Origin of the sequence: Tractidigestivibacter sp. (assembly GCF_050946515.1) — a bacterium.
In the GTDB taxonomy this organism is placed as follows: Bacteria; Actinomycetota; Coriobacteriia; order Coriobacteriales; family Atopobiaceae; genus Tractidigestivibacter.
Map to the genome: position 1 here is coordinate 1 of NZ_JBMNUX010000008.1, position 107,135 is coordinate 107,135.

The 107,135-nt window shown below is 61.7% G+C and carries 108 protein-coding genes, 5 tRNA genes, 1 pseudogene and 1 riboswitch; of the genes and pseudogenes, 38 read left to right on the forward strand and 76 right to left on the reverse strand.

Annotated features, from left to right (window positions below; all coding sequences use genetic code 11):
- Positions 1 to 553: 553 nt before the first annotated feature.
- The 47 genes from rplX to tatA all read right to left on the reverse strand — a co-directional run bounded on the left by rplX (position 554) and on the right by tatA (position 43,255).
- Positions 554 to 868, reverse strand: a complete 315-nt coding sequence (rplX, locus tag ACOYJL_RS06090) for a 50S ribosomal protein L24 (RefSeq protein WP_433569334.1) — start codon at positions 866 to 868, stop codon at positions 554 to 556.
- 15 nt (positions 869 to 883) lie between these two features.
- Positions 884 to 1,252, reverse strand: a complete 369-nt coding sequence (gene rplN, locus ACOYJL_RS06095) for a 50S ribosomal protein L14 (RefSeq protein ID WP_433569335.1) — start codon at positions 1,250 to 1,252, stop codon at positions 884 to 886.
- A gap of 75 nt (positions 1,253 to 1,327) precedes the next feature.
- Positions 1,328 to 1,594 carry a 30S ribosomal protein S17 gene (gene rpsQ / locus ACOYJL_RS06100; RefSeq protein WP_433569336.1) on the reverse strand — a complete coding sequence of 89 codons (267 nt, stop codon included), beginning with the start codon at positions 1,592 to 1,594 and terminating at the stop codon, positions 1,328 to 1,330.
- Positions 1,595 to 1,611: 17 nt separating this feature from the next.
- A complete protein-coding gene (rpmC, locus tag ACOYJL_RS06105; RefSeq protein WP_433569337.1) occupies positions 1,612 to 1,827 on the reverse strand; it encodes a 50S ribosomal protein L29 in 216 nt (71 codons plus the stop codon).
- Positions 1,828 to 1,829: 2 nt separating this feature from the next.
- Positions 1,830 to 2,258 (reverse strand): 50S ribosomal protein L16, encoded by a 429-nt coding sequence (gene rplP / locus ACOYJL_RS06110; protein WP_433569338.1) that lies wholly within the window; start codon positions 2,256 to 2,258, stop codon positions 1,830 to 1,832.
- Complete coding sequence (gene rpsC / locus ACOYJL_RS06115; RefSeq protein WP_433569339.1) at positions 2,258 to 2,968, reverse strand: 30S ribosomal protein S3; 711 nt, start codon at positions 2,966 to 2,968, stop codon at positions 2,258 to 2,260. Before rpsC ends, rplP begins: the two co-directional genes overlap by 1 nt.
- 7 nt (positions 2,969 to 2,975) lie before the next feature.
- The gene (gene rplV, locus ACOYJL_RS06120; RefSeq protein ID WP_433569340.1) at positions 2,976 to 3,341 is read right to left on the reverse strand and encodes a 50S ribosomal protein L22; all 366 of its coding nucleotides are present in this window, start codon (positions 3,339 to 3,341) and stop codon (positions 2,976 to 2,978) included.
- Between the two features lie 14 nt (positions 3,342 to 3,355).
- A complete protein-coding gene (gene rpsS, locus ACOYJL_RS06125; protein ID WP_433569341.1) occupies positions 3,356 to 3,616 on the reverse strand; it encodes a 30S ribosomal protein S19 in 261 nt (86 codons plus the stop codon).
- Between the two features lie 30 nt (positions 3,617 to 3,646).
- On the reverse strand, positions 3,647 to 4,483 hold the full coding sequence (rplB, locus tag ACOYJL_RS06130) for a 50S ribosomal protein L2 (protein ID WP_433569342.1): 837 nt from the start codon (positions 4,481 to 4,483) through the stop codon (positions 3,647 to 3,649).
- Between the two features lie 124 nt (positions 4,484 to 4,607).
- Positions 4,608 to 4,916, reverse strand: a complete 309-nt coding sequence (rplW, locus tag ACOYJL_RS06135) for a 50S ribosomal protein L23 (protein WP_433569343.1) — start codon at positions 4,914 to 4,916, stop codon at positions 4,608 to 4,610.
- A complete protein-coding gene (gene rplD, locus ACOYJL_RS06140) occupies positions 4,916 to 5,542 on the reverse strand; it encodes a 50S ribosomal protein L4 (protein ID WP_433569344.1) in 627 nt (208 codons plus the stop codon). Before rplD ends, rplW begins: the two co-directional genes overlap by 1 nt.
- A 43-nt stretch (positions 5,543 to 5,585) precedes the next feature.
- The gene (gene rplC / locus ACOYJL_RS06145) at positions 5,586 to 6,206 is read right to left on the reverse strand and encodes a 50S ribosomal protein L3 (RefSeq protein ID WP_433569345.1); all 621 of its coding nucleotides are present in this window, start codon (positions 6,204 to 6,206) and stop codon (positions 5,586 to 5,588) included.
- Between the two features lie 233 nt (positions 6,207 to 6,439).
- Complete coding sequence (locus ACOYJL_RS06150) at positions 6,440 to 7,174, reverse strand: zinc ribbon domain-containing protein (RefSeq protein ID WP_433569346.1); 735 nt, start codon at positions 7,172 to 7,174, stop codon at positions 6,440 to 6,442.
- A 255-nt stretch (positions 7,175 to 7,429) separates the two neighbouring features.
- Positions 7,430 to 7,738 (reverse strand): 30S ribosomal protein S10, encoded by a 309-nt coding sequence (gene rpsJ, locus ACOYJL_RS06155; RefSeq protein ID WP_326832150.1) that lies wholly within the window; start codon positions 7,736 to 7,738, stop codon positions 7,430 to 7,432.
- Between the two features lie 40 nt (positions 7,739 to 7,778).
- Positions 7,779 to 9,875, reverse strand: coding sequence for an elongation factor G (fusA, locus tag ACOYJL_RS06160; RefSeq protein WP_433569347.1), 2,097 nt, complete (start codon positions 9,873 to 9,875; stop codon positions 7,779 to 7,781).
- An 18-nt stretch (positions 9,876 to 9,893) separates the two neighbouring features.
- Positions 9,894 to 10,364, reverse strand: a complete 471-nt coding sequence (gene rpsG / locus ACOYJL_RS06165; RefSeq protein WP_433569348.1) for a 30S ribosomal protein S7 — start codon at positions 10,362 to 10,364, stop codon at positions 9,894 to 9,896.
- A gap of 42 nt (positions 10,365 to 10,406) precedes the next feature.
- A complete protein-coding gene (gene rpsL / locus ACOYJL_RS06170) occupies positions 10,407 to 10,778 on the reverse strand; it encodes a 30S ribosomal protein S12 (protein ID WP_433569349.1) in 372 nt (123 codons plus the stop codon).
- Positions 10,779 to 11,943: 1,165 nt separating this feature from the next.
- A complete protein-coding gene (locus tag ACOYJL_RS06175) occupies positions 11,944 to 12,294 on the reverse strand; it encodes an ArsR/SmtB family transcription factor (RefSeq protein WP_433569350.1) in 351 nt (116 codons plus the stop codon).
- A gap of 160 nt (positions 12,295 to 12,454) precedes the next feature.
- Positions 12,455 to 16,906 carry a DNA-directed RNA polymerase subunit beta' gene (locus ACOYJL_RS06180; protein ID WP_433569351.1) on the reverse strand — a complete coding sequence of 1,484 codons (4,452 nt, stop codon included), beginning with the start codon at positions 16,904 to 16,906 and terminating at the stop codon, positions 12,455 to 12,457.
- 5 nt (positions 16,907 to 16,911) lie between these two features.
- Entirely contained in the window at positions 16,912 to 20,448 is a 3,537-nt protein-coding gene (locus tag ACOYJL_RS06185; protein WP_433569352.1) for a DNA-directed RNA polymerase subunit beta, read from the reverse strand.
- 325 nt (positions 20,449 to 20,773) lie between these two features.
- The gene (locus tag ACOYJL_RS06190) at positions 20,774 to 21,601 is read right to left on the reverse strand and encodes an alpha/beta hydrolase (protein WP_433569353.1); all 828 of its coding nucleotides are present in this window, start codon (positions 21,599 to 21,601) and stop codon (positions 20,774 to 20,776) included.
- Between the two features lie 237 nt (positions 21,602 to 21,838).
- Positions 21,839 to 22,219 (reverse strand): 50S ribosomal protein L7/L12, encoded by a 381-nt coding sequence (rplL, locus tag ACOYJL_RS06195; RefSeq protein ID WP_433569354.1) that lies wholly within the window; start codon positions 22,217 to 22,219, stop codon positions 21,839 to 21,841.
- Positions 22,220 to 22,292: 73 nt separating this feature from the next.
- Positions 22,293 to 22,814, reverse strand: coding sequence for a 50S ribosomal protein L10 (gene rplJ / locus ACOYJL_RS06200; protein WP_433569355.1), 522 nt, complete (start codon positions 22,812 to 22,814; stop codon positions 22,293 to 22,295).
- Between the two features lie 360 nt (positions 22,815 to 23,174).
- On the reverse strand, positions 23,175 to 23,879 hold the full coding sequence (rplA, locus tag ACOYJL_RS06205) for a 50S ribosomal protein L1 (protein WP_433569356.1): 705 nt from the start codon (positions 23,877 to 23,879) through the stop codon (positions 23,175 to 23,177).
- 120 nt (positions 23,880 to 23,999) lie between these two features.
- Complete coding sequence (gene rplK, locus ACOYJL_RS06210; RefSeq protein ID WP_433569357.1) at positions 24,000 to 24,434, reverse strand: 50S ribosomal protein L11; 435 nt, start codon at positions 24,432 to 24,434, stop codon at positions 24,000 to 24,002.
- A 93-nt stretch (positions 24,435 to 24,527) separates the two neighbouring features.
- A complete protein-coding gene (nusG, locus tag ACOYJL_RS06215; protein ID WP_433569358.1) occupies positions 24,528 to 25,076 on the reverse strand; it encodes a transcription termination/antitermination protein NusG in 549 nt (182 codons plus the stop codon).
- Positions 25,077 to 25,078: 2 nt separating this feature from the next.
- Positions 25,079 to 25,480, reverse strand: coding sequence for a preprotein translocase subunit SecE (gene secE, locus ACOYJL_RS06220; RefSeq protein ID WP_433569359.1), 402 nt, complete (start codon positions 25,478 to 25,480; stop codon positions 25,079 to 25,081).
- Positions 25,481 to 25,549: 69 nt separating this feature from the next.
- Positions 25,550 to 25,625, reverse strand: a tRNA-Trp gene (locus tag ACOYJL_RS06225).
- Between the two features lie 17 nt (positions 25,626 to 25,642).
- Positions 25,643 to 25,957, reverse strand: coding sequence for a 50S ribosomal protein L33 (gene rpmG, locus ACOYJL_RS06230; RefSeq protein WP_433569360.1), 315 nt, complete (start codon positions 25,955 to 25,957; stop codon positions 25,643 to 25,645).
- Positions 25,958 to 26,013: 56 nt separating this feature from the next.
- The gene (tuf, locus tag ACOYJL_RS06235) at positions 26,014 to 27,219 is read right to left on the reverse strand and encodes an elongation factor Tu (protein ID WP_433569361.1); all 1,206 of its coding nucleotides are present in this window, start codon (positions 27,217 to 27,219) and stop codon (positions 26,014 to 26,016) included.
- A 100-nt stretch (positions 27,220 to 27,319) separates the two neighbouring features.
- Positions 27,320 to 27,396: transfer RNA gene (locus ACOYJL_RS06240), tRNA-Met, on the reverse strand.
- 20 nt (positions 27,397 to 27,416) lie between these two features.
- Positions 27,417 to 27,492 (reverse strand) — tRNA-Thr (locus ACOYJL_RS06245).
- 1 nt (position 27,493) lies between these two features.
- Positions 27,494 to 27,577 (reverse strand) — tRNA-Tyr (locus ACOYJL_RS06250).
- Positions 27,578 to 27,875: 298 nt separating this feature from the next.
- Complete coding sequence (locus ACOYJL_RS06255; protein ID WP_433569362.1) at positions 27,876 to 29,270, reverse strand: aminopeptidase; 1,395 nt, start codon at positions 29,268 to 29,270, stop codon at positions 27,876 to 27,878.
- Positions 29,271 to 29,436: 166 nt separating this feature from the next.
- A tRNA-Thr gene (locus ACOYJL_RS06260) sits at positions 29,437 to 29,511 on the reverse strand.
- A gap of 90 nt (positions 29,512 to 29,601) precedes the next feature.
- Complete coding sequence (locus ACOYJL_RS06265; protein ID WP_433569363.1) at positions 29,602 to 29,919, reverse strand: DMT family transporter; 318 nt, start codon at positions 29,917 to 29,919, stop codon at positions 29,602 to 29,604.
- 29 nt (positions 29,920 to 29,948) lie between these two features.
- Positions 29,949 to 30,013, reverse strand: a riboswitch (guanidine-III (ykkC-III) riboswitch).
- Between the two features lie 80 nt (positions 30,014 to 30,093).
- Positions 30,094 to 30,687, reverse strand: coding sequence for an NYN domain-containing protein (locus ACOYJL_RS06270; protein ID WP_433569364.1), 594 nt, complete (start codon positions 30,685 to 30,687; stop codon positions 30,094 to 30,096).
- Positions 30,680 to 31,651 (reverse strand): 23S rRNA (guanosine(2251)-2'-O)-methyltransferase RlmB, encoded by a 972-nt coding sequence (gene rlmB, locus ACOYJL_RS06275; protein ID WP_433569366.1) that lies wholly within the window; start codon positions 31,649 to 31,651, stop codon positions 30,680 to 30,682. Before rlmB ends, ACOYJL_RS06270 begins: the two co-directional genes overlap by 8 nt.
- Before the next feature lie 8 nt (positions 31,652 to 31,659).
- Positions 31,660 to 33,126: a cysteine--tRNA ligase gene (gene cysS / locus ACOYJL_RS06280; RefSeq protein ID WP_433569368.1), complete on the reverse strand. Its 1,467-nt coding sequence runs from the start codon at positions 33,124 to 33,126 to the stop codon at positions 31,660 to 31,662.
- A 175-nt stretch (positions 33,127 to 33,301) separates the two neighbouring features.
- Positions 33,302 to 34,279, reverse strand: a complete 978-nt coding sequence (locus ACOYJL_RS06285; RefSeq protein ID WP_433569369.1) for a hypothetical protein — start codon at positions 34,277 to 34,279, stop codon at positions 33,302 to 33,304.
- A 445-nt stretch (positions 34,280 to 34,724) separates the two neighbouring features.
- Positions 34,725 to 35,213: a 2-C-methyl-D-erythritol 2,4-cyclodiphosphate synthase gene (ispF, locus tag ACOYJL_RS06290; protein WP_433569370.1), complete on the reverse strand. Its 489-nt coding sequence runs from the start codon at positions 35,211 to 35,213 to the stop codon at positions 34,725 to 34,727.
- A 1-nt stretch (position 35,214) separates the two neighbouring features.
- The gene (gene ispD, locus ACOYJL_RS06295; RefSeq protein ID WP_433569371.1) at positions 35,215 to 36,039 is read right to left on the reverse strand and encodes a 2-C-methyl-D-erythritol 4-phosphate cytidylyltransferase; all 825 of its coding nucleotides are present in this window, start codon (positions 36,037 to 36,039) and stop codon (positions 35,215 to 35,217) included.
- Entirely contained in the window at positions 36,036 to 37,112 is a 1,077-nt protein-coding gene (gene disA / locus ACOYJL_RS06300) for a DNA integrity scanning diadenylate cyclase DisA (RefSeq protein WP_433569372.1), read from the reverse strand. Before disA ends, ispD begins: the two co-directional genes overlap by 4 nt.
- 88 nt (positions 37,113 to 37,200) lie before the next feature.
- Complete coding sequence (locus tag ACOYJL_RS06305; protein WP_433569373.1) at positions 37,201 to 39,816, reverse strand: ATP-dependent Clp protease ATP-binding subunit; 2,616 nt, start codon at positions 39,814 to 39,816, stop codon at positions 37,201 to 37,203.
- A gap of 224 nt (positions 39,817 to 40,040) precedes the next feature.
- A complete protein-coding gene (gene lysS, locus ACOYJL_RS06310; RefSeq protein ID WP_433569374.1) occupies positions 40,041 to 42,257 on the reverse strand; it encodes a lysine--tRNA ligase in 2,217 nt (738 codons plus the stop codon).
- A gap of 122 nt (positions 42,258 to 42,379) precedes the next feature.
- Complete coding sequence (gene greA / locus ACOYJL_RS06315) at positions 42,380 to 42,865, reverse strand: transcription elongation factor GreA (RefSeq protein WP_433569375.1); 486 nt, start codon at positions 42,863 to 42,865, stop codon at positions 42,380 to 42,382.
- Positions 42,866 to 42,910: 45 nt separating this feature from the next.
- On the reverse strand, positions 42,911 to 43,255 hold the full coding sequence (tatA, locus tag ACOYJL_RS06320; protein WP_433569376.1) for a twin-arginine translocase TatA/TatE family subunit: 345 nt from the start codon (positions 43,253 to 43,255) through the stop codon (positions 42,911 to 42,913).
- 155 nt (positions 43,256 to 43,410) lie between these two features.
- Here tatA and ACOYJL_RS06325 point away from each other — a divergent pair, with 155 nt between their 5' ends.
- From ACOYJL_RS06325 to ACOYJL_RS06340, 4 genes are all read left to right on the forward strand, one after another.
- Positions 43,411 to 44,226, forward strand: coding sequence for a spermidine synthase (locus ACOYJL_RS06325; RefSeq protein WP_433569377.1), 816 nt, complete (start codon positions 43,411 to 43,413; stop codon positions 44,224 to 44,226).
- A gap of 965 nt (positions 44,227 to 45,191) precedes the next feature.
- Positions 45,192 to 45,812 (forward strand): NUDIX domain-containing protein, encoded by a 621-nt coding sequence (locus ACOYJL_RS06330; protein ID WP_433569378.1) that lies wholly within the window; start codon positions 45,192 to 45,194, stop codon positions 45,810 to 45,812.
- Positions 45,813 to 45,821: 9 nt separating this feature from the next.
- A complete protein-coding gene (locus ACOYJL_RS06335; protein ID WP_433569379.1) occupies positions 45,822 to 46,370 on the forward strand; it encodes a hypothetical protein in 549 nt (182 codons plus the stop codon).
- Between the two features lie 106 nt (positions 46,371 to 46,476).
- Positions 46,477 to 47,883 carry an MATE family efflux transporter gene (locus ACOYJL_RS06340; RefSeq protein WP_433569380.1) on the forward strand — a complete coding sequence of 469 codons (1,407 nt, stop codon included), beginning with the start codon at positions 46,477 to 46,479 and terminating at the stop codon, positions 47,881 to 47,883.
- 15 nt (positions 47,884 to 47,898) lie between these two features.
- Here the strand turns inward: ACOYJL_RS06340 and ACOYJL_RS06345 are convergent, their stop codons facing one another.
- On the reverse strand, positions 47,899 to 48,483 hold the full coding sequence (locus ACOYJL_RS06345) for a TetR/AcrR family transcriptional regulator (RefSeq protein WP_433569381.1): 585 nt from the start codon (positions 48,481 to 48,483) through the stop codon (positions 47,899 to 47,901).
- A gap of 169 nt (positions 48,484 to 48,652) precedes the next feature.
- On the opposite strand from ACOYJL_RS06345, the gene ACOYJL_RS06350 reads away from it, so the two are divergent.
- From ACOYJL_RS06350 to ACOYJL_RS06365, 4 genes are all read left to right on the forward strand, one after another.
- On the forward strand, positions 48,653 to 50,119 hold the full coding sequence (locus ACOYJL_RS06350) for a radical SAM protein (RefSeq protein WP_433569382.1): 1,467 nt from the start codon (positions 48,653 to 48,655) through the stop codon (positions 50,117 to 50,119).
- 259 nt (positions 50,120 to 50,378) lie between these two features.
- On the forward strand, positions 50,379 to 51,680 hold the full coding sequence (locus tag ACOYJL_RS06355; protein WP_433569383.1) for a DNA repair protein: 1,302 nt from the start codon (positions 50,379 to 50,381) through the stop codon (positions 51,678 to 51,680).
- Positions 51,673 to 52,047 carry a hypothetical protein gene (locus ACOYJL_RS06360; protein ID WP_433569384.1) on the forward strand — a complete coding sequence of 125 codons (375 nt, stop codon included), beginning with the start codon at positions 51,673 to 51,675 and terminating at the stop codon, positions 52,045 to 52,047. Before ACOYJL_RS06355 ends, ACOYJL_RS06360 begins: the two co-directional genes overlap by 8 nt.
- A 30-nt stretch (positions 52,048 to 52,077) precedes the next feature.
- Positions 52,078 to 52,389 (forward strand): hypothetical protein, encoded by a 312-nt coding sequence (locus ACOYJL_RS06365; RefSeq protein WP_433569385.1) that lies wholly within the window; start codon positions 52,078 to 52,080, stop codon positions 52,387 to 52,389.
- 30 nt (positions 52,390 to 52,419) lie between these two features.
- On the opposite strand, the gene ACOYJL_RS06370 is transcribed toward ACOYJL_RS06365, so the two are convergent.
- Complete coding sequence (locus ACOYJL_RS06370; protein ID WP_433569386.1) at positions 52,420 to 53,988, reverse strand: PucR family transcriptional regulator; 1,569 nt, start codon at positions 53,986 to 53,988, stop codon at positions 52,420 to 52,422.
- Positions 53,989 to 54,303: 315 nt separating this feature from the next.
- On the opposite strand from ACOYJL_RS06370, the gene ACOYJL_RS06375 reads away from it, so the two are divergent.
- The 7 genes from ACOYJL_RS06375 to buk (ACOYJL_RS06405) all read left to right on the forward strand — a co-directional run bounded on the left by ACOYJL_RS06375 (position 54,304) and on the right by buk (ACOYJL_RS06405) (position 62,611).
- The gene (locus ACOYJL_RS06375; RefSeq protein WP_433569387.1) at positions 54,304 to 55,704 is read left to right on the forward strand and encodes an MFS transporter; all 1,401 of its coding nucleotides are present in this window, start codon (positions 54,304 to 54,306) and stop codon (positions 55,702 to 55,704) included.
- A 52-nt stretch (positions 55,705 to 55,756) separates the two neighbouring features.
- Positions 55,757 to 55,999, forward strand: a complete 243-nt coding sequence (locus tag ACOYJL_RS06380; protein WP_433569388.1) for an acyl carrier protein — start codon at positions 55,757 to 55,759, stop codon at positions 55,997 to 55,999.
- 51 nt (positions 56,000 to 56,050) lie between these two features.
- The gene (locus tag ACOYJL_RS06385) at positions 56,051 to 57,844 is read left to right on the forward strand and encodes a CocE/NonD family hydrolase (protein WP_433569389.1); all 1,794 of its coding nucleotides are present in this window, start codon (positions 56,051 to 56,053) and stop codon (positions 57,842 to 57,844) included.
- 104 nt (positions 57,845 to 57,948) lie between these two features.
- Complete coding sequence (buk, locus tag ACOYJL_RS06390) at positions 57,949 to 59,085, forward strand: butyrate kinase (RefSeq protein ID WP_433569390.1); 1,137 nt, start codon at positions 57,949 to 57,951, stop codon at positions 59,083 to 59,085.
- A gap of 5 nt (positions 59,086 to 59,090) precedes the next feature.
- Positions 59,091 to 60,404: an MFS transporter gene (locus tag ACOYJL_RS06395; RefSeq protein ID WP_433569391.1), complete on the forward strand. Its 1,314-nt coding sequence runs from the start codon at positions 59,091 to 59,093 to the stop codon at positions 60,402 to 60,404.
- A 22-nt stretch (positions 60,405 to 60,426) separates the two neighbouring features.
- Positions 60,427 to 61,434, forward strand: coding sequence for a phosphate acyltransferase (locus ACOYJL_RS06400; protein ID WP_433569392.1), 1,008 nt, complete (start codon positions 60,427 to 60,429; stop codon positions 61,432 to 61,434).
- Position 61,435: 1 nt separating this feature from the next.
- On the forward strand, positions 61,436 to 62,611 hold the full coding sequence (gene buk / locus ACOYJL_RS06405) for a butyrate kinase (RefSeq protein ID WP_433569393.1): 1,176 nt from the start codon (positions 61,436 to 61,438) through the stop codon (positions 62,609 to 62,611).
- 114 nt (positions 62,612 to 62,725) lie between these two features.
- Here the strand turns inward: buk (ACOYJL_RS06405) and ACOYJL_RS06410 are convergent, their stop codons facing one another.
- From ACOYJL_RS06410 to ACOYJL_RS06420, 3 genes and pseudogenes are all read right to left on the reverse strand, one after another.
- Positions 62,726 to 64,156 carry a Wadjet anti-phage system protein JetD domain-containing protein gene (locus tag ACOYJL_RS06410; protein WP_433569394.1) on the reverse strand — a complete coding sequence of 477 codons (1,431 nt, stop codon included), beginning with the start codon at positions 64,154 to 64,156 and terminating at the stop codon, positions 62,726 to 62,728.
- Positions 64,157 to 64,459: 303 nt separating this feature from the next.
- Entirely contained in the window at positions 64,460 to 64,603 is a 144-nt protein-coding gene (locus ACOYJL_RS06415) for a hypothetical protein (protein ID WP_433569442.1), read from the reverse strand.
- A 37-nt stretch (positions 64,604 to 64,640) separates the two neighbouring features.
- Positions 64,641 to 64,799 (reverse strand): annotated as a pseudogene (locus tag ACOYJL_RS06420) (mannose-6-phosphate isomerase); the annotation flags it as partial.
- Between the two features lie 416 nt (positions 64,800 to 65,215).
- Here ACOYJL_RS06420 and ACOYJL_RS06425 point away from each other — a divergent pair.
- Positions 65,216 to 66,565: an MATE family efflux transporter gene (locus ACOYJL_RS06425; RefSeq protein WP_433569395.1), complete on the forward strand. Its 1,350-nt coding sequence runs from the start codon at positions 65,216 to 65,218 to the stop codon at positions 66,563 to 66,565.
- 179 nt (positions 66,566 to 66,744) lie between these two features.
- Here the strand turns inward: ACOYJL_RS06425 and ACOYJL_RS06430 are convergent, their stop codons facing one another.
- Positions 66,745 to 67,728 carry a type I phosphomannose isomerase catalytic subunit gene (locus tag ACOYJL_RS06430; RefSeq protein WP_433569396.1) on the reverse strand — a complete coding sequence of 328 codons (984 nt, stop codon included), beginning with the start codon at positions 67,726 to 67,728 and terminating at the stop codon, positions 66,745 to 66,747.
- A 182-nt stretch (positions 67,729 to 67,910) separates the two neighbouring features.
- Between ACOYJL_RS06430 and ACOYJL_RS06435 the strand changes: the two genes are divergently transcribed.
- On the forward strand, positions 67,911 to 68,483 hold the full coding sequence (locus ACOYJL_RS06435) for a flavin reductase family protein (protein WP_433569397.1): 573 nt from the start codon (positions 67,911 to 67,913) through the stop codon (positions 68,481 to 68,483).
- Between the two features lie 359 nt (positions 68,484 to 68,842).
- On the opposite strand, the gene ACOYJL_RS06440 is transcribed toward ACOYJL_RS06435, so the two are convergent.
- Positions 68,843 to 69,217, reverse strand: a complete 375-nt coding sequence (locus tag ACOYJL_RS06440; protein ID WP_433569398.1) for a winged helix-turn-helix transcriptional regulator — start codon at positions 69,215 to 69,217, stop codon at positions 68,843 to 68,845.
- A gap of 134 nt (positions 69,218 to 69,351) precedes the next feature.
- Between ACOYJL_RS06440 and ACOYJL_RS06445 the strand changes: the two genes are divergently transcribed.
- Genes ACOYJL_RS06445 through ACOYJL_RS06455 form a run of 3 tightly spaced genes read left to right on the forward strand, consistent with a single transcriptional unit; the run spans position 69,352 to position 71,680 of the window.
- Positions 69,352 to 69,987 (forward strand): NAD(P)-dependent oxidoreductase, encoded by a 636-nt coding sequence (locus ACOYJL_RS06445; RefSeq protein WP_433569399.1) that lies wholly within the window; start codon positions 69,352 to 69,354, stop codon positions 69,985 to 69,987.
- Positions 69,988 to 70,026: 39 nt separating this feature from the next.
- Entirely contained in the window at positions 70,027 to 70,809 is a 783-nt protein-coding gene (locus ACOYJL_RS06450; protein ID WP_433569400.1) for a protein-ADP-ribose hydrolase, read from the forward strand.
- Positions 70,760 to 71,680 (forward strand): SIR2 family NAD-dependent protein deacylase, encoded by a 921-nt coding sequence (locus ACOYJL_RS06455; RefSeq protein ID WP_433569401.1) that lies wholly within the window; start codon positions 70,760 to 70,762, stop codon positions 71,678 to 71,680. The genes ACOYJL_RS06450 and ACOYJL_RS06455 overlap by 50 nt, the downstream gene beginning before the upstream one ends.
- Before the next feature lie 7 nt (positions 71,681 to 71,687).
- On the opposite strand, the gene ACOYJL_RS06460 is transcribed toward ACOYJL_RS06455, so the two are convergent.
- Positions 71,688 to 72,095, reverse strand: a complete 408-nt coding sequence (locus tag ACOYJL_RS06460) for a winged helix-turn-helix transcriptional regulator (RefSeq protein ID WP_433569402.1) — start codon at positions 72,093 to 72,095, stop codon at positions 71,688 to 71,690.
- Positions 72,096 to 72,243: 148 nt separating this feature from the next.
- Between ACOYJL_RS06460 and ACOYJL_RS06465 the strand changes: the two genes are divergently transcribed.
- The 3 genes from ACOYJL_RS06465 (at position 72,244) to ACOYJL_RS06475 (ending at position 73,694) form a co-directional block, all read left to right on the forward strand.
- Positions 72,244 to 72,534, forward strand: a complete 291-nt coding sequence (locus ACOYJL_RS06465) for an antibiotic biosynthesis monooxygenase family protein (protein WP_433569403.1) — start codon at positions 72,244 to 72,246, stop codon at positions 72,532 to 72,534.
- 222 nt (positions 72,535 to 72,756) lie between these two features.
- Positions 72,757 to 72,936 carry a hypothetical protein gene (locus ACOYJL_RS06470; RefSeq protein WP_433569404.1) on the forward strand — a complete coding sequence of 60 codons (180 nt, stop codon included), beginning with the start codon at positions 72,757 to 72,759 and terminating at the stop codon, positions 72,934 to 72,936.
- A gap of 107 nt (positions 72,937 to 73,043) precedes the next feature.
- The gene (locus tag ACOYJL_RS06475; protein ID WP_433569405.1) at positions 73,044 to 73,694 is read left to right on the forward strand and encodes a vWA domain-containing protein; all 651 of its coding nucleotides are present in this window, start codon (positions 73,044 to 73,046) and stop codon (positions 73,692 to 73,694) included.
- A 91-nt stretch (positions 73,695 to 73,785) separates the two neighbouring features.
- Here the strand turns inward: ACOYJL_RS06475 and ACOYJL_RS06480 are convergent, their stop codons facing one another.
- From ACOYJL_RS06480 to ACOYJL_RS06500, 5 genes are read right to left on the reverse strand one after another with little or no spacing between them, the layout of a single operon-like run.
- Positions 73,786 to 74,307: a flavodoxin family protein gene (locus ACOYJL_RS06480; RefSeq protein ID WP_433569406.1), complete on the reverse strand. Its 522-nt coding sequence runs from the start codon at positions 74,305 to 74,307 to the stop codon at positions 73,786 to 73,788.
- A gap of 2 nt (positions 74,308 to 74,309) precedes the next feature.
- On the reverse strand, positions 74,310 to 74,684 hold the full coding sequence (locus ACOYJL_RS06485) for a cyclophilin-like fold protein (protein WP_433569407.1): 375 nt from the start codon (positions 74,682 to 74,684) through the stop codon (positions 74,310 to 74,312).
- Positions 74,685 to 74,693: 9 nt separating this feature from the next.
- Positions 74,694 to 75,215, reverse strand: coding sequence for a cyclophilin-like fold protein (locus ACOYJL_RS06490; RefSeq protein WP_433569408.1), 522 nt, complete (start codon positions 75,213 to 75,215; stop codon positions 74,694 to 74,696).
- Positions 75,215 to 76,381, reverse strand: a complete 1,167-nt coding sequence (locus ACOYJL_RS06495; RefSeq protein ID WP_433569409.1) for an iron-containing alcohol dehydrogenase — start codon at positions 76,379 to 76,381, stop codon at positions 75,215 to 75,217. The genes ACOYJL_RS06490 and ACOYJL_RS06495 overlap by 1 nt, the downstream gene beginning before the upstream one ends.
- Positions 76,382 to 76,432: 51 nt before the next feature.
- A complete protein-coding gene (locus ACOYJL_RS06500; protein WP_433569410.1) occupies positions 76,433 to 77,407 on the reverse strand; it encodes an alpha/beta hydrolase in 975 nt (324 codons plus the stop codon).
- A gap of 151 nt (positions 77,408 to 77,558) precedes the next feature.
- Between ACOYJL_RS06500 and ACOYJL_RS06505 the strand changes: the two genes are divergently transcribed.
- The 3 genes from ACOYJL_RS06505 (at position 77,559) to ACOYJL_RS06515 (ending at position 80,443) form a co-directional block, all read left to right on the forward strand.
- Positions 77,559 to 78,446, forward strand: a complete 888-nt coding sequence (locus tag ACOYJL_RS06505; RefSeq protein WP_433569411.1) for a LysR family transcriptional regulator — start codon at positions 77,559 to 77,561, stop codon at positions 78,444 to 78,446.
- A 119-nt stretch (positions 78,447 to 78,565) separates the two neighbouring features.
- Positions 78,566 to 79,603: an ATP-binding protein gene (locus ACOYJL_RS06510; RefSeq protein WP_433569412.1), complete on the forward strand. Its 1,038-nt coding sequence runs from the start codon at positions 78,566 to 78,568 to the stop codon at positions 79,601 to 79,603.
- Between the two features lie 141 nt (positions 79,604 to 79,744).
- Positions 79,745 to 80,443, forward strand: a complete 699-nt coding sequence (locus tag ACOYJL_RS06515) for a hypothetical protein (RefSeq protein WP_433569413.1) — start codon at positions 79,745 to 79,747, stop codon at positions 80,441 to 80,443.
- 35 nt (positions 80,444 to 80,478) lie between these two features.
- Here the strand turns inward: ACOYJL_RS06515 and ACOYJL_RS06520 are convergent, their stop codons facing one another.
- Positions 80,479 to 81,039 (reverse strand): TetR/AcrR family transcriptional regulator, encoded by a 561-nt coding sequence (locus tag ACOYJL_RS06520; protein ID WP_433569414.1) that lies wholly within the window; start codon positions 81,037 to 81,039, stop codon positions 80,479 to 80,481.
- 156 nt (positions 81,040 to 81,195) lie between these two features.
- On the opposite strand from ACOYJL_RS06520, the gene ACOYJL_RS06525 reads away from it, so the two are divergent.
- Entirely contained in the window at positions 81,196 to 83,091 is a 1,896-nt protein-coding gene (locus ACOYJL_RS06525; protein WP_433569415.1) for a heavy metal translocating P-type ATPase, read from the forward strand.
- A gap of 142 nt (positions 83,092 to 83,233) precedes the next feature.
- Here the strand turns inward: ACOYJL_RS06525 and ACOYJL_RS06530 are convergent, their stop codons facing one another.
- Entirely contained in the window at positions 83,234 to 83,572 is a 339-nt protein-coding gene (locus tag ACOYJL_RS06530) for a hypothetical protein (RefSeq protein ID WP_433569416.1), read from the reverse strand.
- 128 nt (positions 83,573 to 83,700) lie between these two features.
- On the opposite strand from ACOYJL_RS06530, the gene ACOYJL_RS06535 reads away from it, so the two are divergent.
- Positions 83,701 to 83,919, forward strand: coding sequence for a DUF5714 domain-containing protein (locus ACOYJL_RS06535; protein WP_433569417.1), 219 nt, complete (start codon positions 83,701 to 83,703; stop codon positions 83,917 to 83,919).
- Between the two features lie 41 nt (positions 83,920 to 83,960).
- Here ACOYJL_RS06535 and ACOYJL_RS06540 read toward each other — a convergent pair whose 3' ends face one another.
- From ACOYJL_RS06540 to ACOYJL_RS06555, 4 genes are read right to left on the reverse strand one after another with little or no spacing between them, the layout of a single operon-like run.
- Complete coding sequence (locus ACOYJL_RS06540; RefSeq protein ID WP_433569418.1) at positions 83,961 to 84,695, reverse strand: RibD family protein; 735 nt, start codon at positions 84,693 to 84,695, stop codon at positions 83,961 to 83,963.
- 34 nt (positions 84,696 to 84,729) lie between these two features.
- Positions 84,730 to 85,617 carry an aldo/keto reductase gene (locus ACOYJL_RS06545; RefSeq protein WP_433569419.1) on the reverse strand — a complete coding sequence of 296 codons (888 nt, stop codon included), beginning with the start codon at positions 85,615 to 85,617 and terminating at the stop codon, positions 84,730 to 84,732.
- 43 nt (positions 85,618 to 85,660) lie between these two features.
- Positions 85,661 to 86,104 (reverse strand): nuclear transport factor 2 family protein, encoded by a 444-nt coding sequence (locus tag ACOYJL_RS06550; protein ID WP_433569420.1) that lies wholly within the window; start codon positions 86,102 to 86,104, stop codon positions 85,661 to 85,663.
- Positions 86,089 to 86,607 carry a flavodoxin gene (locus ACOYJL_RS06555; RefSeq protein ID WP_433569421.1) on the reverse strand — a complete coding sequence of 173 codons (519 nt, stop codon included), beginning with the start codon at positions 86,605 to 86,607 and terminating at the stop codon, positions 86,089 to 86,091. Before ACOYJL_RS06555 ends, ACOYJL_RS06550 begins: the two co-directional genes overlap by 16 nt.
- Positions 86,608 to 86,785: 178 nt before the next feature.
- Between ACOYJL_RS06555 and ACOYJL_RS06560 the strand changes: the two genes are divergently transcribed.
- Entirely contained in the window at positions 86,786 to 87,355 is a 570-nt protein-coding gene (locus ACOYJL_RS06560; protein ID WP_433569422.1) for a TetR/AcrR family transcriptional regulator, read from the forward strand.
- A gap of 36 nt (positions 87,356 to 87,391) precedes the next feature.
- On the opposite strand, the gene ACOYJL_RS06565 is transcribed toward ACOYJL_RS06560, so the two are convergent.
- The 3 genes from ACOYJL_RS06565 to ACOYJL_RS06575 all read right to left on the reverse strand — a co-directional run bounded on the left by ACOYJL_RS06565 (position 87,392) and on the right by ACOYJL_RS06575 (position 89,888).
- On the reverse strand, positions 87,392 to 88,360 hold the full coding sequence (locus ACOYJL_RS06565) for an SMP-30/gluconolactonase/LRE family protein (protein WP_433569423.1): 969 nt from the start codon (positions 88,358 to 88,360) through the stop codon (positions 87,392 to 87,394).
- A gap of 83 nt (positions 88,361 to 88,443) precedes the next feature.
- Entirely contained in the window at positions 88,444 to 89,301 is an 858-nt protein-coding gene (locus ACOYJL_RS06570) for an aldo/keto reductase (RefSeq protein WP_433569424.1), read from the reverse strand.
- Positions 89,302 to 89,345: 44 nt separating this feature from the next.
- Entirely contained in the window at positions 89,346 to 89,888 is a 543-nt protein-coding gene (locus ACOYJL_RS06575) for a DapH/DapD/GlmU-related protein (protein WP_433569425.1), read from the reverse strand.
- A gap of 681 nt (positions 89,889 to 90,569) precedes the next feature.
- Here ACOYJL_RS06575 and ACOYJL_RS06580 point away from each other — a divergent pair.
- The 3 genes from ACOYJL_RS06580 to ACOYJL_RS06590 all read left to right on the forward strand — a co-directional run bounded on the left by ACOYJL_RS06580 (position 90,570) and on the right by ACOYJL_RS06590 (position 93,427).
- Entirely contained in the window at positions 90,570 to 91,745 is a 1,176-nt protein-coding gene (locus ACOYJL_RS06580; protein ID WP_433569426.1) for an NADH-dependent flavin oxidoreductase, read from the forward strand.
- On the forward strand, positions 91,745 to 92,215 hold the full coding sequence (locus ACOYJL_RS06585) for a VOC family protein (RefSeq protein WP_433569427.1): 471 nt from the start codon (positions 91,745 to 91,747) through the stop codon (positions 92,213 to 92,215). The genes ACOYJL_RS06580 and ACOYJL_RS06585 overlap by 1 nt, the downstream gene beginning before the upstream one ends.
- Before the next feature lie 177 nt (positions 92,216 to 92,392).
- Positions 92,393 to 93,427, forward strand: coding sequence for a zinc-dependent alcohol dehydrogenase (locus ACOYJL_RS06590; RefSeq protein WP_433569428.1), 1,035 nt, complete (start codon positions 92,393 to 92,395; stop codon positions 93,425 to 93,427).
- 175 nt (positions 93,428 to 93,602) lie between these two features.
- On the opposite strand, the gene ACOYJL_RS06595 is transcribed toward ACOYJL_RS06590, so the two are convergent.
- Entirely contained in the window at positions 93,603 to 94,442 is an 840-nt protein-coding gene (locus tag ACOYJL_RS06595; RefSeq protein WP_433569429.1) for a helix-turn-helix domain-containing protein, read from the reverse strand.
- A 157-nt stretch (positions 94,443 to 94,599) separates the two neighbouring features.
- On the opposite strand from ACOYJL_RS06595, the gene ACOYJL_RS06600 reads away from it, so the two are divergent.
- The 3 genes from ACOYJL_RS06600 to ACOYJL_RS06610 all read left to right on the forward strand — a co-directional run bounded on the left by ACOYJL_RS06600 (position 94,600) and on the right by ACOYJL_RS06610 (position 98,628).
- A complete protein-coding gene (locus ACOYJL_RS06600; protein WP_433569430.1) occupies positions 94,600 to 96,534 on the forward strand; it encodes an FAD-dependent oxidoreductase in 1,935 nt (644 codons plus the stop codon).
- Complete coding sequence (locus tag ACOYJL_RS06605; protein WP_433569431.1) at positions 96,535 to 97,173, forward strand: flavodoxin family protein; 639 nt, start codon at positions 96,535 to 96,537, stop codon at positions 97,171 to 97,173.
- Positions 97,174 to 97,695: 522 nt separating this feature from the next.
- Positions 97,696 to 98,628, forward strand: coding sequence for a carbon-nitrogen hydrolase family protein (locus tag ACOYJL_RS06610; protein WP_433569432.1), 933 nt, complete (start codon positions 97,696 to 97,698; stop codon positions 98,626 to 98,628).
- Between the two features lie 211 nt (positions 98,629 to 98,839).
- Here ACOYJL_RS06610 and ACOYJL_RS06615 read toward each other — a convergent pair whose 3' ends face one another.
- Positions 98,840 to 99,394 carry a hypothetical protein gene (locus ACOYJL_RS06615; RefSeq protein WP_433569433.1) on the reverse strand — a complete coding sequence of 185 codons (555 nt, stop codon included), beginning with the start codon at positions 99,392 to 99,394 and terminating at the stop codon, positions 98,840 to 98,842.
- An 83-nt stretch (positions 99,395 to 99,477) separates the two neighbouring features.
- Positions 99,478 to 99,624, reverse strand: a complete 147-nt coding sequence (locus ACOYJL_RS06620) for a hypothetical protein (protein ID WP_433569434.1) — start codon at positions 99,622 to 99,624, stop codon at positions 99,478 to 99,480.
- 124 nt (positions 99,625 to 99,748) lie between these two features.
- On the opposite strand from ACOYJL_RS06620, the gene ACOYJL_RS06625 reads away from it, so the two are divergent.
- Positions 99,749 to 100,366 carry a TetR/AcrR family transcriptional regulator gene (locus ACOYJL_RS06625; RefSeq protein WP_433569435.1) on the forward strand — a complete coding sequence of 206 codons (618 nt, stop codon included), beginning with the start codon at positions 99,749 to 99,751 and terminating at the stop codon, positions 100,364 to 100,366.
- Here ACOYJL_RS06625 and ACOYJL_RS06630 read toward each other — a convergent pair.
- Positions 100,363 to 100,881, reverse strand: a complete 519-nt coding sequence (locus tag ACOYJL_RS06630; protein WP_433569436.1) for a TetR/AcrR family transcriptional regulator — start codon at positions 100,879 to 100,881, stop codon at positions 100,363 to 100,365. The two genes, ACOYJL_RS06625 and ACOYJL_RS06630, sit on opposite strands and share 4 nt — an antisense overlap.
- Positions 100,882 to 101,030: 149 nt before the next feature.
- Here ACOYJL_RS06630 and ACOYJL_RS06635 point away from each other — a divergent pair, with 149 nt between their 5' ends.
- Positions 101,031 to 102,038: an NAD-dependent epimerase/dehydratase family protein gene (locus ACOYJL_RS06635; protein WP_433569437.1), complete on the forward strand. Its 1,008-nt coding sequence runs from the start codon at positions 101,031 to 101,033 to the stop codon at positions 102,036 to 102,038.
- 196 nt (positions 102,039 to 102,234) lie between these two features.
- Here ACOYJL_RS06635 and ACOYJL_RS06640 read toward each other — a convergent pair whose 3' ends face one another.
- The gene (locus ACOYJL_RS06640) at positions 102,235 to 102,702 is read right to left on the reverse strand and encodes a nucleoside deaminase (protein ID WP_433569438.1); all 468 of its coding nucleotides are present in this window, start codon (positions 102,700 to 102,702) and stop codon (positions 102,235 to 102,237) included.
- A gap of 116 nt (positions 102,703 to 102,818) precedes the next feature.
- Positions 102,819 to 103,784: a 3-hydroxyacyl-CoA dehydrogenase gene (locus ACOYJL_RS06645; RefSeq protein WP_433569439.1), complete on the reverse strand. Its 966-nt coding sequence runs from the start codon at positions 103,782 to 103,784 to the stop codon at positions 102,819 to 102,821.
- A 206-nt stretch (positions 103,785 to 103,990) separates the two neighbouring features.
- Between ACOYJL_RS06645 and ACOYJL_RS06650 the strand changes: the two genes are divergently transcribed.
- Positions 103,991 to 105,202 carry an MFS transporter gene (locus tag ACOYJL_RS06650; protein ID WP_433569440.1) on the forward strand — a complete coding sequence of 404 codons (1,212 nt, stop codon included), beginning with the start codon at positions 103,991 to 103,993 and terminating at the stop codon, positions 105,200 to 105,202.
- Positions 105,203 to 105,287: 85 nt separating this feature from the next.
- Here the strand turns inward: ACOYJL_RS06650 and ACOYJL_RS06655 are convergent.
- Positions 105,288 to 107,135 (reverse strand): FAD-dependent oxidoreductase (locus ACOYJL_RS06655; RefSeq protein WP_433569441.1); only part of this gene is annotated, 1,848 nt, incomplete at its 5' end.

Sequence of the window (107,135 nt, forward strand, 5' to 3'; positions counted from 1 at the left end):
GTTACGCGAGTTCTGATGCCCGCACGACGTGCGCTGCCATGTTACGCGAGTTCTGATGCCCGACGCCGCCAAGTTCCGCGACTTCTGATGCCCGCACATTGGGGGGCTGCCAGGTTGCGCGACTTCTGATGCTGGGCCATGCCAGGTTTTGCGGCTTCTGATGCCCGTTTTGCCAGGTTATGCGACTTCTGATGACCGACATGCCAGGTTGCGCGACTTCTGATGCTGCAAAAGTCGCGCAACCTGGCAGCGCTCTGTTGTGTGGGACCGGAGCCTCGTTGTGTGGGACCGGAGTCTCGTTGTGTGGGACCGGAGCCTCGTTGTGTGGGACCGGAGCCTCGTTGTCTGGAGCTCCAGCCACGTTGTGTGGGGTCTCCCAGCCGTTGCGTGCAGAAGAGCCGTCATTCCGCTATTGCGTGGGGCTCCCGAGGACCGAGAAGAGCCTCCCGCGCGACCAAGCGTCATCCTTCGAAAAAAGCTCCCGATCCGCATGGGGCGAACCGGGAGCTTCAACTCGCTGCAAAAGGTCAAGCCTTTCCAACACGGGCAAAAATTAGAACTTGGCGCCGCACTTCTTGCAGACGCGGACCTTCTTGCCGCTGTCGTCAACGTCGTGACCAACGCGGGTGGGCTTGCCGCAGGACGGGCAAATCAGCATGACGTTGGAGACGTCAATGGGAGCCTCCTGGCTGATAATGCCTCCCTGCTGGTTATTGGCGTTGGGGCGAACGGCCTTCTTGACGATGTTGGCTCCCTCAACGACAACCTTGCCCTCGGACGGGATGGAGCGAAGGATCTCGCCCTCGACGCCCTTGCTCTTGCCGGAAATGACGACGACCTTGTCGCCCTTCTTTACGTTCATCTTCATAGTCGTACTCACTCCCTAGAGCGTCTCAGGCGCGAGCGAGACGATCTTCATGTACTTGCGGTCGCGAAGCTCACGAGCGACAGGCCCGAAGATACGGGTGCCCTTGGGCTCGCCATCCTTGTCGACCAAGACGCAAGCGTTCTGGTCAAACTTGATGTAGCTTCCGTCCTTGCGGCGCGTCTCCTTGACGGTGCGAACGACGACGCAGCGAACGATGTCGCCCTTCTTGACGGAGCCGCCCGGCGTGGCCTCCTGAACTGCGCAGATGATGACGTCACCGATGCCGGCGTACCTGCGCTTGGAGCCACCCAGGACCTTGATGCACTTCACGCGTCGAGCGCCGCTGTTGTCGGCGACGTTGAGCATGGTTTCCATCTGAATCATGGTGTTCCTCCGAGTTTGCCCTCCCAGAGGTGCGCCCTAGGTGCGACGCACATGGGTTGGGCTCGTCATTAATACTTACTTGGCACGCTCGACGATCTCCACGACGCGCCAACGCTTGGTCTTGGAGAGAGGACGAGTTTCCATAACGGTGACGCGGTCGCCAAGGCCACACTCGTTCTTCTCGTCGTGGCAGTGGAGCTTCTTGGAGACGGTCATCATCTTTCCGTACTTGGGGTGGTGCTTGCGGTAGTCAATCCTCACCGTGACGGTCTTGTCGCCGGAGATGGAGACGACAGTCCCGGTGCGGACCTTCCTCGCGTTCCTGCTTTCGGTCTCAGCCATTTCTTATCTCCTGCGATCTAGTTCTGCGCTGCGGACTTCTCCGCGGCGATCTGACGGGCACGAATCTCGGTCTGAACGCGAGCGATGTCGCGCTTCACGGCCTTGACGCGGGCGGTGTTGTCCAGCTGGCTCGTGGCCATCTGGAAACGGAGGTTGAAGAGCTCGGCGCGGCCGTCCTCAAGCTTCTTGGCCAGCTCCTCGTCGCTGAGCTCCTGAATGTCCTTGTACTTCATGGTTACTTGTCCTCCCCGTCCTGAGAAGCGCGGGAAACGATCTTGGTCTTGATGGGCAGCTTGTGCTGGGCAAGGCGCAGGGCCTCCTTGGCCGTGGCCTCGTCGATCTCGCCGACCTCGAACATGATGCGCCCGGGCTTGACGACGGCCACCCAGTCCTCGGGGTTGCCCTTGCCGGAGCCCATGCGGGTCTCAGCCGGCTTCTTGGTGATGGGCTTGTCCGGGAAGATGGTGATCCAGATCTTGCCGCCACGCTTCATCTCACGGGTGATGGCGACACGAGCAGCCTCAATCTGGCGGTTGGTGATCCAGTGAGCCTCCTCGGCCATGAGGCCCCAATCGCCAAAGTGCAGCTCGGTGTTGCCCTTTGCATGGCCCTTCATGGAGCCGCGCTGAACCTTGCGGTGCAGGACACGCTTAGGTGCGAGCATTAGCGAGCCCTCCTCTCGTTACGACCGCGGCGAGGACGAGAAGAGCCCTCGAGTGCGGGGGTCGGCGTGGGCTGACCAGGCAGCTTCTCGCCGTGATAGATCCAAACCTTGACTCCGCAAGCTCCCATGGTGGTGCGAGCGGTGGCCTCGCCGAAGTCGATGACGGCGCGAAGGGTGTGCAGAGGCACGCGACCCTCGCGGTACCACTCACGACGACCCATCTCGGCGCCATTCAGACGACCAGAGCACTGAATACGAATGCCCTTGGCGCCAGCCTTGCGAGCAGACTGGACGGCCTTGCGCATAGCGCGGCGGAAGGCGACGCGCTGCTCGAGCTGCTCGGCGATGGACTGAGCAACCAGGTTTGCATCGAGCTCGGGGCGCTTGACCTCGATGACGTCGACGTTGACCTGACCCTTGCCCACCTTAGCGACCTTCTCGAGGTCGGAGCGCAGGACGTCGATCTCGGCGCCCTTCTTGCCGATGACGATGCCCGGGCGAGCGGTGTAGATGGTGACCTTCACCTTGTCGCCAGCGCGCTCGATGTCGACACGAGAAACGGCTGCCTTCTCAAGGCGCTTGTTCAGGTACTTGCGGATCTCAAGATCGTTGCCGAGCTGCTCGGCATAGTTCTTATCGGCGTACCAACGGGAACGCCAGTCCTCGGTGATGCCGAGACGGAAGCCGGTAGGCTGTACCTTCTGACCCATGCTTTCCCTACGCCTCCTTTCGAGGAGCGACGACGACGGTGATGTGGCTGGTGCGCTTGTTGATGCGGGAAGCGGAGCCCTTGGCGCGAGGACGAATGCGCTTGAGCGTGGGACCCTCGTCGACATAGGCGAACTTCACCATGAGGTCGTCAGCGCGAAGATTGTTGTTGTTCTCGGCATTGGCGATGGCGGAGCGCAGAACCTTGGCGACATCGGTCGCAGCGGCGCGGTTGGTAAACTGAAGAATCTCGAGCGCCTGAGCAACGGACTTGTTGCGGATGAGGGCCACGACGGCGCGCGCCTTGCGCGGTGCGACGCGGACATAGCGGGCAGTAGCCCTGACCTCAGTCGCGTTGGCGTTGTTGTTTGCCATTGACTAACTACCCCCTAATCAACCCTGTGGCCACGGAACGTACGAGTGGGGGCGAACTCGCCCAGCTTGTGACCGACCATGGACTCGGTGATGTACACAGGAACATGCTTGCGGCCATCGTGGACGGCGATGGTGTGACCGACCATCTCCGGGTAGATGGTGGAAGAACGAGACCAAGTCTTGATAACGTCCTTCTTGCCAGACTCGTTCATAGCGGTGACACGCGCGAGGAGGCGAGTCTCCACGAACGGGCCCTTCTTGAGACTTCTGCTCATGCTTTCTATCTCCTACTACTCGTGTGCCGACTACTTGGAGCGGCGACGACGGATGATGAGACGGTTGGATGCCTTCTTGGGGTCACGCGTCTTGTAACCCTTGGTCGGCTTGCCCCACGGGGTGACGGACGGACGGCCGGAGGTGTGGTTCTTGCCCTCGCCGCCGCCGTGCGGGTGGTCGACAGGGTTCATGACGGTACCACGGACGGTCGGACGCACGCCAGCCCAGCGAGAACGGCCAGCCTTGCCGACGACGATGTTGGAGTGATCGGCGTTGCCGACCTCGCCAATCGTTGCGCGGCAGGTCAGAAGGACGCGACGGAGCTCGGAGGACGGAAGACGCAGGATTGCGTAGCCGCCGTCCTTGCCCATGAGCTGCACGGAGGTGCCGGCGGAGCGAGCCATTGCGGCGCCCTTTCCGGGCTGGAACTCGACGGCGTGAACGAGCGTGCCGACGGGAATCTCGGAGAGCGGCATGCAGTTGCCGGGCTTGATGTCGATGCCCTTCTCGCCAGAGACGACGGTGTCGCCAACCTTCAGGCCCTCGGGAGCCAGGATGTAGGCCTTGGCGCCATCAACGTAGTGGAGAAGCGCGATGCGAGCAGAGCGGTTGGGGTCATACTCGATGGTCGCGACCTTGGCCGGGACGTTGTCCTTGCGACGCTTGAAGTCGATGCGACGATACATGCGCTTGTTGCCGCCGCCCTGGTGACGGGTGGTGACGCGACCGTTGTTGTTACGACCGGCCCTCTTGTGCAGAGGCTCGATGAGCGACTTCTCGGGCTTATCCGTCGTGATCTCGGCGAAGTCCGAGACAGTCTGGAAGCGCCTGCCTGCGCTGGTGGGCTTTAGGTGCTTAACTGCCATTTCATTCCCTTCTTCTTCCGTTGGCCGCCCCGCTCAGGGATTGGCGGAGCGACACCGGATACCACGGTACCGCGCGTATCCATTACACGCGGCAAGCAGCCCGGCCTAAGCCGGGCGATGCTGTCTACTCAGAATCAGATGCTGCCTGCTGGTTGGCGAAGATCTCGATCTGCTCGCCAGGAGCGAGCGTCACGATGGCCTTCTTCCAGCTGCGGGTCTTGCCCATCTGATAGCGAACGCGCTTTGACTTGCTGTGCACGTTGATGGTGTTGACCTTGAGGACATGGACGCCGAAGAGCTTCTCGACAGCGTCAGCAATCTCCTCCTTGGGAGCCTTCTTGGCAACCTCGAAGGTGTACTTGCCCTCCTCCATGAGACCATAGGAGCGCTCGGAGACGATGGGGCGGATAATCACATCGTAGGCGGACTGCATTACGCAAGCACCTCCTCGAGCTGCTTCGCGACGTCAGCGGTCATGAGAAGAGCGCCGTTGTCGATCAGGTAACGGGTGGTTGCCTCAGAAACGGCAATGACCGTCACGTTATTGATGTTGCGGAACGACAGGAAGCTGTTGATGTCGTCGTCGTTCAGAACCAAGGTGACGCGCTTGTCGGCAAGTCCGAGGGCGTTGATAACCTGCTGGGCCTGCTTGGTGGACGGCTTCTCGAAGGAAAGGGCGTCGACGAGCACGAGCTCGGAGTCGGCAACCTTGCCGGAGAGGACGGAGCGCATGGCAAGCTTGACCATCTTGTTGTTGATGCGCTTGGAGTGATCGCGGGGCGTAGGCCCGAAGATCACGCCGCCGCCGACCCACTGGCCAGCGCGGATGGAGCCCTGGCGGGCACGGCCAGTGCCCTTCTGGCGCCAAGGCTTGACGCCGCCGCCAGAGACCTCGTGGCGGTTCTTGGTAGAGTGGGTGCCCTGGCGCATGCACGCGTCCTGGCAAGTCACCACCTGGTGGATTACGGGAATGTTCGGCTCGATGCCGAAGACGTCATCGGAGAGATCAGCCGTGCCGGCCGCCTTCCCCTCGACGTTCTTGATGTCGTACTTGGACATGAGTCCTCCTTGTTAGCCTAAGCGACTGCTTGCTCGCGGGCCCTTAGGCCATGCGGACCTGGACGAGAGCGTTCTTGCCGCCCGGCACGGCGCCCTTGATGAGCATGATGTTCTGCTCGGCATCGACGCGGACGAGCTTGAGGTTCTTGACGGTGACGCGCTCGTCACCCATGTGACCATACATGTGCAGGCCCTTGCGGACGCGCGCGGGATAAGCGCACTGGCCGATGGAGCCAGGCTTGCGCTGGTTGCGGGAGCCGTGAGCCATGGGGCCACGAGAGAAGTTCCAGCGCTTAACGGTGCCCTGGAAGCCCTTGCCCTTGGAAGTGCCGGTGACGTCGACGGACTTGACGTCAGCGAAGTCGGCAACGGTGATGACGTCGCCGGTCTTGTGCTCCTCGCCATTCTCGACGCGGACCTCGCGCAGATAGCGCATAGGCTCAACGCCATGGGCGGCGAAGTGACCAGCCATGGGCTTGTTGACATGCTTAGGCTTGATGTCTCCGAAGCCGATCTGGACGGCGTCGTAGCCGTCGGTCGCCTTCGTCTTGACCTGCGAGACAGTGCAGGGGCCAGCCTGGATGACGGTGACAGGGACGACATTGTCGTTCTCGTCCCAAACCTGCGTCATACCGAGCTTACGGCCAAGAATCGTGCTGACCATGCTCTTTCCTTACCCTCGGTGGTCATGGGACCTTAGGTGCAGCTCCTCTGCACTCCCCCAGCGGACCACGTCTTGTATGAACTGCCTGCAGAGACATACCTGCCCCATTCAGCAGCCCTACTAGTTTATACGCGCGAGGGCGGCTTCACAATCTCTTCGCACAATTTTTTAGGCCTTTGAGCTGGGATTCCCATTTCCACCGAGTCGGGCGTATCCATAGCTAGCGAGAAGGGCTAGTTTGAGCCCTTGGAAGGGTCGGTGACCTTCGATGCCTCGGACTTCTTCGGCTGCTTCTTATCGATGATGGTCAGAGCGATAGCCGCCACAGCGGCTGCAATGCCAACGACCAAGCAGGCAAAGCCCAGGCTGTATTCGACAACCATGCTTGCGCTGCTCCCGGTGGACTGAAGAATCAAGATTCCGATGAGCTCAAGCGCCGCATAGCCACCAGATATGCAGGTGAGGACAAAGTCAGCAGGATGCTTTTTCATGATGGTGACGGCAAGAGCCACAATTGCAAAGAGGATCAGCACCACGCCGTCGGATTGCGCCGAGAGCGACACGGTGTATTTGACGTAGCCAAGCAGCTTCTGGTCGACGGAGTCCACGGTGTAGAAGGGCAAGATACCAGAAAGCGCGATAAGCGCCTCGGAGACAATCGACAGCACGAAGATGCTCTTGGCCAACTGAGCCTTGGCAGCCTTGGCTACAGGAGTCGCCTTCTCTGCGGGATGTGCTTCCGCATGAGGCTGAGAGCCCTGAGGCGAGCCTTGCGCCGCAGTCGGATTCTGGGTGACGTTGGGGTTCTGCGGCGCTCCCGCGTTCGATGCGCCAGCATCATGCGGATAGGACTCCCGAGGTTGGTTTGCCTGGTTGGTATTCACGGCAAAGTCGGAAAGGGCAGCACCGCACCGGGGGCAGAATTTGGCCTTGTCTGAGATTCGTGCTCCACAGTTAGGACAATACATTGTTCAATCACCTTCATCAGAAGCGGCTACCTTCGCAATTGTATGCATACCTAACAACGACAGTGTCCCCTTCTAGCGACTCACACCATCCCAAAGAAACCTACAACGCGAAAAATGCTGCAACCCACCAAGCGCGTCGAATCAAGGACCGCCACTCTGCCTTTGCAAAGACAAGGAGCCCCCGTCTCCCGAGGGCAGCTTCGCGCAGCGCGCTGCCCGTAGGAAGACGGGGGCTCCCCCGCTTGTTCGCGTGAGTTAGAGCTTGATCTCGATGTCGACGCCCGCGGGGAGGTCGAGACGCATCAGCGAATCAACCGTCGAGGACGAAGGGTCGAGGATGTCGATGAGGCGCTTGTGGGTGCGCATCTCGAACTGCTCGCGAGAATCCTTGTCCTTATGGGGCGAGCGAATGACCGTGTAAAGATTGCGCTCGGTGGGCAGAGGAATCGGGCCCGAAACGCGGGCGCCCGTCTTCTGAGCGGTGTCCACGATGAGCTTCGCGGACTGGTCGACGACCTCGTGGTCGTAGCCCTTGAGGCGAATCCTGATCTTCTGGCTTGACACTTTGTACCTCCGTATATGAGCTATGGCTCGTGGTCGTTAATTAAGAAGCGCTTCCGCCGGCCTTGGCGACGATCTCGTCGCGGATGGCCTTCGGGACAGGCTCGTACGAATCAAACTGCATGGTGTAGCTTGCACGACCCTGCGTCTGAGAACGGAGGTCGGTAGCGTAGCCGAACATCTCGCCCAGGGGCACCTTGGCGCGAATGACCTTGGTGTCGCGGCGATCCTCCATGCCCTCGATCTTGCCGCGGCGAGAGGACAGGTTGCCCATGACGTCGCCCATGTACTGCTCGGGGGTCTCAACCTCAACGGACTCGACAGGCTCGAGGAGCACTGGATCGGACTTCTTAAGGGCGTCCTTGATTGCCATGGAACCGGCAATCTTGAAGGCGGCCTCGGAGGAGTCGACCTCGTGGTAGGAGCCATCGACCAAGGTCACCTTGATGTCGACGACAGGGTAGCCGGCGATGACGCCGCTCTCCAGGGCCTCCTGGATGCCCTTGTCGATCGAGGGGATGTACTCCTTGGGGACCACGCCGCCGACGATAGCGTTGACGAACTCGTAGCCCTTGCCCTCCTCGTTGGGCTCCATGTCGATGACGGCGTGACCATACTGGCCGCGGCCGCCGGACTGGCGGACGAACTTGCCCTCGGCGTGCTGGACGGCATGGCCAGCGGTCTCGCGGTAGGCAACCTGAGGCTTGCCCACGTTGCAGTCGACGTGGAACTCGCGGCGCAGGCGGTCGACGATAATCTCGAGGTGCAGCTCGCCCATGCCAGCGATGATGGTCTGGCCGGTCTCCTGGTCGGTGTGGACGCGGAAGGTCGGGTCCTCCTCAGCCAGCTTGGCAAGGCCAACGGACATCTTCTCCTGCTCGGCCTTGCTCTTGGGCTCGACGGCGACGTCGATGACGGGGTCGGCGAACTTGATGGACTCGAGCACGATGGGGTGGTTCTCGTCGCAGAGGGTGTCGCCCGTGGAGGTGTTCTTCAGGCCGACGCATGCAACGATGTCGCCAGCAGAGCACTCGTCACGGTCAACACGGTCGTTGGCGTTCATCTCGAGGATGCGGCCCAGGCGCTCCTTGTTGTCCTTGACGGAGTTGTAGACGTAAGAGCCTGCCTCGGCCTGGCCGGAGTACACGCGGATGTAGGTGAGCTTGCCGACGTAGGGGTCGGTCATGATCTTGAACGCCAGAGCGGAGAAGGGCTCCTTGGGATCGGCGTGACGGACCTCGGGCTCACCCTTGAGGTTGGTGCCGTCAATCTCGGGGACGTCGAGCGGGCTGGGCAGGTAGTCGACGACGGCGTCGAGCAGCTCCTGGATGCCCTTGTTCTTGTAGGCAGAGCCCACGAAGACGGGGTTCAGCTCGTTGGCGATGACGCCCTTGCGGATGGCGGCCTTGAGCATGGGGACAGGGATCTCCTTGTCCTCAAGGATGGCCTCCATGAGCTCGTCGGAGAAGTTGGAAGCGGCGTCGAGCAGCTCCTCGCGCTTCTCGTTGGCAAGGTCGACGAACTCGTCAGGGATGGCATCCATGGGCTCGGGGTAGATCATGCCCTTGGCGTCTTCCTTGAAGTCCCACGCGGTCATGGTGACCAGGTCGACAAGGCCCCAGAAGTTGGACTCGGCGCCCATGGGGATCTGCGCGGCCACGGCAGGAGCGGAGAGGCGCTCCTTCATGGTATCGATGGCGTGGAAGAAATCGGCGCCAACGCGGTCGAACTTGTTGATGAAGGCGATGCGGGGGACGTTGTACTTGGCAGCCTGGCGCCAGACGGTCTCGGACTGCGGCTGGACGCCAGCGACGGCGTCGAAGACGGCCACAGCGCCATCGAGGACGCGCAGGCAGCGCTCGACCTCAGCGGTGAAGTCGACGTGACCCGGGGTGTCGATGATCTGGATGACGTGGTCCTTCCAGAAGCACGTGGTGGCAGCGGAAGTGATGGTGACGCCGCGCTCCTGCTCCTGAACCATCCAGTCCATCGTGGCCGCGCCATCGTGGACCTCGCCGATCTTGTGGGTCTTGCCGGTGTAGTAAAGGATTCGCTCGGTGGTCGTCGTCTTACCGGCATCGATATGGGCCATGATGCCGATGTTACGAAGGTCTTCGAGCTTGTATTTCATCTTTGCCATGTAATGCTCTCCCCCGAATTAGAAGCGGTAATGAGAGAATGCGCGGTTAGCCTCTGCCATCTTGAAGAGGTCCTCGCGACGCTTAACGGAAGCGCCAACGCCATTGGAGGCGTCGATGATCTCATTGGCGAGGCGCTCTGCCATGGTCTTCTCCTTGCGAGCACGCGAGAAGTTGACAAGCCAGCGGATTGCCAGCGTGGTTGCACGGCGGGAGTTGACCTCCATAGGGACCTGGTAGGTAGCACCACCGACACGGCGAGGCTTGACCTCGAGGGTCGGGCGGATGTTGTCCATTGCCTTCTTGAAGACAGCCAGCGGATCCTCGCCGGTCTTCTCCTTGACGATGTCAAAGGCGCTATAGACGATGCGCTCAGCGGTGGAACGCTTGCCATCAAGGAGGACCTTGTTGATGAGCTGGGTCACGAGACGGTTGTTGTAGACGGCGTCAGGCTGAACCTCACGACGCACTGCTGCTGCACGACGCGGCATGTTGTATCTCCTCAGAAATCGGTCTTTTGATGCAGGTTTGGCTTACTTGCCGCGCTTGGCGCCGTAGCGAGAACGGGCCTTCTTGCGGTTCTGGACTGCGGCGCAGTCGTAAGCACCACGGATGATCTTGTAACGAACGCCAGGCAGGTCACGGACACGACCGCCACGGATCAGCACGATGGAGTGCTCCTGGAGGTTGTGACCCTCGCCCGGGATGTACGCAGTGACCTCGATGCCGTTGACAAGACGGACACGGGCGACCTTACGAAGGGCAGAGTTAGGCTTCTTGGGGGTGGTGGTGAAGACACGGGTGCAGACACCGCGCTTCTGGGGGTTGTGCTGGAGGGCGGCGTTCTTGGACTTAGCCTTGGCGCTCACGCGACCGTGACGGACAAGCTGGTTGATGGTAGGCAAAGTTCTTCTCCTTCATACCTATCTACGTGCAATTTCGCCTAATATGAAGGGCAACGCAGCACCGCTGCCCTGGATTGGCGCGAGATGAAACATTACGCGCGATAACCGCAGATGTCAAAACGCCACGGTGCCGGGCGTATCCTTCCTACACGTACCTTTCACAGAGGATAGAGCTTTCGCTTTCTGCACGGTTGCTGGGCAGGCGGCTATCTGACGGGCGGTCGTTCGGGCGCGAAGCCGTTCGGGCACCGCTAGGATTTTCACCTTCCCCACAACACAGACCGCTCAGGCCTTGCCTGCTCGCCTGCCAGGTTGTGCGACTTTTGCGGCATCAGAACTCGCGCAAGTTGGCAGGCCGGGCATCAGAGGTCGCACAAAGTGGCAACTGCGGCATCAGAAGTCGCACAACTTGGCAGCGCCGAGCATCAGAGGTCGCAGAATCTGGCAGTGCGCGCGACGTCCCCCGTTGTGTGGGACTGCAAAATAGCGCTCACTTCCATTGTGCGGGGGCTGCGTGAGTTTTTGCTGCTCGCAAGCAGCATCGTGCGGGACTGCACAGATTACCATATGGACCGCCTCCATCGTGTAGGACCGCTCTAAATGGCATTGCGTATGTGCCATTTTTCTACCTGCGAATTTGTAAAGGTCTTCTCGTCGAGAGCCCATCTTGAGGGCGAGAAGCCCCACACAATGAGACCAGCAGCCATGACCTTTCTCGGCGACCCACACGATGAATGCCAGGCCCAAGAGAAGCACCAGGTAGGAGCTCTGGCGGAAAAGTGCGCTCCACACAATGCGAGGGACTACTTTATCGGCATCCCCACACGATGTCTCTCTTCGGCAGCCCCACACGATGTCTCTTTGCCAACTTGCGCGACTTTTGCGGCATCAGAAGTCGCGCAAGTTGGCAGGTCGAGCATCAGAGGTCGCATAACTAGGCAAAACGGGCATCAGAAGTCGCAAAACCTGGCATGGCCCAGCATCAGAAGTCGCGCAACCTGGCAGCCCCAATGTGCGGGCATCAGAACTCGCGCAACCTGGCAGCCCCCCAATGTGCGGGCATCAGAACTCGCAAAACTTGGTAGGCTGGTTGCAGCGGTCCGTTGTGCGGGCATCAGAAGTCGTGCAAGTTGGCAGAGACAACATGGCGGGGCGGTTTGCGGGCTTATTCCTCGGCAGTTTCGGGGTGAGCGTTCTCGGAAGCGTGCACGAGACCAACTGAGATCAGCGTGGTCACATGTTCGTCGGCGAGAGAGTAAATCACGCGCTGGCCCTCGCGGCGCGCGGTCACAAGGCCGCGATCTCTGAGCAGCCTAAGCTGGTGCGAAATGGCAGACTGGGACACTGAGCAGTATTCCTGCAGCTCCGAGACGCCCTTATCGCCGAGCGAAAGTGCCCCCAAAATCTGGAATCGCGTGAGGTCCGAAAGGGCATCGAATATCTGCGTGGCGTCGTACACCACGTCGTCGTTGCTGAGGTATTGGGTCAAGATCTTCTTGCTACAGCTGTCATTCATGTGCGCTCCACCCGTTGTCTGACTAGAAAAAAATTATACCTGCCGGCGGTTCGAGCACAAAAAACAGCCCCCCACCGCAAATGGGTGGGAGGCTGAACAAAAACTTGCGGGTTGGACACGAGCTCGCTCGGCGCATAGCGCACGCCAAGACGAACAAGCTTTACTCGTTGTCGTCGTCCTTGTTGCTGTCGTCGTCGCTCTCAGACTCCTGCTTCACGACCTGAGAGAGAAGGTCGTCAAGAGAGCCAAGGTCCTCGTTGATGACGTCAGAGTTGTTCGACGTATCGGTAGAGCCGCCAATGAGCTCGTCGTCGTAGTGATGCTTGGCAGGCGCGGCGGTGCCCAGCATGATGTCAGAGTCGGCATCAGGCGAGAAAACCATGTTCAGCAGCTGAGAGAGGTCCTCAGAATCCGCCTCGTCCTCCTCGGGCTCGAGTATGTAGAGAAGGCCGCGAGCCTCAAGGCCGTCGCGAAGTTCCTCGATGGCCTTGGCACCGATGCCATCGATGCGCAGCAGGTCGTCCTCGGTCTTGCCGATAAGGTCGCCGACGGTCTCGATGCCGACCTCGCTGAACTTGTTGGTCCAGCGCTGTGACACTCCGAGGTCATCGAACAGGTACAACTTCGCGTCCTCGCTGGACAGGGTGCGACCGTTCTTGGAGTACACCCCGCCATAGCCATATTCGTCGCCAACCCAGTCAAGCTGCTTGGGCAGCTGTTCCTCGATGCCCTTGAGCTCGTCGGGCGCCCACTCGGGAAGGCTCTTGGCCATGGGGGAGGTGGGACCGTCGATCTTGGTGCCGCGATAGGTGAGCTCGACGTTCTGGTAGGCGGGAAGACCGGTGCCAGCCGGGATCTTCTTGCCCACGATGACGTTGGACTTGAGGTCGAGCAGGTTGTCAACCTCGCCGGCGATAGACGCCTCGGTGAGGACGCCAGCCGTGCGAATGAACGAGGCGCTGGACAGCCAGGAGTCGATGGAGCTTGCAACCTTGAGGGTGCCAAGGATAACAGGCTCGGCCTCGGGCGGCGTGCCGCCAGCCAGCGTGATATTGCGGACCGTCTCGGCAAAGACATAGCGGTCGACGTACTGGCCAAGCAGGTACTGAGAGTCGCCGGGGTTGGTGACCTGGACGCGGCGCAGCATCTGGCGAGCAATGACCTCGATGTGCTTGTCGTTCAGATCAACGCCCTGGGAGGTGTAGACGTCCTTGACCGAAGCGACGAAGGTGTGCATCGTCGACTCGATGTCCGTGAGCTTGCGGAGCTTGCGGAAGTTGACGAAGCCGCGCGTGATCTGGTCGCCAGCGCGAACCTCGGCGCCGTCCTCCATGCCAGGCATGAAGCTGGCGGAGGCAGGGATGCGCCACTCCTCGAGGATGCGGGAGTTGTCGTCTGAATCCAGGATGCGGATGAGGTACTCGGTCTGCTCAGGAGTGATCTGGAGCTTGCCAGAGACAGGCGCAAGGTCGGCCTCGCGGCCCAGGATCTTCTCGTTGACGTTGCCGACGACGTCGAACATACGAGCAACGGTAGGGAGACCCTGCGTAATGTCGTCGGCGCCAGCGACGCCGCCGGAGTGAATGGTACGCATGGTCAGCTGAGTGCCGGGCTCGCCAATCGACTGGGCTGCGATGATGCCCACGGCCGTGCCGATGTTGACAGGGCGACGGGTGGACAGATCCCAGCCGTAGCACTTCTGGCAGACGCCGTACTTTGACTTGCAGGTGAGCAGCGCGCGAAGCTCGACCTTCTTGAGGCCATGCGCCACGAGCATCTTGAGGTCGTCCTTGGACTCGATGTAGCCGTCCTTCGGGATAAGGACCTCGCCCGTCTGCGGGTCAACGATGTCATGAAGCGTGCAGCGGCCAATGAGGTCGGTGTCGACGTCCACCTCGCCCGGCTTGATGAGCGGGTAGGTGACGGCCTCGTCGGTCCCACAGTCCTCCTCGCGGACAATGACGTCCTGGGCAACGTCGACGAGTCGACGGGTCAGGTAGCCAGAGTCAGAGGTGTGCGACGCCGTGTCCACGAGGCCCTTACGGGCGCCGTAGGTCGAGATGAAGTACTCGAGCGGCTGAAGCCCCTCGCGGAAGTTTGCCTTAATGGGCAGGTCGATGGTGTCGCCGGACATATCGGCCATAAGGCCGCGCATGCCAGCGAGCTGGCGAAGCTGCGTCTTAGAGCCACGTGCGCCGGAGTCAGCCATCATGTAAATGGGGTTGTCCTCGGCAAAGCCGGCCAGCATCTCGGTGCCCAGCGTCTCGGTGCAGTTGGTCCACTCTTCGACGACCTCGCGGTGGCGCTCCTTCTCAGCGAGCAGGCCGTTCTCGTAGTTGTCGTTGATGGCGTCGACCCTCTCCTGCGCCTCGTCAAGAAGCAGGGGCTTGTCCTCGGGGATGATTGCATCCCAGACGGAGACAGTCAGGCCAGCCACGGTAGCGTAGTGGAAGCCGACGGACTTGATGGCGTCCAGAATCGGCTCGACGTCCGAGGTGGAGTAACGGTCGCAGCAGTCGTTGACCAGCGTAGCGATGTCGCTCTTGACCATCTTGTAGTTGATGAACGGATAGTCGGGCGGCAGGCACTGACGGTTGAAGATGACGCGTCCGACGGTGGTCTCGAGACGTGCGTAGTGGTCGGTGACGTCGATGTCCTCAAACTCGCCCTTGCCGGTCATGACGCGGAAGATCCTGCGATTTCCTTCGATGGTGTTGGCATCTGCAGCGGAAAGGCGCACGACGACTTTGGCCTGAAGGTTCAGGTCGGGGCTCGAGTCGATGGCGAGAAGGGCGTCCTCAAAGTTTGCGAACACCTTGCCCTCGCCGTTGACGCCATCCTTAGCAGTAGTCAGGAAGTAGACGCCAAAGACCATGTCCTGAGACGGAACCGTGAGGACCTTGCCGGATGCAGGAGAGCGCAGGTTGTTTGCGGACAGCATCAGCACGCGGGCCTCAGTCTGAGCCTGCGTCGACAGGGGCACGTGCACGGACATCTGGTCGCCGTCGAAGTCGGCGTTGAACGGCGCGCACACGAGCGGGTGCAGGTGGATGGCCTTGCCCTCAACGAGGACCGGCTCAAAGGCCTGGATGGACAGACGGTGCAGCGTAGGTGCGCGGTTGAGAAGCACCAGGCGGTCCTGGATGACCTCCTCCAGCACGTCCCAGACCGCAGGCATGCCGCGGTCGATTGCGCGCTTGGCTCCCTTGATGTTGTCAACCTTGCCGAGCTCGACCAGACGACGCATCACGAAGGGCTTGAAGAGCTCGAGCGCCATCTGAGAAGGAAGGCCGCACTGGTGAAGCTTGAGCTGCGGGTCGACGACGATGACGGAACGGCCAGAGTAGTCGACGCGCTTGCCCAGCAGGTTCTGGCGGAAGCGGCCATGCTTGCCCTTGAGGGCCTCAGCGAGCGACTTCAGCGGACGACCGCCACGACCGGTGACCGGACGACCGCGACGACCATTGTCAAACAGGGCGTCGACAGACTCCTGCAGCATGCGCTTCTCGTTGTTGACGATGATTGCGGGAGCGTCGAGGTCGAGCAGGCGCTTCAGGCGGTTGTTGCGGTTGATGACACGGCGATAGAGGTCGTTCAGGTCAGACGCAGCGAAGCGACCGCCGTCGAGCTGGACCATAGGACGCAGGTCGGGCGGGATCACGGGGATGACGTCCAGAATCATGTTGGCGGGGTCGTTGCCGCCCTTCAGGAAGGCGTCGACGATCTCGAGGCGCTTGATGGCCTTCTCGCGCTTCTGCTTCTGCGACTCGTCGGAGGCGATGATGGCGCGCAGCTCGGCGGCCTCCTTCTCGAGGTCGATGCCGCGGAGAAGCTCGCGCACGGCCTCGGCGCCCATGCCGCCCTTGAAGTAGATGCCGTAATAGCGCTTCATCTCGGAGAACAGGCTCTCGTCTGCGATGAGCTGGCCCTTCTCAAGCTGCATGAACTGCTCGTATGCCTCGGTGCGCAGAGCCTTCTCGTCGTCGTACTCTTCTTCGAGGTCGGCAATGCCAGCACGAATCTCCTCCTCGGAGAGCGGCTCGACGTCGCTGAACTCGTCGTCAGCGGGCTTGCCCTGCTCCTTCAGGCGCTCGATCTGGTCGTCGCGCTCGGCGTCCAGCTCCTCGAGGTCGGCAGCGAGCTCCTCTTTGAGGTCTTCCGCGTCGGCCTCGCGTGCCTCGGTGTCAACCGAGGTGATGACGTAGCTCGCGAAGTAGAGGACCTTCTCGAGGTCCTTGCTCTTCATATCGAGCAGGCGGGACATCGGGAAGCTTGCGGGGCTCTTGAAGTACCAGATGTGCGAGACGGGCGCGGCCAGCTCGATGTGGCCCATGCGCTCGCGGCGCACCTTGGCGGTAGTCACCTCAACGCCGCAGCGCTCGCAGACGATGCCCTTGAAGCGGATGCCCTTGTACTTGCCGCAGGCGCACTCCCAGTCCTTGACAGGACCAAAGATCTTCTCGCAGAACAGGCCGTCCTTCTCGGGCTTGAGGGTGCGGTAGTTGATGGTTTCGGGCTTCTTCACCTCGCCGTAGGACCAGCTGCGAATCTGGTCGGCAGAGGCAAGCGAGATCTTGATTGCGTCGAAGTCGGTGGTATCGAAGTCTGCCACAGTCGCTACTCCTTATCGCTGTTCTCGTTGCTCACGAGAGACTCGTCGTCCTCGCCAAGGTCCTTGGCAAGGCCGTGCATGAGGTCGTCGGTCGTGTTGATTTTGGCGAACACGTCCACGGAGTCCTCGGGCTTCTTCTCGTCCTGCTCGGCCTCGGTGGAAGCGGGCTCGACCTTCTCTGCCTTCTTGTGGTAGGAGATCGGCTCGATGTCGAGGGCAAGGGAGCGCATCTCCTTCACGAGAACCTTGAAGGACTCGGGGATGCCCGGCTCGGGCACGTTCTCGCCCTTGACGATGGCCTCGTAGGTCTTGACGCGGCCGTTGGTGTCGTCAGACTTCACGGTCATCATCTCGTGGAGGACGTTGGCTGCGCCGTACGCGTACAGAGCCCAGACCTCCATCTCGCCGAAGCGCTGGCCGCCGAACTGCGCCTTGCCGCCCAGCGGCTGCTGGGTAACCAGGCTGTACGGGCCGGTCGAGCGTGCGTGGATCTTGTCGTCCACCATGTGACCGAGCTTGAGGATGTAGCTCGTTCCCACGGTGATGGGGCTCTTGAAAGCCTCGCCGGTGCGACCGTCGTAGAGGGTGGTCTTTCCGCGCTCGTTCAGCTGCGGCACGAAGGCGGCGTTCATGTGGTCGCCGTAGTCGCGCATGGCCTTGTTCATGAGGTTGATGTTGGTGCGGCGGATGACCTCTGCGACCTCGTCGTCGCTCGCGCCGTCAAAGACGGGCGTCGAGACGTAGACGGGACCGGGCACGTACTCCTTGGAGTTGTCCGTAGTGTCGTCCCAGCCGTGAGCGGCAGCCCAGCCCAGGTGGCACTCGAGCAGCTGGCCGACGTTCATACGGGAGGGCACGCCCAGCGGGTCGAGAAGGACGTCGATGGGGGTGCCGTCAGCCATGTAAGGCATGTCCTCAACGGGCAGAACCTTGCAGACGACGCCCTTGTTGCCGTGGCGACCAGAGATCTTGTCGCCCTGCTGGATCTTGCGGCGCTGAGCGACGAAGACGCGGACGAGCTCGTTGACTCCAGGCGGGAGGTCGTCGCCAGCCTCTCGGCTGAAGCGCACGATGTCGACAACGCGGCCGTAGGCACCGTGAGGCATCTTCAGCGAGGTGTCGCGGACGTCGTGGGCCTTGGCGCCAAAGATTGCGCGGAGCAGGCGCTCCTCTGCGGTAAGCGCAGTCTCGCCCTTAGGCGTGACCTTGCCTACCAGGATGTCGCCAGGACCGACCTCGGCGCCGATGCGGATAATGCCGTCGTCGTCCAGGTTGGCGAGCATCTCCTCGGACTGGTTCGGGATCTCGCGGGTGATCTCCTCGGGACCGAGCTTGGTGTCACGGGCATCGATCTCGTGACGGGAGATGTTGACCGAGGTCAGCAGGTCCTCCTGCACGACGCGCTCGGAGACGATGATGCCGTCCTCGTAGTTGTAGCCCTCCCACGGCATATAGGCCACGGTGAGGTTAGTGCCCAGCGCGAGCTCGGAGTGGTCGATCGAGGTTCCGTCAGCAAGCGGCTGGCCTGCCTCGACATGATCGCCCACGTGCACGATCGGGCGGTGGTTGATGCAGGTGCTCTGGTTGGAGCGCTGGTACTTGGGCAGGTCATAGCGCTCGGCGCCATGCTCGTCGGAGTAGACCACCACGTGAGCGGCGTCGACCTCCTCGATGGTGCCCTCGTGCGCAGCGCAGATGAGCTCGCCGGAGTCAAGGGCGGCGCGAGCCTCCATGCCAGTTCCGACGTAAGGAGCGTGGCTGCGAATCAGAGGAACAGCCTGGCGCTGCATGTTAGCGCCCATGAGGGTACGCTTTGCGTCGTCGTGCTCGAGGAACGGAATCAGGTTAGCCGCCACGGAGAGCATCTGGCGCGGCGAGACGTCCATGTAGTCGACGTCTTCGACGTCTACCTGGGCAGGAGCTCCGAAGGTGCCGTCGAAGTCGCGCGTACGAGCAATGACGCGGTCGGGAGTGAAGAGGTTGCCCTTGGAGTCGCGCGCAACGAACTCCCTGGTCTTGGGGTCGTAGGGCGTGTTGGCAGGGGCGATGTTGTGGTTCTCCTCCTCGTCAGCCGTCATCCACACGATCTCATCGGTAACCTTGCCGTCAGCGACCTTGCGGTACGGGGCCTCGATGAAGCCGTACTTGTTGACGTGGGCATAGAGCGCCAGAGAGCCGATGAGTCCGATGTTGGGGCCCTCTGGGGTCTCGATCGGGCACATGCGAGAGTAGTGGGAGTTGTGGACGTCACGCACGGCCGTCGGGACGTTGGTGCGGCGGCTGGAGCCAGACTTGTGGCCAGCAAGGCCGCCAGGGCCGAGCGCGGACAGACGACGCTTGTGCGTGAGGCCTGCAAGCGGGTTGGACTGGTCCATGAACTGGGAGAGCTGCGAAGAGCCGTAGAACTCCTTGATGGACGCCACAATCGGGCGGATGTTGATCAGCGACTGCGGCGTGATGTCGTCGACGTCCTGAGAGGCCATGCGCTCGCGCACGACGCGCTCCATGCGCGAGAGACCGATGCGGAACTGGTTCTGGACCAGCTCGCCGACAGTGCGGACGCGACGGTTGCCAAAGTGGTCGATGTCGTCGGTGTGCTTGGTGTCGTCGCCCTCGTGGAGCGCCAGCAGGTAGCGCAGCGCGGAGACGATGTCCTCCTCGGTGAGGACGCGGACGTCATCGGCAACATCAAGCTCGAGCTTCTTGTTGACCTTGTAGCGACCAACGCGGGCGAGGTCGTAGCGCTGTGGGTTGAAGTAGAGACCGTCGAGCAGCGAACGAGCGGAGTCGACGGTAGGCGGCTCGCCTGGGCGCTGGCGACGATAGATCTCGAGAAGCGCATCCTCGCGGGTGGTTGCGACGTCGCGCTCGATCGTGGAGCGAACGACCTCGGAATCGCCAAGCAGCGAAAGGATCTCGTCATCGGTCTCGGCAATGCCGAGGGCGCGCAGGAACACCGTTGCGCTCTGGCGACGCTTGCGGTCGATGGAGACCACCAGATGGCCGCGCTTGTCGACCTCGAACTCGAGCCATGCCCCGCGGGCGGGGATGAACTGCGCACGATGAATCTGCACGCCAGAGTCCATCTCCTCGGCGAAGTAGACGCCAGGCGAGCGGACGAGCTGAGAGACAACGACGCGCTCCGTGCCATTGATCACGAAGGTGCCGCGGTCGGTCATAAGCGGGAGGTCGCCCATAAAGACGAGCTGCTCTTTGATCTCGCCCGTCTCCTTGTTGACGAAGCGCACGTCGACAAAGAGAGGAGCCTGGTAGGAAAGGTCCTTGGCGCGGCACTCGGCGAGCGTATGGGACGGATCGCCAAACTGGTGCTCTCCGAAGGTGACGGCCATTGTCCCGGCGGAATTCTCAATGGGAGAGAATTCGGCAAAGGACTCGGCGATGCCCTCGGTCATGAAGCGCTCGAACGACTCCTTCTGGACGGAAATCAGGTTCGGGAGCTCCATAGCAGGCGGAATCTTGCTAAAGCTCTTGCGTTGACGGGTGACTTGCGGTTTAGTGTTGGAAGTCTTTGCGGTAGGCACCGTGCTTTTCCTCCTTAGCGGGTGGAAGGCGGCTTTTGTCGCAAACTAGTAATTTAGACAAGGCGTTTCTTTGCGTCAATAAAAAGCCTTGACTTTTAGGGTGAAAGCCGGTAGAGTTCGTTTTTCTCCACAAAATCGGCGGAATTATTTTTCCTATTTCAAAATTCTCTACAAAATCAGCATATTCCCTCTGAAATGGCGCGTCTCGCCATCAGAAGGGAATTTTTTCTCGGTGCTTTGCGCCTGAAAAATGGTCACTCATCGCTTTCGATAGAGAAAAAGCCCCACGGCCGCATCGCTGCAGGTCATGGGGCCCAGGTCGAGCTTAGCGAACCTGCGGAGCGCGAGCGTTCAGCCAGGCGAGAGCGTCGGCAATCACGGCGTCCTTGTCGTACTCGTTGAATATCTCGTGCATCAGGCCGGAGTAGATGCGCAGGCTCTTGTCCTTCGACGCGATGGTGTCAAAGAGCTCAAGGCTGTCCTTTGGTGAGACAAGCCCGTCTGCTCCACCATGCAGAATGAGAACGGGGTCGACGAATAGCTGCGGGTTCTCGCGCATGAAAACATGACCGTTGTGCAACGCGCGGAAGAGCCCGACCGACATCTGCTTCATGACAAGCGGGTCTGCCATATAGCGCTCCCCCACCGACGGATCCGAGCAGACGCCATCGCCCAGCTGGTTGGGAACGTAGTCCAGATCATCCATGTCCTTGCACTGCTCAATCACGTTCTGGCCGAGCTTGCCGTTGTCGCGCGTCCAGGCGCCTGAGAGCACATATCCTGCCACCTTCTTGGGATGCAGGTGGCCATAGAGAGCTGCGCCGTAGCCTCCCATGCTATGCCCGAGCATGAAAACGGGGATATCGGGGTTCTCGGAAAGCGCGCGATCGACGACGACGTCGGTGTCCTTGGCAATCTCGTCGTATGCGCTGTAGTAGACCTTTGTGCCTTCGCTCTTGCCATGCCCCCTGTGGTCAAAGCGATAGACCGAGTAGCCCTGTGCGTTCAGGCGCATCGTCAGATAGTCATAGCGACCCTGGTGTTCGCAAAGCCCGTGGACAATCACAACGGCAGCACGGGGCTTGGCAACCGCATCGGTCTTTCCATAGAGGTTGATGCCATCAAACGTTTGGAACGTGTACTCCTCAGCCATCTGAGACCCCTTTCGAGAGGCGCCGGAAGCTCCGGCAAGAAGCCGCTGCGCATGCAGCCAGACATCTCTTGTATACCGCGCAGGCGGCGCTTTGCCGCCATTTGCTACGCAGATGGATGAAGCGCCCTCGCAAGCGTACGGATGCACAGAGCTCGAATCTGGAAGACCAAGCTGCGCGCAAAAAAGGGCCGGACCCGAAAGCCCGACCCTTCAGAAGTGCAGCCGAAATGCCTGAAGTTACTTCAGGGTGACGGTGGCGCCAGCCTCCTCGAGCTTGGCCTTGGCAGCCTCGGCGTCCTCCTTCTTGGCACCCTCGAGGATAGCCTTAGGAGCGCTCTCGACGAGGTCCTTGGCCTCCTTGAGGCCCAGGTTGGTCATCGTGCGGACAACCTTGATGACGGCAATCTTGTTGGCGCCGAAGGACTCGAGGACGACGTCGAAGTTCGTCTTCTCCTCCTCAGCGGGGGCCTCTGCGCCAGCTGCAGGAGCAGCGGCGACGGCGACGGGTGCAGCGGCGGAAACGCCAAAGACGTCCTCCAGCTCGTGAACGAGGTCAGCGAGCTCGAGTGCGGGCATCTCCTTGAGGGCCTCAACGATCTCTTCCTTGGTAACGGCCATTTCAATTCTCCTTTTAGGTCGGGGCACGCGCACGCGCCCTTATGAGTTTCTAACGATGCGAAACGCGGACGCGTTACGCTGCTTCCTTCTGGTCCTTGAGCGCGGAAAGCGCGGTGACCAGACCCCTTGCGGGACCAGCGCACACCTGTGCGATGCCGGAAAGCGGGCTTGCCATGACGAACACGAGCTGAGCGATGAGCTGATCGCGAGACGGAAGGTCTGCGTAGGCCTTGGCGGTATCGGCGTCGATGGCCTTGCCCTCGACGATGCCGCCGAGAACCTCCATCTTGTTGAGCTTCTTAGACTCGTCCTTCAAGACCTTAGCGGCCTCGACGGGGTCCTTGTCATAGAACACGTAGGCGCAGGTGCCTGAGAGCATGTCGTCAATGTTGGGCATGTCGGCGTTCTTGAGCGCGATCTTGACGATGTTGTTCTTGTACACCTTCATCTGGGCACCAGCATCGCGAAGCGCGCGGCGAACCTCCTGGGCTTCCTTGACGGACAGGCCGCGGTAGTCGACGACAAAAAGGCCCTGAGCCTGGTCGAGTGAAGCGTTGACCTTCTCGAGCATGTCGATCTTGGACTGTGCGGGCATTGTTACACCTCCTTCATGCTATGGTCGGGCACGAACGCCACGCGGGCGGACCCTTGCATAGCAAAGGCCCCGTCCGGCAAGCCAGGCGGGGCCTCAAGGCGACAAGCTCTGAGTACCACCTCGGCAGGCGGGAAAGCATCCCCTTAGGCTCTTGCGAGCACCGGCTGTCTCTGGCAGCGAACGTGCAATCTATGCTGGACCTGAAGTCCAGCAATTGACTAGTCTATACGAACTCATCATCAGGTCAAGCGTGATGCTCTCCTCCCACAAACCTCCACGTTCTTCCATGGAATGCAAAAAGCCGCGTCCCGGTGAGAGGACGCGGCTTCTATCGATTCACAAAGAGAAATGCCTGTGGCGCTAGTCCATGAAGGCGCGCGTGACGGAGGGGTCAATCTTGACGCCAGGACCCATCGTGCTGGAGACGACGATCGACTTGACGTAACGGCCCTTGGCGCTCGAGGGCTTCACGCGGAGAAGCTCGGTGTAGAGGGCGCCGTAGTTCTCAACGAGGTCCTGGACCTCGAAGGAAGCCTTGCCCATGGGAACATGGCAGATGCCGTAGCGGTCGGCACGGTACTCAACACGACCAGCCTTGAGCTCCTTGACCATCTTCTCGACATCCATGGTGACGGTGCCGAGCTTGGGGTTCGGCATGAGGCCACGAGGACCGAGGATACGACCGAGGCGACCAACCTTGGCCATCATGTTGGGGGTTGCGATGGCAGCGTCGAAGTTAAGCTCGCCATCCTGAATCTGCTTGACGAGGTCATCGGAGCCGACGATGTCAGCGCCAGCAGCCTCGGCCTCACGAGCCTTCTCGCCCTCGGCGAAAACGGCGACGCGGACGGTCTTGCCGGTGCCGTGAGGCAGCGAGATGGAGCCACGGACGTTCTGGTCGGCCTTGCGGGTGTCGACGCCCAGGCGGATGGCGACCTCGACGGTCTCGTCGAACTTAGCGCCGGCGAGCTCCTTGACGAGGGTCATGGCCTCCTTGGGGGTGTAGAGCTTGCTGCTGTCGACCTTGGCGTCAGCTGCGTTGTACTTCTTGCCGTGCTTAGGCATGCTTTCTTACCTCCTGTGGTCAGCGGGCTTGCGCCCTCCCACATATGATTGGCGAATACTCGCCACTTCAGAGAGACGCCCGACGGGTTCGGGCGGTGGTGCCAATGGTGCGTAAAGGCTTTAAGCCTCGGCGATGGTGACGCCCATCGAGCGAGCGGTGCCTGCGACGATCTTCTTGGCGGCCTCGATGTCGTTGGCGTTGAGGTCCGGCATCTTGATCTCAGCGATCTTGGTAAGCTGCTCCTGCGTGAGCTGGCCAACCTTGTCGCGCTGAGGGACGCCAGAGCCGCTCTTAAGGCCAAGCTCCTTCTTGATCAGCTGGGCCGCGGGAGGGGTCTTGGTGATGAAGTCGAAGGAACGATCCTCATAGACCGTGATCTCGACAGGGATGATGTCGCCAGCCTTGTCCTTGGTCGCTGCGTTGAAGGCCTGGCAGAACTGCATGATGTTGACCTGAGCAGCACCCAGGGCAGGACCAACGGGAGGCGCAGGGTTAGCCTGACCGGCAGGAATCTGAAGCTTAATGAAGTGGACAACCTTCTTCTTTGCGGGCATTGTCTCCTCCTGATGCGAACAAATTGAATCGAACTATCTTCGAGCCTGCCCTCGAGAAGCAATCCTCACCGATACGAGAACAGGAAGAAGTCTCTAGCTAATGACGGAAACCTGATCGATCGTGAGCTCGACGGGCGTCTCGCGACCAAAGATGGTGAGCAGGACCTTCACCTTGCCAGACTCGGCATTGACCTCCGACACCTGACCGTCAAAGTCTGCCAGAGGACCCGAGAGCACCTTGACGGACTGCCCGGGCTCAATGTTGGTGGTGGTGCGCTTGGGCATCACATTGGTGGTGGTGCGCTCTCCAGAGCGACGCATGATCTTGTCAAACTCGTCGCGGCGAAGCGGAGTAGGCTTGCCGTCGAGACCGACAAAGCCGGTAACGCCGGGCGTATTGCGAACGACGGCCCAGCTATTATCGTCTACCTCCATGCGCACGAGGACATAGCTCGGGAAGACCTTGGACTCCTTGGTCTCGCGCTTGCCGCCATCTTTGACCTCGGTGACCTCCTCGGTCGGAATCTTGATGTCGACAATCTTGTCCTGCATGCCATACGTCTCGATACGATGCTCAAGGTCAGTCTTGACCTTGTTCTCATATCCAGAATAGGTGTGAATGACATACCAACGCTTAGCCATCGTTACGCCCCCAGACTCGTGTAACCGGCGAGAAGGGCGACGATGCCGGTATCAACCAGCCAAAGAACGACGCCTACAACTACGAGCGACACGATAACGGCGACAGAGTAGTTGCGAAGCTCCTGCTTGGAGGGCCAGACCACACGATGCATCTCGACCTTCACGTCGGCAACGTAGTTCTTGAAGCGGGTAATAAGACCCGGCTTCTTCTTGCTGCTGTCCTTTTTGGCCTTGGTGTCCTTCGAGGACTTAGCAGGGGTCTTGGCAGCTTCCTTGTCAGACTTGGTGCCCTTCTCATTAGAGTTAGAGGAAGGCTGAGAGGCCTCGCGAGCGGCGTCACGACGCGCACGCTCTTCCTGGCGCGCCTTACGGACGCTTCTCTTGTTACGGTCCTTGTTCGGCATTCGCTAACTCCTAAATTGGCACCTACATGGAAACCGGCTAACCCCGAAGGGAAAGCCGGTGGGAAAATCTGGCAGGCCAGGAAGGACTCGAACCCTCAACAAACGGTTTTGGAGACCGCCGCTCTACCATTGGAGCTACTGGCCTGTATTGACCCACCTATTTTAGCGGGTCTCGCGGTGAAGAGTGTGCTTGTGGCACCAAGGACAATATTTCTTCAACTCCATACGATCGGGGTTGTTGGACTTGTTCTTAGTGGTCGTGTAATTGCGACGCTTGCACTCAGTGCATGCAAGGGTAACCAGTGTACGCATGAATCCTCCTGAAACACCATTGGACTTCGAGGCCATCCTCGAAGATGGCGCGGTGTTAGACACTATCACCGTCGCCGGCACCCTGTCAACAATAACCCACTTGACCACGCGACATACACAATTTTTCGTCGCGAATACCAATGACAGCCGGAAGTCCGCTTGCATAAAATAACCCGGCGCTCAGGCGAGCGCCGGGTCTGAAAGCTACTTAGTACAAAGTACTAGTCGATGATGCTGGCAACACGGCCATCGCCGACGGTGTGGCCGCCCTCGCGGATTGCGAAGCGCAGGCCCTCCTCCATGGCGATCGGGTGGATGAGCGTGCAGTGGATGGTGACGTGGTCGCCAGGCATAGCCATCTCAACCTTGGTGCCGTTGGAGTCGGTGAGCTCGGTGATGTCGCCGGTGACATCGGTGGTGCGGAAGTAGAACTGCGGACGATAGCCCGAGAAGAACGGGGTGTGACGGCCGCCCTCCTCCTTGGTCAGAACGTAAATCTCGCCCGTGAACTCCTTGTGCGGGGTAACGGTGCCAGGCTTGCAGAGGACCTGACCACGCTCGACGTCCTCGCGCTTGATGCCACGAAGCAGGATGCCCACGTTGTCGCCAGCCTCGCAGAAGTCCAGCGTCTTGCGGAACATCTCGATGCCGGTTGCGGTGGACGTCTGGGTGTCCTTAAGACCGACGATCTCGACAGGCTCGTTGAGCTTGAGCTCGCCGCGCTCGACACGACCGGTAACGACCGTGCCACGGCCAGAGATGGTCATAACATCCTCGATGGCCATCAGGAACGGCTTCTCGTTGTCGCGCTGAGGCGTGGGGATGTAGGAGTCAACGGTGTGCATGAGCTCGACGACGGAGTCAACCCACTTCTGCTCGCCATTGAGGGCGCCGAGTGCAGAGCCGCGGATGATAGGAATCTCGTCTCCGGGGAAGCCGTACTCAGACAGAAGGTCACGGGTCTCCATCTCGACCAGGTCGATGAGCTCCTCGTCGTCGACCATGTCGCACTTGTTCAGGAAGACGATGATGTACTTAACGCCGACCTGACGGGCGAGCAGGATGTGCTCACGAGTCTGAGCCATAGGACCATCGGTAGCAGCGATGACCAGGATAGCGCCGTCCATCTGAGCAGCGCCGGAAATCATGTTCTTGACGTAGTCGGCGTGGCCAGGGCAGTCGACGTGAGCGTAGTGGCGCTCCCAGGTCTCGTACTCGACGTGAGCAACAGAAATGGTGATGCCGCGCTGACGCTCCTCGGGTGCCTTGTCGATGTTCTCGAAGGCAGTGTAGTTGGCCTTGCAGCCCTCCTGCTCGGAGAGGACCTTCGTGATGGCAGCGGTCAGGGTGGTCTTACCGTGGTCAACGTGACCAATCGTACCAATGTTTACATGCGGCTTAGAACGATCGAACTTCTCCTTGGCCATAGCCATCCTCCTTCTGGAAACAACCCTCTGGGCCATTCCACAGTTACTGGGCAAAAACGCAACGTGCTATATGTTCAGCAGCCGTTAGCTGCAAGAACTCTGGTACCGGTGACTGGATTCGAACCAGTGACATCGCGGGTATGAGCCGCGTGCTCTAACCAGCTGAGCTACACCGGCATTGGAGCCGAGCTTGAAAATGGAGCCCGCGACCGGATTCGAACCGGTGACCTCTTCGTTACCAACGAAGTGCTCTACCGACTGAGCTACACGGGCATGGTGGGGATGCTTGGACTCGAACCAAGGAACCTAGAAGGAGCGGATTTACAGTCCGCCGCAGTTGCCGCTGTGCCACATCCCCATTCTGTTTTCAAGCGCCGCAAGGACAGTAACCCCTGCAAGCGGAGGAAATAGTACGTCCACAAAAAGTTCCTGTCAACGCTTACCCCGCTCCCGGGCGTCTCTATCTCAAATTTTCTGCATATCTGCAGGTAGATTGTGGAGACACCCCTCAAATGCTGGGCAGACGGTAGCCTTCTGACCGCAGATGGAGCCGGAGATATTTTTCATTGTCACAAAAATTGCAATGGCTGATAAAGAATTTTGGCGCCAGAAGTCATCTTCCGGCGCCAAGTTGTCTCTTTCGTTACCAGATGTTCCTACGCAAGAGCAAGGAAGGCCTGATAGCCACGATAGGCTTCATAGACGTCAGCCTTGCTGACGACCTCCCAGGGAGAGTGCATGCTGAGCACGGGCACGCCGCAGTCTATCACCTGCATCCCATAGTTTGCCAGGATGTAGGCAATGGTTCCACCTCCGCCAGCGTCTACCCGGCCAAGCTCGCAGGTCTGGAAGGCGACGCCTGCGTCGTCCATGCAGCGACGGATGAGCGCCACGTATTCTGCGTCGGCATCGTTCGATCCGGCCTTGCCATTCGAGCCCGTGAACTTGTTGAACGCAAGGCCATGGCCCAGATAGGCCGCGTTCTTGGGGTCAAAGGCGTCGGCATAAGAGGGGTCATACGCCGCGGAGACGTCGCTTGAGAGCATGCGAGAGCGGCGGAGGCAGCGACGCAGGGCAAGGTCGCCCTTCTCGCCAGCAAGCTCCAGAATCTCGGCCATCGTGTCTTCGAAAAAGCGGCTGTGCATACCCGTTGCGCCTACGGAGCCAATCTCTTCCTTGTCGACAAGCAGCGTGACGGCGGTGCGCTGGGGAGTCTGGCAGTCAAGCTGCGCGCGAAGGCTCGGGTAGGCGCACGAGCGGTCGTCGTGGCCATACCCCAAGATCATCGAGCGGTCGAGGCCAAGGTCGCGGGCGCGGCCCGCAGGAACGATCTCGAGCTCTGCCGAGAGGAAGTCTTCCTCCTCGATGCCCAGGCGCTCAGACAAGATCTTGAGCACGCCAGCGCGCACGGGGTCGTCCCCATCCTTCTTCTCGCCCTTCATGACCAGCGGGCGGTTGCCCACAATCACGTCGAGAAGCTCGCCCTCAATCACGTCGGAGCCCTTCTTGTCAAGCTGCTTGCGCGCGAGATGGATGAGCAGGTCGCTTACGACGAAGACCGGGTCGTCCTCCGCCTCGCCGATGCGCACGGGCACGACGCTGCCGTCCTTCTTCGCGACGACGCCGTGCATGGCAAGCGGCATGGTGACCCACTGGTACTTCTTGATTCCGCCGTAGTAGTGGGTGTCGAGCGTCGCAAGCTCGTTTTTAACCTCGAGCGGGTTCTGCTTCACGTCGAGGCGCGGAGAGTCTATATGGGCTCCCAGAATGTTGACGCCATCCGTGAGCGGAGAGGTGCCGATGCACGCAAGCAGCAGTGCCTTGCCGCGATTGGAGACGTAGACCTTGTCTCCGGGCTTGAGCTGCGAGCCAGCGGAAATGAGCTCGTTTAGGTCTTGGTAGCCAGCCTTCTTGGCAAGCTCGATCGACGAGGCGCAGAACTCTCGTTCCGTCTTGTTGTCAGAGATGAACTGCCGATAGTCGCCAGTCAGGCTATCCAGCTGTGCAAGCTGGACGTCGTTGTAGCGCTCCCACGCGCAGGGTCTTTCCATGGCTCCCCTTCCCTTTCGGATTTTTCCGTTACGGATTGTCAGATGGGACCTTCCGCATGGCATCGTACCCACAAACGCCCTAGGCCAACGAGAGTCGCGCGAACGGAGCTTGGGGCATAAAAAAGCAGGTCAGCCATTTCATAGTGGTTGACCTGCTGCTTTGCCGTGGAGCCGGTAGAGGGAGTCGAACCCACAACCCACGGTTTACAAAACCGTTGCTCTGCCATTGAGCCATACCGGCATCGGTGAAGCCATGATAGCGTTTTCAGACAAATCTAGCACGCCTCGTCGGCTCTAATTGACGATTCGCTTCGAACAAAATGCCAAGAGCCTACTCCGACACAAGCTTCAGACCGACCACGCACGCCACGAGCCCCGCAATCAGAAGGACCCTTGCAGGTGTTGCAGGCTCGGCGCCAGTGATCATGCCATAGATAACCGTAAGCGCCGCGCCGATGCCAACCCACACCGAATAAGCGGTACCCGTAGGAATGGACCTGACAGCAAACGAGAGGCCCAGCATGCTCGCGATAAGAGCGGCAAGAAACACGATGGTGGGCACGGGCTTGGAGAACCCCTCGGAAAGACCGAGCGCAATCGCCCAGACAGCCTCCATGCAGCCCGATGCGGCAAGCACAATCCAGCTCATAGCAATTCCCTTCGACGATGGGTTTGTACAGTGCGCCGTCTTTTCTTTTCCTGGTACGGCAGCCATCGTCAGGGGCTCTAGAACCAAGCGCGATTCTAGCAGAACTAGGCAATGAGAGAGATTCTCCAATAAAGGGGCATGCCCGCCTTTCGCAAGTGCCCACACGACCGCAGGCTAAGGCTTTCTCCCAAGCAAGCGGTCGATCTTTTCGCGCGTCTCGGGATCTAGGCGGTCGCCAAGCGCCATATGCGAGCCGCCTCCCCTCTCTTCGCGCGCCACTTCCACGCTCTGGTTGACCAGGTCGATATCGGCCGCAAGTAGCCTGCTCGAGACCGTGGTCACGGGAATCCCGCCCACGGTGTAGCGAATCGTGTTGTCAGAGGTCACGAGAAGGACTTCGCGCTCGGCGTGGCGTGCCTCGGTAACCAGGCGCTCGATCACCGTGTCTGCCGACTCTCCGGTGCGCGAGAAGACCACGCGCACGCCCGCGGTGCTCCAATCGGGACGCTCGTCAGAGAGGTTGCCGGCAGCGTCAAAGACAACGATGGGGTCATAGCTGTGCTGCGCATAGGCGGCCACGTCCGCGATAAGCGCCTCTCGAGCACGGCCAAAGGGATCGTGGCCGTAGGGGTCTCGAGACAGGTGGGCCACATCGGACAGCGCGCCCGAGCCGGCATGCTCGTCGATAAGCTCCTTGTAGCGAGTGGTGCCGTGAATGACGTTGTATCCATCGACGACCAGGAGCGGCAAATGGGCGCGCTTAGCCATCGAGCTCTGCCCCCTCGCCCTTCTGGCTCACGCGGCGAAGCCACTCGTAGCACATGACCGTTGCGGCCTGAGCCACGTTCAGCGACTCGACGCGCCCGCGCTGCGGAAGGCGAGCGCCAAAGTCGCAGTGGTCAAGCACCAAGCGAGAGATTCCTTCTCCCTCGGAGCCCATCACCAAGGCGAGGCGACCGCCCAAAGGCGCGCTCCACACGTCTTGCTCGGCATGCTCGGTCGCGGCGCACGCCCAGAATCCCGCCTCTTTGAGCTGGTCAATGGCACGAGGAAGATTGGGGACCTGCGCTATGGGGATGTGCAGCACCGCGCCTGCAGAGGTCTTGTAGGCCCCCACGCCAACGGTTGCGGCGCGCGTGTTGGCAATCACAACACCCGCTGCGCCAACGACCTCGGCAGAGCGCACGATGGCACCGAAGTTTCCCTCGTCGGTCACGTGGTCGAGAACGACGACGAGCGCATCGCCCTCCCCCGCCGCGGCAATCACGTCTTCCACGCTCGCATACTCGAAGGGGCGCGTGCGCACGACGATGCCCTGGTGCGCGCCATGGCTTGACAGCTGGTCAAGACGCGAGCGGGGCACGGTCTCCACCGGCACGCCTTCGCCGTCCAGGCGGCGGACGAGCGAAGAGAGCGCGCTGTCGGAATCCGCCAGCGAGTCCTGGACGAAGGCGCTCTTCAGCGGTATGCCCGCATCGAGTGCTTCCGCGACCGCGCGGCGGCCCTCGATGAGGTCGGAGACCGGACGTCTCTGCTTTGCCGTCAGGGCAGAGCGCTTCGCTCCGCGGGATTCGCTGCGCTGCGAGCGGGACCCGCCGTCGCGCATGTCACGGGAGCTCTTCTGCTTGTGTCCTTGAAATTGGGGGCGACGGCCACTGTTGCCGTTACGACCGCCGTTGCCGGAGCGGCCGCGTCCGGAAGCCGCCTTCCCCTGCCGTTGTCCGCGTGCCACGATACCTCCTACGGCCTGCGCAGGCGGCAGCCCGCAGCCGTGTCCTCGAGCACCAGGCCAAGGCCGGTGATGGCATCTCGGATGCCGTCGGCGAGCGCCCAGTTCTTCTGCGACCGCGCATCCTGGCGAGCCTTGATCAGGACGTCGGCGGCCTCGTCCGCAGAATCGCCCGTGTATCCGGCATACCGCGCGGCAAGGTCCACAAGCTCGTGAGGAAGACCCTGCTCCTCCTGCGCTTCGGGAGTGATTCCCAACACGCCGCAAAGCTCAACGATCAGGTCGGCAGCGCGCGTTGCTGCGGTGGCGTCAGTTGAGCCCTCGCCGCTTGCAAGGAAGGTGTTGGCAGCCGTGACCAGCGAGAAGATCGCCGCCAAGCCTCCAGCGGTGTTGAAGTCGTCATCCATCTGACGGCAGAACTCGACCTTGGCTTCTTCGCAGGCCGCGCCCAGCGTAGAGCCCGCGTCAGTGGTGGCTGCATTGCCCTTCTCGGCAGCCCAGCGCAGGTTCTTCACGCAGGTGCGCATGCGCTCCAGCGTGCCGACGGTGCCGTCCAGGCGGTCGAACGAGAAGTCGAGCGGCGCACGGTAGTGGGTCTGGAGCATCAGCAGGCGCACGGCGTCTGCGGGGTACTTGTCCAGGACCTCTTTGAGCGTGTAGAAGTTGCCCAGGCTCTTGGACATCTTCTCGCCATCAACGCGCAGCATCCCCGTGTGCATCCATAGGTTGGCAAGCGGCTTGTGCCAGGCGCAGCTCGCCTGGGCGGTCTCGTTCTCATGGTGCGGGAACACCAGGTCAGCGCCACCGCCGTGGATGTCGATTGGCGTGCCAAGGTAGCGGTGGATCATGGCACAGCACTCGGTGTGCCATCCGGGGCGGCCTTCGCCCCAGGGGCTTGGCCAGCTGGGCTCGCCGGGCTTGGCGGCCTTCCAGAGCGCGAAGTCGAACGGGTCGCGCTTCTCGTCGTTGACCTCAACGCGCTCGCCGGCGCGCAGCTGGTCGAGGTTGCGGCCGGAAAGGATGCCGTACTCGGGGTCGGAGCGCACCGAGAAGTACACGTCCCCGTTGTCCGCAGCGTATGCGTAGCCCTGGTCGATCAGGGTCTGGATCATCTCCTGCATGGCGGCGATCTCTTGCGTGGCGCGCGGGCGGATGTCGGGGTCGAGGATGCCAAAGCGGTGCATCTGCTCGATGAAGGCGTTGGAGTACTCCTCGGCCACCTCGGCGGCCGTGCGCCCCTCCTCGTTTGCGCGGTTGATGATCTTGTCGTCCACGTCGGTCAGGTTCTGCGCGAAGGTGACCTCGTAGCCCTTGTACATGAGGTAGCGACGAATCACGTCAAACGAGAGGAACGTGCGAGCGTTGCCGATGTGAATCTGGTCGTAGACGGTAGGACCGCAGACATACATGCGAATCTTGCCGGGCTCTATTGACTTAAGCTCCTGCTTGCGGTGCGTCTGGGTGTTGTATACCTGCATGGCGTCACTCCCTTGGTGCTGCGTGCATAAGTACAGGCATTGTAGCAGCACCATGCGCATCCCTTGCGCCGGCGAGCCGAGCTCACCGCGCAAAAAGGGCACCCCCTCCTCGCACCTGCGTAAACGGGGCGAAGAGGGGGCAAGGAAGGAAGGGCGGGAGTTGATCGCAGGCCCGCTAAGCAGAGACCGTCGAGGTCGCCAGGCCAGAGGTCAGGTTCTGCGATGCGGTTGCGGTCTCCGTTGCGGTAGTGTCCGCTGTGCTCGAGAGGCGCGCCGTCAGAACCTGTACGCCATCTGAAATCTCAAAGGTCGCGCTCGCCGAACCCGTGTAGCTGCCCGTTCCGGTAACCGTAACGGTAGCGACGCCAGGCTCGTCGTTGTTCTCGAAGCTCACGGTATAGTCGGTGCCCTCTTCGAGCGTCGTGGAGCCAAGCGTCACCGTGACCTCGGGCGTTACCGTCTCGCCCGAATAGATCGCGTCATCAACCGTAATGGTTGCGCTCGACAGCGAGCTCGGGTCAGGATCAGCAACGTCGCTGGTCACGTACCAGTACGCCGTCGCATTGGCCACGCGCACGGTAACGCATTCGTCGAGCGATGAGGTCTCGCCAGTCAGCGAGTCGTGCGCGATGAAGGTGCCCGAGTCCTCGTCGTAGCCAAGCAGCGTCACCGCATGGGGATTGCTCGTCTCGGCGTAGAGCACGATGCCCGCGGGATTCTCGTCGAGAAGCGCCTTGAGCTCGGACGCCTTCTCCTCCTCGGTGGATCCCGTGAGGTAGCCATGGGCAACGGAGTACGTCGCGTTGCCAGTGCTCACCGTAAAGCTCCACGAAAGGCCTCCTGAGCTGGGGATTGACGACGTGGTGATCGAATCCCACGAGGAGTCTCCGTTGAGAAGGGCCGCACGGCGAAGCATGTTGGTTGCTGCATAGATGGTGCACATGCCAGTGCTGCCTGGCTCGTTCACGAAGACTGAATCCTCGAGCGTCTCGTCAAGCGTCGCCGCAGAGGCAGTTGAAATGCTCAGCGAAAGCATGAGCGCGATGCTGACCAATGCTGCGACGACTGAGAAAAACGCGGCACGCAAAGTACGAGGGGCTTTTTGCGCGCAGGTGGCGAGGGCGGCACAGCCGTCCCCTTCGAGCGTATGCATGTTGTTTTCCCTCCCGGCCGCGCGGGTAGTGCGACGCCGCCTTCTGCGGCGAGCGCGAATGAGCTGCAATGTGATGGCGCGTAGTGCGATGGTGCAGTGGTACAGGTGCGTGGTAGATCGTGCGCGGCCTATCCGGTTTTCAACTCGGGCAAAAGGTCCGCCTGAGTGCAAACACAGGGTAAACCCGGTTTCAGGTGCCCATAAAGCTCCCGCAAAGTCTCCGATTGCTCTGCACGCCAAGAACACCAGAAATTCGTAACTCCAAGAAGAATTATTCACTCTTTTAGTTACGTTTTCGCAGGTAAATAACAAAATGCCGCCAAAAATGGCGACATTTTTTGAGAGCTTTTTTCAAGTTTGGGAATTTGACCACAAACCACAAACTGCTGGCGAGAAAAGCGCAATATGTGGCGGAATCGTTCGGGCGTGGGCCGCTCGTTTACCGCTAGCGCGTCTTCAGCATAAGCGCCACGGACCAGGCCTCTATACCCTCCTTGCGGCCCACAAATCCTAGGTGCTCCGTAGTCGTAGCCTTCACGCCCACGGACTCCACCGGCACGCCCATGGCCTTTGCCATGTTCTGCCTCATCTGCTCGCGATACGGAGCCAGTCTGGGCTCCTGCGCAGCAATGGTGCAGTCGGCATCCACCAGCTGGTATCCCCGCTCGCGCGCGAGCATCATGACCTCAGAGAGAAGGACGAGCGAGTCCGCGCCCTCATAGGCAGGGTCGGTGTCGGGAAAGAGCTGCCCGATGTCCCCCGCGCGCATGGCTCCGAGAATCGCGTCCATGAGCGCATGGACGAGCACGTCAGCATCCGAGTGACCGTCGAGTCCGCGTTCGCTCGGCACGTTGACACCGCCCAAGATGAGCGGTCGTCCCTCGCAGAAAGCGTGCACGTCATACCCATGGCCAACCCTCAGAGCTGCGCTCACGTTATTCTCCCGTCTTGTCATGAGGACCGAAGGAGCCGTCTTCGGCACCGCAGGCGTCCACCAATCGCTGCTCCAAGATGGCGCTGGCGATGGCCAAGTCCTCCGGCACCGTCACCTTAAGGTTGTCGCGCGGAGATTCGACGCAGAGCACGCGACCGCCATGGCGCTCGACAAGCGAGGCGTCGTCGGTGCCCTGGTACCCCTCCCACGCTGCCGACTTATGCGCAGCGACAAGCGCGCGAGTACGGAAAGACTGCGGCGTCTGTGCCTCCCAGTAGAAGTCGCGGTCGGGCGTCGCAACAATAACGCCATTCTCTGCGAGCTTGAGCGTGTTCATGCAGCGCGAGGCGCAGATGGCTCCGGCCAGCGTCTTGTCAACGCGCAGGTGCGCAAGCACTTCCTCAATGACCTCAGTCTCGATGAGCGGCCGCGCCGCGTCATGCACCGAGACGAACTCATAGCCGCGCGGCATTGCGGAAAGACCGTTATAGACGGAGCGCTGGCGCGTATCGCCCGACGGCGCGAGCGTGATGGGCTTTCTCAGCGTAAGCCTGCCAAGCACGTCTTTTTCGACCTCGGCGGCTCGCTCGGGCGCACACACAACCACGATATGCGCAATTGAGGGAGCATGATCGAAAGCAAGGATCGGCCATGCCATCAACGGAAGGCCGCAGAGCTCCACGTACTGTTTGCCATGCGGGTCGCCAAAGCGAAGCCCAAGGCCACCGGCAACGATGATGGCGACGGTGTCGGGCGCGCCGCCGTTGCTGCCGACCTTCTGCGGGGCGACGGCCGGGCATGTCTGGCATGACTGACGCGCGCTCATTCCCCATTCCCCCACATACGATGCAGGCTATTGGCAAGGGCGCCAGGATTGGAGACGCCCATCTCGCCCAGCTTGGAGGAGTCGTCTTCGGCAGCCTCAAGAACCTCCTGAAGAGATCCGTACTCGTCGACGATCTTGTCTGCCATGCCCTCGCGGATGACAGAGACACGAGAAAGCGTGCGCAGGCCAAGAGGAGTCATGATGGTGTCCTCAGTCCACGACTCGTCATAGCCCAGTGTCTTTGCAACGGTCTTTGCGGAGCGCAGCTGCGAGTTCGCCATCTCATGGAACTTCTTTCGGATGGCGCGAGCGCTCTCCTCCGATGAGTCCTTTGCATAGTCACGGATGGTGAGCGTATATTCCTCGTCCATGCCTCCGATAAATTCCTCGCGCTGCATCTCGGTGATTCTTCCATCGGTGCCCAACTGGAAGATGCAGCGATCAAGCTCTTCTCCGGCGGTCATGAGCACCTCAAAGAGGTAGAACACGTTCACGACGTCGCCAAGCGTGACGAAGTTATCAAGCTCAAGGCTCGTCAGGTGCTGCAGGCTGCGGTCAAGCTGGGAGCGCGTGTTCTGCATGGCGGCGGTCAGCTGGTTCACCACGGACATGAGCTCCGACACCGGCTGCAGCTGGAAACCATGGCCATCGATGTAGACATTGACCACTGAGCGACGCTCGGAGACGGAGATGACCATGGCGCTGGTCAGAAGGCTCATGCGCGCGGCCGTTCGATGGCGCGTGCCCGTCTCGGTTGTTGGCAATGATGGGTCGGGGTTCAGGTGATAGTTTGCCCGCACGATGCGCGTGAGGTCCTTATCGATAATGACGGCGCCGTCCATCTTGCAAAGCTCGAACAGGCGGTTGGCCGTGAACGAGACGTCAAGTGCAAAGCCATCGGCGCCGGCGGCGAGCACATTTTCCGTGTCACCGACACAGATCAGGGCCCCGAGGTGACCGGCGATGATCATGTCGAGCGCCTTACGTAAGGCGGTACCTGGCGCGGTCATCTTGACGGCCGTCTCAATTCTGGCGTCGGTAGGCGTCTTGTCACTACGATTGGCAGAATCCATAAAGCGCTCCTTGTGAGAGCCGGCCCGCAGGAGCGGGCCGGCAAATGACACTACGTTGAGTATAGCGGGCAAAGGCGCTTAGCGTGACTTACTCTCCGGACGCGGCCAAGCCATCAACTCTTGGCGAGGGGGCGGCGTCGGGGGTCCAATGGTCGCTCGCCTGCGGCTGCTCCAGATGCTCATGCTTGCGGGGAGCGGGAATCTCGCCCGTGCCCTTGGAGAAGGACAAGCTCTCCCCATCTTCGGATACGTCCACCTTGATGATGTCGCCCGAGACCCACTTGCCCTCGAGCATCTCCTCGGAGAGCGGGTCCTCGATGAGCGTTTGGATGGCGCGACGGAGCGGTCGAGCGCCGTAGATGGGATCGGTTCCCTTCTTGGCGACAAAGTCGCGCGCGGCGTCGGAGAGCTCGATGGACATGTTATTGGCAATGAGGCGATCGCGCAGGTCGGCAACCATGAGCTCAACGATGCCGCGGAGCTGCTCGGAGGTCAGCGACTTGAAGACCACGATCTCGTCCACGCGGTTCAAGAACTCAGGACGGAAGAGCTTCTTGAGCTCAGACATCACGCGGCTCTTGATCTCCTTGTCAGAGAGACCGTTGGCACCCGACGCGGAGAAGCCCATCGTGTTGGTCTGGGCGATGTCGCGAGCGCCGATGTTGGAAGTCATGATGATGACCGTGTTGGAGAAGTCGACGTGACGACCCTGGCCATCCGTGAGCCTGCCCTCGTCCAGAATCTGGAGAAGGATGTTGAAGACGTCAGGATGGGCCTTCTCGATCTCGTCGAACAGGACCACCGAGTACGGGCGCCTGCGAACGGCCTTGGTGAGCTCGCCGCCCTCGTCGTAGCCCACGTATCCAGGAGGAGCACCGACCAGCTTGGAGACGGTGTGCTTCTCTATGAACTCAGACATGTCGAAGGTGATGAGCGCGTCCTCGCTGCCAAACAGGAACTCGGCAAGCGCCTTGGCGAGCTCGGTCTTGCCTACGCCAGAGGGGCCCAGGAAGATGAACGAGCCGCCGGGGCGACGCGGGTCCTTGAGCGGAGAGCGGCTGCGACGGATGGCGCGAGCAACCTTGGAGACAGCCTCGTCCTGACCGATGACGCGCTGGTGGAGCACTTCCTCGCAACGCAGCAGCTTTGAGGACTCGGCCTCGGTGAGGTTGGAGACGGGCACGCCCGTGATCGAGGAGACCACGTCGGCGATGTCGTCGACGTCGACGGTCACCACGTTCTGGTTGAGCTTGTCGTGCCACTCCTGCTCAAGCTGGTCGCGCTTGGCGATAAGCTCCTTCTCCTGGTCGCGCAGGTGAGCAGCGAGCTCAAACTCCTGAGCCTGTGCCGCTTCCGACTTCTGCTTGCGCACGCTCTCGAGGTCCGCGTCAGTCTGCGCGATCTCAGGGGGAAGCGTGGTCTTGTGCACGCGGGTGCGGGCACCGGCCTCGTCAATGACGTCGATGGCCTTGTCGGGCAGGAAGCGGTCTTGGATGTAACGGTCGGCCAGCGTGACGGCCGCCTTCAGGGCATCCTCGGTGTAGTGAACGTGATGGTGCTCCTCATAGCGGCTCTGCAGGCCATGCAGGATCTGCAGGGTGTCCTCGATGCTGGGCTCGCCGATGTTAACGGGCTGGAACCTGCGCTCGAAGGCGGAGTCCTTCTCGATATGCTTGCGGTACTCCTCCGCCGTGGTGGCGCCGATCACCTGGATCTCGCCACGAGAGAGAGGCGGCTTGAGAATAGAGGCGGCGTCGATGGAGCCCTCGGCAGAGCCTGCGCCGATGATGGTGTGGATCTCATCGATGAAGAGGATGTCGTTCTTGGATTCCTCCACCTCGGTGATGACCTTCTTCATGCGCTCCTCAAACTCGCCGCGGTACTTCGAGCCTGCGACGAGAGATGCCACGTCAAGCGTCCAAATCTGCTTTCCGCGGAGAATGTCAGGCACGTTGCCCGAGGCGATCAGCTGCGCCAGCCCCTCGACGATGGCCGTCTTGCCGACGCCTGGGTCGCCCAGGATGAGGGGGTTGTTCTTCTGACGGCGTGCCAGCACCTGCATCACGCGCTCGATCTCGCGGTCGCGGTTAAGCACCGGGTCAAGCTTGCCCTCTGAGGCGAGCTTGGTGAGGTTGCGGCCGTACTTCTCGAGCATCGAGCCCTCGGAGTCGCCCGAAGAGGAGGCCTGCTGTCCCATGAAGGGCATGCCCATGCCCTCGGGGCGCATGTCGCCTGCAGGCGCTGCGCCTTGGTTCTGCTGGCTGGAGTCCTTCTCCATAAGCTCCTGCACCGTATGGCGCACGGCATCGCCGGAGACGCCCATGGTGCGCAGCGCATCCATGGCGCGCCCGTTGCCTTCGGCAACGATGCCCAGAAGCAGGTGCTCGGTCGAGATGTAGGACTGCCCGTGGGTCATGGCCTCGCGATAGGCATCCTCAAGCACGCGCTTTGCACGCGGCGTGAAGGGGATATGGCCGCCTGGCGTAGGCTCGGACTCGCTCTGCGAGAGCGACTTGACCGTTGCAAGCGTCTCGTCGTAGGTGACGTCGAGCTCTGCCAAGGCCTTGGCGGCAATGCCGTCTCCCTCCTTGATGAGGGCGAGAAGCAGGTGCTCCGTGCCGACATACATTTGGCCCAGTCCACGCGCCTCTTCTTGGGCAAGACTCATCACCTTTCGTGCTTGCTCAGTGAACTTCTCAAACATGCTGTCTCCTCAGTGCCAGCGCGCCCCGCCAAGAAAATGGTCAGGCGCGCTGGGCGTCGTGTGTTTGACTGTCTGTTACCCAGGATGACGCCGCCACAAACACGAGGAAACAGGATGGACAAAAGCGGGACAGCCGCTCGAGCGACCGCCCCGCCTTCTCCCGCCTCAGTTGGCGCTTGGGACCATATCATCTTTCTGAACAGCGTTCTTGCAGCTCAAGACCCCTACTCGGGATGCGACGCCAGCCACTCGTCACGGTCTGGCGCGATGGCCTTCATGGCCTCGATCACGCTTGCAAAAAGCTCGTCGAGCTCCATGTCGTTGAGCTCGGCGCCATGGCGAATCACGTCGCGGCTGCAGCCTGCAGCAAAGCGCTTGTCCTTGAACTTCTTCTTGAGCGACTTCACCTCGAAGTCCATGACCGACTTGCTCGGGCGCATGAGAATTGCCGCCTGGATAAGACCGGAAAGCTCGTCGCACGCATAGAGCACGCACTCCATCTTGCTCTCCGGCGCGGGAAGGTCGGGGTTGTTGTCGGAGTTGTGCGTCTGGATGGCATGGACGAGCTCCTCGGAGCCGCCCGCCTCGCGAATGAGCTCGCCGGCCTTCACGGTGTGCTGCACCGGGTCTTGGAACTTTTCCCAGTCAAGGTCGTGGAGAAGGCCGACCTGACCCCAGAAGTCGACGTTTTCAGGGTCGTACTTCTCGGCATAGTAGCGCATGAGCCCCTCGAGGGTCTCGCCATGCTGGATGTGGAATGGGTCCTCGTTGTACTTCTTGAGCAGGTCGAAGGCCTGGTCGCGGGTAAGGCCGCTCTCAAGGCGCTTGGTCTCGGGGGACGCCTCGGCAGAGGCCCCCGCCTCGGCGTCGGCGACGATGGCGTCAACGGAGGCCGCGGCGTTGTCTGTGCTGTCGGGAAGCTGCGAGGCGATGTCCGCCTTGGTGATGTGCTCGGGCTTCATCTGCGGGAAGAGCAGGACGTCGCGGATGGAGGCCTGGTCGCAGAAGAGCATGATCATGCGGTCGATGCCATAGCCGATGCCGCCCGCGGGAGGCATGCCATACTCAAGGGCGCGCACGTAGTCGTAGTCGTAGCCCATTGCCTCGTCGTCGAAGTCCTTGGCGGCAACCTGCTCGGCGAAGCGACCGGCCTGGTCGACGGGGTCGTTGAGCTCGGAGAAGGCGTTGGCGTACTCGTTGCCGCAGATGACCAGCTCAAAGCGGTCGGTCAGGCGCGGGTCCTCGTCCTTGCGCTTGGAGAGCGGGCTGACCTCCTCTGGATAGTCGCAGACAAAGGTGGGGTCCACGATGGTCTTCTCGCCCAGCTCGTCATAGAGCTCAAACAGGAGCTTCCCGGCCCCCCAGCCTTCCTGCCACTCGATGCCGTTTGCCTGGCAGAGCTCGCGAAGGTGCTCGACGGGCGTGTCCATGTCGATGTGCTCTCCCACGACCTCGGACGCAACGTCCGAGAGGGACACCGAGCGCCAGGTTCCAGACATGTCGACGGTCTGGCCCTGGTAGGTGATGACCTCATGGCCGGGCTCGCAGCCGCAGCACTCGCGAGCGATGGTCTGGAAGAGGCTCTGCGTGAGCTCCTTCATGCCCTGCAGGTTTGAGTAGGCGCAGTAGGCCTCCATCGAGGTGAACTCGGGGTTGTGCGTGAGGTCCATGCCCTCGTTTCTGAACTGGCGACCAATCTCAAAGACGCGCTCCATCCCGCCCACGATCAGGCGCTTTAGGGGCAGCTCGGTGGCGATGCGCAGGTAGAAGTCGCAGTCCAGCGCATTGAAGTGCGTGACGAACGGCTTTGCGTTTGCGCCGCCCAGAATCTGGTGCATCATCGGGGTCTCAACCTCGAGGTAGCCCTGGGACTCCATGTAGCGGCGGATGGTCGAGATGATCTGGCTGCGCTTGCGGAACGTCTCGCGCACGTCGGGATTCATGATCAGGTCAAGATAGCGCTGGCGATAGCGAATCTCGCGGTCGGTCAGGCCGTGGAACTTCTCGGGCAGCGGGCGAAGAGACTTAGAAAGCATCGTGAGCGTAGTGGGAGAGACGGACAGCTGGCCGCGACGCGTGCGAATGACGGCACCGGTGGCGTCCACGATGTCGCCCAAGTCAAGCTGCGAAACGAGATTCCAGCTGGCATCGTCCAGAACGCCCTTCCGGCAGAAGAGCTGAATCTGACCAGAGACGTCCTCAACCACCACGAAAGCGACCTTGCCCTGGCGACGGAGCGCGCGGATGCGACCGGCAACGGAGACGACGTCATCGGTCGAGCCGCCGTCCTCCAAAGACGCGTACTTCTCCTCGAGCTCGGCAGCATGCGCCGTGACGGTCGAGTTAATCGGATAGGGGTTGACCCCCTCGTTGATAAGGGCCTGGCGGCGTGCGCGGCGCTGGGTCCTCTCGTCGGTGGGGCGTGCGTTCTGGTCTGACATTGATGCTCCTTGCTGATGCTTGCGGCAGCGCGTTTTGCGCGCATAGTTCGTCTCAATAAATACGCCCCGCACCTGCGACGATGGCAGACGCGGGGCGAAAGCTTACGTCTTCGCAGAGGACGTTAGCGGGTAATGCCCACGATGGTGTACTTCATGACCTTGCCGTTGGGAGTGGTGAACTCAACGGTGTCGCCCTTCTTGTGGCCAATCAGGGCTGAGCCCGCCGGGGATTCGGTGGAAATCTTGTGCTCAAGAGAGTTGGTCTCAGTAGTGCCCACGATGGTATAGGTGAACTTCTTGCCCTTCTCGTTCTCAAGATCAACCGTCGTGCCGATTGAGACCTGGATAGAAGACTGCGTTGAGGAGCCCTCGACAACGACCTTGGCGGTAGCGAGCATCTGGCGAATCTCGGAGATGCGGGACTCGTTCTGCGACTGGGCTTCCTTGGCGGCGTCATACTCGGCATTCTCGGAGAGGTCGCCGAAGCCACGCGCCTCCTTCAGCTGCTCAACAATCTCCTCACGACGCTTGCCCTCGCGCTCTGCCAGTTCGTCGACGAGTTTCTGGCGACCTTCGGGGGTAAGAATAATCTCAGCGCTGTTGTCCATAATCAGCTTTCTTTCGTGCGTTCCGGCGTAAGACGCCGCTTTAACTTAGTCCTCGGTAAGCTTGGCGCCGCACTTCTTGCAGAAGGCTGCGTCAGCAGGGTTCTTCGCGCCGCACTTGGGGCAGAACTGGTAGTCGCTCTCCTCGGACTCAGCGGGGGCGTCTGCGTCGTCTTCGTCAGGAACGACCTCTTCGGAATTATCGTCGTCAGCGGACTTCTCGTCGGACTTGTCGTCCTTCTTGTCGCTGTCGCCCTCTTCCATTCCCTCGCGAACGTTCTTGACCGTCTTGCCGAGGGCAGAGCCAAGCTTCGGAAGGTTCTTGGGCCCAAAGATGATGAGCACTACGATAACGATGATAAGCAGCTCGGGAACGCCAAGTCCAAGAAACAATTTGTCCTCCTAGTAATCATGTGAAGGGGCACCTTACCAAGACATCTGATGCCGCATCCGCTAGTATAGCCGAGGATGTTTCGAACTCACAATATTAACCGTGCGACTTTTGGGAAGACTGTTCAAAACAGTTAGATTTTTCAGGGATTCGTTGTATGCCGAGCTGGCTCATTGCCGTCATCATCATTTCTTGGGTGCTCTTTGACTTTGTCCTCGCGATGCCTGTCTTATTGCGGCGCCGCGGGGTTGAGATGACGCACACCAAGTTCGGGATTGCCCTGGTATTTGACTCTGCAGACGCCGATGAGACCCCGGTACGGCTTCTCAACGTAAACGGCACGTTCCAGAGTGTCTGCTATCTGCCCGACGACCTTCATTTTGAGCTTGCCTGCACCTATCACCGCGCGATGGCCGAGGTTACCTACGAGCTCCCCGAGGCAAGGCGCGCCATGGTGATTGGCGGAGGCGGCTATTCGCTTCCTAAATGGCTCGTCGCTCATCGTCCCAAGCTTCACGTAGATGTTGTGGAGGCGGACCCACGCATCACGGTCATTGCGCGCGAGAGCTTCTTTTTGGACGAGCTCATCGAGAAGTACGGCGAGGATCGCATCTCTCTTATTACCGATGACGGGTGGAAGGTGCTGCGCGAGGCGGAGGAGCCCTACGACATCATCGTGAACGACGCGTTCTCGGGCAACAAGCCGCTGGGCCAGCTTGAGACAGACGAGGGGGCGCGGCTGGTGCACGACAAACTTACTCCGGACGGCGTTTACCTCGCAAACGTGCGCTGCGCCTTGGAGGGCAGGAAGTCAAAGACGCTTCACGAGGTCGAGGATGCCTTTGGCGCGGTCTTCAAGCACGTCGCATACGTTCCCGAGCGGCCGGAAGTGCCCGAGAAGCCCGGCAACAATGCCCTCATCGTCTCCGACTCCGACATCTGGCTTCCCGACGAGGCCGTCGTCGTCAAGTAGCTAGGCGGCATGACCCGCACAACGCGCAGCGTACATCCCGGAATCCCCACACAGCTTCCCTCTTGCCAGGTTGCGCGACTTCTGCGGCATCAGAGGCCGCAGAAGTTGGCAACTCTCGTTAGCTCTCGTTGTGTGGGACCCGCGCAGAACCGACCTCGCCCATCGTGCGGGGGTGGGGGGCGTTCCCGCAGGTCGCGAAGCGCATCGTGCGGGGGCTCGCGGACCGCGCCGAATGACCGTCCCATTGTGTGGGACTGCCGCCCCCAATTCTTCTCCGTTGTGCGGGGCTGCGGCGGGAACGCGCAGGTAAGCGGACCCGTCATGTGGGTCGGTCGAGCTTGGGAGCCGCGCGACTCCCACACAACAGAGGGAGCCTGTCCGTCGTGTGGGGCTTCTCCGGGCGGCTCGGATAATCCGGTGGCGCACTGTGGGAGCGGCTTGCTGGGACTCCCGCGACAAGCCGCGCGGCAGGCTCCAAGAAGCAGGGAGGCAGCAGGCAGTGGGGCTGGACGAGAAGGGCGCTCCGCACTGAAGGCACCTTCGATTCTTTTGCAGCCCCACACGACGGGCCGCTGCCAGGCTACGCGACCTCCGCGGCATCAGAAGTCGCGCAACCTAGCAGCCGGAGCGCGGCAGGCGCCATGCGGCATCAGAGGTCGCGCAGCTTGGCTCCCAAGGGCTTCCGATAGGTCTTGACGCCAAGCGGCCACAGGATGGCGGTAAATGAAACATTTATCTATTTCAAGCCCAACGGAATGTGCTTAGCTCCTGTTCATAAACTGTATAACGCCAGTTAATCGAGGTATCTTTCTGTATCAACATTATTCTTTTAACTTAATACGTCTCTGTTTACGTGCAATTTGCAGGCATCAGTAACAGTTGCGTCGGCCCTTTTCTTGCGTCACCATGTGCATCGTGTTTACGTTTGGGCGCAAGCACCTCACAACATCGATGGAGGCATTGCCATGGCAGAGCCACTTGTTGACAAAAACGGACTGACGGAAGAAGAGTTTCTCGCCCAGTACAGTCCCAAGAACTACCCTCGCCCCTCGCTAACGGCTGACAATTGCGTATTCCGCCGCACCGACGCCGGCGGGCTGGAGCTTTTGCTGGTCAAGCGCGGCGGGCACCCGTACTTGGGGCGCTGGGCACTTCCCGGCGGCTTTGTGAACCCAAAGGAGACCGCCGAAGAGGCGTCGGCGCGCGAGCTTGTGGAAGAGACGGGCGTCGAGGGGCTCGCGCTTGAGCGCATTGGCCTCTATAGCGACCCCAATCGCGACCCTCGAGGCTGGACCGTCTCGATGGCCTTTGTCGCGCTCGACAACCACGGCGCCATCGCGCGCGCAGGCGACGACGCGGCGGCAACGGGCTGGTTCGCCGTCAACGCAACCAAGACCGCCGGTGGTGGCGCAGACCACGTAAAGCTGACCTGCACGAACGGCAACACGACGTTGACCAGCGAGTTTGACGTTGCGACCGGCGCCGTCACAGGCACTCCTCGCGCGACGAACGTCAAGGGCACGGGCTTTGCCTTTGACCACGCACAGATCGTGGCCGACGCATACCTGCTCGTCACCAAAGACTAGGAGAAACCCATGGCGGACAAGTCGAAGGCCGAGAAGGACACGGACGCGGGCGAGAAGAAGTACCACACCGGCAACGAGCGCATGGACTCCACGACGCAGACGCTGCTTGTTATCGTGGTCACCGCGATTGTCATCTTTTTGGTGTGGACCCTTCAGGGCATATTCCACATGGACACCCTGCATGGCGTCATCATAGGCACCATCATCGTGGTAGTCGCGGGCTTCTTGATGACCTGGATCTTGATCAGGTACCGCAAGCATCAGATAGCAATCGACGGCAAGTCGACGTGCGACCCCATCCTCAATCGCTTTGCGAAGAACCACAACGCCACAAAGCTCCTCGCGGAGTATGACGAGTGGCGCAAGGGCAACCACGACCCCCAGCTCGTGTACGTCTTTACGAAGGCGACCGTGGACGCGCTCCTCGACACGCACCACTACAAGCAGGCACGCCGACAGCTGAAGCTGATGGCCGAGATGCCCTCCTCTCCTCGGGCAAAGGCGGAGTTCGAGCAGTATCGGCAGAAATGCCAGCAGCGCATGTCAAGCGGCAAGTAAGCGCGCTGGCAGCAGCAGAGCTACCGTAGCGGCACCCGGCAGGCTTGGTTAACAGTTGTCGAAGGGCGAGTCGCGGCATGCGGCTCGCACTTTTGCATGAACTAGCATGGCAAGCATGAGAAGCTTAAAAGAACTTGCACGCGAGCACGCACGCCAAACTCCCGAAGAGAAGTACCGTCAGATGACCGAGGCGCCTGTCGCCCCGCTCATCAGGTCTCTTGCCGCGCCGTCCATCGTCGCGAACCTCGTCACGGCCATCTACAACATCTCTGACATGTTCTTCGTGGGCATGCTCGGCACCTCGGCGGCGGGCGCCATAGGCGTTGCCTTTGTGGCCATGACCGCCATCCAAGCCGTCGGCTTCTACTTTGGCCAAGGCGTGGGCAACGCGGTCTCTCGCCATCTTGGCGCCCGCGAGGTCGAGCAAGCAAAGAGGTTCGTGTCGGTTGGGCTCGCGATAACGATGCTTGCCGGCGTGGTCATTGCCGTTGTCGGCAACATCCTGATAGAGCCCATCTGCGTCATTGGCGGAGCAACTCCCACAATCTTGCCGTATGCGGAAACGTTCATCGGCATCATTTTTGTCGGCGCGCCCTTCATGGCGGCAAGCCTGCTCTTAAACCTCATCCTGCGCTTTGAGGGCGAGGCTTTCTTCTCGATGTTTGCCATGATTGCAGGCAACGTCTTGAACATCTGCCTGACTCCCCTTTTGATGTTTGCCTTCAACATGGGGATTGCCGGAAGCTCGATTTCCACCGTTGTGAGTCAGCTATTGAGCTTCTGCCTTTTGTTTGCGGAGATCCAGCGCTTGAGCCCTACCCCCGTGTCCCGCAAGAGCATCCGCCCTACGAAGTCAATCATGCGCGAAATCAACAATGGCGGCATTCCGTCGTTTGTGCGCCAAATCATGCTCGCCGTCTCGACGACGCTTCTCAACAACGCTGCCGGTCCCTATGGCGACGCCGCCGTTGCTGCCATGGCCGTGGTGCAGCGAGCCACGAGCTTTGCCAACTACATCCAAATTGGGTTTGGGCAGGGCTTCCAGCCTGTTTGTGGCTTCAACATCGGCGCGAAGAACTACCGCCGCGTTCGCGAGGGATTTTTCTACAGCATGAAGGTCTCGACGGCAATTGTGCTTGTGATAGGAATCTTTACCTCGGTGCTTGCGCCGCAAGTCATCTGGCTCTTTCGCGCTGACCCCGAAGTCGTGGCCGACGGCACGCTGACCTTGCGCCTGACGAGCTTCACGATTGCGTTCACGGGCGATGCGCTGATTGCAAACTTTGCCCTTCAGACATCGGGCCACATGTGGCTGGCAACAATTCTTGGCGCCTGCCGCCTGGGCCTTGTGCTGGGACCTGTTGTGGTCCTGCTCTCCTCGCGCTTGGGCTTCTTTGGCGTGCAGATTGCGCAGCCCGTCTCCGACGTGATCACCGGCATCATCGCCGTCCCAATGGTCGTCTGGCTTTTGCGCGACTACGCCCGCCTTGAGAAGGAACAGCAAGAGGCCTAAGGCGAGAACGCGCCATCAGTCCTGAAAGACTTGCTCGTAGATGCCCACGACCTCCTGCACCGAGCGGGCATACTCTGCGGGACGCAGAGGGCGCTTGACTTCCTTTGCGTAGGTTGGATAGTCAAACAGGATCATCGAGAGCACCCAGGCCTCCGTCTCGACGTCCTCCGAGATAAGACCCTCGTCGGCGTAGGGCTGAAGCAGGCTCGCAATCAGGCGGCGCACCCGGTCGCGAACCGGGATGCGATCCACCTCGACGTCGCGAAGCAAGATGAGGCCGCCAACCACTTCGTTCAGCCGCTTCGTATTCGAGCTGTCGAGCGCCTTTGAGTGCGTGCCGATGCGCGCGGCAAAGCGCTGGCGCAACAGCTGGTCCATCTCGGTCAGGAGCTCGGAGGCCGTGCGCGAGGCAAGGTCGTACTTGTCTTGGTAGTAGCGATAGAAGGTGCCCTTGTTCACAAGCGCCGCATCGCAGATTTGGCTTACGCTGAGCTTGCCGAGCGAATTTGTTTGCATAAGCTCGAGCAGGGCGTTCTCGATGCAGTGGCGCGTGCGGATAACGCGCAGGTCAGTATGGACTTCGTCCTTCTCGTCCTTCATGGTTGCCTCATTTTTCCAAAAATGGAACTATCAGTATGTTTTGCGACAAAGTGTATGCATATCTTATCAAATCATGTCGCTTTTGCTCATTGTGAGAAAAACTGAACATGAGAAGATTCTCTCTGAGAAAATATGCACGCTTATTCTTAGCGGCAAAGGGAGGAAACCTATGCAGTCCAAGCTAGTCCATGCGGCAGAGCGCAAGGCGTTCTCGGCCGTCATAGACCAAATCATCAAGGCGGGATCAGGCGAGGATCGCGAGAAGAACATCGACCATTTGGTAGACATGGCCACCAAGCTTTTGAAGGATTCCGTGCCCGGCGCGGCAAAGGGCATGCGCACGGCGCTCTACCCCGGATCCAAGTGGGAGCAGTGGATCTTCCGCGTCATCGACGAGACCGACCCCAACGTCCTCAAGACCGCCGTGCTGAACGGCGCCTACGAGGCCGCCTTCCGCGGCTACCGCGACACCATCGCCAACGCCGAGGAGCACCAGTGCAACGTTCCTTGGATCGTCATCTTTGACCCCACGAGCGCCTGCAACAAGCACTGCGTGGGCTGCTGGGCGGCCGACTACGAGAAGACGCTCAACCTCACCTACGACGAGATGGACAGCCTGGTGACCCAGGCCAAGGCCCTCGGCACGCACCTCTTCATGCTCACGGGCGGCGAGCCGCTCGTGCGCAAGAAGGACGTCCTGCGCCTTGCCGAGAAGCACAACGACTGCCTCTTCAACATCTTCACGAACGCGTCGCTCATTGACCAGCCGTTCTGCGACGAGGTCAAGCGCCTGGGCAACCTGGTGTTCTCGGTGTCGCTCGAGGGCTCCGAGCAGTCCAACGACGCCCGTCGCGGCGACGGCTCCTACGACGAGGTCATGGCCGCCTTCGACCTCATGCACAAGAACGGCCTGCTCTATGGCACGTCTACCGCATACACGCGCCTGAACACCGAGGTCGTCACCTCTGACGAGTACTTCGACAAGATCATCGAGAAGGGCTGCCGCTGGGCGTGGTACTTCCACTACATGCCCGTCGGCGAGGGCGCGAACGCCGACCTCATGCCCACGATCGAGCAGCGCGAGTACATGATCGACCGCATCCGCACCGTCCGCGGCTACGAGGGCGGCAAGCCCATCTTCGCGATGGACTTCCAGAACGACGGCGAGTACGTCGGCGGCTGCATCGCCGGCGGCCGCATCTTCTGCCACGTGAACGCCCGCGGGGACGTGGAGCCGTGCGTCTTCATCCACTACTCCAACGCCAACATCAAGGAGATGAGCTGGGAGGAGTGCCTGCACCAGCCCATCTTCCAGGCCTACCGCGAGAACTACCCGTGGAACAAGAACATGCTGCGCCCCTGCCCGATGCTCGAGAACCCCGGCATCCTGCCGCGCATCGTCCACGAGGCCAACGCAAAGTCCACCGAGTACGTCGCCCCGGAGGACGTGGACCATCTTTGCTCCCGCACCGCGCCGTATGCGCGCGCTTGGCAGCCCGTCGGCGACCGTATCTGGCTCGAGCAGCACCCCACTGGCGTCAAGGAGTACGGCAACGACGTCTCCGGCAAGAGCGCCAAGGAGCGCGCCGAGCGCATCGAGGCCGACGACAAGAAGAACGCCGCCGTTCTCGACTAGCAGAAAAAAGCACGTTACATCGCAAGTGACTTTGGGCGACCCGCCGCACAGCGGGTCGCCTTTTTTGGCGGCATACCCCTGGGCTGGGGGAGCTCACCCCAGACGAGATGTTCCGCTCCAAGATTGCGGCGGCCTTCCCACCGCCGACCGAACATGTCCTGCTGGTTTTATGCCGTTGGGCGGTGAGGCCATTTGTGTCCGCCGACTGGTCCATCATGTATGTCGACTAGAACATACGTTTGGTTTTTGGGAGGCAGCCATGGGACAGGGGGACGCGCGTCCGCACGACGCGGCGGACATCGGGCACTACCTGTGCATTGACATGAAGTCGTTCTACGCAAGCGTGGAGTGCGTCGACCGCGGGCTCGACCCCCTGACGGCAGACCTCGTGGTGGCAGACCCCACCCGCGGCGACGGAACGCTGTGCCTGGCCGTCTCGCCGCACCTCAAGGCTCAGGGCGTCTCGGGGCGTGCCCGCGTGTACCAGATCCCCAGCCGGCTCACCTACACCAAGGCCATGCCGCGCATGCGCCGCTACATGGAGGCCTCGGCAGACGTGTACCAAACATACCTGCGGTGGGTCTCGGCGCAAGACGTTCATGCCTACTCGTGCGACGAGGCGTTCTTGGACGTTGGCCCCTACCTGCGCTACTACGGCTGCAGCGCAGAGGAGCTTGCCGGGCGTATCATCGCGGACGTGCACGAGCGGACCGGCCTGGTGGCGACGGCGGGCGTGGGCACCAACCTCTTTCTCTGCAAGGTTGCCTGCGACATCGTGGCAAAGCACGCGCCAAACTTCATCGGGCAGCTTGACGGGGCGTCCTTCAGGCGGCGCGTCTGGCACCACCGCCCCATCACGGACATCTGGGGCGTAGGGCCCGGCATCGCGCGACGGCTGCTCGCGCGCTTTGGCGTGCGCGACCTCGAGGGAGTCTGCCACATTCCTTGGGAAGACCTCCGCCGCGAGTTTGGCACCAACGCACGCCATCTGGCAGACCACGCGCGCGGCATAGAGACAACAACGCTTGCGCAGATCAAGGAATACCAGCCCGCAACCAGCTCGATCAGCAACGGGCAGGTGCTGATGCGCGACTACGAAGAGGACGAGGCCCTGGTGGTTGCGCTCGAGATGCTCGACGAGAGCGCGCTCGAGCTCACGCGCCGGGGGATGCTTGCCTCAAGCGTCAGCGCATGGATGGCCTGGTCGCACGCGAACGGCCGCAACGGGAGCGGCGTCGGCGGGCAGATAACGCTGCCCGAGCCCACAGACTCGCGCGACCAGCTTGCCCAAGCCGTCTCGTCAATCCTCAAGGCGCGCATGGGAAGCGGCCTCAAAGTGAGGCGCGTGGGCATAGGCCTTGGCGGCCTTGTGCCCGAGCGCGGCTCGCAGCCAACGCTCTTCTGCAACGAGGAGGCTCGCGAGAAGGACCGCCGACTTCAGCGTGCCGTGCTTGCGGCACGCGGGCGCTTTGGCAACACCGCCGTCATGCGCGGACGCTCGCTTACCCAAGCGGGCACCGGCTTTGAGCGCAACCTGCAGATTGGAGGCCACCATGCCTAGGAGCTCGTTTGGAAACAGCGGTTTCGACCAGCGCGCCATTCGCTCTGACGGCCACGCCGCCGCATCGGACGCGGCGCAGTTTGCGCCCTTTGCAGCGCTGAGGGGGCTGTCGGAGCTTCTGGACGAGCGCACGCAGGACAACCAGGCCGAACCGCGCCACAGCCTGACCGAAGAGGAGGCTGCCGCAATGAGCGAGACAGTGCTCTCGCTTCGCCGCGGCGACGTCGTGCGCTGCCAAGTCTACGACGGGCGGCGCTACGTTGCCGTCTTGGGCACCGTCACGCGCATCGACCTCGTTGAGCGCGAGATTCGCATAGACGACAGGCCCGTGCGCTTGGATGACCTGCGCTGGATAGAGCGCGTCTAGCTCGCTTGCGGCAAAAAGCTGGGACGAGCGATGGCAGAGCCTGGAGGAAAGAGGCGCTACGTGCGCGTGCGCTGCGAGATCTTTGAGGACGGATCGGTCACTCCGCTGGCCGTGCTCTGGTCTCCTGGCATCACGTACGAAATCACCAAGGTGGCGCGCGTCGAGTCATGGTCGTGTCTGGGCACCGGTCGTGGCAAGCGCTACACCATCTGGGTGGGCGGCCACCAGACCTTCCTCTACTGGGACACCAACCGCTGGTACGTGCACGAGCGCCAATGGATGCCACGCCAAGAGGGCGTGGCGCCCAACGGCCGCCTGCGCCCGCAAGGAGCTTCGCAATGACGGTCGATGGCCGCCGGGCGCGCAGAGAGCCTACATCCCCTCGCTGTCGAAGGGCCAGTCGCGGAGGGAGCCGCTGCACCTCAGCATCACGAGCGTCAGAAAGATCTTTGTGACGACGGGACCGGCGTCCACGTCGACGCCCATAACTTCTTGAATCTTCTTCAGGCGGTAGTAAAGCGTGTTCCTATGGATGCCAAGCCTTTCGCAGACAAGCGAGGTGTCCCGCGGCATCAAGAGGTAGCAGACGAGCGTCTTGAGCAGCTGCGTGTTGTTCACGCGGTCATACTCCCTCAGGACAAGCAGCGGCCGATACTCGTAGGAGCTTATGGGAAGGTCGCTGGAGACCCGGTAGACAAGATCGTACAGGCCAAGCTCCTCAAACTGGCAGACCAGCGTCGTGGGCAAGAGCCGCTCCCCCGTCTTAAGGGCATGCTGCGCCTGCGTCACGCGCTCGCTCGTCTCGGCGGCGTCCTCAAAGGTGCCGCTCACGCCAATCTTGACCTGGGCGTCTCTCGCAAGGCTCTCGAGCTTCTCGAGCGTGTCCTTCTCCAAGCTGGGGCTGTTCGAGGACATCAGGCAGATGACCTTGGAGATTCGGACAAGGTAGACGGTGCCGGCAATGACGTCCTGGATGCGGTGGGCGATGAGGTTCAGCTCGGTAGAGCTTCTGCGGTCGCCGCTCGCGTCGATGAGCAGAACGTGCAGGTAGCGCTTGAGCTTCACGCCATGAGCGGCAAGGCGCTCCCTTACGTCAGCCTGCTCGCTGCTCTTAGGATCGTCCAAAAGATTCGCCAGGACATACGAGATGTAGTTGGTCATGCTGCGGGTGTAGACGCCGTTCTTCTTCATCTCGATGGCAAGGATGTTGGTAATGCGCGAGAGGTACTCGACCTCCATCTGTGACAAGCCGCGCTCGTCGGTAAAAAGGAGCAGCGACCCCACGAACGTGCTTCCGATGTAGACGTTGGTGACATAGCAGATGACGCCTCCGCGCGTACCCCGCACCGCAAAGCGCACGGGCTCGGGCAGGTCCTTGCGCCCTCCGCTCGCGCCAACCATCTCGGAATACGACTGCGTGTTGAGATGACCCTGCTCAAGCTCCTCTCGCATGGTCGACTTGGGAAGCGGGCGGCTTTCCGAGTAGGCAATCACGTTGCTCTCACGGTCGACAAGGGCCGCCGGCGAGTCAAAGAGCTCCGCGACGGCATCGACTACCTGCTGCGTTCCGTCGTCGTTCATGATCATGGCCATGATCGTGCCAAGCCCTCGCGACAAGTTCTGCTCTTGGGCAAGAAGCGAGACGGCCAAGAGGAAGCCCTTCTCAAACGCGGCGGCATCCGTATAGACAATGGCGTTCTCGCCCTCGCCGGCGGGCGAGAAGGACGCGGCATCGTGACACAGCACGACCCAGCTTCGATTGCCGGTATCCGGAAGCATGCGGTAGTGCTCCTCGCTAACAAAGCAGAGGATCGTCTTCTCTTTGGGAGCCGGCTCCCCAGCGATGCGCACGGCAGACCAGACGTCATCTCTTGGCCGAGATGCAAACGCAGGACAGCTGCCGTCTTTGTCGAGAAGCTCAACCAGCCTGGACCACTTCACGGAGCATCACCACACAACTTGATTTTCTTACCGTTCGCGGGTTTTCGCTTAGAACCTGGCGTTTTCGAACTGTTGAAAATCACAGTTTTCGCACTAGGTCGCAAGCAGACACGCAAGCTCACTTTTCCGTCTTAAACGCCAAGAAAAATATAGCTAACACCAGAAAGTTTTTCATGCCTCATTCGTCTTCAGTGTGCAATTTCACAAATTGAATTCTCTTCCCACACGCAAAACTCCTAGGTAGCAAGCAGGCAGCGAGCGGACATCCCGGGAACGCTCGGCACGCTATGCAAATCCCACGTATAAAGGAGAATCATGGCAGAGAAAGAGCGGCCCACAAAAGGAAGGGGTTACAGCGCAAGGGGCAAGCTTGTCATTGCCTACGTATGCCTCGTCGCCTTTGCCGGCCTCGCAATCACGAACAGCTTCCTCAATCTTCAGACGGGCATCTTTGCCCAGACCTTCGGGTGGAGCGAGGACGCGCTGCTTTCCCAGAACAGCTACTTTGGCTGGTTCTCGGTTGTCTTGGTGCTCATCATTGGCTCGGTCTTAACCAAGCACTCCCCGCGCGTAATGGCAATCGTGGTCGGCGCCATCTATACGCTCAACGCCTTCCTCGTTCCCTACATCAGCGCGCAATGGCAGTACACCGTCGCCATGGGCATCATCAACGTACTCAACACGCTTTGGATGATCCAGATCAACTCGATCTTCATCTCCAACTGGTTCCCCAAGAAGACCCCGTCCATCATGGGAATCATGGCTCTGGCCATGGCGCTTGGCACCGGCCTTGGCGTATCGCTCTTCAGCGCCCTGACGGCTTCCCTTGGCGGGACGGCGGGAGCCTGGAACGTGTTTGGCGTGCTCAACGTCATCGCGCTTCTCATGGTCATCTTTGGCATCAAGGACTTCCCCGAGCAATGCGGCGAGTACCCCGACAACGACCCCTCGGAGAGCAGCCAGGAAATCCTCAACGCCCAGCGCAAGGGCATCGAGTCGATGGCGAGCCGTCCGACCGCCTGGACCTTCAAGAACCTCGTGACGACCCCGCAGGTTTGGCTCATCGGCCTTGCCCTAGGCGCCCTGCCCCTCTTTACCTCGGCATACACCTCTCAGATGTTCCCGCACTTCCTCTACGTCGGCTTTGACCAGGCAACCGCCGGCATGCTGACGATGGTCATGTCCATCTGCGCCTGCATCGGATCCATCGCATGCGGCGCCATTGCTCAGAAGCTCGGAGCGCGCAAGGGCACGCTCATCTGCCTCGGCTGCGCCGTCATCGCCGGCATCCTCAACGCCATCACCACGGCAGCCACCGTCGTCATCGCCCTCGTGTTCGTCGGCATGGTTCTGGGCGGTTCCTCGACCTTCCTCGTGGCGACGCTGCAGGAGTACTGGGGGCGCTTCGACTTCCCCCGCGCCCAGCGCGTGGTCATGCCAATCCAGCAGCTCGTCGGCGCCTGCGGGACGCTCGTTATGGTCGCGTGCCGCATGATGGGCGGCTACGAGTTTGCCTACATGGTCATCGCCGTGGTCTGCGCGATCGCCTTCGTCTTCATCTTCGCGGTCAAGGGTGACTCCATCGCCAAGCGCAAGGCCCAGCTTGAGAAGCAGATGGGGATTGAGTCCGCGCCCATGCCGGAAGGCTTCCCTGGCCCCGACGGCGCTCCGGCTCCCGAAGGGGCGCCCCAGGCAGCGGGCGCGCCAAGGCACTAGCCCAATCAGTGGTCACACGAGCAAGCGCTCGAAACATGAAGGAGGAAACGCAATGTCAGTCAAAGACGATGCAGTGAAGGTATTGGTCGACAAGGCAGCGGAGCTTCACGGCAAGGACCCGGCAACCCTTGGCCCTGACACCGAGTTCGTGAAGGACCTGGGCGCAAAGTCGGTTGACTACGTGCTTCTCAGCACCGCGCTCGAGGACGAGTTTGAGGTCGAGGTTCCCTACGTCGCAATTCGCGCCTGCAAGACGTTCGCCGACGCGGGCCAGTACGTCGAGGACCAGCTCTAGCACCAAGCACGTCACATCATACGGCGGCTAACCATTTCGAAAGGACACATCATGAAGCCATACAGGGCATTCAAAGGCATCCCCACCTACGACGACGAGGACCCGCGCTGGATCGTGAAGACCGAGCACTGGGAGGGCGAGGACATCGACGTCATCTACCGCAAGGGCAACGGCACCATGAGCAAGGAGCAGATGGCCGAGGCGCGCAAGCAGGGCAAGTTCGTTCCCCCGTTTGTCTACTCCGCGCCTTGCGACACCCACACCTACGAGTGCATGCCTGGCATCCTGTGCGACCGCGACACCCCCGTCAAGCTCCGTGACGGCGTCACGATCTACGCCGACATCTACCGCCCGAAGGACTCTGGCCCGGTTCCGCTGATCATCTCCTGGGGCCCCTTCGGCAAGAACATGCTCGAGGTCGGCGGATTCAAGGCCATGGGCGTTCCGCCTCAGGCAGTCTCCAAGTTCGCAAAGTTCGAGTCCGCTGACCCCGCCTATTGGGTCCCCAACGGCTATGCCGTGGCAAACGTCGACCCGCGCGGCGTCGGCCACTCCGAGGGCTACGTCTCGATCTGGGGCGTCCAGGACCACTACGACGGCTACGACTTCATAGAGTGGGCGGCCAAGCAGCCTTGGTGCACCGGCAAGATCTCGATGTTCGGAAACTCTGGCGTCTGCATGGTCATCTGGGGCATCGCTTCCACCCAGCCGCCTCACCTCACCTGCATCGCCGGCTGGGAGGGCACCGGCGACATGTACCGCGAGAGCTTTGCGCTCGGCGGAATCGACAACCCCAACTACAACGAGATCATGATCAACACGGTTGCCTGCAACACCTACGTCGAGGACGTGCCCAACATGTACGCCGCGCACCCGTTCTATGACAAGTACTGGCAGATGCGCACGCCCAAGTGGGAGAACATCAAGATCCCGGCCTACATCTGCTCTGGCATGTGCCACATCCATAACCGTGGCTCCTTCGAGGCCTTCCGCAAGATCCGCTCGCCCAAGAAGTGGATGCGCGCGCACCGCGAGATGGAGTGGCCTGACACCTACAACCCCGAGAACGTGGCCGACCTCAAGAAGTTCTATGACCGCTACCTCAAGGACATCCACAACGGCTGGGAGTTCACGCCCAAGGTTCGCATTGACGTCATGGACGCCTATGACTTCGACTTCCGTCCCAAGCGCCCCGAGAACGAGTTCCCCCTCAAGCGCACCCAGTACAAGAAGATCTACCTCGACGCCGCCACGCACTCCGGGTCGTTCGAGCCCTTCCCGACCCACTCCGAGGTCGTCTACGACCCCAAGACCGAGATGACCACCTTCGACATCACCTTCGACGAGGACACCGAGATCACGGGCTACATCAGCGCGCACCTGAACATCGAGTGCCGCGGCTACGACAACATGGACCTGTTCCTCTGGGTCAAGAAGCTTGGGCAGAACGGCGAGTACGTTCCCATCTCCTGCATCGACACCCCGTACCGCGGTGCCTGGGGCTACCTGCGCGGCAGGCGCCGTGCGCTCGACCCCGAGCTCTCCACCGACTTCCAGCCCGTCCTTGCCCACCAGAAGGACGAGCCGATGGAGCAGGGCAAGATCTACCCCGTGGACATCGAGTTCTACCCGCACTCCCGCATCTGGCACAAGGGCGAGACGCTGCGCCTGGAAATCGAGGGGCGCTTCATCAAGACCGACTGGTTCGAGGACGACCACAACAACCCCGAGGAGGACAACGGCGACGGTATGCATGTCATCCACACCGGCGGCGAGTACCAGTCTTGGCTCCAGGTCCCCGTCATTCCTCCCAAGTACGTGAGCGGTGACTACGTGATCCGCTAGGCGCGACCTTCTCCAACGCTTCAATTTCTGCTCTTGGTGCGGCAGCCCTCTTGGCTGCCGCACCCATAAAGGGGCCGCTTGCCCCTAGGCAAAGAGGAAATCCCATGACTACTGCATTCAAGATACTGACGCTCTCCGTCGGCTCGACATCGACCAAGGCGGCCGTCTTCGAGGGCGACAAGCCGCTCCTGCGGTCGAACATCCACCACGACGCCGACGAGCTTTCCGCCTTTGACGACCCCCGCGACCAGCAGGAATACAGGACGCGTGCGATTCTAGACGAGCTTTCCGGCAAGGGCTTCTCGATTGACGGCATGGATGCGTTCTCCGGCTACTGCGGCGGGCTCAAGCCAGCGGTTGGCGGCACGTACCTCCTGAACGCGCAGGCCGTTGCCGACGCTACCGACGGACGCACGAACCACCCTGCAATTCTCGCCGTGCCCATCCTGTTCGACTTCTCCAAGCGCACCGGCAAGCCCGCCTTTGCAGTGAACCCGCCCGACACCGACGAGCTCGCCGACGTCGCGCGCATCTGCGGATACCCCGGCATCTACCGCGAGAGCCACGTGCACTGCCTCAACCAGAAGGAGTGCGCGATACGCTTTGCGGCCTCGCTCGGCAAGCGCTACGACGAGGTCAACGTGATCGTGGCCCACGTGGGCGGCGGCCTTTCCGTGGCGGCGCACCAGCACGGCCGCATGGTTGACACCACAGACGTCCTTCGCGGCGAGGGGCCCTTCTCGCCCAACCGCTCGGGCGACGTTCCCGCAAAGCCCGTCGCGGCGCTCTGCTTTGACGGCAAGCACACCAAGAAAGAGGTCGACAACGTCATCGGCAGGACCGGCGGCCTCAAGGGCCTTCTGGGCACCGACGACGCGATGGAGATAGAGCGACGCATCGACAGCGGCGACAAGTGGGCAACTCTTGTGTACCACGCGATGGCCTACCAGCTTGCCAAGCAGGTGGGCGCCTTTGCCGCCGCCATGGCAGGCAAGGTCGACGGGATCGTTCTGACCGGCGGGGTCTCAAACGACGAGCGCTTCGTCGAGCAGGTCAAGCAGCTCACAAGCTGGATTGCGCCCGTCGTTGCCTACGGCGGCGACTTCGAGATGGAAGCCCTGGCCGCGGGGGCCGTTCGCGTGCTCTCCGGAAGCGAGGAAGCGCTCACCTATACGGGCGAGACTCTGTTTGGCGGCTTTCCCTATGAGGGCGCCATCGCCCCGATCGAGCTTGGCGCGTGAGAGCCATGCCATCCGCTAGCAGCGCCGCCAACAAGGCCGGCACCAAGAGGAGAGGCAGCAACTATGCCTATGCCATCGTCGCCTCGTGCATAGCCATCATCGGCATTCCCTGCGCCCTGGTCTTGAGCTGCGCGGGCATCTACTTCAGACCGGTCAGCCAGTACTTTGGGGTCTCGACGTCCGAGTTCACGCTGTACTTCTCGATCCTGAACGCCGTCATGATGGTCACCCTCCCAATTGACGGCAAGATCGTCTCGACCGTCGACGCACGCATCGTCTACTCCGCCTGCGTGGCAATCGATGGCGTCACCTATTGCCTGATGTCGCAGGTCACGGCCGTCTGGCAGTTCTACGTCGCAGGGGCCATGCTCGGCGTGGGCACCGCTCCTTTGATCTACTTCTGCGTCCCCACGCTCATCAACGCTTGGTTCAAGAAGCGCGCCGGATTCTTCATTGGGCTCTGCATGTCGTTTACCGGCATTGGCGGCGTGATCTTCAACCAGGTTGGGTCGATGCTCATAGGGTCGGCGGCTGACGGATGGCGAAGCGGATACCTCACGTTTGGCATCATCATGCTGGCGGCGGCGCTGCCGTTCACGGTCTTCGTGGTTCGCTCTCGCCCCTCTGACCTCGGGCTTCTGCCTTATGGCGCAGATGCGGACGGCGAGCCTGCCGCCGCAAGCGATGAGGTCGCTCAAAAGAAGGACGCGCCCCAGGAAAAGACCTCGGTCGCGATCTTTGTCGCCGTCGCGCTCTTCTCGTTCTTGATAACGCTGAACCAGACGGTCTATCAGTTCCTCTCGTCGTACTGCTCGTCGCTTGCAGAGTCGCTTCCCCAGCTTGCGGCCTACACCGGTGCCATCGCGTCATCGTGCATGGCAGGCCAGGCCATAGGCAAGGTCATCCTTGGGGCGATCAACGACAGGAGCGTCCGTGGCGGAATGACCTTTGGCATCGGGTCGGGCATCGTCGGCGTGCTTTTGATGATGCTCTTCCCCCAGGTGCCCGCTCTCCTGATGGCCGGCGCGTTTCTCTTTGGCTTTGTCTATGCCTGCACCACCGTCCAAGTTCCGCTGCTGACGCGCAAGGCGTTCCCAGACGGCGACTACACCACCATCTACTCGCGCGTCTCGACCGTAGGCGCGCTTGGCAGCGTGATCGCGACCATGCTCTGGAGCTTTGTCATCGAGCTTCCCGGAGGCTACGTGCTCATGTTCTGCCTCAGCATCGCATGCATGGTATGCGCCTATCTGCTGGGATCGGTTGCCCTGAGGTCGGCCAAGGCGAAGACCAAGGCGGCGAATTCATCAACTAAGTAACCAATTGGAAAGGAAGTTCACTATGGGACTCATGGACTCTCTTAGGGTAAAGGCCGCTGCCAGCCCCCAGCGCGTCGCCTTCTGCGAGGGCACGAACGAGACGATGATGCGCGCGGTCGCCGAGCTGACCGCAGCCGGACTTGCGAAGTGCGTGCTTGTAGGAGACGTTGCCGAGCTGCAGCAGCTGGCCAAGGAGCGGGGCATCTCGCTGGACGGCGTCGAGCTTGAGGACGTCGGCGACGAGGCAAGAAACGACGCCCTCGCCGACCGCTATACGGCGCTTCCCACCTGCCTTCTCTCGCGCAAGAGCGTGCTGCGCAAGCTTCGCAAGCCGATGGACCACGCCATGATCCTCCAGGCGCTCGACGACGTGGACGTGACCTTCTCGGGCATCGACTGCTCGACGCAGGACGTCATCCTTGCCGGCCAGACCTTCGTTGGCCTTAAAGAGGGCATCGACACGATCAGCTCGATGGGCATCTTTGACATCCCAGGCTGGGAGGGCTCCGAGGGGAGCCTCCTCGGCTTTGGCGACTCCGCCGTGTGCGTCAACCCAGACCCGAGCCAGCTGGCGTCGATTGCCATCTCGGCCGCAGAGACCGTGCACGCGCTTGCCGGCTGGGAGCCGCGCGTGGCGCTGCTCTCCTACTCTACCGACCACTCCGCGAGCGGCGAGCTTGTCGACAAGGTGCGCGAGGCCGTCAGAATAGCCAACGAGCGCCGACCCGACCTCAAGATTGACGGCGAGTTCCAGCTGGACGCCGCCATCAGGCCCGAGATTGCAAAGAAGAAGGTCCACCGCGACAGCGAAGTCGCTGGCAAGGCCAACGTCATCATCTGGCCGGACATCAATGTTGGAAACGTCGGCGTCAAGCTGGTGCAGAACTTTGCCCATGCCGACGCGTACGGCCCGATGCTGCAGGGCTTCAAGAAGGTCGTGTGCGACTGCTCGCGTTCCGCGCCGGTGTCCGAGATTGTGGGCAACGTCGTGATGTCCTGCGTCCGCGCGCAAGCCGAAAAGGAGGCCTAGCATGAATGCACAACCTGCCCCCTCAGCGCCCGTGGCGAACGAGGTCCGAGCGGCCCAGCAAAGCCCGCGCAAGCAGTGGAGGGTCCTGGCGATAAACCCCGGCTCCACCTCCACCAAGATTGGGCTCTTTGAGGGCGAGACCTGCCTTCTGTCCGAGACCGTCCGCCACTCCGCAGAGAAGCTCGCCACGTTTGCCACGGTCTCCGACCAGCTGCCCTATCGTCGCGACCAGATCATGGCCCTGCTCAACGAGAAGGGCGTCGACCTCTCCACCATCGACGCGTTCGTTGGGCGCGGGGGCGGCCTTCAGGCGCTGCCGGGAGGAACCTACGCCGTCAACAGCACGCTGCTCCACGACGCGCAGCGAGGGTCAAACGGAATCCAGCACCCCGCGCAGCTGGGAAGCCAGCTCGCGCACGAGTTTGCCTTGTTCGCATCTCCCGGCGGGAAGCCATGCTTTGTCGTGAACCCGCCCGACACGGACGAGCTTTGCGACCTTGCCCGCATGACCGGGGTCAAGGGCGTGTATCGCCACGTGCACCTGCATGCGCTCAACTTGAAGGAGACGGCAATCCGGCACGCCAAGAGCATCGGCAAGCGCTACGAGGACTGCAACTTCATCGTGTGCCATCTTGGCGGAGGCATCTCGGTCTCGGCCCACCAGCATGGGCGGATGATCGATGGCAACGACATCGCAGGCGGAGACGGGCCCATCGCGCCCACCCGCTGCGGGTCGGTGCCCGTGATCGAGATGGTTGACTACCTGAAGACCCATAGCGAGAGGGAGGCGCTCGGCCTCTGCATGAAGACGGGTGGCTTCGTCAGCCTGCTGGGGACCTCCGACGCGACCGAGGTCCTTGACCGAGCAGCCCACGGCGACAAGGCGGCAAAGCGGGCATGGGATGCCATGGTATATCAAATCTGCAAGTGCATCGGCGAGATGGCGTGCGTGCTCTCCGGCGAGGTCGACGCCATACTCTTGGGAGGAGGCCTTGCCCACAGCACGCAGCTCGTCTCCAGCGTCGCAAGCCGCTGCGAGTGGATTGCGCCCGTCGTGGCCTATCCGGGCGAGTTCGAGCTCGAGGCGATGGCCGCCGGAGCAAGGCGAGTGCTCGACGGAGAAGAGCAGGCGCTCGAGTACACCGGCGTTCCTGTGTTCACGGGCTTCGACGACTAGGCGCTGATGGCGGAACCCGAGCGCCTTGGTTTCGTGACGCAGCGTTGTGAACGAGCCCCCGCCCGCGCGACACCGTGCGGGCGGGGGCTTTTCGTTGCTAGGCAAGGCCAAGAGCTACAGGTCTCTGCGAGTCACGATCTCCTGCGGCACGAGACGGCAGCCGTCGATGACCGCACGCACGTAGGCTGCCTCCTCCTCGCGCAGCTCGTCACAGAGAATCGAGAGGTCGGGCACGTCGACGTTCGTCTGTCCGGTCTCCTCGTTGTCTGCGGGATCGGGGTAGCGCTCCATGGCCTTCTCGATCATCAGCCGGTAGGCAGGCACGAACGGCTTGAAGGGGTAGCGGTCTCCCAGCACGCTCTTCAGGCGCAGCATCACGTCGAAGCCGGCGCGGTCGATGTCGCCCCAGTAGAGCACCTCGACGGAATCGGCACCCAAGGTGTCGAGCAGCAGCGCAAGGCGGTTTCGCTCGACCACGACGATGCCCGCGCCGAGCACCACGGCGTGGATGCGCTCGCCCAAGATGGTGGTGCGCCCCTCCTCGTACATGATGTCATGAACGTCCAGGTAGGGGTCGAGGTTTTCCGTCACCAAAACGCGCATGTGATGGCGAAGGCGAGGCGCGTGAAACACCAAGTCGGCGCGGGGCATCGGGCGGTGGCGTATAACGTCCTCCATTCCCAATGCGCGCAGCAGCTTGTAGCCATCGGAGCCGTATTCGAAGAACTTCTCGTCGCCACCAAGCTGGTAGGCAAGCTGGCGGCGCGTGATGTCGCCGGAGAAGGTGCCATCCGAGAGCGCCTCGTTGATGCCCGTGAGCTCGCGCTCGTAGAGCGTGTAAGCTCCGGGGTGGCTCAGGAGCCAGCCATTCATCCAGAAACGCTGGTCAAGGGCAAGGATCTTCTCGCGAACCTCGTTTACTGCAGGACCCCCGCGACGCACGTAGGGAACGTCGGCTAGGCGCTTGGGGCCGCCATGGTTGCCCGAATCGTGATTGCCCGCATTCTTTGCGGGCTCGGCAGGCGCGGCTGTCGCGACGCTCTCAGACTGACCGGCACCGTCGCTGGCGTTGGCGTCATCATCCCCCTTGGCGCCATCTTGGTCGTTCTCGCCGGGCTCGCTTGCAGCGGCATCGTCTGGGAGCGGGTCTGCATCGTCTGTTGCCTCTCCCCCATTGGTCGGGTCTTCGCCATCCTGAGGTGTGGACGCATCCTCCTCGGCTGCATCAGAGCCGCCGGAGACGGTTGCGTCAGAGTCTTCGTCATATGCATCGTCAGGCTGGAGCAGCGAATACGTGCCCATCGTTGGGTCGTCCTCAACAAGCACCGCTTGAAGCACCGCGCCCTTGAGCGTGTCTGCATCCTCGTCGTAGCGTGAGAATATCTCGTCGAGCTGCTCATCCGAAACGAGCTCGCCCTTTGAGCGAACGAGCGCGCTGGCGATTGCAGCCGTCTTCCCCCTCAGCAGCGGCTCGCTGACCTCGCGCAGCTTTTTGTCAAGAAACTCGAGCTCTCTGTGCTCGGCTATGGTCAATTTGCGCGCCATGCCACATCCTTTCAAAAACGTTCATTCTTAAGAGGATACGGCAAGTGCCCGCGTTCGCTGGGCCGCGAAGCGACAGCGCGGCCAAAGCAGCAGCTAATTCAAAGGGACATAAAGAAAGTTGCTGGCTCGTGGCGCTACAGGAACATCTCCAGCGCATAATCCCCGCGCTCATATCCACCAAAGCCATCGCTTTCTGGATAGTAGCGCCTGAAGCCATGCGACTCATAGATGTGGATGGCGGCCGCAAGCGAGCTGTTGGTCAGGATGTGGATGCGGTGCGCTCCGGAGTGTATTAGACGACTTTCATTTCTCTTCCTCTCGCACCTTTAGGCCCATGATTTTCTCGATGGCCCTCATATGCTTGACAAGCTCCTCGCACTGCTCGTCCGATAGGTTGGCGACGGCGTCGCGAACGACGCCTCTTCCCAGCCGCTCGTAGTGCGCCACCTGAGAGAGACCCTTTACTGGGAAGGTGCGAGCAGACGAGCGTCATCTTTCCCGAGAGCGCGACGTCGCCCGAGCCCGCAGGCGCCAAGAAGTGGCTGCCCGCCCTCACGGCGTGCTCGACGCCGGCGCCGTCGCGCGCCGACCCCTCGCCCTCGATCACGGAGAGGCACAGGAACGGCCATGGCTTGCAGTGCATGCGGTGGTCGGTCTTCTGTGCTTGGGACAACTGCAGTACTCAGCGAGCAAGCCCTTCTCGACAATACCGATGAAACGGTCACCTTGGTGAGAAGCCCATGGCCCGTGAAGATTCCCGCAGGGGCATTCCGATTTGGCCGATTGCTATGCACCAATGGCATACCATCGCTTTCTGAACGATTGGCAGCTATGGCGGAGATTCAAAAAGATGCCTGGTAAATCACACCGTTAGACGTTTTTCTCGCATCGCCGATGGTTATGAAAGCAGTGCGTTTGGGGCATGCTCGACGAATTGCCCACATGGCGGCCACTCCCTAGAATCGGTGTTTGGGGCGGCGACTTACCTCCCCAGCTAGCAACCAATTTGGGAGATGACCGAGGTCCATGGCGGAATCGCGTGGCAGTAGGGGTATAGACATGCTTAACGGCCCCATCGCGGGCAAACTGGTGCGTTTTGCCCTGCCTCTCGCGGCGGCGGGCATCCTGCAGCAACTGTTCAACTCGACCGACGTCGCGGTTGTCGGTCGGTTTGACAGCACTACCGCACAGGCAGCTGTCGGCGCCTCCGGTCCGCTGATTAACCTGATGGTGACGCTGTTCACCGGTATCTCGCTCGGTCTGAACGTGTGCGTCGCCAGCTTGATAGGATCGGGCGAGCGCAAGCGCATAGAGCCCGCTGAGCACACGGGCATCATGCTCTCGCTCGTGTGCGGTCTCATAACCATCGCACTGGGCGAGGCTCTTGCAGACCCACTACTCCGCATCATGTCCACCCCCGAAAGCGTTATCGGGGATGCTGTCATTTACCTGCGGATATTCTTCGTCGCCATCGCATTCCAACTGGTGTATGACTTCGCGGCGTCAGTGCTTCGCGGCAGCGGCGACAGCTCGCGCCCGATGTACGTGCTGGCCGTGTCGTCGGTGATTAACCTCGTGTTCGACCTGCTGCTCGTAGCGGGAGTCGGCATGGGCATCGCTGGGGCAGCCATCGCCACCGTCATCGCAAACGCCTTCAGCGCAGGCGCGGTGCTCCTCATGCTCGCGCGCGACACAGGCGACATCCACTTCAGCCCCCACGCGCTGCGCATCGAGCGCCGCTACCTTCGGACAATCCTCTCGGTGGGACTTCCCGCCGGCCTGCAGGGAGCAATCTTCTCGGTTTCCAACATGATTATCCAGGCGGGCATCAATGCGTTCGGACCCGAGGTCATTGACGGCAATGCCGCCGCTCTCAGCTTCGAGTACCTCACGTACTACGTGGTCTATGCGTTTGCACAGGGGGCGACCACGTTTACCAGCGCGAACTTCTCGGCTCGAGACCCGGCACGATGCCGTCGCGTATACCGCGCGGGCATGTTGCTGGGCATCGGTCTCTCCAGTGCGCTGGCCGTCACGATCGCCGTCTTTCGCAGCAGCCTTGTGCTCATATTCACGTCCGACCCCGGTGTGATTCCCTATGCTGAGCTTCGCATTCTCTTCGTGACGATGCTCAATGGCATATCAGGGACCTACGAAGTGCCGGGCGGCTGCTTGCGCGGCATGCGTCACTCTACCGTCCCCACCGTGATCACCGCCATAGGATCGTGCGTGGTCCGCATCCTTTGGGTATGGGTGGTCATGCCACTCACGGGCATGACCACTTACCTTGACCTGGTAATTATCTTCCCGCTCTCGTGGGCAGGCATGGGGGTCGCCATGAACATCATCTACTTCAAGATTCGACGGGAGGAGTTCGCGCACATGGCTCAGACAGCCGTGGCCGCCTAGAGCTACGCACCCACGGCCTTAACTGACTCGGCAGCTTCGTCAGGCATATTACGCATGAATCGTAGCGAGGTGAGAACAGAGGCTGTGAGCGGAAGACGAAGGCGGCGGCAGGAGGGGCTTCCCCCTCTTGTCGCCGTCCGCCTTAGACCGAAATGCCTCTGGAGACTTTATTGACGCGCTTACGAATTGCTGGGAAGGTGCGAGCAGATGAGCATCATCTCTCCCGAAAGCGCGACGTCGCCCGAGCCCGCAGGTGCCAAGAAGTGGCTGCCCGCCTTCACGGCGTGCTCGACGCCGGCGCCGTCGCGCGCCGACCCCTCGCCCTCGATCACGGAGAGGCACAGGAACGGCCATGGCTGCGCCAAGGTCTTCTCGCCCGAGACGCGCACGCGCTCGACGTCGAAGTTGGGGCAGCTCATGAGCTCGGTCACGCCATCCGCCTCGGGAGCGGTGACCTCGCCCGAGGTCGGGGGAATCTGGTCGTAGTCCACGACGTCGAGCGACTGCTGGATGTGAAGCGGGCGCTTGGTCCCGTCCGGCTGTACGCGGTCAAAGTCGTAGACGCGGTAGGTGACGTCTGAGGACTGTTGGGTCTCAAGGATGAGTGTGCCGCCCATGATGGCATGCATTGTGCCGGGCTCGATGCGGAAGAAGTCGCCCGCCTTGATGGGCACCTTGTTCAGCATGTCATCCCAGCGGCCGTCGGCGATCATGGCGGCGAGCTCCTCGCGGCTCTTGGCACGCTGGCCCACAATGATCTGCGTGCCCGGCTTGGCGTCAATCACGTACCAGCACTCGCGCTTGCCAAGCGAGCCGTTCTCGTGCTCGGCCGCGTAGGCGTCGTCTGGGTGCACCTGCACCGAGAGGTTGTCGCGAGCGTCCAGGATCTTGATCAGCAGGGGGAAGCGGTCGCCCTCGGCACCGGCGAAGAGCTCGTGGTGGTCGCGCCACAGGTCGGAGAGGTAGCTGCCTTCAAACTCTCCGCCGTCCACAAGGCAGTCGCCGTTCGGGTGCGCGCTGATGCCCCAGCACTCCCCCACTGGACCGTCGGGGATGTCGTAGCCGAAGCGGTCCGCCAGCTCGCGCCCGCCCCAAATCTTCTCGTGGAACACCGGCCTCAAGAAGATGAGGTCAGGATTGGTTGCGGCAATAGTGTCTGCCATGAGAGCGTCTCCCATCAGAGTAAGCAGCTTAGATGCAACGTCGAGGATATCAGTCCTGTACGCCTGAAGAGTGGGATATGCAAGACTTCTGCCCAATCTTCTCGCGCACTGGGGAACGACGGGAAAACCCAAGCGGACGGGTATATCTCATCTGCGCGACCACAGTTTGAAAGGAGCCATTCATGAAGAAAGAGCTTGGGGTGCATCCCTATCTGTTTCCTATGCCGGTGTTGATGATTGCCACGTATAACGAGGGCGGCTCAGTCGACGTGATGAACATGGCTTGGGGCGGCATCTGCGCGAACGACATGGTGTCTCTCAACATCAACGAGCGGCACAAGACCACGGCAAACATCAAGAGGAACCACGCGTTTACGCTCTCGGTTGCCGACGTTGACCACATAAAGGAGGCCGACTTCTTTGGCATCGCTTCTGGCAACAAGATGGACGACAAGTTTGAGCGCTCGGGTCTCACGGCAACCAAGAGCAAAAAGGTCAACGCGCCTATCGTAAACGAGTTCCCCCTGACACTTGAGTGCGAGGTAGTCGAGATGGGGCAGGCCGCCAACGGATACCGCGTGGTGGGAAGAATCGTCGGGGTCCTCGCCGAAGACCGCGTGCTGGACGAGAGCGGGAAGGTCGACCCCACCAAGCTGGGCGCCTTCTGCTTCGACCAGTTTCAGAACGGCTACTACGCCATTGGCGACAAGGTTGGCCAGGCATGGAGCTCTGGCATGGAGCTCATGAAGAAGTAGCGCGCTCTGCGCGCTACTTAAAGCGCCGTTCCGGGGATACCCGGAGCGGCGCTTTTCTTTCCTTCGGCGCCTCGCCTGCACCGAACTCGCCTTAGTGCGAGTTTTGGGACTCTTGCTGCACCGAACCCGCCTTAGTGCAGGCCCCTTTGGAGCGCATTCCGAAGCGGGCGCACAGGAGCCGGAATCGCGCAAACGCTCTACCTGCGGCTTTGCGGGGAGATGACCCGAGGCGGTACCCGTCGGCCCCTTCGGGGACCCGACCAGGGCCTGCACTAAGGCGGGTTCGGTGCAGCGCGGCGGGGATTTTTCGCACTAAGGCGAGTTCGGCGCACGGACGCCGCCCATCCGCGTGGAAGTGCCTACTCTGCGCTAGCCAGCTGGTGCTTGTAACCTTCGCCCCAATCCTTGAGTGCGTCCAAGATCGGCTTCAGGCTACGTCCCAAGTCGGTAAGCTCGTATTCCACGTGAGGCGGAACCTCGGGAAAGACTGTGCGCGTGAGAATCCCGTCCGCTTCCATAGCGCGCAAGTTCTGAGTGAGCACCTTCTGGGATATGCCGCCAATCGATCTCTTGAGCTGCGTGAAGCGTCGCGGTCCGTCCATGAGGTCGCGCAGAATCAGCACGCGCCAGCGGTTTGAGATCAGCGTGAGCGTCGTCTCCACCGGGCAAGGTGGAAGCTGTTCAAGAAGCTCCTGAGAGCTCAGTTGTGAAGAAGATGTGGCTGCCTTAGGCATATCTACCTCGATAGTTTCTATTTGGTGCCTACAGCACTTTTAAGTGCTTACTTACAACAGTATACCTTTCCTTGCATGATAAGGCTGTCCAAAGTAAACGGGCGCAGAGAGCGCCCGCAAGAAAGGAGACAGTCATGAAAATCGCAGTCATCGCAGCAAACGGCAAGGAAGGCAAGCTCGTGGTTGAGGAGGCCCTCCGTCGCGGCCACGACGTATGCGCTGTCGTGCGCGGCCAAAACAAGACCGCGGCAAAGAAGGCACTCGTCAAGGACCTCTTCGACCTCACGCCAGAGGACCTCGCGGGCTTCGACGTGGTGGTTGACGCCTTCGGCGCCTGGACGCCCGACGCGCTTCCGCAGCACTCTACCTCGCTCAAGCACCTCTGCGACATCCTTTCCGGAACGAGCACGCGCCTGATCGTGGTCGGCGGCGCCGGCAGCCTCTACCTGAACCCCGAGCACACCGCCCAGCTTGCCGACTCGCCCGACTTCCCCGACGCCTTCAAGCCGCTGGCCGCAGCCATGGGCAAGGCGCTCGGCGAGCTGCGACAGCGCGACGACGTGCGCTGGACCTACATCTCCCCCGCCGCCGACTTCCAGGCCGAGGGCGAGCGCACCGGAAAGTACCTGCTGGCAGGCGAGGAGCTCAAGCCCAACGACCGCGGCGAGTCGATCATCAGCTACGCTGACTTTGCCATCGCGCTGCTCGACGAGGCCGAGCGCACCAGCGATGCCCACATCCAGCAGCGCATTTCCGTCGTGCGCGCCTAGCGACGGCTCATAGCACAAAGCACACGAAAGGGGACGGGGATGGACCAACGCGAACGGCTTTGCTGGCTGATACAGGCGCTCGTCGCAGAGGACGCGCGCTACGCCGGGCTGACGATTCCGGAAGACGAGAGCGAACGCTTCATGCTGTATCGGTCTCTTGTGAACGTGCGGCCTCCCCGCCCCGCCTCGGCTGAGTACCTGCAGGTAGAGGACGCGTATCTGAAGGAGCGGGCCCGCAAGCGCGGCATCGTGGACGCAAGTGAGCTCGCCCCCGTGCGCCCAGACGAGCCACAGGTCTCGCTCTGGCAAGGCGACATCACCCGGCTTGCCACAGACGCAATCGTGAACGCCGCCAACTCGCAGATGCTCGGCTGCTTCGTCCCCTGCCACGGCTGCATCGACAACGCCATCCATACGGCAGCGGGAGTGCGGCTGCGCCTCGCCTGCGCCGAGCTCATGGACGAGCAGGGCGCCCCCGAGCCCACCGGCAGGGCAAAAATCACGCCAGGCTTCAACCTGCCGGCGAGAAACGTGCTCCACACGGTAGGACCGATCGTCCCCGACGGCCACCCTTCCCGCCACGACCAGGCGCTCCTTGCCAGCTGCTACCAGTCGTGCCTCGAGCTCGCGCACGAGCGCGGACTCTCGCAAGTAGCCTTCTGCTGCATCTCGACCGGCGAGTTCGGCTACCCCCAGCGCAAGGCTGCAAAGGTCGCCGTCGACTCCGTTCGCTCATTTCTCTCTGAACACTCCAACATGAAGGTGGTCTTCGATGTCTTCTCAAACGCTGACTTTGGCATCTACCAGGAACTTCTCGGCTGAGCTCGCACGGCTGCAAGAGGCCTTTGACCAGGCGGACGCAATCGTGGTCGGCGCGGGAGCTGGTCTTTCGACCGCCGCGGGCTTCACCTACTCGGGCGAGCGCTTCGAGCGCTGGCTCGGACCATGGCGCAAGCGCTATGGCTTTAGCGACATGTATTCCGGCGGCTTCTACCCCTATGACACGCTCGCCGAGTTCTGGGGCTATTGGAGCAAGAGCATCCTGGCAAACCGCTACGAGGCGGGCGTCGGCAAAACCTACCAGCAGCTGGTGGACCTTCTTTCCGAGCGTGACCACTTCGTGCTGACTACCAACGTTGACCACCAGCTCCAGCTTGCGAGCGAGCCGCACGACAAGCTCTTCTACACCCAAGGCGACTACGGCCTCTTCCAGTGCTCGAAGCCCTGCCACGCCAAGACCTATGACAACGAGCAGCAGGTCAGAGCCATGGCCGCAGCGGTGGACGAGAAGATCGCCGCGCAGCGGGCGGCGGGCGTGAGCGACGAGGCGCTGGACCTCTCGGTGCCCGAGGAGCTCGTGCCACACTGCCCCGTCTGCGGCCGGCCCATGACCACCAACCTGCGCTGCGACGACAGCTTCGTAGAGGACAAGGGCTGGCACGAGGCAAGCCGTCGCTACGACCGCTACCTGCGCAAGCATTCGCATGGACGCGTGCTCTACCTTGAGCTGGGCGTCGGAGGCAACACTCCCGGCATCATCAAGCTGCCGTTCTGGCGCCGCGTCGCGGAGAACCGCGAGGCAACCTACGCGTGCGTGAACCTTGGGGAGTCCTTTGCGCCAAGCCAGATTGCCGACCGGTCGATCCTGCTGGACGCCGACATCGCCCAGGTTGTCGACGCGCTGGCAAAGTAGGGCCCCGCTATCGCGAGGAGCCCTCCACCACATTGACGTCCACATAGTCGCAGGTCTGGCACTGGCGTGGCGCGTCGGAAGTGACCTCGCGGTAGGTGAGGCCCGCCCAGCGGCAGATGTCTTGCAGGATGGGGACCACGGACTGTCCGCGCTTGGTGAGCGAATACTCAACGTGCGGAGGAATCTCGTCGAAGCTCTTGCGCGCCACGATCCCCGACGCCATGAGCTCCTTGAGCGCGGAGGAAAGCACCGCGTCGGTCACGTTTGCCATCTCGTCGCGCAGCTCGCCATAGCGAAGCGTGCCCTTGGCGCCCAGCACGCAGATGATGCGGCTCTTCCACTTGCCGCCGAAGATGTCGAGCCCGTACTCCAAGGGACAGCGAATATCCTTCTCGAGCTTACGCTTTCTCGCCATGGCACTCCTAAAGTCGCAGATAAAAGTCACTATTAAAATGTTTAGTAACTCATAATTACACTGATATCTTATTATTTTTGAGCAACTTGTCTACCTTGGAGTCGTAAAGAGAGACGGACCGGCCGCCTCCAAGACGAAAGGACTCATCATGGCAGTCAAGGCATATCTGCAGGTCATCATGAAGGTCAACCCCGAGAACCGCGAGGCCGCGGCGAAGGTCTTCTTCGACTATCGCCAGCCGTTCCTGGACACCATCCCCGGCGCACTCACCAAGGAGCTGCTCGTCCGCGACGAGGACGTCCAGGTGATCCACGGCTTCGACAGCATGGAGCACGCGAAGGCGTATCTGGACTCCGAGCTCTTCACCCAGAAGGTCGCCCCCGGCCTCAAGCCCACCTGGGCGGCTGACCCTGACATCCGCTTCTACACCGTAGCGTAAAGCTGGACGGCAACGCCCCGGTCCGCGTCCATGCGAAAGACGCGACCGGGGCTCTTTTTCTCCACAGGGCAGCTCGCGGTCCGAGACCAAGCTTATGAGAGCTGGGCTATGCTAGGTCAACGTATAGGCACTACCTAAAGAGGTCGCGCATGCCGGCTCTTCTCGAAGATTCGCTCAAGCCCGGGATATCGGCCGAGCAAGCGCACAGCCATTGCGTTTGCCGTGGCGCTCAGGCTCTCGCTCGACGAGACGGACGAGCTGCTCTTCAAGGCAGGGTTCGCGCTCTCGAATTCGAGCCCCTTCGACATCATCTGCGCGCACTACATCCGCAACGGAGTCTATGACGTGATGACCATCAACCAGGCGCTCTACGCTTACGACCAGCCGCTCCTTGGGTCATAAGCCCACGCGCTTTGCAAATGTCGCCTGGCAGGCGACCTCTTGTCGACGCTCCTGAAGTTGAATGATGCCGAGGCGGAACTGGCCGCCTCCCAACCGAGGGGAGCACCATGAACGAGAACCTGACTGAGCTGGCGTTCGTGCTCGACCGCAGCGGATCGATGTCCGGGCTCGAGGCCGACACCATTGGCGGCTACAACTCGCTGCTCAGGACGCAGAAAGCGGCGCCAGGAAGGGCAATCGTCTCGACTGTCCTGTTCGACCACGAGGTCGAATGGCTTCACGACCGAATGGACATCCAGAAGGTTCGTCCGATCACCCAGAAAGACTACTGGGTCCGCGGCTCGACGGCTCTGCTCGATGCCGTAGGCGAGACGATCGAGCGCATCGACCTTGCCCACCGCTACGCCCGCAGCGAGGACGTCCCCGCCCGCACGATGGTCGTCGTGACGACTGACGGCCTCGAGAACGCGAGCCGCCGCTTCGCCCTTGGCCAGGTGAAGGAGATGATTCACGCCCATGAGCGCGCAGGCTGGGAGTTCATCTTCCTTGGAGCGAACATCGACGCCGTCGACGTGGGAAGCTCTATGGGATTTGCGCCCCAGAGGTCGGTCGACTACATGAGCGATTCGTGCGGGTCAGCGCGCGCCTTTGACGGAATCGCCATGGCCGCAATGTCTTTTCGCGAGGACGGAGAGGTCGCAGAGGATTGGCGCGTAGGCATCGACGAGGACTATGAGCGCCGCGGGAACAAAAACTAGGCGCAGGTAAGCAAAATGGCGGCCATGGAGAACAAAGGCTCCATGGCCGCCACGTGAGGAGGGGCAAAAAAGGGACACACCAAATTCTGTATTAGGAGAGCTGGGCTCCAAACTGGTAGAGAGCCTTCTGCATGGAAGGAGAGCTGGCCTCTCCCGTCGTCGCCTCAAAGACGCCCATGTCCTTGCATCCGAAGTATCCTTGCACGTAACCGTGATAGATCGTCTCGGCGGCGTCGTAGACGCCATGGGCGCCGGAGCAGAGGAAAAGCGCCGTCTTCGAGCAGCGCCTCGGGATGCCGAGCGCATACGTGCGATGCAGGGCGCAAGCAAGCTGTCCGGAAATCGAGCCGTAGTAGATCGGCGACGCCATCACGAGCATGTCCATCTTGTTCCACTCGTCATAGACGGCGCCCATGTCGTCCTTCTGCGCGCACGCCCCGTTGCCCTTGGTGTGGCAGTACTCGCAGGCGCGGCAGCCCGCGATGTTCATGTCGGCGACGTCGAACACCCTGACCTCATGACCCGCGGACTGCGCGCCCTCGGCGAAGGCCTTCACCATCGCACGGGTGCCGCCGTTCTTCCTCGGCGAGCCGCTCAGCACGACAATCCTCATCTCTACTCCCCCTCCACGCGTTCGATGACGAGGTCATAGCCACCCGAGAGCTCCTGCATCCGCGGCAGGTCCTCGGGGACGATCTTACCCATCACGACCTGGTCGCCATAGCGCTCGGAGCCCTTCTCGCCGTCATACAGCACGGCCAGCCATCCGCCGCCAGGGTTGTAGTTGACGTCGCCGTTGGTCCATCCGTTATGGACCTGCTCCTGCTCGTAGGGAAGCGAGAAGGGCATGCGACCGCAGAAGTCCACGCCTGTCCCGCTCACATGAACGGTCAGCGGGAGGTGGGACGAGAAGGCGTGGGCGGTCTCTGTATCGTTGAGCTGTGCGAGGACGTCCGCATCCCCAAACTTAAGACGAATCTTGTCTGCCATCATTGGCTCCTATCTCAACGTAATCTCGACGCTGCCCGTGCCGACGGCTTCCTCGAGCCCGCTTGCGTCGTCGAGCGACCCAACAAACTTGTAGCTGTATCCAGCGTTCGCATGATTCTTGTAGAACAAAACGATGCAGCTGCCGGAGTAGATCCAGATTTCGCCGGCATGCAGCTCGCTTGGCACCTCTTCCTCACCCGGGAACTCCTGGTCTGTGTAGCAGAACTTCTCGTTCCCCGAGAGCTCGTTCATCTCGAGCGAGAGGGGCAGTTGGCTTGCCAGCTCATCGGCGGCCTCCGTGTCCGCGAAGCTGCCGGTGAACGCGCGCTCCCCGACCTCAAGCTCAAACGTCTTCATGGAGTCCTCCTCTGACGTCGTCGATGTCGTGGTCGTCGTGGCATCTGTCGTTGCATCGGTCTCAGTCATGGTGTCCGTGGCTTCCTCCGTCTGCGACCCGTCCTGCCCGCAGGCGGCAAGCGGAAGGCTTGCCGCCATTGCAGCAGTCGCAAGAAACTCTCGCCTCGTAAGCATTACAGGCTCTCGCGGAAGATCTGCTCGACCTCGTCGGTCGTGAGCTTGTGATAGCCACCGTCGAGGATGATCGTGCCCTTGACCGCCTCCGGGATGAGCTCCTCGGTGAGGCCGAGCTCGCTTGCGTGCTTGACGACGCCGATCTCATCCATCCAGTTGGAGAGCGCCTCAAGGCCTTCCTTGGCCAGCCGCTCATTCGACTTGCCCTCGGGAGAGATGCCCCAGACGTTCGTCGCGAAGCGGGCGAACTTGTCCACGCCATAGGGCATGATCAGGCGGTAGTATGGCAGCGCCACTGCGGAAAGCGTCATGCCGTGCGTCGCGTTGGTGACGGCCCCGATGGCCTGCCCCAGCATGTGGACCTCCCAGTCGGTCGTCTTTCCGCACTCGACGAGGGTATTGAGGGCCCAGGTGCAGACCCAGCTGATGTTGGAGCGCGCCTCGTAGTTGGTGGGCTCCTTCACGGCGATGCGGCTGGCGTGCACCAGCGAGCGCATGAGCCCCTCCGAGATGTAGTCACTCGTGTTGTCGTCGGTTCCGGAGAAGTACTGCTCCTGCAGGTGGTTGAAGGCGTCGAAGATGCCGGCGCGCATCTGGTAGGCAGGCACGGTGAAGGTGAGCTCGGGGTTCACGATTGCGAAGCGCGGAATCACGTTGGCGCCGAAGACGTGCCCGATCTTGAGTCCCTGCTCGTGGTTGGTGATGACCGACCCAGCGTTCATCTCAGAGCCCGTGCCGCTCATGGTTAGCACGTCACCCACAGGGATAATCCTCCCAGTGGGCTGCTCCATGTGCAGGTACAGGTGCTCCCAAGGGTCGCCCTCGGTCCAGGCGGAGACAGAGACACCCTTGGCGTAGTCGATCGTAGAGCCGCCGCCGACGGCCAGAATCAGGTCGACGTCGTTCTCGCGTGCAATCTTGGCGCCTTCGCGGAGCTTCTCCGCGGTGGGGTTGCTCATGACTCCGCCGACCTCGATCACGGTCTTGCCGGCGTCCTCGAGCGCTGCCATGACCTTGTCGTAGACGCCGTTGCGCTTGATGGAGCCGCCGCCATAGGTGAGCATGACCTTCGGTCCGAACTTGGCAAGCTCGCCGGGCAACTCGTCCAGGGCGTTGGGCCCAAAGTGGACGCGGCATGGGTTCTCATAGGTAAAGTCTCCGAGCATTTCGGCTTCCTCTCTGTGTCATGTACCTCGTGTCTTGCTGTAACAGGGTCGCTATCCCAAGTAGGTGCGGAGGAACTGCTCGATCTTGTCGAAGGGGATCTTGTCGGTGTCGTAGAGGTCGGTGTGGTTGGCGCCCGGCACGATCACGAGCTCCTTGTTGTCGCCCTTGAGGAGCTTGAACGCGTCCTCCGAGAAGTAGCGCGAGTGCGCCTTCTCGCCGTGGACCATGAGGACGGCGCTCTCGATTTCGCCGGCATAGCACTGGATGCGATAGTTGAGCAGGCCGAGGTCGGAGGTCACGTTCCAGCCGCCGTTGGAGTTGACCGAGCGCGGGTGGTAGCCGCGGCCCTTGTAGTACTCCACATAGTCCTTGAAGAACTGCGGGGCGTCATCGGGGGCGACGTCGGGAAGGCCGCCCGAGCGAGCGTAGGAGCCCGCCTTGTAGTCGGCGATACGCTGGGCGTTGAGCGCTACCTTCTTCTGGTGGCGCTGCTCGGCGCTGTCCTCGGAGTCGAAGTAGCCATTGGCGGTGACACGGGTCATGTCGTACATCGTTGAGGTCACCGTGGCCTTCACGCGCGTGTCAAGCGCGGCGGCGTTCAGCGCCATGCCGCCCCAGCCGCAGATGCCCACAATGCCAATCCGCTCGGGGTCCACGTCGTCGCGGCAGCTCAGGTAGTCGACCGCGGCCTGGAAGTCCTCAGTGGCCACGTCTGCCGACGCCACGTTGCGGACCGCGCCGCCAGACTCACCGGTGAACGAGGGGTCGAAGGCAATGGCAAGGAAGCCGCGCTCCGCGAGCGTCTGCGCGTAGAGCCCGGACGACTGCTCCTTCACGGCGCCGAACGGGCCGGACACCGCAACCGCGGCGAGGGTGCCCTTGGCGTCCTTCGGCTTGTAGAGGTCGGCGGCAAGCGTAATTCCGTAGCGGTTGACGAAGGTGACCTTGTCGTGGTCGACCTTGTCGGACTTCGCAAACTTCTTGTCCCACTCCTGGGTGAGGTTGAGGTTCTCGGTCTTGAACATGCGTTTTCTCCTTTGCTTTGCGCGCCAGCCGGCATCGCCGTCAGTGGCGCTCTCCTTTCGTCTGCATCTATATTCGCTCGGGTTTGCTACCATTACCAATGCTTACTTTTAAAGAGTTTCTATGCTTACAAGGCATGGTTTGGAGGGACCAATGGAGCTCAGGACGCTTCGCTACTTCGTGGCGCTCGTGGACGAGGGGACGGTGACTGGCGCCGCCAAGGCGCTGCACGTAACGCAGCCTACGCTGTCCCGGCAGCTCGCACAGCTGGAGCGCGAGATGGGCCGGCCCCTCTTTGAGCGCGGCCACGCGGGCATCGAGCTCACCGAGGCAGGCGTCACGCTCAACCGCCACGCCCGCCGCATCCTCGAGCTCGCAGAGAAGGCGGAGGAGGAGGTCGCGGCACCAACCAGCGCAGTCTCGGGCGTCGTGCACATCGGAGCCGGCGAGACCAAGGCGATAGCCCTTCTCGCCCGCGCCATGGAGAGGACCCGCAAGCGCTATCCCAGCGTCACCTTCGACGTGCATGACGGGACGGCCGACGCGCTCATGGATGACTTCCTTCACGGATACTTTGACGTCCTTCTGGAATGCGACACCCAGCCCCACTCCGACCTCAACGTGCTCGAGCTTCCCGTGGGCGACGTCTGGGGCGTCTACGTAAAGGAGGACTCCCCGCTGGCAAGGCTCGACGTCGTGACCGCCGACGACCTTGTCGGCACGCCCGTGATTCTGTCAAGTCAGGGGAACCATCGCACCTTTGGGGCATGGGCGGGCGAGAGGCTTTCCCAGATGGACGTTGCGGCAACCTACAGCCTGCCGCTCAACGCACGCTTCCTAGCCGAGGAGGGCATGGGCGCGCTCGTGAGCTACGGCGGGCTCGTGGACGACCGCGACCGCAGCTCGCTCGTGTTCAGGGAGCTCTCCCCTAGGCTCGAGGCGAAGCACGGCGTGCTCTGGAGAAAGGTCCGCCCCACGCGCCAGACGCAGGCGTTCCTCGACGAGCTCAAGGCTGTTGTCCAAGGGACGGATCGCCTTTAAAGCTCCGGGTCGCGTCCTTTCGCCGGCACTCGCAAACCAAAACAGTAAAAAACAGTAAAAGTCTGCTAAAACAGTAAAAGACAGTAAAGGTTATTCCAAACAGTAAAGGACAGTAAAGAATGGACAAGAACCCCTATTCCTTGTCATTCGGAAAAGCCCCATCTCAGCTCATATCGCGCATCGCTCCGCGTGATGAGATAGTCCAAACGTTCACTGCAGAAGAGCCATCGCAGCAGATATATGTCATCACTGGCGTCCGAGGGGTCGGAAAGACGGTGTTTCTCACCGAAATCGCTAGTCGTCTCAGAAAAAGAGACGACTGGATTGTCGTTGAGCTTAACCCCAACAGAGACCTTCTCACGTCTCTGGCAGCCAAGCTGGCCAGCGTGAACTCTCTTGCACAACTATTCAAGCAAGCAGAGATCAACCTCTCATTCTTCGGGTTCGGGCTTAAGGTCAGCGGCACAGCGCCGATAACGGACATAGAAACCGCCCTCACGCGCATGCTCGAGAGCTTGGACAAGCACGGCAAACGGGTGCTCGTGGAGATCGATGAGGTTTCGAACACCCAGACGATGCGTGAGTTTGCCGGCTCCTTCCAGATATTCATGCGGCAGAACCTCCCGATATTCCTCCTTGTCACCGGCCTTTACGAGAACGTGCGTGAGCTGCAGAACACCAAGAACCTCACGTTTCTCTATCGCGCGCCGAAAATCGAGCTGAACCCGTTGAACCTCAATGCCATTGCCGCCAACTACCAGGAGACCTTCGGCCTCGGCAGCGAGGAGGCGCACGAGATGGCAGCCCTCACCAAGGGCTACTCCTATGCGTTCCAGGTCCTGGGCTACCTGGCTTGGAACGCCTCGGGAAGATGGCGCGATGTAATCGGTGACTACAGGCAGTATCTCGAGGAGTACTCCTACGAGAAAATCTGGTCCGAGCTCTCAAAGAGGGACAAGGACGTTGCCCGCGCTATCGCCGCGTCTCCCGATGGAAGGATTCTGGGCATCAGAGAGACCTTGGGCATGACGACAGACCAGTTCAACCCCTATCGGATGCGACTGATAAAAAAGGGAATCGTCAACGGTACTACTCGAGGCTACCTGCGCTTTACGCTGCCGTTCTTTGGTGAGTTCGCGCTCGCACAGTGGGAATGAGCGCCAGACGCAGGCGTTCCTCGACGAGTTCAAGGGCGTAGTCGAGGGTGCCGGCACCCACTGACGAGCACGGCTCGCGCTGCATGACATGCCCCTTCGGCGGCAGCGAGATGCCGCATGACAAACACGCAAGGAGGACGTATGACCCAAACACAAGAGGGCACCTCACACGACATGCCAATACCTCTCATCGCCCTCATAGTGGCAGCGACCCTCCTCGCCCTCTTCGGGGGTCTTCTCTTCGACGGGCTAGCGCTCTTCTGGTGCCGTCTTGTGACCTCGGGGATACTAGTCGCATACCTTGCGCCCTATGCAATGAGGAGCATCCGTCAGGCGAGGACGCCCAAGCAGGGCGGAAATGCCGACGAACAGGACGCCCGCTCAGGAAGCGGCACAGTCAGGAGGCGCATTGCCAACGTAGGGGAAGCTATTCTCCAAACGCTCGTCGTGGTCGTTGCTGCATACACCTGCGTCATGTGCTGCATGGACCTGCTACGGCTCTCCTCCCCGGAGGTCGCGCACCTCTCTGGTGTTAGCTGCGGAATGGGAAGGCGCGGAGCCATAATCACGCTCAGCGGAACCGACGTCGGCACGGGCGAGGAGGTCGGCTTCTGGGCGTCGAGACGCAACATGCAGGCATACGACGAATCCCGCGAGGACGCCGGCACGTACGCGCAGGTCATTGCCACCGTTGAGTACCTTCCCAGCTCGCGCGTGGTGGTCAGCGCGGACTTCTACTCCTATGAGATTCCGGAATCGTTCGACCTGTCCGGATCGGACTACTCAGGCCTCGCTTACGGCTATGAGGTGATAAGGGACCTGCTGGACTCCTCGAGCTGACCCCGTAGGCGCAGGGGCACGCGCAAAGAGACGCTCTACGCCACGTCGTCGCGCGACCCCGCCATAGCAAGGTAGTAGCTCACCACGGTCGCGGGGTCTGTGACCATGCCTTCGCGGACCCACAGGCGCACGAGCTCGGCGAACGAGCTCACATAGAACGCCTCCGCGTACTCGCGCGGCACGCCAGCGGGAGCAAGCTCGTCCACGCAGGAGAGCTCGCTGCGCAGGCAATCGCAGAAGTAGCCCATGAAGAGGTCTCCGCTCTCCCCTGCTATGAGTCCCGTCATGTCCGACCTGCGGTCGCGGAGGTGGCAGAGCAGGTGCGTGAGGTGCGAGCGCAGGTCGGCTGGCTTGTCCGAGAAGTCATGCGTCGCCTCGCCGTGGTCCTGCTCGCCGAACACGTGGTCGAAGATGTCGGCGCACATCGCCTCGAGCAGCGCGTCCTTGGTGGGAAAGTGGGCGTAGAACGTGGTGCGGCCAACGTCCGCCCTATCAATGATCTCCTGCACCGTGATCGAGCTGAAGCTCTTCTCGGCCAGAAGCTCGCTGAATGCGGAGAAGATTGCCTCGCGTGACTTGCGCTGCCTGCGATCCATGCTGGCTCCCGTACAAATTGGCCCCGATGTTCGGTAACGGACGAAACAGCTTTGTCGTCCATTGCCGCGACGCCGTCTCCCCAATAAGCTCATGTTACAGAACATTTTGTTCGCTATCAAACGGTTGAGCGGCAGTCGGCATGGAGGGGCAAAGCCATGGCAAAGATCCGCGAGAAGATCCGTGGGATCGTGTCGGACGAGGCGAAGTTTCGCATCGTGCGAATGGTGATTTCTGCCATTGCCCTAGTGGTGAGCCTTGGCAGGTGGGCGACGCTGCCGTTTGGGCTGGACATGGCCTGGATTGCGATTGCCCTGTGCGGGGTGCCCATCGTGGTGGGCGCCGTCAAGGCCGTGGTGACTGAGCACGACATCACCGCAGACGTGCTCGTCTCGCTGGCGCTCGTGGGCTCGCTTATCGCCAACGAGTACTTCGCCGCGGGCGAGGTCGCCCTGATAATGGAAATCGGCTCCGCGCTGGAGGACTACACCGCAGCCAAGGCGAAAAGCGGCATTAGCAAGCTTGTGGAGATGCTACCGCGCCAGGCGCGCGTGCGCCGCGACGGGCACGAGCTCGTCGTGGGCGCGGAGGAGGTTCGCGTGGGCGACACGGTAGTCGTGCACGCAGGAGAGACCATTCCCGTGGACGGCAAGATCACACGGGGCGAGACCTCGGTGGACCAGTCAGCCATGACCGGAGAGTCACTGCCGGTAGACAAGGGCGTGGGCGACCAAGTTGTGAGCGGCACCATAAACGGCATGGGCGTCTTCGAGTACCGCGCAACCGCCGAGGAGCGCGACAGCTCGCTTCAGCGGATGGTTCGCCTGGCCGAGGAGGCCGAGAAGAGCAAGGCGCCCATAGTCTCTCTGGCGGACAAGTGGGCGGCCTGGCTCGTGATTGCCGCAGCGACGGCGGCCCTGGTGACGTTTTGTGTGAACTGGGCAGTGCTGGGCGACACGTCCGCGGCGTTTCTGCGGGCAGTGACGGTGCTCGTGGTGGTCTGCCCCTGCGCCTTCGTGCTGGCAACCCCCACGGCGGTCATGGCGGGCATCGGAAACGCCACGCGCTACGGAATCATCGTGAAGTCAGGAGAGGCGCTGCAGCGCTTTGGGGCGATCGACCTTATCGCCTTTGACAAGACCGGCACTCTCACACAGGGGGCGCTCAAGGTGAGCGCCGTCGAGTCGCTCGCGCCAGAGCTCGGGAGCGACGACGTGCTTCGGTTTGCCGCCGCAGCGGAATCGGGCTCCGAGCACCCCATCGGGCGCGCCATCGCAAGCGAGTGCGCACGCCGCGACCTCCAAGTGCCCGCGGCGTCGGGGTTCCGCGTGCTTGCGGGCAGAGGCATCGCGGCCACCTGCGACGGGCACGAGGTCCTGGTGGGCAAGCCGGACCTGCTAGCTGCGGAGGGAGTCAACCTTGAGCCCACAGCGAGCGCATGGAGAGAAGGCCGCGGCGAGACAATAGTTCTTCTCGCCATGGACGGGCAAGCCGTGGGGCGCATCGCGCTTGCCGACATGCTGCGACCGGAAGTCCCGACTGCGATGAAGAGCCTACAGACCGAGGGCGTCAAAACCGTGCTTCTGACGGGCGACGCCGAGGTGCCCGCGCGCGAGCTGGCGCGCCAGGCGGGCGTGAGCGAGCACATAAGCGAGATGCTCCCCGAGGACAAGCAGGCGCAAATCAAGCACTACCAGCAGGAGGGAAACAAGGTCTGCATGATTGGCGACGGCGTCAACGACGCCCTTGCCCTCGCGACCGCTGACGCCGCCATCGCCATGGGCGGCATCGGCTCGGACGTTGCCATCGAGTCCTCCGACGCGGTGCTGGTGAAAGACGACATCTCGCGCGTGCCCTACCTCATTGACCTCTCGCGCCGCACGCTGGCCAAGATTCGGCAGAACATCATCATCTCGCTCTGCATCAATGCCGTCGCAACGGCCCTTGCGGCGACGGGCGTGCTTGACCCCGTGATCGGGGCTCTCGTTCACAACGCGGGGTCCGTCTTCGTGGTGCTGAACTCGCTCTTCCTGCTCCGTGGAGGCAAGGACTAGACGTCGTCCCCACTCGGATGGCGCGCTTCGACCGCAGACGATGCCATGGGCTGCTTCTCGTGAGGCGGCTTAGGCAGCCGAATCGGCGGATTGGTGGCGAAACTCAAACCACGATGGTGCCCAGAAGCATGACTTGCGCAGCTTAGAGGAACGGCACCCCCATAAGGTCGGAAACGTAGATGACGATCATCATCGCGAAGATCGCCGAGCTAAAGCCGGCGATCACCACATACACTGGCAGCGGCATGGCCCACGACCATCTCCTGCGGTGGTGCCTTTGAAGAGAACGGCGCAGCCACCGGAAGAGCTCGTAGAACGCAACCGTAAGGACCATGGTCGCCACGCCGTACACAACGGGTAGGTATCTGACAAACCAACGCCACTCCAGCCAGAGCGCGACCGCCGCGAGCAGCGTCCCCCACGGGTTGCTCAACGGGGGCGGATCCGTGACCGGCGTCTCCCAATCGTCATCCTTCGCCACGACAACTTCCCTTTCGGTTCAGGCAAGTATCAGAGATAATTCACTAGCGATTTTACGCGACGTTCGTTAGCGATTCTGCGCGGCATGCAGATGGCGGCGGGCTCGCAGAGTGGAGAGCCCCCACTGCCATGGGAGATAATCAAACGGCATTCTCTCGATGTTTCCGCGCGTCGTTCCGTAAATGGTCAGGAGGCATTGCCCGCACAGGCAGCCCGCGCTGCTGCAAGCGCGACTCGCGCATCGCGGTGGACGAGGCCACGCGGACCTTCAACAATGACTTCGGCTGCAACCTTTCCATGCCAGATCGGACTCCCATCTGCCGCTCGATGGAAGCCAACTCCGTCTGAATGGGAGCGGCATACCCCTATAACCCGGAGCACCAAGGACTTTAGGCAAGCTCCCGCGACCTTGCGGAGGGGACGCCATAGCGCAGCCACACGCAATCGCCCTCGCAGCGCTGCACGTCAAGAAGGTCGAACGCCACCGGCGTGTCATCCGAGAGGCCGGGCTTCTCCATAAAAAGCGTCTGGGTCTTGGTAGAGCCATCCGCTGCCGGCGAGATCACGACGCTGACCTCGTCGCAAAGCCCTGCCTGAATAAAGGACCAGTTGAGCGCCGCGCCTCCGCCAAGCATGAGGGTGTCGCATCCAAAGAGGTCGGCCATCTTCTGGAGCATCAGCTCCATGTCGAGGCGCTTCTCCCCACACACGATGTATGAGATGCCAAGGCGACGCAGGAACGCCTTGTAGGAGTTGGAGGCTTGCTCGGTCAGGACCTCAACGACGTCGGCCACCGTGTCGTGGTAGCGCAGGACGTGGCTCTCCCAGCCCAAGACGCCGCGCGGGTCGACCGATATGTAGTACATGCCAGTCTTGCGCGCCACGTAGTCGCCTTCGGGAACGGGCGCCGCATTGGGGTCCAGATTGGGCTTGCGATGGTTGGTGAAGTTATCGTCTGTGGTCACGCGGCCAGAGATCCATCCCTGGTGATGGTAGTAGGGATTCTCGCCAAAGGCGATGCGGTAGAAGGGGTTGCCGCCATGGTCGAGCGACATGTAGCGCCCCATAATCTTGCCATCGAGCGACGTGCCCATGTGGCAGAAGACGAACGGTCTTTCAGACATTTTTCCTCCCGTGTTCCAATGAGCGGCGTTCCCGCTATTTCTGTGCGTCGTAGTCTGGGTGCTCTACGTTGAGGAACATCGCGGCGTGTTGCTCCTCGGTAACTCCCTCGAGGTTGTCGGCGAAGTAGCTGCGGTCGGTGTCCAATGCGCGAATCGCGCTCATCTCTTCGTCCGTCAGCGAGAAGTCAAAGATGTCGAGGTTTGCCTTGATGTGCTCGGGGTTGGTGGACTTGGGCAGCGGGATGAAGCCTTCCTGCACGTGCCAGCGCAGGATCACCTGCGCCACGGACTTGCCGTGCGACGCCGCAATGTCCTTCAGCGCAGGCTCCGCAAAGAGTCTTGCGTCTCCATGGCCCACCGGGTAGTAGCACTCGACCTGCACGTCCTTCTCGGCAAGGATCGCCCGAATGGCATGCTCCTGGAAGTAGGGATGGCATTCGATCTGGTCCACCGCAGGCATGATGCGCGCATGCTCGTAGATGTCGCGGATCTGGGGCTCCTCGAAGTTGGAGAAGCCAATGGAGCGGACCTTGCCAGCGTCGAGCGCCTCTTCCATCGCACGCCAGGCGCCCAGGTAGTCTCCGAATCGGATGTGCAGGAGGAGCAGGTCGACGTAGTCGGTGCCAAGGCGCGCGAGTGTTGAGTCGATAGCGGCCGCTGTCTTCTCGTAGCCGAAGTCGATGGGCATGATCTTGGTCGTGAGGAAGATCTCGCTGCGGTCCAGCCCGCTCGCGCGCATCGCGCGACCGACGGCCCGCTCGTTCATGTAGGCATTCGCCGTATCGATAAGCCGATATCCCGCAGCAAGGGCGTCGGTCGTCGCCTTCTCGCACTCGTCAGGCTCCATCATGAAGACGCCGAAGCCTATTGGCGGGATCTTGTTCCCATCGTTGAGCGTCCTCCACGTGCTTTTGTCGGTCATAAAAAGCTCCCCTCTTGTATTGGGCGTGTGTCCAGGCTTGTCGTTATGGATTGCGGCGCGGCGGGTTGACGATTGTCCAGCCGCCGCCCGTGCGGGCGAACCAGTGGGTGACCCTCATGGGAAAGACGCCAGAGGCGCCATAAGCCCTTGCGTCGAGCACTGCAACAAACTCGAGCGACGCCTCGTCGCCGTCGACGCGTACCGTCGGGTTCCTAATTTCCACGTGGCGGTACGAGAGGCGTCCGGACTTGACGTCGGCAAAGTACTGCTCCCTCGTCTGGCGCATGCCGCTCATGTGCGTGAACATGAGGTCGGGAGCCGTAAGCCCCCGCATGGCGTCGAGATTTGCGTCCACCATCGCCTGGGAGTAGCTCGCCTCGGCCAAGATGACGTCGCGCTCGTCTTGGGTAAGCGCTTTGGGATTGACGCCCGTCACCTCGACGTCCGGATAACCCGCGAGCGAACCAGCGCCTACTCCATTGCCCATGAAGAGACCTTCTCCCTGGAGCCAGCCGCCTGCGAGCCGGTTATGCTAAGGGCATTCCCCACCTTGGCTTTTCTCGCAATCCTCTTGATCTGACGCACGGTTCCTGAGAGTCCGCTGCCTTCGCTCGTGCAGAACGGCCGCAGCGTCTTCCCAGACCAGTCCATTGCCTCCAGGAAGGTGACGACAGGCATCGGCAGGGAGCCCCACCAGTTGGGATATCCAAGGTAGACCGTGTCGTATGCGTCCCAGTCCGTCGGAAGCCCTACGAGCTCCGGGCGCTTCCCCAGCCTCTGCTCGCGCTGGGCAAAGCGGATGAGGTCCATATGGTCCTCGGGATAAGACTGAACCATCTCAAGCCGAAAGAGATCGGCTCCCGTTGCCTCTGCGATGTACTCGGCAACGATCTGGGTGTTGCCCTTCTCCTGGTTGACGATGGTCATGTTCGGTCCGATGGTCTGGCCCGAGATTGAGAAGTAGACCACGATGGCTCTTTGATTCGACACGTCCGCGTGCCCTCCAAACAAATCTACCGCTGTCCCTTAACGGAACGACAGTTGCTTTTCTCTGTTCAATGAGAGAATACTTTGGGGAGACAGGCAAAACCATGGACGGGACTCGGGGGCTGGTTTCCTATGCCACGCTCTCGAAAAAGCGGTTGCTTTTCTTTCTTGGAGGGGAGCCATGAAGCTCACAGGCAACGAGGACCTGAGGGTGCAGAAGACGGTCGAGGCAATCCGCACAACCTACGAGCAGTTGCTCATGGAGCGTGGCACAGGCCGCATCACCGTGACGGAGCTCTGCGAGATTGCACGCATCAACAAGAAGACCTTCTACCGCTACTACTCCTCGCTTGAGGAGCTTGCGGCCGAGCTCCAGCAGGAGGCAGTCGACGAGTACCTCGATCGCATTCGCGACCTCAGGATTCCCGAGGATGTCCCCGAGATTACGTCGACGTTCTTCCACTACCTTGAGGAGAAGGGGCCGCTCATGCAGGCAATCACCACCCAGCCCCGGTTTGACTCGATGCAGCAGCCCATGGAGGAGGACGTTATGGGGCAGCACGACGGCTCGTCCGCCGATGACCCGCTGCGCCGCACCATGGTCACCTTTGTGACGTCGGCCACCATGGGGGTGTATCGCGACTGGGTTGCTCATGGCAGAGACCTGCCGCTCGATACTGTGATTGCCGCCACGACGGAGCTGCTTACCAAGGGCACGGACGCTTTCATGCACGCACGTGGGCGGCGCTAGGCGGCGGGGCGTCTGTGGGCATAGAAGCACCACGCCCTACTGAAACTGGTATGAGCGATATGCCGGGGCAAACGATCCGGCGCGAAAGATTGCGGCCTCGCCTGTCGTCGTGTCGGCAGCGCACATGTAGGCCTCTGCCACCCCGGGCCTGATTGCGATGTGCGTCGACTTGTTGAACCGACGCTGGTCGCGGCCGGGTATCAGGTACTGCCCGATGGCGATGCAGTCGCGGTCGAGCACGAGGAAGCGCGCCTGCCCGCACATCGAGACGTAGAGGTTCTCGTCTGCATCGATAACGGTTGAGTCAGGACCTTCGTAGCCCAAGAAGTGGTACGGCGTCCAGCAACCGATTGGCTCAACGGTGTAGCGGTCCGGAGCGAGGGCAATCCAGTGCAGAGCGCTCGTGCCATACTCCGTCACCAGCAGGTGTCGCTCGTCGAGCGAGAGCGAGATGCCGTTGGTGGCGCGCATGCCCCCGTCAATCACCCAGTGCGTCGTCCTGTGGTCCGGCTCCACGTAGAGCACGCCGGCGGTCGCATCACACAGGTCGCCGTCGAGCATCGAGAGGTAGAAGCCGCCTTCGCTCGTAAAGACCATGTCATCGAAGGCGTGCCCGTAGCCACGAACGAGCGTGTCGACCACGCGACCATCCTTGGGATCGATCACCGCGACGCAGCTTCCGAAGTCGGAGCCAACGATGGTCGAGAAGAGCATGCCCTCGCGGTCGATCTTGATCGAGCTCGGCATCATATGGTCCGGAAGCTGGCAGAAGAGCCTCACTTCTCGCGCGCGCATGTCCACCTTGAAGATTCGTCCCCGAGGCGGGTTGCACACGTAGAGGTCTCCTGCGCGGTCGAAGCACAGTCCCTCGAGGATGCTGCCCTCGGCAGAGCCGTCCCCGGAGGGGATGTCCACGAACCTCTCCGCCCAGACGGCGGGAACGCCACGCTCTTGGGAGGGAATCCCGAAGCCCCGATGGTCATCCTGATATGTGAGCCCGTCCATCGTTCCTCCTTGGAAAGGACGCGCCTGGCAGCCGCTAATGCCTGCCAAGCGCGTCCTTGATGTTTCCGACAGCGTCCAGCAGCTTAATCAGCGGGCCGAAAGGACATGAACGTTGCCTCCTGCTGCGCCAGCGGCATGTTGAAGAAGCGCTCGCCGCGGTCAAGCGCGCGAATCTGACCCATCTCGTCGTCAGTGAGCTGGAAGTCAAAGATGTCCAGGTTGTCGCGGATGTGGTCTGCCTTGGTGGAACGCGGGAAGATGATCGTGCCCTCCTGGATGTGCCAGCGGAGGATCACCTGAGCGCTGCTCTTGCCGTACTTCTCGCCCAACTTGGCAAAGAGGGGCTCCCTCATGAGGCCTGCGTTGCCGTGACCCAGCGGGTACCACGCCTCGAGCTTGGTGCCATAGGGCGCGATGCGGCGCTTGAGCTCGTTCTGCTGGAAGTACGGATGGCACTCCACCTGGAGCACGGACGGCTTGATGGTTGCTGCCTCGCAGAGCTCCTCAAGACGCTCGCTCTCAAAGTTGGAGATGCCGATGGAGCGGACCTTGCCAGCCTTGACGGCGGCCTCCATCTCCTTCCAGGCGCCAAGGTAGTCGCCAATCTGCTGGTGCAGGAGAAGCAGGTCAATGTGGTCGGTGCCCAGGCGACCGAGCATCTTGTCAATCTCTGCCGTAGTCTTGCCACCGCCGTACTCCGTCGGCCACAGCTTGGTGGTGATCCACACCTGGTCGCGGTCGATGCCAGAGTCCTTCACGGCGCGCCCGACGCTGCGCTCGTTCTGGTACGCGTGCGCGGTGTCGATGTGGCGGTACCCGAGCTTGAGCGCATTGGTCACAGCGTCGTAGGTCGGCTTGCCGTCGGGCACCTCGTACACGCCGATGCCCATCTGGGGAATCTTGTTGCCATCGTTCAGGGTCACGTACGTCTGGTCTGCCATTGTCGTTCCTCTCTTCTGGGTTTCCTCTTGCGCTTCCTGGTTTCCTAGTGCTCGATCTCGCGGAGCACGCGGGCGGGGTTTCCTGCCACCACGGTGTAGGGCGCAACGTCATGCGTCACCACCGAGCAACCTGCCACCACGGCGCCCTCGCCGACGGAGATGCCGGGGAGAATCGTTGCTCGCGCGCCAATCCACACGTTACGGCCAATGTGGACGGGCTTGGCAATCAGATGTCTGTGGTTTGCCAGCTCGTGGTTCACGGTAAGGATGGCCACCTCGGGACCAAGCATGGTCCCGTCCTCGATGGTCACGCCTCCAAGGGACATGACCTCGAGACCGTTGTTGATAAAGACGTTGCGACCGAGGTGGACGTTGCGACCGTTGTCAATCTGGAACGGGGGCACGATGTTGCTGCGCTCCTTCAGCGGCTGGCCAAGCAGCTCGCCCGTAAGCTCGCCAACCTTTGGGTCGTGCGGATCAAGCTGGTTGATCGCATGGCAGAGGCTGCCGCTGCGCGCCATCTCGTTGATGCTTTCTTGCATGCCCTCTCGGTCATCCATGTCGTAGAGGGTTTCGCTGTCACTCATGCTGCACCTTTTCCATCCGTCGATTCTTTTCACTGCTATGGTGCGGCTCGGCAGCAAGCATTGCCATGGGCGGTTTTTTCCGTCAGGTGGCTTAGGCAACCAAATCCGAAAGTTGGTAGCAAAACACGGCGCTCCGCATGACTGTAGGGTCGTCAATATGCGCAAAACCGGCGAAAGGCAGTCACCGAGTGGCGTCCCGCCTGAGTCAATGCAACTTTCTGGAGCGCCAGTTGCAGTTGAGCAAGTTATGTATAGGTTTCTAGATCAGGGAGCTCGCTAGGACCTCAATCGCTGCAGAAAAAAGCCAGTTGAAGGTCTTCCTAAGCTCCTTAGGAATGTTAAGGACAGCTTGACCCCCGCCCAAACCTATACATAACTTGCTCAACTGCAACGATTGCTCTCGATACTTGCGTAATCACCGACCGGACACCTTCAGAAGAACGCCCAAAGACGTCCACGCCCGCGCCGATAAAGCAATCTGTCTCCAAATTCATACAGTTGCCGAGAGTGCGGGCACCTAGCAGACAGCTCAGCAGCCATTTTTTCCAGAAATTCCCAAAAGTGAGAATTTTTGCCCACCGTGGGGAATCAAGGTTTCTCTTCCCCGAGCCCGGCCGGGTAGAACCCCGTCAACACAAGACGAAGCAGATGCCGCCAAGGCGGCAAAGACAGGAGGATGTCATGGCAAAGCACGCGTTTCTGGAGCCCTATAAGTTCGCGGACAAGGATGTGACCTTGCGCAATCGCATCGCAATGGCACCCATGACTACCAAGGCAAGCTTCTACGATGGGCAGGTCTCGGGTGACGAGGTCGAGTACTACCGCTTGCGCTCTGGCGTCGGCATGCTTATCACCGGGGTCGCCAACGTGGATGACGGCGGCAAGGGGTTCGAGGGCGAGCTCTCCGTTGCCGACGACCGTTTCATCCCTGGCCTTCGCAGGGTTCCCAATGCCATCCACGAGCGCGGCTCCGTGGCAGTGCTCCAGATCTTCTCCGCCGGTCGCAAGACCACAAGCGCAATCCTGCGCGGCCACCAGCCCTACAGCGCAAGCGCCGTCGCCCGCCAGCGAGATCCCGAGAACGTCCCGCGCGAGCTCACCGACAGCGAAGTCGAGACCCTCGTCGAGGCGTTTGGGCAGGCCACGCGCCGCGCAATCGAGGCAGGCTTTGACGGCGTTGAGATCCACGGCGCAAACAGCTACCTCATACAGCAGTTCTTCTCCCCGCAGTCCAACGTCCGGACCGATCGCTGGGGCGGAGACGTCTATGGACGCATGTCGTTCCCGCTGGCCGTCATCGACTCGGTTAACGCCGCCGTCGACGCCGCGGGTCGCCAGAATGACTTCCTCGTTGGCTACCGTCTCTCGCCCGAGGAGCTCTCTGAGCCGGGCATCACGATAGAGGACACCAAGAAGCTCGTCGACAAGCTCGCCGACAAGCGCATCGACTACATCCACACCTCCATGGGCGATTACCGCCGCACTTCGCTGCGCGACCGCTCAGACAAGCGCGAGATAAACAAGATCCTGCTCGAGGTCATCGCCGGCAGAAAGCCGCTGGTCGAGGTGGGCTCCATCGCCACCCCCGCGCAGGCCGACGACGCCCTTGAGCGCGGCGCGACCATCGCCGCCATCGGCCGCGAGCTCATCCGCGAGCCCAACTGGATCCAGAAGGTCGAGTCCGGGCGCGAGAAGGACATCCGCTACACCATCTCCCCTGACGACATGGACCAGCTGGGCATCCCCGCCGGCTTCCAGACCTCGCTGCGCACGGAGTTCCTCAAGTCGATGGAGTTCACCGACCAGATCACGGAGGAATACCTCGACCAAGCAGCGCCGATGGAGGGCATGAACTAATGGGAGCCCTCGTTAAGGGCATCGACCACGTTGCCATGACCGTGCCGGATGTCGAGAAGGCCACGCAGTTCCTCGAGGAGGCCTTCGACGCCAAGACGATCCTAGACTGGCACGCGCCGAAGGGGTCTGCGGTCTCGGGCCCCGGCGCCGAGCGCGTCTTCGGCATGCCCTCCGGTGGCCGGTGGGACCAGCGTCGCATGCTGCAAGTGGGCAGCTCGGTAGTGGAGCTCTTTCATTATGAGGTCTCCGGGCAGAGAGACGCCGCGCGCACGGTGGACTACGGCATCACGCACATGGCGCTGCTCGTGGACGACGTACAGGAGGCAGCGCGCCGCTTTGAGAGCGCGGGTGGCAAGCTCTTTGCCGCGCACAACACTCTTGACGGCCGCGTGGACCCTGAAACCGCTTGGGTGTACGGAAGGACGCCGTGGGGAGCGGTCGTCGAGCTGGTGGGATTTCCCGCGCAGTAGGCCATTACGGTCCTTGGCGGCAACCCTTTTGCCCCGTCGACGTGTTTGATTCTCAGATTTGAGAATCGCATGCCGACGGGGTTTCTTGTGCGCAGAGCCGCCTCTTTCCGCCCGCCTAGTATCGGGTGGTCAGGGTCACGCAATCGCGTGACAAAACAACACGAGGAGGTTCAATCTATGAAGGCAGGCATCTATCACGGTCTCCACGACGTCTCGGTCGAGGAGCTTCCCAAGCCGGAGCTTATTCCCGGGTCGATCGTCATCAAGAACGTTCGAGCGGGAATCTGCGGCACGGACCTGCACGCATACGGGCTTGAGTACGAGGGTGTCTGCATCTATCCCGGCAACCAGTTTGGCCACGAGATGGTCGGCGTTGTGGACGAGGTCGCAGACGGCGTAACCGATTTCAAGAAGGGGGACTTCGTCTTTGTGAACCCCTGCACCTTCAAGGACCCGACGCCCGAGCGCGGCACCCTCGCCAACTGCGACATGGCCGGGGCCTTCTCCCAGTACGTGCGCGTCGACCGCCCGCGCGAGAACTACAACGTCTTCAAGCTTGACCCAGGCCTGTCCCCCAACGTCGCCGCCCTCATCGAGCCCGTCAGCGTCGCCTTGAACGGCATCGAGATCGCCCACCCCAAGCCCGGGGACAAGGTCCTCATCTACGGCGGCGGCATCATCGGCCTATGCGCCCTCGCCTGCCTTGGCTGCCTCGGCTTCGACGACGTGGTGGTCACCGCCCGCAACGACTTCCGCTGTGGCAAGGTCACCGAGATGGGCGGCGTCCTCTGCGACACGCGCAAGCAGTCCATCCCCGAGTTCGTCATCGACCACTGGGGAAGCCTCACGGGCAACAGCTCGGAGAAGACCTGGAACGCCGATCTCGTCATTGACTGCGGCGGCTGGAAGGGCTGCATCGAGGAAATGATGAAGTACGCCAAGGCTGGCTCTGCCATCTCAGAGGTCTCCCTGGGCATCTCCGAGGAGAAGATCACCGCAAGCCAGCTCGCCTGCAAGGCCATCAGAATCTACGGCTCGTTTGCCTACACGCCCGAGGTAAACTCCCGCGCCATTGCCATGATCACGGAAAACCCGGAGCGCTTCGCCCCCATTGTGACCGCCGTTTACGGCCTGAGCCAGCTGCCCGAGGCGTTCGAGGCCGCCAGCAACTCGCACAAAAACGTCAAGGTCCTCATCGACCACACGAAGTAGGCAAGCGCGAGCCACTACAGCGCTTTGGTGAATCATCCTCGCCTGCAAGATTCGCTACTCCCGATAAGGGCGTTCGCAGATAGCAGCTTCCCATGCAGCCAAGCCCCACCCGCATCTCCTTAGAGCGGGTGGGACTTCTCGTAAGCGGCGACTCGCGGGCGCCCGGCACATCCGCCTACCCGCGCGCCCGATAGGCCTTGGTCGAGATGCCGTGCTGGCGGAGCTTGCGGTAGAGCGTGCTCACAGGAACGTCGAGCTCCACCGCCGCTTGGCTTACGTCGCCGCCAGTCCTTGTCATGGCCGCCGCCAGCGCGTCGCCCTCGCTTTCCCACAGGGTCCGTATGCCCCCGCGCGAGCGGCGCAGCTCAAGCTCGGTCGCTATAGCGTGCGTGGCTACCGTGATCATGCCCATCATGGAACTGTCGTAGGTCTCAAGAGGGGCCGTGATGTTGATGCATCCCACGACCTTCTCGCCATCCCTCAGCGGGGCAGCGCAGCATACCAGCCCCTGGTACATCGAGTGATAGTGCTCCGGACCCAGGATTACGACGGGCTTTTGCAGCGCAAGGGCTGTGCCAATGCCGTTGGTGCCGGCCGAGCTCTCCGAGAAGTCCGTCCCCTCCACCATCTGCCGCTGCTCGGTCATGCGCACGAGCTCCAGGTCTGTGCCGGCGCGACGAAGCTGGATTCCGCTTGCCTCCGCGAGCGTGATCTGGCAGGGGCGGTTTCCCATGGCAGTGCTGAACTCCTTGAGATAGGGAAAGGCCACGTCTATGAGCAGGGAGTTGTTGCGCAGCAGCCTGTCCGTCTCACGGCGGTCGGCGCGGCGCAGACGGCCCGAGAAGGGCCTGGCACCCGCTTGCTGCGAGCGCCGCCATGAGTCGACGACCTCCTGGCGAACCCCGTCAAGCCTCTCAGGAACGCTGATTCCCTGAGCGATGTAGCGAACCCACTCGCGCTGCGTTCGCTCTAGATCGACGTCCTCTAGGTTCACCTGGTCGCTCGAACGGCTCATATCTCCCCATTTCAACTGGTTGTTTCTCAAATATGATAATCCATTCTCGCTGATGCCGCGCAAGCGCGGACCGGCTTGTCGGATGACTTGTAGCTTGTTCTCAACAACGCGAGCGCGCCCAAACGGAGGGCCGTCCGCACTACAGAAAGAGGATGAGATGGCAAAGTCAGTACTGATGGATCCGGTCAAGGTGGGACGCCAGACGTTCAAGAACAGAATCGTGATGACGGCCATGGAGACGCGCATGTCCACGCCTACCGGCGACGTCACGCAGAACCTGATCGACTACTACGCCGCCCGCGCTCGGGGAGGCGCCGCCGCCATCGTCGTGGAGAACACCTTCGTAGACTCCATCGCATCTCGCTCGTCGCTTGCCTCCAGCGGCCTTAACACGGACCAGCTCATCTCGGGCAAGTACCGCCTTGCTGAGGCCATCAAGGACGGAGGTGCCAAGGCCATCCTGCAGATCTCGCATGGCGGCCTGCAGGCAAACGCCGCCGCGGTGCCTGGCCAGGAGGCGCTCGCCCCCTCGGCGCAGGCATCCAAGTTCGTCGGACGCATGCCCCGCGCGCTCGAGCATGACGAGATCGTGGCGATCGAGGACGCCTTCGCCCAGGCCGCACGCCGAGCCAAGCAGGCGGGCTTCGACGGCGTCGAGGTCCACGGCGCCCACGGCTACCTCATCTGCGAGTTCCTCTCGCCCTACACCAACCATCGCACCGACGAGTACGGCGGCAGTTTCGAGAACCGCCTCCGCTTCCTCCAGAACATCTTGCGCAAGGTGCGCGAGCAGGTCGGACGTGACTTCATCGTGGGCGTGCGCCTCTCCGGCGAGGAGAAGGTCGAGGGCGGCCTCACGATCGCGGACACCACCAAGATCGGGCAGGCAATCCAGAGCGAGGTCGACTACATCAACGTCTCCGTGGGCAACTACGAGACCATGGCCACGTGGATGATCTCGCCGCTGTATCGTCCCGCCGGCGCCATCGTGGATTTGGCCGCGGCGATGCGCGCCGCCGTCAACGTGCCCGTGCTTGGCTGCAACGCCCTCACCGCAAAGACCGGCGAGAAGGCCGTCGAGGAGGGCAAGTGCGACCTAGTGGGCTACGCACGACCGCTTCTGGCCGACCCCGAGATGCCCAACAAGGTGGCCGAGGGTCGCTACGAGGACATACGCCCCTGCATGCGCGGTCACGAGGGCTGCATCTCGCTCTTCTTCCGCGGCTGCCCCATCCGCTGCGAGGTCAACGGTCAGGCCGGCCATGAGCGCGAGTACAAGATTGTGCCGGTTGCCAACCCCCGCAACGTGGTTGTCGTAGGCGGCGGCATGGCCGGCATGGAGGCAGCGCGGGTCGCCGCGGAGTACGGGCACAAGGTGACGCTCATCGAGCGCAGCGACCATCTGGGCGGGCACTTTGTGGAGGCTTGCGCCCCGAGCTTCAAGTACGAGGCGCGCGGGGTTCTCGAGTATCTTCGTCGCCAGGTCGAGAAGTCCACGGCAGACGTTCGCCTTGGAACCGAGGCCACGCCCGAGCTGGTGCGCTCGCTTGGTCCCGACGCCCTCGTGCTTGCCGTGGGATCCGACTACATCAAGCCTCCTATTAGGGGCATCGAAAGCTCCATCACCGGCGAGGACGCGCTTCTCGGTCACAAGCCCGAAGCGGGCAGCAAGGTCGTTGTGATCGGCGGCGGCCTTGTGGGCGCCGAAACCGCCCTTGAACTGGGCCGTAGCGGCTGCGACGTCACAGTCCTCGAGATGCTCGAGGACATCGTAATGCAGGACGAGCCGCTCTCCCGCATCGCGCTCAAGCTTGCCCTCAAGGAGGCCGGCGTGAAGGTCGTCACGAGCGCCAAGGTGACTGCAATCGAGGATGGCGCGGTCAGCTACGAACATGAGGGCGCAACGGAGCAGGTCAGCGCGGACACCGTCGTAGCGGCGCTCGGCCTGGGCTCCCGCTCCAAGGTGGTCGAGTCCCTCAAGGGCGCCTGCCCCGAGACCTACGTCATCGGTGACGCCGTCCGCGGTCGCAAGCTCTTCAACTGCACGCATGACGCATGGGTTGCCGTGCGCAAGATCAGTGGGGTGGAATAGATGAAAGTATTGATGGTAAACGGCAGCTCGCACCCGCGCGGATGCACCTTCACGGCACTGAGAGAGGTGGGTCGCGCCCTCAACGAGGACGGCATTGACTTCGAGATCGTCAACGTCGGGAACATGCCCCTACGCGACTGCATCGCATGCGGGAAGTGCGACGGGAAGAGGTGCATCTTCGACGACGATGGCGTAAACGAGTTCGTCGAGAAGGCCTACCAGGCGGACGGCTTCGTGTTCGGCTCGCCCGTCTACTACGCCCATCCCAGCGGGAGGCTCCTGTCGTTTCTCGACCGCGCGTTCATGAGCTCGTGGGACGGGGTCATCTACAAGCCCTTCGCCTACAAGCCCGCCGCGGCCGTTGTCTCTGCTAGGCGCGGCGGCACCACGGCGGCGCTCGACGTGATTGAGAAGTACTTCGGCATCGCCAGCATGTTCACCGTAGGCTCGACCTACTGGAACATGGTGCATGGCTCGACGCCTGCCGACGTGATGGCGGACGAGGAGGGCGTGCAGACTATGCACAACATCGGCCACAACATGGCATGGTTCCTCAAGAACCGCACGGCAGGGCAAGCCGCCGCGCTGCCCGATACGCCCAAGCTCGAGCGCGACAAGGTCACGAGCTTCCACCACTAGCCCGCTTCGGGCGGTCGCCCTCCTCGAGCGACCGCCCTTCTCGCACACCTCCACGCTCCGTAGCGTTTGGGCAGCCACGGCGCCCTCAACGGCACGGTTCGTGGCGGTATGGATCGCCCTTCTCGCACACCTCCACGCTCCGTAGCGTTTGGGCAGCCACGGCACCCTCAACGGCACGGTTCGTGGCGGTTTGCATCGCCCTTCTCGCACACCTCCACGTTCCGTAGTATATGGGCGGCTGGAGCGCCCTCAACGCTACGGTTCGTGGCGGTTTGCATCCCGTCTGCCGCACACCTCCACGTTCCGTAGCGTTTGGGCAGCCACGGCACCCCCAACGGCACGGTTCGTGGCGGTTTGCATCCCGTCTGCCGCACACCTCCACGTTCCGTAGCGTTTGGGCAGCCACGGCGCCCTCAACGCTACGGTTCGTGGCGGTGTACGCAAGGGACAAAGGGCAAGGCGCGCGCCTAGCACCTACAATGAGAAGCGACCAGCACGCAAAACTCACACGGGAGGCTGACGATGAGAGACATACAAGACAGCTGCAAGGTCGCCGTAGTGCAGTCGCGCCCGAAGCCGTTTGACCGCGACGCCTGTCTCTCAGGCGCGCTCGAATCCATCCGGCGCGTGGCCGAGGAACGGCCGAGCGACCTGGTGGTGCTGCCGGAGCTTCTCATACCTGGCTACCCGCACGGCCTCACTTTCGGATTTGTCGTCGGGGCGCGCGAGAAGGGCAGCAAGGAGCTTTGGAAGCGCTACTATGACGGCTCGGTTGTCGTAGGCGGACCCGAGACCCAGGCCATCGCCGACGCCGCGCGCGAGACCGGCGCCTGGGTAAGCGTGGGCGTCTCCGAGCGCGACGCCACCTCAGGCACGCTCTACAACACCAACCTGGTCTTCTCGCCCGAAGGTCGCCTGGATGCCTGGCATCGCAAGCTCAAGCCAACCGGCGCCGAGCGCCTGGTGTGGGGAGACGCGCAGGACCACTACTTCCCCGTATCGCAGACGCCATGGGGTCCCATGGGCACCATGATCTGCTGGGAGAACTACATGCCGCTTGCCCGCGCGGCGCTCTATCAGAAGGGCGTGTCCATCTACCTTGCGCCTAACACCAACGACAACCCCGAGTGGCAGGCGACGGTGGAGCACATCGCGATCGAGGGACGCTGCTTCGTCGTGAACTGCGCCCCCTACATTAGGCGAGAAGACTACCCCGAGGACCTGCAAGCAGCTGACGAGGTGGCGCGCCTTCCCGAGGTCGTCTATCGCGGCGGCTCGAGCGTTGTGGATCCGTTCGGTCACGCCGTTCCAGGCGCCGAGCCCCTGTGGGACACCGAGGGTATCCTCTACGCGACGCTTGACATGCAGCAGGTTCCTGCTGCCAAGTGGGAGTTCGACCCAATCGGCCACTACGCGCGACCCGACGCGGTGCACCTCGAGGTCAACGACATCTAGCTGTCGCGCTGGCGGTTCGTGGCGGTATTGGCCGCCCTTCTCGCACACCTCCACGTTCCGTAGCGTACGGGCAGCCACTGCGCGCTCAACGCTACGGTTCGTGGCGGTTTGCGGGGCTGATGCCGAACACCTCCACGTTCCGTAGCGTACAGGCGGCTGGCGACCCCCAAACACAACGGTTCGTGGCGGTTTGCGAGAAGCAAGCCCTTCCCTACTTGTCCGCAGCTCCGCTGGCCGTCCGCGCGGCATTCACGATCTCGATGGCAAAGTGGTACTTGTGGCCATCGGCGATCGCCTGGGGCGCCTTACCTGGGCAGAAGAACGTCGACTTGATGTCAAAGCCGTCCTGCGTTGGGCGCACCATGTGGCATGCGCCAACGTGAATCGGCGTGTCGTCGCTCTTGAGCAGCATCGAGCCGCAGACCGTAAGCGGATAGGAGGGGTCGGGCTCAACGGGCAAGTCTTCGGGAATGCCCTTATCCGCCACGCCATGGACAAAGACCGGCTCGCCGAACATCCCAAAGACCTCCATGCCGCGCTGACCAGTGGAGATGTCACCAATCACGATGTAGTGCTCGGGGTTTGCCGCAATGCCGCTTGTGTTGCTCACTGCGCCATTCATGACAGCCATGACCTGCTGGAAGCTTGCTCCCTTGACGGAGATCTCGGTAACGCCAACATGAGCATCCGCCGGATCGTAGCCCTCGTTGAAGGCCTTCCAGCGACGCTCGGCGTCAAGCCTGGGCTCGGCCATCAAATCGAGCATCTCCTGCTCGCTCAGCGCGGTGCGCGTCTCGAAGCAGATCTCCTTTGCGCGCTCGGGCTCCAGCCAGTTGATGTCTTCATGGCTCAGGCTGCGGTCCCCATCCTTGATGTCAGCCCCAAGCCCTTCATCTCGTGAAGGACGTGCAGGGTGCGCTCGTACTCGACGCGGTCGAGAATCGACTGAGGGCACTCGCGCCCGTCGATGACAACCTTTGCCGAAAAGTCGCTCATGACAACCTCCTATAGCCCATTGCCCAATCGGCTTTGCTCTGCCGATGACCCAACGATAGGAGGCGAGAAGAGCGCTGGTAAGGTTCAATATTCTACAATGTGTCGAAATAAGAGAGGAGCCTCTATGCCAAAGCGAAAGACCCAGACCGAGGCAAAGCTCGCCGACGCCTTCTGGCGGCTCTATGCGACGCATCCAATCGAGCGAATCTCCATACGCCTGCTCACAGAGACTGCCGGGGTGCATCGCAGCTCGTTCTACCATCACTACGAAGACATCTACGGCCTGCGCCTCGCCTTGGAACGCGAGCTCGTCTCGGAGGCGAAGCAGATGGTGCAGAGCGCCTCGGCCGACGAGCCTTGGGACGAGGTCATCTCCATCGTCATGCGCTTCTATAGGGCCAACCACGAGAAGCTGACGGTGCTTCTCGGTCCCACAGGAGACCCCGGCTTCTTCCCCATGCTCCGCGAGGAGATGACCCCCGTGTTTCTTTCGGGAATGTCGATACCCGCCAACGACAAGGGGGCACGCTACGTCGTGGAGTTCCTGATAACGGGCACCGTGTCCTTCATCACCAGCTGGTACCTCCGCGAGGGAAGCGAGCCTCCCGCCGAGATACTGGGCACCATCCGATCGGCGCTCCTAAACGGATGCCTGACCGAGCTCTCCAAGCGCGCCGAGAATCCCGAGAAGGTCGAGCGTTTCCTGACGGGGCAGGAGCAGGGCTCGCCCAGGCCCGCTTAGCGATACTGCCTGTCCACAACGGCGTAGAGAAGCTCGCCGAGCTCCTGCGGGGTCTTCTTGCAGCCGCCATCAAGCCAGTCGCCAATCACGCCAACGACGCCATGCACGTTGTAGCGGTAGAAGACGCCAAAGGTCTCCTCGTCGTACGAGCCCCTCGCCTTAAGCTCTTCTCGCATCTTCTCCCCGAAAGACCGTATCGTCTCCTCGACGAAAGGGCTTCTCATGTGAGCCCTGAAGAACTCGCGGTAGAAGGCCTGGTTTTGGTAAATCACGTCGAGCAGGGCAAAGCGGTCGTTTCTCATGTCACCAGTCGAAAACGCCTTCTCGGTGAGCTCACGCTCGGTCTGCTCGAAGAGGTCGTAGACGTCAGAGAAGTTCCGGTAGAACGTCGACCTATTGACGTCGGCCCTCTCGCAGAGCTCCTTTACCGTAATGTCCTCAAGATGGTGGTCGACGAGCATCTCGAGCAGGGCATCCTTCAGCACCATGCGCGTGTAGGCAGTCCTGCGGTCCATTGCGTCCTCCCCTTTTTGCAACACGCTTGCCTCCCGTGTTGCGGATGCGTCATGGGCGGCGAGCGTGTCCTTCCTTTTGTACGACACGGAAATTATCTTCGAATCGTGAACAAAACGCAACGCGTGTTGCAAAACGAGAGGAGAGCACGATGGGCAAAGGCGATGGCATCTATCTGGTCACGGGCGGGACGGGCTTTCTGGCAGGCTGGATCATCAAGAAACTGCTGGAGAGGGGCTGCGCGGTCCGAACGACGGTGCGCTCCAAGGCCAAGACAGAGGTCGTGCGCAGCATGCTCGCATCCGAAGGCGTCGGCGCATCGGGGCTGGAGTTTGCGGTCGCCGACCTCGGGAGCCCGGACGGCTGGGACGCTGCCATGGATGGCGTGCGCGCGGTCATCCATACGGCCTCCCCGCTTGGCGGCGAGGACCACGAGGACCCGTCGCTCATCCCCGTGGCCAAATCCGGCGTGCAGCACGTGCTTGGCGCGGCCATCCGCCAAGGCGTCCCGCGCTTCGTGATGACTTCCTCCACCGCGGCGAACTACCCGGACAAGTCATGCACGGACCCCGCGGTCAACGAAGAGTTTTGGACCGACCCCGAGAACCGCTGGATAACCAACTACATGCGCTCGAAGCTCTTTGCGGAAAGGCTTGCGTGGCAGATGGCGGCAGAGTCGGACATCGAGCTGGTGACGATACTCCCCGGAGCCATCTTGGGACCCTCTCTTGGCGGCAGGCGCAGCAGCACCGACCAGATATGCGAGATGCTTCTGAAGGGCATGCCCATCCCGAGGGCCGTATACCCCGTGGTAGACGTGCGCGACTTGGCTGAGCTGCATATCCTTGCGGCCGACAAGCCCGAGGCGGCGGGGCAGCGCTTCATTGCCCAGTCCGAGGAGATGACCATGCCGGAGATGGCAGACGTGCTCAGGAAGCGCTACCCCAAGCGCAAGGTGAGCCGCCTCGTCATACCCGACGCCATCGTCGGGTTTGCCGCCCGCTTCAGCACGCCGATGAAGGTGCTGAACACCATGGTCGACCTCTCGTACCACCGTGACGGCTCGAAGGCGAGAAGGGTCCTTGGATGGGAGCCGCGCCCTGCCGCCGAGACCGTCGTGGACACCGCGGAGTGCCTCATCTCCATGGGGATCGCCTAGCCCGCGCCCTCTTGCGCTCTGCGCCGTGCGCCCAGCCCTTCACGTGGCGTGCTCAACGCTACGGTTCGTGGCGGTTTGCGGGGCAGACGCCGAACACCTCCACGCTCCGTAGCGTTCAGGCGACCAGAGAGCCCGAAATGCGACGGTTCGTGGCGGTTTGCGCAGTGTCGACAGGCAGCGCCGCGCGGCTAGGCGGCTAGCCCTTTTCGTGGGAGGAGAAGTACTCGCGAAGCACGGCCAGGCTCTCATCGCGAAGAACGCCAGCTGTGACCTGCGGCGCATTCGCGGAGTTCTCAAACACGAGCTTTGCGCAGGGAGCGCCCTTCTCGCCCAGAAGCTGGCACAGGTCCTCGTCGCTCGCACCAAAGACCAGGCGCCCCACGCGCGCCCACACCAGCGCGCCGCAGCACATGAAGCAGGGCTCGCAGCTGGAGTAGAGGGTGTAGTCCGAAAGGTCGGTGATGCCGGTCTCGGCGCAGAACCGACGGATGAGCCCCGCCTCGGCGTGAAACGTGGGGTCGTGCTTCGTATAAATCTGGTTCTCGTTGGTAAAGACCGCCTGCCCCTGCCTTACAAGCACAGCGCCAAACGGCTCGTTTCCATGAGCGACCGCCCTACGAGAAAGCTCTATTGCCTGCTCCATGAACCGCGCGTCATCGTCCACGAGATGTCCCCTCCCAAGAAAGCCGTTGCAGCCTTTGTATGCTCCCACAGAAAAGCGGGCGAGAGGAACCTAGTCCCCTCGCCCGGTGGCAAAGCGCAGGTCAATGGCGAGCTTTCCTACTTGTCGTAGTCGCTGTACTTGTAGAAGCCCTCGCCCGCAGCGATGCCGGTCTTGCCAGCGTCGATGTAGGTCTTGAGGTACGCAAGGATGTGCGAGATGTCAGAGTCGGGGTCCTTGGCCGCCGGCGACTGGCTGTAGATGGCGTAGCCAAGGGGCAGACCGATCTTGTCGAGCTTGTGGAACGGGGTCTGGCCGATCTCCGCGCCGGTGTCGAGCTGCCAGGTCTTGTCAATGGTCTCGGGGTCGGCATAGCCGTTGGCAGCGAGCGACATGGCCGCGGTGAACCACGGGATGAGCAGCGAGTTCACGATGTAGCCGGACTTCTCCTTCTTGAGCTGCAGCGGCACCATGCCGATTGACTTTGAGTACTCGCATACGAGTTCTACGTTGGCGGGGTCGGTCTGGGGCTGCGGCATGACCTCGGCCAGGTTGTGGATCCAGTACTGGTTGGCGAAGTGCATCGCGAGGAACTTGTCCGGGCGGTCGACGTAGCTCACCATCTGGCTCGGCATGAGCGTGGAGGAGTTGGTGAGGATGAGCGCGTGCTCAGGAAGGTACTTGGCGATCTTGGTGTAGAGGTCCTCCTTCTGCTTGGGGTCCTCGGCGATGGTCTCGTGCACGACGTCGGCATTGCCGAACGCCTCGGCGAAGTCGGTCGTGAGCTTGATGGAGTCAAGACGCTTCTCGGTCTGGGCGTAGAGCTCGTCGATCTGCTCGTCGGTGAGGTGGTCGGCGTCGGTGAGGCCGCCGTAGTAGTACTCCTTGCCCTTCTTGAGGTCCTGGACGGCCGAGAGGTACTGCTGCTTCATGGTCGCGAAGCGCGGCTTTGCGCGCTCGATAGAGGCGTCACTCCTGAGCCACACGGTCACGGGGTAGCCCTTGTAGGCGACCTGCGTGGCAATCTGGCTTCCCTGGGTGCCGCCGCCGCAGACGGTCACATGCTTGATGTCGGATAGCTGCATGTTTGAGCTCCAATCGTTGTGGTCGGAAAATCACTTCACCCGATTTACCCAAGCAATCGGAACTCTTTCGTGCGTTTGCGCACGCGGCAGCGATTGGCCCGTCGACGCGACGTCACCAGCTCCATCTGCCTGCATCGCTCGATACTATAGTTTAGTGACAAGACCAGATGCGTCGTCATCGTCATCAGCTGATGGAGGTCGGAAAAATGGCTAAGGGCACATCTAAAGAAACGTCGGTCAGACCCTATGCCTTCATCGTGGGATTTGGCCTCGTCAGCATGCTGATGGACACCGTCTACGAGGGCGCGCTCGCAAGCCAGGGACCGCTTCTTGCGAGCCTCGGCGCAAGCGCGCTGGTCGTGGGCATCGTCTCAGGTCTCGGCGAGGCAACCGCGCTGGCTGGCAGGCTCTTCTCGGGACCGCTTGCCGACCGCACCGGGCGCTACTGGACCTTTGCCATCCTGGGCTATGCGGCAACGGCGGTGGCGGTGCCCTGTATGGGCTTTGCGGGAAGCGTCGCCGGCGTCGCGGCGCTCGTGATTCTCGAGCGGTTCGGAAAGTCGTTGCGCACCCCTTCGCGCGACACCATGCTCTCGCATGCCGCCAGCGCCACCGGACGCGGCCGGGGCTTTGCCCTGCACGAGGTGTTCGACCAGATTGGCGCCGTCGCGGGGCCGCTCATCGTGGCAGCCCTTCTCAGCGCCACCGGAAACGACTACCGCGTTGCCCTCGGCGTGCTCGTCATCCCCGGGCTGCTCGCAATCTGCGTGCTTCTCGCCCTGCGACACAAGGTGCCTGACCCAAGCGTGTACGAAGCGGGCGACTCCGGCGAAAAGCCCGAGTCCAAGGGCAAGACCGCCGAGAAGCGCGCTCCCCTTCCCCGGCGCTTCTGGCTCTACGCCATCGCCTGCGCCGTGATGCTCGCCGGCGTTGCCACCTACGGCGTCCTTTCCTACCACATGGTGAGCTCAGGAGTCGCAGACGACGCGACGGTGCCCGTCCTCTACGCGGTGGCCATGGGGGTGGACGCTCTTTTCGCCGCGCTCAGCGGTTTTCTCTACGACAAGATCGGGACCCGCGCCATGCGCGTGCTGCCATTCGTATGCGCGGCAATTCCATTTGTTGCCTATACCGACGTGCTGTGGCTCGTCTTCGCCGGCGTCGTGCTCTGGGGAGCAGGCATGGGCATCCAAGAGTCAACCATGCGCGCCGCTGTCGCCGACATTGCGCCAACAGGTCAGCGGGCGACCGCCTACGGGGTGTTCTCGGTCATGGTAGGCATCGGCGGGCTGGTTGGAGGCGTCATGGCGGGCTGGCTCTACGGCGTGTCGCTAGCGGCGCTCGTTGCCTACACCTGCTGCGTGGAGGCGGTCGCGCTCGCGCTCATGCTGCGCGCGACTCAGCAAGAAGAGAGCTAGCCCAGCCAGCAGCCACGATTTGCTGGTCAGGCTAGCGTCGTGCTTGAGACGTCTGTTTGAGGTGTCCGGTAGCGGCGAGAACCGATTACTGTGCCGGACCTTCCCCCAGCTTCCCGAGCACGGCTTTCAGATCAGCCAGGCGCTCTTGGCCAAGCTCGCGCGGCGAGACGCCGTACCTCGCGCAGAGGGCAGCGGCCGCGCCTGTCACGACGCCCTGGTGACCGCAGTTGCCCATGAGCTTGATCGTGGAGCTCGCGATGTGCGTGGCGCTGATGTGCTTGCCTGCGCAGAGCAGGTTGTCTATGTCGGCAGAGTACAGACAGCGGAGGGGCACTGTGTAGGGCTTGAAGTCGCGCTCCACCCACCTCCAGTTGCCCAGGCGGAAGTCGTACTTCTTGTTGCCCGGATAGTGCAGGCAGAAGGCGCCGGCATTCTCCACGATTGCGTCGGGAAAGTCCGTATGGTTGCGGATGTCGTTTTCCGTCAGCACGTAGTCTCCCAGGTAGCTGCGGAATGCGCCCGTCGCAAGCACGTTCCCAAGGTACACGAGCTTCAAGTTCTTATACCTGGCGGGGTCTTTCTTCCGGACGTTCGCGTAGGTGCCGATAATCGCGCAGAACAGGTGGTCGCGGATCTCCTCTTTGCTCATGTAGGGGTCAAGCCACTGCCCGTACTCCCAGAAATGCGACTTGTCCAAGCTCATGGCATTGTCCCAGCCGCCGTCCGCCCTTCTCAAGGGTCGCAGCTTCTTGGGACCGACATACGGCCCTGGCTGGTTCTCGTAGGGCCCTTGCCCCCGCAGGCTGGTGACGCGGCCGATCTGCCCGCCGAGGTCTGAGTAGTCCTTGGCGACCTTCGTTGCCCATGGCACGTCCGGGAAGTCGACGGGAGCGTCGGCCATCTCCGTGCGGAAGAGCACAGTATCCCCGTGGTGCATGGAGTCGGCGCGCTTGGGGGCGAGCCCTTCCCCAAAGTCTGACCTAGACTCCTGGCCCTCCATGGTGGCCGCGCCAGAGAGGACGCCGAGAATGGCGCGACCGCTGCAGTCAATGAACTGCTTCCCCCTGAAGCGGCTCTCGGACCCCGTTTTGACGTTGGCGGCGTCCACAGAGGTGATTTGCCGCCCGTCGCAATGCACGTCAAACACGCGCTCGCTTAAGAGCACGTCACAGTTGGGCATGTCCCCCAGGATGCGGGCTGCGGCGATGTCTCCGTCCTCGAGGCGCTCGGATAGCTTGTCGACGATGCCGCCCGTTCTCCCCTCCGGGGTGAGCCCTACCTCGGAGCTGGCGTTGCCGCCCAGATACTCCATCTCGTGGAGGAGCGCGGTGCGGCAGCCGGACCGCGCCGCGGCGTATGCGGCGCAGCATCCGGCAATGCCGCCGCCCACGACCACCACGTCGTACTCGCCTGCATCCACCGGTTCCTCGGGAATGCCAAGGAGCCTCTTTCGCCACCGCCTTCCCGCCAAGGCGGGCTCGTCTATCGGCACGATGGTGGTGTTCGTGATGTAGAGTGCGTCGCAGCGCCCCTCGAAGCCCGTCAGGTCGTGGAGCGAGATGCTCGCCCTTCCCTGCGGGAGCATGACGTGCTCGGCCAGCTCCCAGCTCCATCCCTTCCCGCTTGCTCCGAAGACCTTGTCTATCGGCTTTCCATCGACGAGTATCTGAAACGTCCCCGGATGTGCATCTGGCACCCAGTCCTTGGTCCTTGCCCAGACACGGTATTCGCCGGCCTCGGGAATCTCGACCTCCGTAGTGGCGTCTGCCACGGGCTCCCCAATTCCGTGGGCCAGCAGGTAGGCCGACTGATATGGCTGCCCAAATTCAGACACGTTTGAAGCCGAGCTAACGAAAGCCCTAGGATGTGCCGAAAGGCACGGAAGGGCTATTGCCATGAGCAAGACGACGAGAAGGAAGTACGACCCCAAGTT

Coding starts and splice junctions, on each gene's coding strand:
- rplX (WP_433569334.1), bottom strand. CDS start 868: ATGAAGATGAACGTAAAGAAGGGCGACAAGGTCGTCGTCATTTCCGGC.
- rplN (WP_433569335.1), bottom strand. CDS start 1,252: ATGATTCAGATGGAAACCATGCTCAACGTCGCCGACAACAGCGGCGCT.
- rpsQ (WP_433569336.1), bottom strand. CDS start 1,594: ATGGCTGAGACCGAAAGCAGGAACGCGAGGAAGGTCCGCACCGGGACT.
- rpmC (WP_433569337.1), bottom strand. CDS start 1,827: ATGAAGTACAAGGACATTCAGGAGCTCAGCGACGAGGAGCTGGCCAAG.
- rplP (WP_433569338.1), bottom strand. CDS start 2,258: ATGCTCGCACCTAAGCGTGTCCTGCACCGCAAGGTTCAGCGCGGCTCC.
- rpsC (WP_433569339.1), bottom strand. CDS start 2,968: ATGGGTCAGAAGGTACAGCCTACCGGCTTCCGTCTCGGCATCACCGAG.
- rplV (WP_433569340.1), bottom strand. CDS start 3,341: ATGGCAAACAACAACGCCAACGCGACTGAGGTCAGGGCTACTGCCCGC.
- rpsS (WP_433569341.1), bottom strand. CDS start 3,616: ATGAGCAGAAGTCTCAAGAAGGGCCCGTTCGTGGAGACTCGCCTCCTC.
- rplB (WP_433569342.1), bottom strand. CDS start 4,483: ATGGCAGTTAAGCACCTAAAGCCCACCAGCGCAGGCAGGCGCTTCCAG.
- rplW (WP_433569343.1), bottom strand. CDS start 4,916: ATGCAGTCCGCCTACGATGTGATTATCCGCCCCATCGTCTCCGAGCGC.
- rplD (WP_433569344.1), bottom strand. CDS start 5,542: ATGTCCAAGTACGACATCAAGAACGTCGAGGGGAAGGCGGCCGGCACG.
- rplC (WP_433569345.1), bottom strand. CDS start 6,206: ATGGTCAGCACGATTCTTGGCCGTAAGCTCGGTATGACGCAGGTTTGG.
- ACOYJL_RS06150 (WP_433569346.1), bottom strand. CDS start 7,174: ATGTATTGTCCTAACTGTGGAGCACGAATCTCAGACAAGGCCAAATTC.
- fusA (WP_433569347.1), bottom strand. CDS start 9,875: ATGGCAAAGATGAAATACAAGCTCGAAGACCTTCGTAACATCGGCATC.
- rpsG (WP_433569348.1), bottom strand. CDS start 10,364: ATGCCGCGTCGTGCAGCAGCAGTGCGTCGTGAGGTTCAGCCTGACGCC.
- ACOYJL_RS06175 (WP_433569350.1), bottom strand. CDS start 12,294: ATGAATGACAGCTGTAGCAAGAAGATCTTGACCCAATACCTCAGCAAC.
- ACOYJL_RS06190 (WP_433569353.1), bottom strand. CDS start 21,601: ATGGCTGAGGAGTACACGTTCCAAACGTTTGATGGCATCAACCTCTAT.
- rplL (WP_433569354.1), bottom strand. CDS start 22,219: ATGGCCGTTACCAAGGAAGAGATCGTTGAGGCCCTCAAGGAGATGCCC.
- rplJ (WP_433569355.1), bottom strand. CDS start 22,814: ATGCCCGCACAGTCCAAGATCGACATGCTCGAGAAGGTCAACGCTTCA.
- rplA (WP_433569356.1), bottom strand. CDS start 23,879: ATGCCTAAGCACGGCAAGAAGTACAACGCAGCTGACGCCAAGGTCGAC.
- rplK (WP_433569357.1), bottom strand. CDS start 24,434: ATGCCCGCAAAGAAGAAGGTTGTCCACTTCATTAAGCTTCAGATTCCT.
- nusG (WP_433569358.1), bottom strand. CDS start 25,076: ATGGCTAAGCGTTGGTATGTCATTCACACCTATTCTGGATATGAGAAC.
- secE (WP_433569359.1), bottom strand. CDS start 25,480: ATGCCGAACAAGGACCGTAACAAGAGAAGCGTCCGTAAGGCGCGCCAG.
- rpmG (WP_433569360.1), bottom strand. CDS start 25,957: ATGCAAGCGGACTTCCGGCTGTCATTGGTATTCGCGACGAAAAATTGT.
- tuf (WP_433569361.1), bottom strand. CDS start 27,219: ATGGCCAAGGAGAAGTTCGATCGTTCTAAGCCGCATGTAAACATTGGT.
- ACOYJL_RS06255 (WP_433569362.1), bottom strand. CDS start 29,270: ATGGAAAGACCCTGCGCGTGGGAGCGCTACAACGACGTCCAGCTTGCA.
- ACOYJL_RS06265 (WP_433569363.1), bottom strand. CDS start 29,919: ATGAGCTGGATTGTGCTTGCCGCATCGGGCTGCATGGAGGCTGTCTGG.
- ACOYJL_RS06270 (WP_433569364.1), bottom strand. CDS start 30,687: ATGGCTAAGCGCGCCCATTTGCCGCTCCTGGTCGTCGATGGATACAAC.
- cysS (WP_433569368.1), bottom strand. CDS start 33,126: ATGCAGGTATACAACACCCAGACGCACCGCAAGCAGGAGCTTAAGTCA.
- ACOYJL_RS06285 (WP_433569369.1), bottom strand. CDS start 34,279: ATGCATACGCTCGAAGGGGACGGCTGTGCCGCCCTCGCCACCTGCGCG.
- ispD (WP_433569371.1), bottom strand. CDS start 36,039: ATGAGCGCGCGTCAGTCATGCCAGACATGCCCGGCCGTCGCCCCGCAG.
- disA (WP_433569372.1), bottom strand. CDS start 37,112: ATGGATTCTGCCAATCGTAGTGACAAGACGCCTACCGACGCCAGAATT.
- ACOYJL_RS06305 (WP_433569373.1), bottom strand. CDS start 39,816: ATGTTTGAGAAGTTCACTGAGCAAGCACGAAAGGTGATGAGTCTTGCC.
- lysS (WP_433569374.1), bottom strand. CDS start 42,257: ATGTCAGACCAGAACGCACGCCCCACCGACGAGAGGACCCAGCGCCGC.
- greA (WP_433569375.1), bottom strand. CDS start 42,865: ATGGACAACAGCGCTGAGATTATTCTTACCCCCGAAGGTCGCCAGAAA.
- ACOYJL_RS06325 (WP_433569377.1), top strand. CDS start 43,411: ATGCCGAGCTGGCTCATTGCCGTCATCATCATTTCTTGGGTGCTCTTT.
- ACOYJL_RS06330 (WP_433569378.1), top strand. CDS start 45,192: ATGGCAGAGCCACTTGTTGACAAAAACGGACTGACGGAAGAAGAGTTT.
- ACOYJL_RS06335 (WP_433569379.1), top strand. CDS start 45,822: ATGGCGGACAAGTCGAAGGCCGAGAAGGACACGGACGCGGGCGAGAAG.
- ACOYJL_RS06340 (WP_433569380.1), top strand. CDS start 46,477: ATGGCAAGCATGAGAAGCTTAAAAGAACTTGCACGCGAGCACGCACGC.
- ACOYJL_RS06345 (WP_433569381.1), bottom strand. CDS start 48,483: ATGAAGGACGAGAAGGACGAAGTCCATACTGACCTGCGCGTTATCCGC.
- ACOYJL_RS06350 (WP_433569382.1), top strand. CDS start 48,653: ATGCAGTCCAAGCTAGTCCATGCGGCAGAGCGCAAGGCGTTCTCGGCC.
- ACOYJL_RS06355 (WP_433569383.1), top strand. CDS start 50,379: ATGGGACAGGGGGACGCGCGTCCGCACGACGCGGCGGACATCGGGCAC.
- ACOYJL_RS06360 (WP_433569384.1), top strand. CDS start 51,673: ATGCCTAGGAGCTCGTTTGGAAACAGCGGTTTCGACCAGCGCGCCATT.
- ACOYJL_RS06365 (WP_433569385.1), top strand. CDS start 52,078: ATGGCAGAGCCTGGAGGAAAGAGGCGCTACGTGCGCGTGCGCTGCGAG.
- ACOYJL_RS06375 (WP_433569387.1), top strand. CDS start 54,304: ATGGCAGAGAAAGAGCGGCCCACAAAAGGAAGGGGTTACAGCGCAAGG.
- ACOYJL_RS06380 (WP_433569388.1), top strand. CDS start 55,757: ATGTCAGTCAAAGACGATGCAGTGAAGGTATTGGTCGACAAGGCAGCG.
- ACOYJL_RS06385 (WP_433569389.1), top strand. CDS start 56,051: ATGAAGCCATACAGGGCATTCAAAGGCATCCCCACCTACGACGACGAG.
- buk (WP_433569390.1), top strand. CDS start 57,949: ATGACTACTGCATTCAAGATACTGACGCTCTCCGTCGGCTCGACATCG.
- ACOYJL_RS06395 (WP_433569391.1), top strand. CDS start 59,091: ATGCCATCCGCTAGCAGCGCCGCCAACAAGGCCGGCACCAAGAGGAGA.
- ACOYJL_RS06400 (WP_433569392.1), top strand. CDS start 60,427: ATGGGACTCATGGACTCTCTTAGGGTAAAGGCCGCTGCCAGCCCCCAG.
- buk (WP_433569393.1), top strand. CDS start 61,436: ATGAATGCACAACCTGCCCCCTCAGCGCCCGTGGCGAACGAGGTCCGA.
- ACOYJL_RS06410 (WP_433569394.1), bottom strand. CDS start 64,156: ATGGCGCGCAAATTGACCATAGCCGAGCACAGAGAGCTCGAGTTTCTT.
- ACOYJL_RS06425 (WP_433569395.1), top strand. CDS start 65,216: ATGCTTAACGGCCCCATCGCGGGCAAACTGGTGCGTTTTGCCCTGCCT.
- ACOYJL_RS06430 (WP_433569396.1), bottom strand. CDS start 67,728: ATGGCAGACACTATTGCCGCAACCAATCCTGACCTCATCTTCTTGAGG.
- ACOYJL_RS06435 (WP_433569397.1), top strand. CDS start 67,911: ATGAAGAAAGAGCTTGGGGTGCATCCCTATCTGTTTCCTATGCCGGTG.
- ACOYJL_RS06440 (WP_433569398.1), bottom strand. CDS start 69,217: ATGCCTAAGGCAGCCACATCTTCTTCACAACTGAGCTCTCAGGAGCTT.
- ACOYJL_RS06445 (WP_433569399.1), top strand. CDS start 69,352: ATGAAAATCGCAGTCATCGCAGCAAACGGCAAGGAAGGCAAGCTCGTG.
- ACOYJL_RS06450 (WP_433569400.1), top strand. CDS start 70,027: ATGGACCAACGCGAACGGCTTTGCTGGCTGATACAGGCGCTCGTCGCA.
- ACOYJL_RS06455 (WP_433569401.1), top strand. CDS start 70,760: ATGTCTTCTCAAACGCTGACTTTGGCATCTACCAGGAACTTCTCGGCT.
- ACOYJL_RS06460 (WP_433569402.1), bottom strand. CDS start 72,095: ATGGCGAGAAAGCGTAAGCTCGAGAAGGATATTCGCTGTCCCTTGGAG.
- ACOYJL_RS06465 (WP_433569403.1), top strand. CDS start 72,244: ATGGCAGTCAAGGCATATCTGCAGGTCATCATGAAGGTCAACCCCGAG.
- ACOYJL_RS06475 (WP_433569405.1), top strand. CDS start 73,044: ATGAACGAGAACCTGACTGAGCTGGCGTTCGTGCTCGACCGCAGCGGA.
- ACOYJL_RS06480 (WP_433569406.1), bottom strand. CDS start 74,307: ATGAGGATTGTCGTGCTGAGCGGCTCGCCGAGGAAGAACGGCGGCACC.
- ACOYJL_RS06485 (WP_433569407.1), bottom strand. CDS start 74,684: ATGGCAGACAAGATTCGTCTTAAGTTTGGGGATGCGGACGTCCTCGCA.
- ACOYJL_RS06490 (WP_433569408.1), bottom strand. CDS start 75,215: ATGCTTACGAGGCGAGAGTTTCTTGCGACTGCTGCAATGGCGGCAAGC.
- ACOYJL_RS06495 (WP_433569409.1), bottom strand. CDS start 76,381: ATGCTCGGAGACTTTACCTATGAGAACCCATGCCGCGTCCACTTTGGG.
- ACOYJL_RS06500 (WP_433569410.1), bottom strand. CDS start 77,407: ATGTTCAAGACCGAGAACCTCAACCTCACCCAGGAGTGGGACAAGAAG.
- ACOYJL_RS06505 (WP_433569411.1), top strand. CDS start 77,559: ATGGAGCTCAGGACGCTTCGCTACTTCGTGGCGCTCGTGGACGAGGGG.
- ACOYJL_RS06510 (WP_433569412.1), top strand. CDS start 78,566: ATGGACAAGAACCCCTATTCCTTGTCATTCGGAAAAGCCCCATCTCAG.
- ACOYJL_RS06515 (WP_433569413.1), top strand. CDS start 79,745: ATGACCCAAACACAAGAGGGCACCTCACACGACATGCCAATACCTCTC.
- ACOYJL_RS06520 (WP_433569414.1), bottom strand. CDS start 81,039: ATGGATCGCAGGCAGCGCAAGTCACGCGAGGCAATCTTCTCCGCATTC.
- ACOYJL_RS06525 (WP_433569415.1), top strand. CDS start 81,196: ATGGCAAAGATCCGCGAGAAGATCCGTGGGATCGTGTCGGACGAGGCG.
- ACOYJL_RS06535 (WP_433569417.1), top strand. CDS start 83,701: ATGGGAGATAATCAAACGGCATTCTCTCGATGTTTCCGCGCGTCGTTC.
- ACOYJL_RS06540 (WP_433569418.1), bottom strand. CDS start 84,695: ATGTCTGAAAGACCGTTCGTCTTCTGCCACATGGGCACGTCGCTCGAT.
- ACOYJL_RS06545 (WP_433569419.1), bottom strand. CDS start 85,617: ATGACCGACAAAAGCACGTGGAGGACGCTCAACGATGGGAACAAGATC.
- ACOYJL_RS06550 (WP_433569420.1), bottom strand. CDS start 86,104: ATGGGCAATGGAGTAGGCGCTGGTTCGCTCGCGGGTTATCCGGACGTC.
- ACOYJL_RS06560 (WP_433569422.1), top strand. CDS start 86,786: ATGAAGCTCACAGGCAACGAGGACCTGAGGGTGCAGAAGACGGTCGAG.
- ACOYJL_RS06565 (WP_433569423.1), bottom strand. CDS start 88,360: ATGGACGGGCTCACATATCAGGATGACCATCGGGGCTTCGGGATTCCC.
- ACOYJL_RS06570 (WP_433569424.1), bottom strand. CDS start 89,301: ATGGCAGACCAGACGTACGTGACCCTGAACGATGGCAACAAGATTCCC.
- ACOYJL_RS06575 (WP_433569425.1), bottom strand. CDS start 89,888: ATGAGTGACAGCGAAACCCTCTACGACATGGATGACCGAGAGGGCATG.
- ACOYJL_RS06580 (WP_433569426.1), top strand. CDS start 90,570: ATGGCAAAGCACGCGTTTCTGGAGCCCTATAAGTTCGCGGACAAGGAT.
- ACOYJL_RS06585 (WP_433569427.1), top strand. CDS start 91,745: ATGGGAGCCCTCGTTAAGGGCATCGACCACGTTGCCATGACCGTGCCG.
- ACOYJL_RS06590 (WP_433569428.1), top strand. CDS start 92,393: ATGAAGGCAGGCATCTATCACGGTCTCCACGACGTCTCGGTCGAGGAG.
- ACOYJL_RS06595 (WP_433569429.1), bottom strand. CDS start 94,442: ATGAGCCGTTCGAGCGACCAGGTGAACCTAGAGGACGTCGATCTAGAG.
- ACOYJL_RS06600 (WP_433569430.1), top strand. CDS start 94,600: ATGGCAAAGTCAGTACTGATGGATCCGGTCAAGGTGGGACGCCAGACG.
- ACOYJL_RS06605 (WP_433569431.1), top strand. CDS start 96,535: ATGAAAGTATTGATGGTAAACGGCAGCTCGCACCCGCGCGGATGCACC.
- ACOYJL_RS06610 (WP_433569432.1), top strand. CDS start 97,696: ATGAGAGACATACAAGACAGCTGCAAGGTCGCCGTAGTGCAGTCGCGC.
- ACOYJL_RS06615 (WP_433569433.1), bottom strand. CDS start 99,394: ATGCTCGATTTGATGGCCGAGCCCAGGCTTGACGCCGAGCGTCGCTGG.
- ACOYJL_RS06620 (WP_433569434.1), bottom strand. CDS start 99,624: ATGAGCGACTTTTCGGCAAAGGTTGTCATCGACGGGCGCGAGTGCCCT.
- ACOYJL_RS06625 (WP_433569435.1), top strand. CDS start 99,749: ATGCCAAAGCGAAAGACCCAGACCGAGGCAAAGCTCGCCGACGCCTTC.
- ACOYJL_RS06630 (WP_433569436.1), bottom strand. CDS start 100,881: ATGGACCGCAGGACTGCCTACACGCGCATGGTGCTGAAGGATGCCCTG.
- ACOYJL_RS06635 (WP_433569437.1), top strand. CDS start 101,031: ATGGGCAAAGGCGATGGCATCTATCTGGTCACGGGCGGGACGGGCTTT.
- ACOYJL_RS06645 (WP_433569439.1), bottom strand. CDS start 103,784: ATGCAGCTATCCGACATCAAGCATGTGACCGTCTGCGGCGGCGGCACC.
- ACOYJL_RS06650 (WP_433569440.1), top strand. CDS start 103,991: ATGGCTAAGGGCACATCTAAAGAAACGTCGGTCAGACCCTATGCCTTC.